This window comes from uncultured Chloroflexus sp., from assembly GCF_937951745.1.
Lineage (GTDB): Bacteria > Chloroflexota > Chloroflexia > Chloroflexales > Chloroflexaceae > Chloroflexus.
In genome coordinates this window covers 1-115,343 of sequence record NZ_CALFBQ010000004.1, presented here as the reverse complement: position 1 = coordinate 115,343, position 115,343 = coordinate 1, and the positions used below count along the sequence as shown (strand labels likewise).

Sequence of the window (115,343 nt, the reverse complement as noted above, 5' to 3'; positions counted from 1 at the left end):
TCACGTCGATCAATGGCTGGCCTTGACGAACTGGGCCGAGTAGGGGAGCAGACGTAACCGGCGGCGATGGCAGGCGCTGGTCATCAACCCGCGATAGCCGAACCACACCGGTCGCAAGCTGGCGATGGCTGCCAAGCAACGCCGTCAAGCGGCCAAAGGGGCTTGCCGGTGGTAATGGACGGTCGAGCGGCCAATCCGGCGCCGGCAGGCGACAAGCAATCACATCGAGCGCAAACGGCATCAACACCACCGGCACGCCATCGATCACCACGACTTCAGTTTGGCCCAGCGGCGCGCCGAGTTCTTCCCCTAACGCATACTGGATCAGGGCTGCATCAGGTTGGTAGCGGCGACCAGTGCGGAGGGCGAAGAGATCGTCAAGTAAGAGCCGGGCCAATTGGGTTGCGCGCTCGCGGCTGAGGCCGGACGGCGCCAACTGGTCAGCAGCGACGCGACGAAGCTCGCTAAGCCGGTAGATCACCTGCCACTGGCCCACCGGCGAGCATAGACTATCGAGGGCAAAGTGTTGGCACGCGAAATTCAATCCCGGTGCCAGCGCCAGCCGGTGATTATGGCTGATCGGCATCCCTAATTCATCAGGATGCTGGAGAAAATACTGGTGGAAGGCCCAACCGGGTTGAAAACCATTGACGGGATCGGCGGCGCGAAAGATTGCCTCCAGCAGGGCCATCCGTTGTGGGCTAGCGGGGACGGTATTGAGACGATTGACGCTCTCTCCGGGGCGGAGGGAGTCATCGGGCCCAACGGCAGCAAACAGCGCATCGCGCGCATAGACTTCAACCAGATAGCGCGTCCCGTCAGGCAATGACAACGCGCGTTCGCGATCGTTCGGTGCTGATGCCGGACGCGGAGCGAGAGGGCGGGCGACCAGCGAGGCGACCGGCATGCCGAGATTGGCGGCGCGGGCTTGGGCGAAAAAGGGCCACTCGGCGGGCAGGCCACTACCGGCGGCGCGATACGCGGCATCAAGCATGTATTGGCGCAACTGCTCGCCCGGCGGCAAGGTAGGAGCATCAGGCAAACCGGCGAACACCTCGGCCAGAAAGCGTTGCCACGGAAAACCGGCCGGATCGGTCTTCCGTCCGGGGGAAATATCGAGATGGCGCACCACTTGGGCAGGCGGAATCCGGTACTTCTGCACCAGCTCGCGAGTTAGCCAGAGCGCAGCGGCGTACTGTTCGGGCGGGTACGGATCACGGCCATCGTTGCGGTTCTCGAGTTCGATCCCCACCGATACATCGTTACAGCCATACACAGTGCGGCCATCTACCTCCCAGCGGCTCACGCCAGCATGCCACGCGATATCTTGATCCGCAACCAGTTGAAAAATCTGGCCACGCTTGCTGATGTAATAATGGACGGAAACCTCACGACCGGGAGTACCGCCCTGCCGGAGCCACTTAAAGTCGCCGGGGTACGAACCGGCAGTGGAATGGAGCACCACCATTCTAATCCGATCAGGAGTGCCCGGTTTGAAGTGATTGCGGGTCATACCAACCCATTCGATCTGATACATGAGACACCTATGCGATAGTTATCATGGGGACCGCATAGCCGCTGTACAGAGGATTGGCGAGTGGGTCGCACCGCCGCACGGCCAGAGCGCTACCCCCAATTACAGTGCTACACAGAATCGATGCCATATCGCCGGCGATACCATTCGTCTTGGATGCGCAACCGGCGAATAACCGGCGATGGATGGCGCGGCGGATACTGGTTGCCCAAGGTCAACGCCGATGGCTGGTCACTCGGCGGGCGCAAATAAATCGGCCCAAGGGTACGATTACGCACATACAGCGCCGGCACAAACCACGACACCTGATCGGTCTCGCCGACATACAGCGCGATTCGAGCAGCGACTAACGCCTCTTGCACACTCCGTCCCTGCGCCAGCCCGGCATAGACGATGCTGGCGATACGAGTTGCGGCATCGGCCCGGATCGTAAACTGCATCCCAATCACCACCGGCACCCCAGCGATGCTCAGGGCAGGGGCAACACTACTGAGCAAGGCCGAGCCGGGGGTAGCCATCGCCCCTTGGCAAGCATGTAACAAGACCATCCGCACCCCACCAGCAGCAGCGGCCAACGCCCCCGGCGGCGTCCATTCTTCACCGCCGCTCTCGCGGTCGAGCAAGAGCGCGCCGGTACCTTGCTCATAGCGCCCGTGGCCATAGTAGTGGAGCACATCAGGCGACCACTCACGCACCACTCGTTCGAGTTCACGGCGGGTCACCGGACTCAACTCGCGCACTTCAGCCAACTGTCGCTCGAGCAACGGTTGCAACGCGCTCGTGCGGGCGCTGCGTTCAAGCTGGCGCAATTCGGGCGGAATCCCGGCTTGCGGCGAGAGCGCGAGAATGCGCAGCGCACCGCTGCCCGGCACCGGTTGCGGCGGCGGGCCGGTATGCTTAAGACGGCGTTCGATTGTTGCCGACAAGCGGCGCTCGGCGAGGAGTGGCGTTGGCTCATCGGCCCATAGCAACTCCCACGGGAGCGCAGCGAGAGCAATATCAGCCGGCGCGTGGGCATTGAAATGGCAAGCCATAAGCAACGGACGATCGACCGCCAGCGCATAGTTACGCACAATCTTCAGCGCTTCAGCGCCGCGCTTATCGTGGGTGAGCGCACGAAAGAGGCGACGACCGACCCGGCGCGGCAAATCGGCCGGCACCCGATCACCGTCGCCCCAGAAATCGAGTTCGCGCAGCCGATCTTGTTCAGCGGAGGTAAAGGTAAAGGAAGCCTCTTGCGCCGCCGTCCACGGATGCGGGTAGGCCGGGTCTTGCAACACATCAAGAGCACGCAACACGAGCGGCACATCGTGGGCGGCGATCGGCATTGGCATCTGGCTCTGGGTGATATCGATCACCTCATTAGCTTCCCAGCGGACAAAAAAGCCGCGATGATACGAACTAAAATCGACCGAGAGCAGAACAGGCTGGTACGTTGGTCGCATAAAAATCAGATGGGTATGACTAACAGCGGGAAGACACCGTCTTATCCGGCAGCGAGCGGCTTATCCTTCACGAGAAGCAGCGGGCAGCTCCGTCATCAGCAAAGCGAACAGCAACGCCTGATCAGCGACCTGATCGCGCACGAGCAACCGCTCGCGCTGCAACGTTTGGCGCAGGCGCTGGCGAGCGATGAGAGCACTGCCGGAGGGACGATCGATCACGAGGCGCGATTGGAGCATCAGGGCGCTGTTCATGGCACAATCCTTTCGACAATTTACTACAAATTGTAGTAGACAAGATCACAAAGAAAACGCGTTGTTGCGCGCTACTGCGACATCCCAATCATGGCGAGACCAACGGCCGGCAGAAGCGGTAATGGTCGACTCGCATTCTTGCCAGCGTTCAGGCGTCCACACTTCCAGATACTGATCCATCCCAACCAGAACAGCCGTGCGATCAAGACCGGCATAAGCGCGGAGCGGTGCAGAGATAACGATCATTGCCTGTTCATTGAGTGACAAAGCGCTGGCATCGGCAAACAGCAGCCGGCGTAACCAGCGCTCATCAGCCCCGCTGAGGGTCAGATTGCTCACCCGCTGGACCAACCCACGCCAGAACGGTTCGGGGCACAGTTGGAGACAGCGTTCAAAGCCGCGCGTCACGACCACACCAGCGTTAAACACGGGGCGGATCGGGGCGGGAATGGTCAAGCGGCCTTGTTCATCGAGCGACACCGGCCAAGTACCGAGCAGCATTGCCTCCTCACAGGGTTAGAACGATAGGTTTGACGATCCTTTTCGGGTTCTTGTTGGGTTCTTAAATACACCTTTCTGAGTTACTATAGCATATAATATTCGAGCCGTCTAGAGTTTCTCGCGGGAATTTCTCGGCGGGGCCTTGACATTACTACAGTATGTAGTATTATAAAACTGAACCGCGTTTTGACGCCGTCTTGCCTATAATCGCCTGCTCGTTGTTACTGACGAAAATGACGAGACAAACTGCATAGGAGGGGCGACTATCACTCACCTACCAACACCAAAAAATACCCAACAAGCACCCGAAAGACTAGACAAAACGATTTATTAGTGGTATAGTAATTCCTGAAAGGAACCCGAAAGGAACCCCGCAATGCAAGCAGTGAATCACAACCCAACGCTCAACACAGTGACTGAAGCTGATCATCTGGCGGTGCAATTACCGCTTCAGGTAATGGGACTGTCCACTATCTATGCTGCTACGCTTGAATTCCTCCAGCGCCGTTACCCGACAGTCTTGCCTGATCATTTGTGGGCGGAAGTTGCGGGCGGGGTCGTTCTCTCGCTCGCGCCAGTTGCGTTGGCTGCTCGCCGTTTGAGCGGCCTCGATTGGCGCCGATATGAAGATCTGGTCTGGCGGAGCTTTGTGGCTGCGGGCATTCCCATCATTCTATGGCAACTCGGCGAAAATGTACTGCGCCGCCGCGCAGCCGAAGATTACCTGCGCCGATCACGAAGGAGCGCTGTTGATTATGCCGACGATACCACGCCGCTGGCCAACCGAATTAGAGACCGAGAGGGTGGAGCTGATCCGCATTGCGGACGAGGCGGTTCAGTACATCCAGCAGGCCCGGAGTACGCTTGAAGAGGTGCGCGCCGAATTAGGGCGCAATATTCATCTTGCGCGGGTATTAATCGTGACCGCCGAGCGCACCGTGTACGATGCCTTGACCTGCACTGAACGCATGCGGCGCTACTTGGCCGTCGTGCGCGGCGCTGAAATTCATGGACGCTGGCCGATGACAGCGGCTCGCCAACGCGACGATAGCGAGCAAGCGTTGGATCGAGCCGCCCAAAACCTCGAAGAAGCGCAAGACATGTTTGAGGCGTTACGCGAGAGTTATCATTCGAATTTCACGCTCGCCGAGGCGATTCTGGCCGATATGACGCTCGCCCTTGCCCGCGCTCGCCGTTCGATCGAACAGATGGTGCGCTTGCTTACTGAAGCGGCCATCGGACGTGATTAGGCCTTGCCTGCAATCACGCAGCGCAACCGATCAGCTATGACTCACAGCGCAACCGAAACCGTCTACTACGGCGTTGGCGTAACAGGAGGGACGGACGTCGCAGTTGGCGTTGCCGTCAACGGAGACGGCGTCGCAGGAGGTGTCGCGGTTGGTGTAGGCAAGCCAACATCATCCACGGTATCGGCAGCAATGTCGCTCAGCCGATCAAGAAAACGGGTTAACCGCTCGCTGCGCCGTTCAATCTCGCGTAGCCGCGCATTTTGCTCGGCTTGAACAGTTGCCACTACCGCCACCACAACTTGCCCCTCGCGCAACTGATCTTGCAACGCTGCCGCTTCAGCGACTGCGGTTTGCAGTGCCTGCCCCAAGGCTACTGCCGTCGCGGCTTGCCCGGCTTGGGCAGTCGCCGCCGCTACCAGTCGTCCCGCCTGCGCTTCGAGATCATCGATCCGCTCGCGCGCATTGCCCAGATCGATGCTGGCCTGCGCCTGCACGGTTTGCAGTTGGGCCACCGTATCGGCTTGAGCGGTGGACGCTGCTTGCAACCGCTGCACATCAACGCTCGCTTGCCTGATCTGCTGCGGCGTGGCGAGATCAACTCCCAACAGCACCAGTATGCCTCCGGCAACAGCTAGCGCCAACCCAGCCGCGATGATCACAGTCAAGAACCAGCCAATCACACCGATGATCCGGCTAACACAACTCCGCGGACGCGGTGCGGGCGGCGCCGGCGGCGGGGATACCGGCGCTTCATTCGAGTCAGATTGGGTCATTGTTATCCTACTGCATTAGCGCGAACACACTGCTACTGTAGCATGCCGGCTGGCAATCCACGATCGCACCGTTAGACGGCAAATGACGCCCGTAGTCAGCGTCATTTGACAGTCTGCAAGGCGCTAGCTACAATCGCACCAGCCAGATTGCTATGCCGAGGAGCCTATGAGAGTTCCGCTGTCATGGTTGCGTGAATTTGTTGCGGTCGATCTGCCGGTCGAAGAGTTGGCCCGGCGCTTGACCTTCGGCGGCATGGAGGTCGCCCAGATCCACCGGATCGGGGTTGAGGGCGCACCGCTGCCGTGGGATCCTGAATTGATTGTCGTTGCCAATGTGCTTGAGGTGCGGTCGCATCCGAATGCCGACCGGCTGGTGTTGGCCGAGGTTGATTATGGCGCGGCCCAGCCCCATACGGTTGTCACCGGCGCGCCTAATCTCTTTCCCTATCGCGATCAGGGCCGCTTGACCCATCCGCTGAAAGCGGTGTTTGCCCGCGAAGGGGCACAGTTGTACGATGGCCACGCCGAGGGCTGGGTGATTACGAAACTCAAGGGCCGGCCAGTGCGCGGTGTGATGAGTGATGCGATGCTCTGCTCGGAGAAAGAGCTGGGCCTGAGCGAGGATCACGAGGGGATTTTGATCTTGCCTGACGATGCGCCGGTAGGAATGCCGCTACGCGATTATTTGGGCGAGATTGTGCTGGAAATCGACCTGACCCCCAACTTCGCCCGTTGTCTCTCGATCGTTGGGGTGGCCCGCGAAGTCGCTGCACTGACCGGCGCGCCACTTACCTTGCCCGATCCGCAGGTCGTTGCCACCGGCCCGTCGATCATTGGGCGGGCCAACGTCACCGTCCGCGAACCCGATCTCTGTCCACGCTTTATGGTGGGATTGGCCGAGGGCGTCAGAATTGGGCCATCACCATTCTGGATGCAGCGCCGCTTGATCAATGCCGGCATGCGCCCGATCAACAATATTGTCGATATTTCTAACTACGTGATGCTTGAATGGGGCCAACCAACTCACGCCTTCGATGCTGATCGGGTAGCCGATCGCCACCTTATTGTACGCCTAGCCCAACCCGGCGAACGGTTGAAGACGCTCGATGATCGCGATCGCGATCTGACCCCCGGCCCGGAGAGCGGCTTGACCCACCCGCCGCTAATGGTGTGCGACGCCACCGGGCCGCTGGCGGTCGCCGGTGTGATGGGCGGCGCTAGCTCTGAGGTGAGCGAGACGACGACCAATGTGTTGCTCGAAGCAGCCATCTGGGAGCCGGTACAGATTCGCCGCACGGCGCGCGGCCTGAAGTTACCCAGTGAAGCATCGCGCCGTTTCGAGCGCGGGGTTGACTATGAGTTACCGCCGATCGCGCTGCACCGCTGTTTGGAACTGATGCGCTTATACGCAGGGGCAACGATTGCCGCCGATTTCATCGATGTCTATTCGCGCCCGTGGCAGCCGGTGACGATCGATCTGCCACCCTCGGAAGTGCGCCGCCTGCTCGGCATTCATCTCGACGCCCACGCCATCACCGAAATTTTAGGCCGGCTAGGATTTGAATGCTCGATCAGCGGCAGCGCACCAGTCGGCGATTTCGCAATGCTAGCCGCCGAGCCGGTGATTCACGTGCAGGTACCGTCGTTCCGCCAAGATGTGACGATGGCTGCCGATCTGTGCGAAGAGATTGCCCGCGTCTACGGCTACGATCAGATTCCGTCCACCCGACTGGCCGATGAATTGCCGCCGCCAGTGACGCTCAAGGCGATCGAACTCGAAGAGCAGGTGCGCGATCTGATGGTCGGCGCCGGCTTGACTGAACTGATCACCTATTCACTGATCGATATGGCGCTGGTTGCGCAGATCCAGCCCTCTGAGGCCGTCGCCGAGCGATACCTCAAGCTGAGCAATCCCAGTACGCCGGAACACGTCTATTTGCGCCGCTCGTTGCTGCCCTCGATCGCGGCGGCGCTGGCCATGAACCTGCGCGAGCGCGAGCGTTCGCTGGTATTCGAGATTGGGCGGGTCTACCTGCCCCCAGCCGAGCCGGGCAAAGATGATCGCTGGCTGCCCGACGAACCACGCCGGCTGGCGATTGCAATGGCCGGCCCGCGCCAGCCGGAAAGCTGGCTGAACACCGACCGCGAGTGGCTCGATTTCTACGATCTGAAGGGGATCGTCGAGCTGCTCGGCAAACGGTTAGGGTTGGCCGAGCAACTCAACTTTGTGCCGCTGACCGATGACGAGCGCTTCCACCCCGGACGCTCGGCGGCACTGATGTTGGTGCGCAGACGCGATAGCCGGGGGCAGCCAGTTGATCAGCAACCGGTTGGCGTGCTCGGCGAAGCCCATCCGCAGGTGCGCGCGCGGCTAGAGGTGTCAGCGCCGCGAGTGTTGCTGGCCGAGATCGATCTCGAGACGCTGTTTGCCCACGCTGGGCAAGCGGTGTACCGGCCCATCTCGCGTTTCCCGGCCAGTGTGCAAGATCTGTCGATTGTGGCTGATGAAACTGTCAGCGAGGCGCAGATTCGGGCCGTTATCCAGCGTAGCGCCGGCGAGTATCTAGAGAGCCTTACGCTGTTTGATCGCTACAGCGGGCCGCAAGTGGGGGCAGGCAAACGCAGCCTGACCTATCACCTCGTCTTCCGTGCGCCTGACCGCACCCTGCTCGACGAGACGTTAGCCAAGATTCGCAAGAAGATCGTCGGCAACCTCGAACGCGAGCTAGGGGCGACGATTCGCAGTTGAGCCATGGCAACCGCGCCGGCCAAACTCATTCTCTGCGGCGAACATGCCGTCGTCTACGGACGGCCAGCGATTGCGTTGCCGCTGGCCGACATTCGGGCGACGGCAACTGTCACGCCGATCCCGCCGGGGTGCGGCCCGCTGATCAGTGCGCCCGATCTCGGCGGGCAGTGGCGAGTAGTTGAGCGGCCCGATGAACCGCTCAGCGGGTTGGTGATGGCGGTCATCGAGCGGTTTGGCCTCCCGGCTGATGTTGAAATCACCATCCGCTCAGCGATCCCGATCGCTAGCGGCATGGGCAGCGGGGCAGCTATCGCCACGGCGATTGTGCGCGAGTTGCTGGCGCACAGCGGCCAAACCCTCCCGCCAACAGCCATTTCCGAACTCGTGTACGAGAGCGAACGCGGCTATCACGGCACCCCCAGCGGGATTGACAACACCGTGGTGGCGTTCGAGCAGCCGATCTGGTTTCAGCGCCGGCCATCGCTCCCGCCGTTGATCGAGCCATTACCCATCGGCGCGCCGCTGACGCTGGTCGTTGGTGACAGTGGCGTGCGCAGCCCGACCCGCTTACCGGTCGGTGCGGTGCGCGAGCGATGGCAGGCCGATCCGGTACGCTACGAAGCATTGTTCGATCAGGTGGGCGCGTTGGTAGAGCAAGCGCGCACGGCGCTGGCAACGGGTGATGCGGCACGGTTAGGGCCGCTCCTCAGCGCCAACCACGAGCTACTACGCGAGATCGGCGTCTCGTCGCCGGAACTTGACCGGCTGGTCGCGGCAGCGCATGCCGCCGGTGCATTGGGGGCAAAGCTGGCCGGTGCTGGCTGGGGTGGTGTGATGCTGGCGTTAACCACGCCAGAACAAGCGACAACGATCGCTGGCGCATTGCGCGCCGCCGGCGCAACCAACACACTCGTGACGACGATTGCCGCAACTGGATGATAGTGGAATGCGGCAGTAGAACTGCCGCACTCTAGATGTTCACCGACCCGCCGGCAACGGTGGTAGCGCATTGGATGCGGTAGGGAGACTGCTCAATGTTCGGCAAGCTTACCCAACCGGTAACTGCACAATGAACGTGCTGCCACAACCCACTTCACTCTCAAGCATAATGTTACCGCCGTGGGCTGCAACCGCCAACCGGCAGAAGTAGAGACCCAAGCCGGTCCCACGGCCCCGATCATTCTCACGTGCCTGATAGAAGCGATCGAAGATCCGCTCTTGCGCCTCGCGCGGAATACCCGGACCGGTATCGCTCACCCGCAGCTCTACGCTATGGCCATCGTTGGTCAGACGAGCGGACACCACCACTTCACCCCTTGACGGTGTAAACTTCACCGCATTCGAGACCAGATTCGCGATCACCCGTTCGATTAAGTGCGGATCCAACATCACTGCCGGCAGCTCAACCGGCAATTCCACCCGCACATACGGCTGATCGGGATGGGCCAAGTGACGAAACGGCTCACACACGGCCTTGATCAGCGCAACGAGGTTAGCCGGCTGCAACTGCAACGACCAACTGCTCGTCTCGAGCCGGGCCGAATCGAGCACCGTTTCGGTCAAGCTCAGCAGATAATTGGCGCTCTCCCGCGCTACTTCGAGCAATTCATCACGCGCGTTGGCATCAAACCCCTGTCGCTGTAAGGCTTTGAGACTGATCAGCAGCGTATGCAGCGGCGCGCGCATATCATGAACAACCATCTGGGTCTGATCTTCGTGATTGCGCAGCCGTTCGGTGAGCGCGCGATTGGCTAGCGCCAACGTCACGTGTTGGCGAGCGGCAAAATCGAGCGCCTGATGCGCGATCTGCAAGAGCAAATGGCTAGGCGGCGGCTGCAAACGCTGCAAAGCGGCGCGTTGCAGCATCGGGATAGAGTGTTCGAGCAGCTCGCTCAGGGCCAACAAATCGTCAGGCGCGCAGCTCCAATGGGCATCATGCAATTGCAGATCAGCTTCACGTTCCAACGACTCCATCGGAATAGCGACCAACGCATAGCCATAACGCAGCCCCACCCCAACCAGCGCCACTCCCGCACCTTGGAGCACGATATTACTACGCTGAATCGGCAACGCCACGTCCTGCAAGGCCAGATCGGCCCAATGACCACCAGCTGACCCAGCGACGAGTACCGATCCACCCTCAGCGAGCGTTGCATAACTCAACGTCTGGGCTAGTTGGATAAGCGCCGCTGGTGTATATCCGCCCGCTACTCCCATCCGCAGACACGATTTGAGCTGAACAATGTCTGGGATGAGCTGGGCTACTGCTCGCTCACCCACTTCACGTTGATTGCACCCTCCCACGGTTCGTTCCTTCCCCGCTGCGTAGCATTCGCTACCCGATCACGAGGCTGCTGAGCATGGCATTGAAGAGTTCAAGCTGGCTATCAAAGCCGCTTTCCGGCGCTTCAAACATGATCAGATAGGTCCACAACGTATTCGGACTCGTGACGATAACTGCGACGACATAACTGTTACCGCCTTGATCGAGAGGATAAGTATACTCAAGCTTCAAACCATTCAGGCCTGCTATCTGGAAATCGGTGACATCAACGCGCAGCTCGCCTTGCTGGTTCACGACAGTCTTTAGCTCTGCCATCAAGGTGCGGGTCGCAACGGTTGGATCGTCGTCAACAAACTTGTAGACGTCAACCACCACATACACACCATCATCAACCGCGCGATTCGAGAAGATGATCCGGTCGTTGCCAGTATCAAATGCGCGCCAATTTTGCGGATAATCAATAGCGAAACTAAGCGCGCCTTCGTAGCGTTGGTAACCGGTTTGGGCTGCACCGGCAGGCGGCGCCACACCACCACCCGGCGTGGTTGGCACATTGGTATTGTCTACCGCCACATCCACATAGCTGTAGTGATAATTGCCGGCAATATCGCGCACCAGAAAACCCATCACATAATCGCCGCTTAGAGTCGGGCCACGCACCGCCTTGAGCGGCGCATCACCAAATGTAATCGTTTGGCCCTCAAACCGATTAGCTTCCAGTCCACTCCCAGTATCAGTGTACGAGCGATAGTAAGCGGTAAAGGTATCACCAGCGCGGGGGAACAACTCAAACGGTTGCGGTTCTTGCTTGCCAGCGGTGCGGGGAAAACCCCAAACCCGGAGCAATTGCGCTTCATTGCCCTGTATTGCAAAGACGAGCCCAGCGTTGATTTGCTCACCGGTGGCGGTTGATGTATAGATGCCTTCAACGCCGTAAAACTCAAAGCCATATTTAATGGGTCCTAGTAAGACCTCAATCGAATCATTCCCGTTGCTTAAGTACCAATTGGTGGCGTCCCAATTCAGGCGCAAGCTAAATTCGCCATCGCTCCAATTGGGCACTTGGCTGCCCGGCGCAGCGCCCGGCGGGTAGATGAAATCAACCAAAATCAGATCGACCGTATCGCGCCGATCGTTGGGAATGCCGATAAATTGGAACACATAAGCAATATCACTGCCGGCCAAGGTGCCGGTGAGACTAGCGGGCGCATTGACACTCACCACATCGCGATTAATGGCTAAATCACGAATCGTTGGCCGTTGCACAACCGTACTGCTTGCCTGATAGTACGTGGTCAGAAACTCTTCCCACGCCGTGGCGCGCGGCGTCGGTGAAGCGCGTTCGTATGCCTCAGCATACAGATTAGCCAACTGTGGGAAGTAGATCGAGAGTCCGCCGCTCTCGCGGTGATACGACCCGACGCCATTAGCTAGCCGGGCCGATTCAATTGCGCGCAGCAGTTGCGCGGCCCGCTCACGTACAGCGCCAGTTGCACCTTGTTGGGGGAGCAAGTTCAGAAAGTGCGGCAGATCGATCGCATTAAACTCTTCGGCATACGATGGCGCATACACATTGGTAAATGAACGGGCTTGGCCGATAGCAGTATAGCTTTGTTGCACCCCCCGTTGCAATTCTTGCGCTAAAGCATCGAGCCCGCTCACCAGCTCATTCATGCGGGTGAGATCAAAGGCCGAGAGTGTCACTTCATCAGCGCTTTGGCCGCGAAACGAATCCATATAGGTTTGCACAATGACCGGCCCAATCGCGTAGCCATCTTGTTCGGGTTTAGCAACCACCTGCTCAAGCCACGCATCCCAAGCCCAACCGCTGTTAGGTTCGAGTTCGGCGGAAGCGACTGCCACCCGGCCATACGGAGCAACCGTGTGCAGCACGTCAAACTGGGCCATGAGGCAAGCATCAAAGCCGATCATCTCAAAGCCACCGATACGGGTGCGCGCGATTGCCGTCTCAAAGGCAGAGCTGATCTCGGGCAGATTCAACACATCCCCATCGGTATCATCGCTGGCGATGCCTAGCCACGACGCGCCATGATCCCAGAGAATGATGGCGTAACGTTTGGCTGGGTAGTTCTCAATTCCCCAGATCAAGAAGTCACTCAGGGTAGCCGGATCACCCATATTGCGCTCGCCGAGATCGGTCAGTGCATTCTCGCGGGTTGGTTCCATTCCGGCTTCGACCCGAAACCTCAGCGTGCTATCCCAGTTGCCGTAGCGACGGTCATCCCACACTTCTGGCGAACGAATCCGATCCATTTGCACCACAATATGCACCTGATCGGTTGAGCCAACCCGCGCCATTTCTTCAAAGTCATCAATCGCATCAGACTCAAGATTGTTATCGCCATCGAGATAGACCAGCACCGTCCACTCCGCCGCATTAGGCGGCGGCACACGGGTCGGCGTGGTTGGCTGCGCGATAGGAGATGTATTGAACCCGCCGCCGCTAGAGTTATTGTTGCCGCCACCATTACCGCCGCCGCGGTTAAAGAAGATCACACCGCCAGCAACGGCAACCGCGAGAACGATGCAGGTAAACACACCAACGAGTATAAGCCAGATTGGGAAGCGACGGGGTTGGGTTGCCGGCGGCAGCGCGGAAGAGGGGACAGGCGGCAATTGAAAACCGCCAGCGGCAGGCGGCGGCGGCTGGGGCTGCTCCGACCATCCGGGAGCGGCAGGCGGCGGCTGGGGCTGCCTCGACCATCCGGGAGCGGCGGGTGGCGGCTGGGGCTGCCTCGACCATCCGGGAGCGGCAGGCGGCGGCTGGGGCTGCCCCGACCATCCGGGAGCGGCGGGTGGCGGCTGGGGCTGCCCCGACCATCCGGGAGCGGCGGGTGGCGAAACGGACGGTGGTGATGAACCAACGGGCAAAGTCGGTTCGAGCACAGCTCCAGCTAGTTCTTCAAACCGAAATACCTCATCACCGATTGCAAACGTATCGCCGGTGCGCAAGAGTTGCCGCTGCACTAGCTGGCCGTTGAGCAACGTACCATTCGAGCTGCCCAGATCGACCAGCACATACGCCCCGCCTTCACGCCTAATCTCGGCATGCCGGCGAGAAGCGCGCTGGCTAGCGATCACAACCGCGTTATCAGGCGAACGTCCAAACGTGAGCGATGTTTCGCCCAATTGAAACATCCGACCGGCCAGCGGGCCACTCACCGCTACCACACGTGCAGACATAACAAGATTCCTCGTGATGACGCACAGCAGAACGCAAGCACAACCGCATTGTAGCACGCGATCTCTACGTTGAACATAGGCAAAAGGTTACACCTTACGGCTGATCTCGTAGGGTGGGAAAGTAGGATATACTCGCAATAATGTTCTATGTTCGCCACAATACGCACGGCGGCGCAGTGCCAATACGATTGCGACTGGCGGCCACGTTGCGATGACATGAGAGGAGCCACTAATCGTGCAGCGTAGTGAATTTACGGTTGCTTCGGCCTACGTTTACGACCGGCGCAGCGTAGCGCGTTGGCTGCTCTCGCACGTGGCGCGTTACTGGCCGTTTGTGTTGGGATTTTACCTCTGTTTCATCACCGCATGGGCGGCTTATTCAGGGGCGCAAGCGTTAATTGGGCGCGTTGCCGACGTGCTGAGCGGCCCGCCCGATTACGCCGCCTTGACCGGGTTGGCACTGGCGGTGCTGGCCGTAATGGTGACGGATAGCGTAACGGCGTTGATTGGCAGTTTGTCGGCTGAGAATGTCGCAGCGCGGGTCGAAGCTGATGTGCGGCAAGAGTTTTACGAGAGCTTGCTGGCCAAGAGCAAGGCGTTTCACGATCGCCAGCGCGCAGGCGACCTCATGGCGCGCGCCACCGATGATACCAATTTCGTAGCGAATATGATGGTGCCCGGCGCTACTTTGATCTCTGAAACGGTGTTGGGGATCGTGGTGCCGCTGACCTTCATCTTCTTCACCGAACCACGCCTGATCATCGTGCCATTGCTCTTCGTGGCGGGCTATATTATCACCGCGCGCTGGTATCTGCGCCGGTTGATGCCGGTGATCCAGCGCCAGCGCGAGCAGTATGGGGTAATGAATGCTGGGTTGGAAGAGACGATCAGCGGGATCGAGGTAGTGAAGGCCAGTGCTCGCGAGGCACTCGAGCGCTCGAAGTATCTGCGCAACGCCCAACGCTTCCGCGATCTGTTTGTGCAGCAAGGTGACATTGAGGCGCGCTATCTGCCGCTCTTGCTGTTTGGGATTGCGCTAGGCGCGGAGTTTTTCCATGCCCTGTGGCTCTACAGCGCTGGTGAAATCGGGTTGGGGCAAGTAGTGGCGGTGATCGGGCTGATGAATGTCTTGCGCTTCCCAACCTTCATCTCGCTCTTCGCCTTCTCGGTCTTTCAGGCCGGGTTGGCCGGCGCACGTCGCATTCTTTCGGTCATCAACGCCACCACTGATCTTGACGAGAATCCGAACGGCTATCGCGCGCCAATGCGCGGCGAGATCGAGTTCGAGAAGGTGAGCTTTAGCTTTGCCGCTCACCCCGGCGAAGAGCCGCATCAGGTGCTACGCGACATCTCGTTCCGTATTGCCGCCGGGCAGACGGTGGCGATTGTCGGGCAGACGGGCAGCGGCAAGAGCGCGCTGACCCAACTCGTCAACCGTACATACGACGCAACCAGCGGGCGGGTGTTGATTGATGGGGTAGATGTGCGGGAGTGGAATCTCGATGCCCTGCGCTCGCAGATCGGCAAGATTGAGCAAGATATCTTCCTCTTCTCACGCACGATCGGCGAAAATATCGCCTTTGGCGCGCCCGGCGCGACCCAAGAGCAGATCGAGGCAGCGGCGCGCGCCGCCCAAGCCCACGAGTTTATTAGCCGCATGCCCAATGGCTACCAGACGGTGATCGGCGAACGCGGCGTGACCCTGTCGGGCGGGCAACGGCAGCGGATCGCACTGGCCCGCGCGTTTCTCGCCAACCCGCGCATTCTTATTCTCGACGATAGCACCAGCGCGATCGATAGTGCGACCGAAGATGAGATTCAGCGTGCGATCCGGCATGCGCAGCAAGGGCGCACGGTGTTGTTGATCACCCACCGGCTGGCGCAGATCCGCTGGGCCGATCAGATACTGGTGCTCGATGGCGGCAGATTGGTCGCCGCCGGTACCCACGAGGAGCTGCTGCGCACCTCGCCGCACTACCGGCGGATCTTTGCTCGCTATGAGCATCCGGCGGCGCGCCCGGCGCCAGCGGCAAGTTGACGGCGTGATGATGGCGCTGATGAGTAGAAAGGACGGTCATGGGTTTTCTGTTTGATGGCCTCGATGCTGAAGGCTACGATCGCACATACAGCGATGGCGAACTCGTGCGGCGGATTCTGCGCTATTTTCGCCCGCAAGCCGCCAAGATCATCACCGCCGCGTTGATGATTAGCGCCACTGCGCTGATCGAGGCGCTCATCCCGATCTTTATCTCGTACAGCATTGACGAGATTCAGACCGCAACCTCGCTCAATCAGGCGGCAGTGCTGGCCGGTGCGCTGGCCCTGATCGCTTGTTTGTCGTGGGTGTTTAACCTGATCCGGCAAACAATGTCGGTGCGGGCCATCGGCGACGTGGTGCTGGCGCTGCGTCGCGATGCTGCCGATGCCGTGCTGGCCCGCGACCTCAGCTTCTACGACGAGTTTCCGTCGGGCAAAATCGTCAGTCGTGTGAATTCCGACACAGCAGCTTTTGCGCAGGTGATGACGCTGACCATGGATCTGCTCAGCCGGTTGCTGCTGGTGGTAGTGCTGGTCGGTTATCTGACAACCGTCAGTTGGTCGCTGACGCTGGTGCTGCTCGGGTTGGCGCCACTCATCATTGGTGCCGCATTAGCGTTTCGTACTATTGCGCGTAAGGTCATTACCGCCTCGCGGCGGGTGAATGCCGAAGTCAGTAATCACATTCAAGAAACGGTGAGCGGGATCGGGGTCGCCAAGACCTTCCGCCAAGAGCAGGCGGTGTACGCCGACTTTCTCGATGTCAACCAAAAGAGCCGGCGAGTCAACTTGTACACCCGTTATACCTTTAGCAGCATCTTTCCGCTGCTCAATCTGCTAGCTGCCGCCGGCACCGCGCTGCTCGTCTACCTCGGTGGGCAGAAGGTCTATGCCGGCGAACTCACCACCGGCACGTGGTTTCTCTTCATCCAAGGCCTGCAGAGCTTTTGGTTCCCGCTGACCAGCATCGCCTCATTCTGGAGCCAGTTCCAACTCGGGTTAGCCGCCGGCGAGCGGGTGTTCGCGCTGATCGACGCCGAACCGCGGGTGACGCAGAGCGACCGGCTCGATCCGGGCCGGTTGTGCGGCGAGATTATCTTCGATCGGGTTGATTTTGCGTACAAACCGGGCGAACCGGTCTTACGCCAGTTCAATCTGCATATTCAACCGGGAGAGCGAGTGGCGCTGGTTGGTCATACTGGTTCCGGCAAGAGCAGCATTGCCAAGCTAATCGCCCGCTTCTACGAGTTTCAAGGCGGGCAGATCAAGATCGACGGCTACGACATTCGCCGGCTTGATCTGGCCGCCTATCGCAGCCAATTGGGTATGGTGACGCAGACGCCATTTCTATTCGATGGCACAGTGCGCGAGAATATTCGCTACGGGAAACCAGACGCGAGCGACGATGAGGTGCTGGCGGCGGCGCAACGGGTGGGGCACGGCGATTGGCTAGCAACCCTGCCAGCGGGTCTCGATACGCCGGTCGGCGAGCGCGGCAGCAGCCTGAGCATGGGCCAGCGGCAACTGGTGGCATTGGCGCGAGTGTTATTGCAAGACCCGGCGATTCTCATTTTGGATGAAGCCACCGCTAGCATTGATCCGCTCACCGAAGCCTTGATTCAAGAGGGTTTGGATGAGGCGATGCGGGATCGAACCGCGATCATCATCGCCCACCGCTTGAGCACGGTGCGCGAAGTTGACCGGATCATCGTGCTACGCCGCGGCGAGATTCTCGAACAGGGAACGCACGACCAGTTGCTGGCTGCTGGCGGGCACTATGCTGAGCTGTATAACACCTACTTCCGCCACCAGAGCCTTGAATACATCGAGGCGGCGGGTCAGCGGTAAACGCAAAGGCGCGATGGAAGCAAAGGCGCAAAGGGGTTAACGCCCAGACGCAGAGAACGCAAAGATTGTAAACGCAAAGGCGCGTAGGACGCAGAGGACAGTTTATATCACCAAACCCCTCTGCGCCGCTTTGCAGTCTTGGGCGCCTTTGCGTAGAGCCGGACGCCGTCTAGCTCTACTGGGGACGTTACACCTTTTCCAACGCTGACCGTTCTTGCAGCGATAGCAACGTCCATTGGCCAGCGCGCATAGCTTGGATCGCTTGCACCGCCGCTGCTGCTCCCGACAGCGTGGTCAAGGTCGGCACACCATACACAATCGCGGCCCGGCGGATGGCCCCCTCGTCAAAGAAGCTGGCCTTGCCGAGCGGTGTGTTCACGATAAGGGCAATCTCACCATTCTTGATATAGTCAACCGCATTGGGTCGGCCCTCGTTCACCTTGTAGATTGGCTTCACCTCAAGACCGTGCTGTTGAAGAAAGGCAGCCGTGCCGCTGGTGGCCAGCAGTTTGAAGCCGAGGGCTGCTAAATCACGGGCAATTGGCAACAGATTGGCCTTGTCGCGGTCGTTGACGCTGAGGAAGGCATTGCCGCTGGTGGGTAGGTGACTATTGCACGCCATCTGCGCCTTGGCAAACGCCTCACCAAACGTCGCGCCGCTGCCCATCCCCTCGCCGGTGGACTTCATCTCTGGGCCGAGCAGCGTGTCAACGCCACTGAAGCGCGACCACGGCAGCACAACTTCTTTGACGTGGTAGCGCTGCTCGCTCGTCACATCCAACCGGTAGCGGGGCAGATTAACCATGGCCGGATGCATGATCTCAATGCGACCATGCTCGTGCCGCAGCCGCGCGCCGGCGGCGCATTGCACCGCCAATTGCGCCCACGGTACACCGGTCGCCTTGGCGACAAAGGGCACGGTACGCGAGGCGCGCGGGTTGACTTCGAGCACGTAGACAACACCGTCTTTCATCGCGTACTGGATATTCATCAGGCCGACCACCCCCAGCGCGCGGGCCAATTGCTCGGTATACCGGCGCATAGTTTCGACGTGCTCTTCGGCCACCATGTAAGTTGGGATCACGCAGGCGCTATCGCCGGAATGAACGCCGGCCAACTCAATTTGCTCCATAATCCCGGCAATCACAACCGTCTCGCCATCGCAGATCGCGTCGACATCCATCTCAAACGCATCTTCGAGGAAGCGGTCAATTAACACCGGATGCTCCGGCGAAGCGGCGACCGCCTCACGCATATAGCGTTCGAGGGCAGCGTCGTCGTAAACAATCGCCATCGCCCGCCCACCCAGCACGTAGCTGGGCCGAACTACAACTGGATAACCGATCCGGCGGGCTACGGCGAGCGCCTCTTCCCACGAGGTGGCGCTGCCATGTTCGGGGGCGGGAATATGCAACTCCTTCAACAACGCGCCAAACCGGTCACGATCCTCGGCCAGATCGATCGCTTCGGGGGCCGTGCCCCAGATTGGTACCCCGATTGCTTCGAGCGCCCGCGCCAATTTGAGTGGCGTCTGCCCGCCAAACTGAATGATCACGCCATCGGGCCGCTCTTCGTCAACCACGTTCAACACATCTTCGAGGGTCAGCGGCTCGAAATAGAGCCGGTCAGCGGTATCGTAGTCGGTCGAGACCGTCTCTGGGTTGCAGTTGACCATAATGGTCTCGTAACCAAGAGCACGCAGCCCAAAGACGGCGTGGCTACAGCAATAGTCAAACTCGATGCCCTGCCCGATCCGGTTGGGGCCAGAACCAAGGATCACCACCTTCTTGCGATCGGACGGCTCCGCCTCATCTTCGCTTTCGTATGACGAATAAAGATAAGGCGTGTAGGCGGGGAACTCGGCAGCACAGGTATCAACGCGGTGAAAGGTCGGGCGAATGCCGAGCGCCAGACGGCGCTGACGCACCGCCAATTCTGCCGACCAGCGCTGCGGGCCGGGAGGCACGCGCAGCAAGTGGGCAAGCTGCGCATCGCTGAACCCCATACGCTTGGCTTGGCGCAGCAGATCGGGCGGGATGGTGTTGAGATCAAAGGCGCGCAGGCGGCCTTCAAGATTGACGAGCTGCTCGAGCTGACGGATGAACCACGGATCGATCTTGGTCAGCGCACTAATCTGCTCGACCGACATCCCGCTTTGCAAAGCATAGCGAATGTAAAACATGCGATCAGGATGGGGCGTAATCAACCGCTCGCGCAACCGTTCCGGCTCAATCGCATCGCGGCCATCGGCACCCCACCCAGCTCGCCCCTGCTCGAGCGAGCGCCACGCCTTCTGAAAGGCTTCGGGGAAGGTACGCCCGATCGCCATCACCTCACCGACCGACTTCATCGACGTGGTGAGCGTCTGATCGGCTTGGGGAAACTTCTCGAAGGTGAAGCGCGGAATCTTCACCACCACATAGTCGAGGGTCGGCTCGAACGAGGCCGGCGTCTCGCGCGTGATGTCGTTCGGCAACTCATCGAGGGTATAGCCGACGGCCAACTTCGCTGCAATCTTGGCAATCGGAAAGCCAGTTGCTTTCGAGGCCAACGCTGACGAACGTGAGACACGGGGGTTCATCTCGATCACGTAGATGCGGCCATCGGTGGGCGAAACGGCAAACTGAACATTGGAACCACCGGTTTCAACACCGACGGCGCGCAACACTGCCAACCCCATATCGCGCATCCGCTCGTACTCGCGGTCGGTGAGGGTCATCGCCGGGGCAACCGTAATGCTATCGCCGGTATGCACGCCCATCGGGTCAATATTCTCGATCGAGCAGATGATAACGCCGTTATCGTTGCGGTCGCGCATCACCTCTAGCTCAAACTCCTTCCAGCCCAGCACACTCTCTTCGATCAACACTTGCGATACCGGTGAAGCATCGAGACCACGTTCAACAATGGCGCGGAACTCTTCCATGTTGTAGGCAATGCCGCCGCCTTCGCCGCCGAGAGTGAACGAAGGTCGAATAATGGCCGGGAAACCGGTCTGCGCCACCACTGCCAGCGCCTCATCGAGCGTGGTCGCGGTACCAGAACGTGGCACCTGCAAGCCAATTTCGATCATTTTATCCTTAAAGCGTTGGCGATCTTCGGCGATACGCACCGCTTCGACCGATGCGCCAATCAGCTCGACGCCATACGTAGCGAGGATACCGGCCTCGTGCAGGGCTACCGCCAAATTGAGCGCGGTTTGACCGCCGACGGTGGGCAAAATCGCGTCGGGCCGCTCACGGGCAATGATGCGTTCGAGACTAGGGACGGTCAACGGTTCGATGTAGGTAGCGTCGGCGAGGCTGGGATCGGTCATGATGGTGGCCGGGTTGGAATTGACGAGTACCACCCGGTAGCCCTCTTCGCGCAACGCCTTACACGCTTGAGTGCCGGAATAGTCGAATTCGCAGGCTTGGCCGATCACAATTGGGCCAGAGCCGATAATGAGAATAGTATGGAGATCGGTGCGCTTCGGCATCTTTGTCTCAGACTCCTTTGGCGCGGAGCAAACCAGCGCGCCCCGCACGGCGCTGCTTGATTATACAATACGATTGATGAAGGTTTCACGATGCCGGTCTGGTGGAGAAAGAACAAACTGCTGGGGAACAGGGCAACCCGGCCCAAAGGGCCGGGCTGTGGTTACGAAGCCCGCAGTGCGGGTTGGCTCTCACCCCGGCCCCCTGCTCCTACCTCACGGCGGGAGGGGGGAAGCGGCTGTGTTACCGGCACAGTCACGTGTTGAGGTGGAAGGAATGATCGCCCCACTCCCGCGCCAGTGGGAGCGAGGCTGGGGGTGAGGGTGAAACGGCGCATTCCAAGACTATCAACCGTATTTTTGCTCATGTATTCTGTTCGCCCCTAAACCCGCTGGACGAGGGGGGTTAACTCCCTCCCCCAGCGGGGGAGGGCTGGGGTGGGGGCTGTGCCACTGCTCTGCGGGGTTAACTCACCCCCTCGCCATAACAACCGCACACGCCCCCCATTCTCCGCTTGTCATTGCGAGCCGCCAGAGACGGCGAAGCGATGCCCGCCGAGCACGAGAGTTACCCGCTGCGGGGGCGTTTTCTGCTGAAGCGGGAGATGGCTGCAGGCGCGCGGGCAGCGCGACGCACTGCCCCCACGCGCCCTCGCAACAACAACTGTACACGCCCTATGCCATAACATCACTCCTATTTGACCGAAGATGTTTGGCGTGGTATTCTTTTTCGTAAAGGTTTCATCATTTCACTTATCATTATTACCATGAACAACCAACGCTATATTGGCCGTATTGTCACGTGGAAAGCGCAGGAAAAGTACGGCTTCATTCAAACGCCGAACCACCCCAATGACATCTTCTTTCACATCAACCAATGCTATCACCGCGATTGGCTGCCGCAGATTGGTGAACTGGTCAGATTCGAGGTTGGCCAAGATGCACAGGGGCGTCTGCAAGCGATCAACGTCGAGTCGCAGTCGCCGGCACCACGCATCGCGCCGCCGCGGGTCAATCCGGGCGATACCATACTGGCGCTGCTGGTATGTGCGGCGTTCATTGCCCTGCTCGGACTAGCAACGATCACGGTAGGGCTATCGGTATGGATTATCGGCTGGTATCTGGCGGCCAGTGTAGTGACACTGATGCTCTATATCGAAGACAAACAGCGTGCGCAGCACGGCGTGCGGCGGATCCGCGAAAAGACACTGCACTGGTGGGAGTTGCTCGGTGGGTGGCCGGGGGCGTTGATCGGGCAAGAGCTGGTGCGCCACAAAGTCAGCAAAGGATCGTATGCGAGCGTGTTCTGGTGGATTGTGTGGCTGCACCTACTGGGGTTGATCGGGTACATCGTGGTGCGCATCGGTCTGGCGACTTGGTAATAGCGGTGGCGGGCAGGGTGGGATTCGAACCCACGACAGCGTTGACGCTGTACGGCATTTCCAGTGCCGCGCACTAGACCAACTATGCGACCTGCCCGCACCGTTTGCGATATTACCATAAGGTGACGGGTGGTGCAAGAGTGTGTTCGCTACGGCATAGCAGGTGATAAACGACTATTTACCGACCAAAGCCGTCACAACCCTTTCCCACGTAATCGCGTCAACCAGCGGGCGGCCCGCGCACCCCAAGCGGGCCGCTTCAACCGGATCGGCAGTCAGCCGGTCGAGATGTACGGCAATCGCCGCCGGGTCGGGCGGCGAGACGAGGCCGTTCTCGCCGTGACGAACAAATTCGAGCACGCCGCCAGCGTCATCGGTCGTAATCACCGGCCGGCTAGCGCCGAACGCTTCCACCGTGGCAAAGCCGTAGTCTTCATCGATCGGTGCGTAGTAGACGGCGCGGGCATGGGCGTATAGGTCGATCAATTCGTTATCAGCTACAAACCCACGAAAACTGACTCGTTCACCGAGACCAAGGTCGGCAGCGAGACGTTGGAGGCGGTCGCGGTCGGGGCCGGTGCCGGCGATGATAACGCGCACCGGTGTGGTGGTACGGGCTAGCGCCGCCAGCAGCAAATCGATCCGCTTGGCGCGGTCGAGGCGGGCCGGCGAGAGGATGTAGTCGTGGTAAGGCCCGGCCCACAACTGCCCGGCGTAGCGGCTCGGCGGGTAGAGCGGCGTGCTGCTGAGGCCGTTGAAGCGTTCGAGCCGGCGACTGACGTTGCGCGAGATGGTATAGCGGGCTTGGCATTCGCTGAGCGCGCGCCCGTCGATGCGAAAGATCTGTTCGCGCACTGCACGATGGGCGGGTGAGCCGTCGAAATCACTGAGCGAGGTACCGTACCAGTCGTAGGCTTGCCGATGCTGATGCACCAACCAGAGCACCTTGCGCGGATGGCGAATAAGGTATGACGGGAATTTGGTTGCAATCACGAGGTCAACCGCTTCGCCGTTGACGTGGCTAATGTCAAGCAGCCGCCACGCCAGCGCGCTGTCGATAATCCGTTCCACTGGATGCCATTGAAAGGGCAACGCCACCACATCAACGGTGTGACCACGGCGCTGCAACTCGTCGCGCAGACTCTCGACCAGATACTCAGCGCCACCCCGCGTAAAGGGCACCTGCGTAGCACAGATCAAGATACGGCTCATGATGATGGTGAGGACTGTTGCAATTGAGCGCGCAACGCAGCCAATTCGGCGCGCAAAGCAGCATTCTCAGCGGCCAGTAGGCGAATAGCACGGGCGGCAGTGTCGTTGAAAGCGTTCTGCTGCTCAACGATCGGGTTAATGTACCAGCGCAAGTAGCGGCGCACCACCTTGTTGACAAAGGCCATCACTTGCTCAAGCGGATTACGCCCTTCAAGCGGCCAGTGCGCACTGACCACGCGAGTATATTCGAGTTCTTCCACCACCCGCTGCAACTCACGCTCGGCAGGGGTTGGCTCAGCCGCCGGCAATGCCGCTCGTTGAGCGCGCACCTCGGCTCGCAACGCCGCCAACGTCGCCGCAACATCAATCTCGCTGCTCATGACACACTCACACTTGCCCGTTTCAACAACTCGTTCAACCGCTGCCCGCGCACCTGCGCGATGTCGTCTTGATACTTCAAAATCGCGCCTAGTGTATCCTCGACTGCCTGCGGCGTCAACTCGGTTTGATCGAGCGCGACCAGCGCCGTCACCCAATCGAGCGTCTCAGCCACACCGGGCAGCTTATAGAGATCCATCCGGCGCAACTCTTGCACAACCAGCACCACTTGCCGGGCTAGCCGCTCGCTTGCGCCGGGCACGCGGGCCTTGACGATCTGTATCTCTTTATCAAGAGTCGGATAATCAACCCAGTAAAAGAGACAGCGTCGCTTAAGCGCATCATGCACTTCGCGGGTGCGGTTCGAGGTAATGATCACGGTTGGCGGCGTCTCGGCGCGGATAGTGCCGATCTCCGGGATCGAAATCTGCCAGTCCGAGAGCAGCTCAAGCAGGAAGGCTTCAAACTCCTCGTCAGCGCGGTCGAGTTCATCAATCAGCAAGATCGGTGGCCGGTCGCCACGAGCCTCGATCGCCTGTAGTAGCGGGCGCTTGATCAAAAACTCCGGGCCAAAGATGCTCTGCTGAGCGGCGGCATGCTGGGCGGTACCTTGGGCTTCGAGCAGGCGGATCTGCAACATTTGGCGGGCGTAGTTCCACTCGTAAATGGTGGTGTTCACATCAAGCCCTTCATAGCATTGCAGCCGAATCAACTCGCGGCCCTGCACGCGCGCGAGCGTCTTGGCGATTTCAGTCTTACCAACGCCGGCCTCACCCTCAAGCAACAGAGGCTTGTTGAGTTTGAGGGCCAAAAAGATAGCAGTGGTCAAGGCACGATCGGCAATGTATGCATGTTCGGCAAGGGCCGCTTGCAATTCGTCGATCGAGGCAAAAGAAGCATACGTCATAACAGCGCGCTCCGCAGGGTTAGATTTCTTTCTCAATTGTACACCGACTCGGGATACTGTGTATTTGCACAACGAGCGCAACTCTTTCGCCTCACCGATACTGGCGCGCAATCTCGTAGGGCGAAACGCCACTCAGGTATTGCAACCATAACCAAACATCGTGCAACAGTTGACGGAGAATACCGTTAGCGCGAAAGCGGCGGGCCGAGGTTACAACCTGTGCCGGCACAACATGGACGCGAGTACGAGCGCGGGCACGACGGAAGAGTTCAACGTCTTCGAAGAGCGGCCAATCAGGAAAGCCACCGAGTACACGAAAGAGATCGCGCCGCATCACCATACACTGATCGCCGTAGCTAGTGAGCAGCGAGTCGAACCACATCAAGCGGGCAGCCAACGCCAACAGCCAGTCGGGATCATCGAACGAGAGGCGAAATTTGGCGACTTGCACCTGCGGATCGGCGAACATGCCGCGCAGGAGCGGGAAGGCATTGACCGGTAAGCGCGTATCGGCGTGCAAAAAGACAAAGATGTCACCGCTGGCGATGGCCGCGCCAGCGTTGAGTTGGGGGCCGCGACCGCGCGGCGCCAGCACCAGCCGCGCACCGGCAGCACGGGCCAGTGCCGGCGTGTCATCGTGGCTACCGCCATCGGCCACAATTACCTCGATTGCGGGATCAAGTCGGCGCACAGCTTGCACGCACGCTGTGATGTGATCGGCTTCGTTGAGCGCAGGAATGATGACGCTGAAGGTTGGCATAGGGTCTTTCTCCTTGGATCGCTGTTAGCCCAATCTCAAGGGGCCTCGTCGTAATAGCTCCAAAGAAACACAAAAGGCACAAAACCATGTTGCGCCGGTTGTGTGTTGTCGTGGCTATGTTTCTCACCCCTAAAGGGTCAGCCTACTGGGATGAAGCCCGCTGCGCAGGCTGATAACCGCTCCAAGGTGCCGGGGATAATTCCCATCACCAACCCTTTGCGCACCTTTGCGTCCTCTACGCCTTTGCGTTTAGCCCCTCACCCCTTAAACCTCAAGGGGGAAGAGTGGCAAAACAACCTCTAACCTTGCCCCATTACCGCCGGCGCAACAAAAAGATATATTCGTGCTTGAAGACGTAAAAGCCGCCAGCCAAAGCCCGGTAGCGCCAAAGATCGGCGCTGCCGCGCTTACCGAGGGTGCCGGTAAAGTTTTTGACGATAATGCTCTTGAGGCTAAACCCACAGGCCCGGATCGCTTCCATCGCTTGAAAGCCGAGCGGACACCATTCACCGTGGCGGTAGGTGTCGCCAATCACCAACACCAAGTAGCGGCCCCGGTCGAGCACCGCCGCCACCCGTTCGGCAACTAGGGTAAGGCGGGTAAGAAATTCGTCAATACTCGGCGCATTTGACAGATCGCGTGGATCGTCGCTAAAGCGAATAATGTCGTGGTAAGGCGGATGGAGCAACACCAACTGCACGCTAGCTGCACCGTATCGGCCTAGCAACGCTGGAAAATCCATTAACAGACTGTCGCCCTGCTCGATAGCTGCAACCGTCGGGTGCGCCGGCGGTTCCGCAGCTAGTAGCTGTTGGACGCGCTCTACCATCGGCGCTTGCAGTTCAACACCGATTACGTGGCGACCGAGGCGGCGGGCCTCAATCAGCGTCGTACCCGAACCGGCAAATGGGTCAAGTACCCACTCGCCGGGGCGAGTATAGCGGCGGATGAACTGGCGGGGAATTTGGGGCACGAAATTGCCCCAGTAATCAGCCCGATGCACCCCCGAATTGTCGCGCCGCTCGATCAACCAGAGGCTATCGGTCAAGATGTCGTCATACTCTTTCCAGCGGTGCAGATCGATATCACTGGCTGGCGCAAACCGTTGCGCCTCGAGCGCGCGGCGCAAGCGGGCCACATAATAGCGGGCGCGTTCGAGCGTGCGGGCCGCAGCGATCTGATCGAGTTCGCTATGCAACACCGCTGGCGTGAAGCAAACCGCACACTCGCCAGCATGATGCAACGGATCACTGAGATCGGCCAAACGCCGGCGCAGTTCGGCAACTCCACCACGCAGCTCGGCAAGGGCCGGCGCTGCCAGCAGCACATCGAGCGCTACTGTCAGCAGCTCACGGTTGAGCTGCCACTGGGGCGACTCGGCATCTGGCGGCAACTGGGCCGAAGGTGAACGTCCGGTCATCGGAAGCATTCCTGCTGGAATCAGTCATTGTTATGGTTAGTGTAGCATAAGATAGAGCGAATGTCATTGCCATTGGTATGCTATAATAAAGAAGGTAAAGCTGAAACATGCAAGGATGGGCGTGTGACAGCCAGTGATATCTTGTTTACGATTGCCCAAGAGGTGCAACACTGCACTGCCTGTAACCTTCATCGCGGGCGCACCCGCGCCGTGCCCGGCGAGGGGCCGGCCAACGCGCGGGTGATGTTGATCGGCGAAGGCCCCGGTTACCACGAAGACCGGCAGGGCCGGCCCTTTGTCGGGCCGTCCGGCCAATTCTTGACTGACCTGCTCGCACTGGCCGGGTTGCGTCGCGATGAAGTCTATATCGCAAATGTCGTCAAGTGCCGGCCACCGCAAAACCGCGATCCTGAGCCGGACGAAATTGAGACTTGTACCAAACTCTTTTTGATGCGTCAGATTGCGGCCATTGATCCGGCAGTGATTGTGACGCTGGGTCGCTTTTCGATGGGCCTGTTTCTGCCCGGCGAGCGGATTTCGCGCATCCACGGCCAACCTCGTTATGTCAATGGACGATTAATTGTGCCGATGATCCATCCCGCCGCCGCTTTGCACCAGCCCCAAAACCGGCCATTGCTGGAAGAAGATTTTCGCCGCCTGCCCGTCATCTTGGCCGATGCCGAACGCCAACGGAGCGCGGCTGCCCCAGCAACGCCGCCAGCCGATGAGCCGCCCGAGCAGCTCCGTCTCTTCTGACCATTGGCCGCCCATTGCCGGTGGTGTGACCAAATCAATGTCACGATCCTATCGCCTCTCGCCGGCTGGCCGGCGCAACAATCTATTGATGATTACAGTTGCGATGCTCCTCTGGGTCTTCGCTCTGTGGAGTTTTGCCAGCACGCTGCGCCTCAGCCTTCATCCGGCAGCGTTCTGGGCCGATCTGCAACGAGTGTTCGCCCAACCGCCCGCGATCGAACAAGCGGCGCCGGCGCTGTTGTTGTTGGTGCTCATTGTCGCCACACCACTGCTGATCTGGAACCTGATTGCGGAATGGGACGCTGCGTTCACGCCCGCTGACGAAGGTCTAACCTACGAAGCTATGGGTGTACGGTTGTGGTGCCCGTGGAAAGAAATGCTTGCGTTACGACCCTCACCCGCGGTTACTGATGAAGCGGTTGTCGTCTATTGTCGGTGCGATCCGGCGGAAACGATTGCTAACCCGCTCTTGCGCTGGCTCCACCGGCAGGCCCATGGCCGGCAACAGTTGGTTATCGGCCCAGATATCGAGCACCGTGACGAATTGGTCGCGCAGATCGAACAAGGAATGGCCCGCACACAAACACGGGCCAAGGTGTTAGCAGTTGACCATGCGCCGACGGCATGATACGGCGCATGTGGGTGTGGTCTGAACAGGGTTGTGCCAAACCCTGTCATTATATCGTTCGTTTGGGCGCAACCGCAGATGCGCCCTTCAGCAAACGTTGAATATAGCGTATCAGAAAGGAGCAAGGGTCGCTGGTACACCGGCCCTAAAGAAACCTATGGCCAAACAACGTCTCCGTGTGATTCCACTCGGTGGCGCCGGGGAGGTCGGCCGGAACATGTGGGTGGTTGAGTATGGCGACGATATCGTCATCCTCGACTGCGGTGTCATGTTTCCCGATGCCGATATGCTCGGCGTTGATCTCGTCTTGCCTGACATTACCTATTTGCGCGAGAAGACGAATCATATTAGAGGGATTCTTATTACCCATGGTCACGAAGACCATATCGGCGCTGTGCCACATTTGATCGCCGAACTCGATTTCCCGCCAGTGTACGGCACGAAGCTCACGCTTGGCTTGCTCAGCAACCGGCTTAAAGAGCACCGGCTGCAAGATAAGGTAACGACCGTTCAAATTACCGAGCGCGAGCCGTTTCAAGTGGGCAGCTTCACGGTGGAAGCATTTCATATTGCCCACTCGATTCCTGATACCGTTGGCTTCGCGATTACGACTCCCGCCGGTCTGTTGATCTACCTGACCGACTGGAAGCTGGATCATACGCCGGTTGATGGCCGCCCGACCGATCTTGAGAAGATCGCTGAGCTAGGCAACCGCAAGCCGCTGGTGCTGGTGACCGATTGCGTGCGGGTTGAGTCAAAGGGCTATACCCCGAGCGAAGCCACAGTCGGCGAGGCGTTCGACAATATCTTTGCTACCGCTCCCGGACGGATCATCGTCGCCACGTTTGCCTCGAATATCAGTCGCGTGCAGCAGGTGATCGACTCGGCGGAAGCCTATGGGCGTAAGGTGATGCTGGCTGGACGCAGTATGGAGACCAATGCGCGGATTGCGTTCGAGCTGGGTTATTTGCGCGCCGATGAGGGCACCATCATCCGCCCGCACGAGATGTCGGCTTACCCCGATGACCAAATCGCCATCGTCTGCACCGGCAGCCAAGGCGAGCCAATGGCCGCGCTGAACCGGATGGCCAACCGCGACTATCCGCACGTCAAGATTAAACCCGGCGATACGGTTGTGTTCTCGGCTACCCCCATCCCCGGCAACGAGGTCAGCGTTAATAAGGTGATTAACAATCTGTTCAAGCTCGGGGCCGATGTGATCTACGGTCCCGAAGCCCGCGTCCATGTGTCGGGCCACGCTGCGCAAGAGGAGCTGAAGCTGGTGTTGGCCCTGCTGCGCCCCAGCTTTATTGTGCCGTTCCACGGCGACTACCGGCATCTGATGCTCTACCGCAAACTGGCGACCAATATTGGGATAGTCCCCGATGGCGAGCGGGTGCTGTTGGCCGAAGGCGGCTCGATTATGGAGTTCTCTCCCGGCTATGGCAAAATCACCGGCAAGGCGCCGGTCGGTTACATCTACGTTGATGGCACAACGGTCGGCGATGTCGGCAATGTGGTAGTGCGTGACCGCCAACTGCTGGCCAAAGACGGCATGCTGATCGTGGTGGTGAGCATTGACAGCGCCACCGGCGAATTGGTCGCCGGGCCAGATGTGGTCTCGCGCGGTTTTGTCTATATGCGCCAGAGCCAAGATTTGATCGAAGCGACGAAGGAGACGGTGCGCGCCGCGCTGGCGAACAAGAACGGTGCCGGTTCGGTTGATGCGGCGTATATCAACCGCAAGATCCGCGATGTGGTGAGCGAATTCCTCTACCGCGAGACGCGCCGGCGGCCGATGGTGTTGCCGATGGTGATGGAAGTGTAGGAGCACAGCGTAGGGGTACAGCGACGCTGTACCCCTACGCTGTGCCGCTTACGGATCGATCCGCGGCAAGACGATCCCGGTTTGGCCTTGATATTTCCCCTTTTTATCGGCATACGACACCTCGCACGGCTCGTCGCTCTCGAGAAACAAGACTTGCCCAATGCCCTCGTTGGCGTAGATGCGCGCCGGGAGCGGCGTGGTATTGCTGATTTCGATCGTCACATGCCCTTCCCACTCTGGTTCGAGCGGGGTGACGTTGATGATGATCCCGCAGCGGGCATAGGATGATTTACCGATCACGATGCAACTGACCGTGCGCGGGATGCGAAAATATTCCAACGATTGGGCTAACGCAAACGAGTTGGGTGGAATATCGACATACTCGGCGCGAATGTCAACAAACGAGCGCGGATCGAAGTTCTTTGGATCGACCAGCGCGTTGTAGACGTTGGTAAAGACCTTGAAGTGGTCAGTGACCCGCATGTCGTAGCCATACGAGGTCAAGCCATACGAGATGACGCCCTGCCGCACCTGATGATCGACGAATGGCTCGATCATGCCGTGTTCGAGCGCCATGCGCCGAATCCAGCGATCGGATTTGATCGGCATGGTGGTATTCCTCCTGTGGTTGGGTAGTGCGCCGTCGAGATGGACAACCGTTTGTCGCTTCGTTATGGTTGAACGCGCAAAGAGCCAACTTTTCACGAGGGGGGGATCGCTGCGCCTTCCCCTTTCACGTTTCCAGCATCGCCTGATACACCGCAACATAGCGGCGGGCAATCGCTGCCTGCGTAAACTCGGCCAGCACGCGCGCTCGGCCGCGCCGAGCAAGTTCGGCGCGCAGTTCAGGCTGGTCGATCAAGCGGCTGAGCGCCGCGCGCAACGCAGTCACATCGCCTTCCGGGAAGACGAGACCGGCTGCGCCGATCACCTGCGGGATTTCACCGCAAGTCGAGCCGATCACCGGCACGCCACAGCTCATCGCCTCGATCAGCACCCGCCCGAACTGCTCTTTCCAGTTGGGTTGGGTACGCGACGGCAAGACCAATACATCCAGCTCGCGCATCGCTGCCGGCACGGCCGTGCTGCTCACCGCCGGTAAGACCTCGACTTGCGCGCTGAGACCCAGTTCTGCCGCCAGTTGCAACAGCCGCGGACGCTCGATCCCGTCGCCGATCAGCCGTAACCGCGCATTGGCCGGCAAGCCGGCTAACGCCGCTACCAGATCGGTCACCCCCTTTTCCGGCACCAGCCGGCCTACATAGCCGATGATAAAGGCATCGTGCTGGCGTAGCCCATCCGCTGGCGCAAAGAGATCAGGATCAACGCCAAACTGGGGAATAACACTGATCGGGCCATCATAGCCATGCCGGCGGATAATCGCCGCCGCTTCTTGATTGCCGGCAATGGCATGCGCGGCATGGCGTAGGTTGTAACGCTCGAACCAACTGAACGGCGGTGGGTAGCGACGGTCAATATTGGCCCAGTTGTAGAAACAACAGCGCGCGCCTATTGCTACCCCTTCCCGCATAGCCAGAAAGGTGGCGAGATTGAAGCTCTCTTCATCGATATGGAACACCTGTGGGCGTAAGTGCCGGATGAGCGGGCGCAGGCCGCGGTAGAAGTGAATGTGATGATGGCCATTCAAAACCATCGGGAGGGTCAAGAGCGTATACCCAGCGGTGAAGCACCGTTCAAGCGGGATCATTCCCACCCGCGGCTCGCGCCATCCCGGCGGCGCGAGCACCGTCAATTCCACCCCCAACCGCGCGATCTCCTCCAGCTTGCGCTGGTAAGCACCGGCGACCACGGCCTTTGAAAGCATCACGACACGCATAGGCTAGCGGTTCTTGCCTCCATCGTCATCGAACGGATGCAGAAACCGCTGCACTTCCAGCCGGTAGCCATCCGGATCGCGGGCAAAGAAGTGGTAAATGCGGTAACGCGGATTCTCACGCGGCGGACCGTCGGTCGCAACGCCAGCAGCGACCAGCCGCCGGTAGACCGCATCAACATCGGCGGTCACGACGGTCAAAATTAGGCGATCGTCGGCGATGGGTGGCGCGGCTTGCTGGCACAGGCCAAGGTAGCCACTGCGCGCCACCCGATAGATATGAATGCCACCTTGATCAAGCACAAGCGGCAAGCCGAGCGCCGCGCCGTAACAGGCAGCGCTGGCTTGCAAATCGGCAACCGGAAAAAACGTGATCGCGGCGGCGTAAGGTTGCTCATCCATACCGCTCGGCAAACTCCCGCATAAAGCTCGCCAACGCCGCCGCCGACTCGGGCGAGACCGCGTTATAGAGCGAAGCGCGGATACCGCCGACCGAGCGGTGCCCGGCCAAGCCGACCATCCCGGCGGCCTGCGCGTCACTCAAGAATTGCTTTTCGAGTTCGGCAGAAGGCAAGCGGAAGGTGACATTCATCAGCGAGCGCGCCTCTGGCGCCGCGTGACCAACGTAGAAGCCATTGCTAGTGTCAATCGCCTCGTAGACCATTGCTGCCTTGCGCGCGTTACGCTCGGCCATTGCTGCCAACCCACCTTGCTCCTTGATCCATTCCAGCACCAGATTAACCATATACACCGCAAATACCGGCGGCGTGTTGTAGAGCGAGTTGTTCTTGGCAAAGGTGGCGTAGCGCATAATCACCGGCAGATCCTTGCGCCCGCGCTCGATCAGGTCTTGCCGGATCACCACGACCGTGACTCCGGCAGGGCCGAGATTCTTCTGTGCGCCGGCATAGATCAGGGCAAAGCGATGAGCAGGGAAGGGGCGCGAGAGGAAGTCGCTGCTCATATCGGCGACCAGTGGCGCCGGCGCGAAATCGGGCAGTTCAGCCGGCCACTGCACACCCTGAATTGTTTCGTTGGTGGTGATATGGAGATACGCCGCTTGCGGGTCGGACGTTAATGCCTCCGGCTCGGGCAAGCGACGATAACCTTCAGCCGCCGTGCTTGCCAGCAAGCGGGTATTGCCGATCCGTTGCGCCTCTTCATAAGCCTTCTCACCCCACGAACCGGTGATGATATACTCGGCCACACTGCCGGCGGGCAAAAAGTTAAGCGGGATCAGCGCAAACTGCATTGATGCACCGCCCTGCATGAAGAGGACGCGGTAATCATCGCTTAACCCTAACAGCGCCTTGAGATTGGCCTCAGCAGCGGCGTTGATCGCCTCGTACTCTTTACTACGATGGCTCATTTCCAGAATCGACATCCCTGTGCCGTGGTAATCGGCCAATTCCGCTTGCGCGCGCGCAATCACTTCGGGCGGCAACGCCGCCGGGCCGGGATTGAAGTTGTGGATCATCGGTCGCCCCCTTTACCCTTGCGAGCAGGCTTGTCGTAAGTCATAGTATACTCGAAAACAGGGAAGGCAACGGCGCAAAGGCATGGATTGGATGTAGGCACTTGAGCGCACTGAAAACATATCTTACGTATTCTCTGCGCCTTTGCGTGAACACATCTTCATACCTTTGCCCCTCTGCACCTTCGGTTTGCAAGCATAGCGTTCGCTCTAGCCTAGAAGGATTGTTGCATGCACATACTCATTATTGGCGGCGGGGTGGCCGGTTTGGTCTGCGCCCGCACACTGCACCGCGCCGGCTATCAAGTGACGTTGATCGAAGCAAGTGATGGGCTAGGGGGAAGAGTGCGTTCGGATCGGGTTGAAGGCTTCGTGCTTGATCGCGGGTTTCAGGTACTCTTCACCGCCTACCCAGCAGCGCAGCGTCAGCTCAACCTCACTGCACTCGATCTCCGGGCTTTCGATCCCGGCGCAATTGTGGCATGGGGTGGTCGGCGCGAGGTGTTGACCGACCCGCTGCGCGACCGTGATCCGTCCGCTCTCATCGGCGCGGCGCTGGCCAGCGTCGTATCGCCCGCCGACAAGCTGCGCACGCTGCGCCTCGCAATGCGACTACGCCAACAGATGATTGACAATCTTCTTGCCGGACCCGATCAAAGCACGCTGGCTGAACTCAAGGCGCTTGGCTTCAGTGACCACATGATTGACCGCTTCTTCCGCCCCTTCTTCGGCGGCATCTTTCTCGACCGCTCGTTGCAAACGAGTGCGAAATGCTTTCGCTTCAATTTCAAGATGATGAGCGAGGGACAGACGGTTGTCCCCAATCGCGGCATGGGAGCGATTGCCGAGCAGCTTGGGGCCGAATTAGTGGCCGCCGGTAGGGTACGGCTGAATACCCGTGCGACAGCGTTAATCACGCGTGATCAGCACGTGCGCGGTGTGCAGTTAGCTGATGGCAGTGAACTGTTCGCCGATGCAGTAGTATTAGCAACGCCGGCGCCTGAGACTGCTCGGCTAAGTGGGCTGCCGGTACCGGAAGGTAGCCTCGGTTCATCGTGCGTCTGGTTGGCTACCCGCCATCCGCTCTACCGCGGTAAAAAGTTGCTACTTAATGCCAATGATGATGCTTTTGTCAATACGCTAGCCCCTATGAGCGCAGTAGCACCGGGATATGCACCTGCCGGTTGGTATCTCTATGCCGCCGCCGTGATTGGCGTCTCTGATCGTGATGAAAGTACAATCGTGGCACGGGCCATAGTTGATCTGCACCGTATCTTCGCGAACGAAGCAGTGGCGACTACAGCATTAGCGAATGCCCGTATCTTACGGGTGGATCGCATCCCCTTCGCCCAATTTCCGCAGCCGCCCGGCATCCATCCCAACCTACCCGACAACCGCACTAGCCGGCCCGGATTATATCTGGCTGGCGAATTGACCGAAGCGAGCAGCATTAATGCAGCGATGTTAAGTGGCGAACGCTGCGCCGAAGCGATTCGGGCCGATCTTCCCCGGTGACGAATCGGCCTGAACCATCTATAATGCATCTAACCGTAGATACGGTTGGCAGGGTCGCTGGGAAGGAGCAAGGGAGATGATCAACTTCGGCGGTAAGAAAAACGAGGGGGATACGAATGAGGGCATCAGTCAAGCGATGCGCTCGATGAGTGATCAGATCGGGCGACAAGCGCAAGAGATTAAGCGGCTGCAAGAGGAACTCGAGTCGGCACAACAAGATGCCGCCGCCGCCGAAAAGGCACGCAAGGCATTGGCCGCCGCCGAGGCACGCATGGCGCAGATGGAGGCTGAGCTGAAACAATTGAAGGAACAACTAGCAGCGGCCACCACTGCCGGCGCCGCAGCGGCGACAGGCGGTAAAAGCGCGGGCGCTCCAGCAGAGAGTAGCAGTGTCGCTAGTGCCATTTCCAGCGCCCTCAGTAGTGGCGGCGCGGTCAAGATTGGCCCCAGTACGCCAGCTCCTGCCGCGGCTGCACCGGCTGCTGGCGGGTTGCAGATAGGTGGCGTGGCCTACGTGCAAAAGGCCGGCGGCAAAAACCTGCGCCTGCGCAACGCTCCCGGCCTTGACTCAACTGTGCTCGACGGGTTGCCCCCCGGTACGCAATTGACGCTGCTGGCCGGCCCGCAAGAGAAAGACGGCTATCCGTGGTGGCGCATCCGCACCGCCGATGGCCGTGAAGGGTGGGTAGCCGGCACCGAATTGGTGACCACGCCGGAACATTGATCGCAATTGCAGATCGGCGCAGAGCCGCACGGGCCGGATCGGGAGCCGTGCGGCTCTACGTATGGTTACGGTTATTCGTACCGTAAAGCCTCAATCGGCGGCAACAACGCCGCCCGCCGGGCCGGGTAATATCCGAACCCAATCCCGATTGCTGACGCAAACCCTAACGCCAGTACAATCCCGATCCACGAAATGCCGGTGTTGATCCCGCTGGCAGTGCTGATCAACCACACGATACCGATCGCGCCGATCACGCCGATCAGGCTGCCGACCAGACTGAGTGCCACCGCCTCCATCACAAACTGGCCGAGCACATCGCCATCGCTAGCTCCCAGCGCCTTGCGCACGCCAATCTCGCGGGTGCGTTCAGTCACCGCCACCAGCATAATGTTCATAATCCCAATCCCACCGACAACCAAACTAATACCGGCGACCACCGCAATAAACCCGGTGATGGCGGTACTAATCCCGGCCAGTACATTCAGCGCCTGCGTCGGCGTTTGCAGGTTGAAGTCATTGATCACACCCTCCGGCACATTGCGCGCCGTGCGCAGCGTGTTCTCGATCAAGGCCACCGCCTCGGTGACTTGCTGCTCACTTTGCAAGCCGAGCAAAATACTGCTCATGCGCAGTCCCCGGCCCGGCAGATCGAGATCACCGATCAAGCGCAAGCGCATGGTGCTGACCGGGGTAAAGATGCGGCCATCGGTCGAGAAGGGGCCGCCGTTTTCGTTAATGATGCCGACAATCTCAATCGGCTGGCCATTGACCTCAATCGTTTGGCCGATCACATTGCGCAGTGCCGCTTTGTCAGCGCCAAACAGATCGCGCGCCACCAGCCAGCCTAACACACCAACCCGCGCACCTTCCGCTTCATCTTCCGGGGTGAGGAAGCGGCCATACAACATTGGTGTGCGCTGCACTTGCGGGTAATCTGCACTCGTGCCGACTAGCAGCGTCTGCAAGGCGACCGCGCCGGCACGGGCCTGCGTGCTAATCGTGATCTCCGGTGCGATAGCGCGGAACAGATCGGGCCGGTTGGCAACCATCGTTTCGAGTACGTGATAATCTTGCACCGAGAGCAAGCCGTAGCCGGGCACGTCACGCGCACCCTTTGCTCGCGGATCACCCGGCGTAACCGCAATCCGGCGGGTGCCAAGATCAACAAACTGCTCGAAGACTTGGCCTTGCAGCGCATTGCCGAGCGAGAGCACCGCGACCAGTGTGCCGGCGCCAATAATCACGCCAAGCATCGTGAGAAGTGAGCGAAATTTATTGGCGCGTAGGCTATCAAAGGCCATGGCGATCAGTTCAGTGAACATGCCTCTTCCTCTTCCCGGTTATCTACTGCTATGACGCCGACTCATCGGCTGGCCGACGCACCACCGGCACTGGCACCGGCTCAAGACCACGAGTGCGCTCGACCTCTTCCAATACTTCGACGCCGTAGTACTCGCTGAGAATGTTGTCAACCAGCCGCCCATCACGCAACCCGATCACTCGATCCATGTGGCGGCCAATTTCGGGATCGTGGGTAACGATGATGATCGTGCGCCCCTGATCGCGGTTCAGTTCGCGGAACAGGGCCAAAATCTCGGCCCCGGTGCGCGTATCGAGCGCGCCGGTCGGTTCGTCAGCCAGAATGATGGCCGGGTCATGCACCAGTGCACGGGCAATTGCTACCCGCTGCTTCTGGCCACCCGACAGCGTGTTGGGCAGGCTGTCGAGCTTATGGCCCAAGCCAACCGCTTCGAGCGCCGCGCGGGCGCGGGCGGCCCGCTCGCGGGCGCCGACCCGCCCATACACGAGCGGCAATTCGACATTCTGCTGCGCGGTGAGGCGTGGCAACAGATTAAAGTTCTGGAACACGAACCCTAACTTGCGATTACGGATGCGCGCTTGCTCGTGCCGGGTTAGGCTTGAGGCATCGATCCCGTCGAGGATGTATTGGCCAGAGGTCGGGCTGTCGAGCAACCCGATCAACGTCATCAGCGTGCTCTTGCCACTGCCCGATGGTCCCATGATGGCAACCATCTCGCCTTCGGCAATCGTCAAGCTAATGTCGTCGAGCGCGACAAATTCGCCATCACCGGTCGGGAAGGTCTTGCGAATGTTCCGTAATTCAACGATCGGGCGGCTTACATATTCAGTCGTCACAGAAGTCTCCCTTCTGGTAATGTTATGTTTACTATATGCCGGAGTTGTGACGAAGTTTGGTGCTCGCGTCACAACCCAGCCGGTTTCCTGCTAGTCAACTGCGCGGCCATGTCACTACCGCACGACGACCTGCTCGCCGTCAGTCAAACCGCTCTTGATCTCGACCACGCCATTGGCACGCAAGCCTACTAGCACCGAACGTTCCACGAGTTTGCGCTGGCCGTTCTCATCCGTCGTCACTACCTCAACTAGCGTTTTCGCGCCAACGTTACGCACCGCCGTAGCCGGGATCTGCAACACATTGCTGCGGGTAGCAGCGACAATTGCGGCGCTGATGGTCATACCGGGGCGCACCGGCTGGCCAGCGGGGTCGAAGGCAACCGTGACCCGGTAGGCGGTGACGGCGCTAGTACCGGCGGGCAGCGGTTCAATATTGACCACCTGCCCGCTAAAGGGCGGCGCATTGAGGGCCTCAACGTTTACCTCGACCGGCTGGCCAATTGCAACGCGGGCAATATCCACTTCATCAACCGTCACCTTAACGAGGTAGCGGCTCACATCAATCAACACAATCGGTGCTTGGCCGCTGACCGCTTCGCCGGGGGTAACATTGATGGCGGCAACCATGCCGGCGAATGGCGCGCGCAGGGTGGCTTCGTCGAGCCGAATGCGGGCAGCTTCGAGCTGGGCCTGCGCTTGGGCTAGCCGAGCTTCGGCACGGGCAATATCGCTGGCACGCGGATCGGCGGTGAGTTGGGCCAAGCGCGCTTGGGCCGCTTCAAACTGGGCCTGCTGGGCCGCGATAGCATTCTGGCGAGATGCGCCGGTCAGGCGAGCTAATTCGGCTTCAGCGCGGGCCAATTGGGCGCGAGCAGCGGCCACTGCATCGGCGCTTGGCCCGGCCAGCAGCGCGTCGAGATCGGCTTGCGCGCTGGCGACCCGCGCCTCGGCGGCGGCCAAGCCGCTGATCTCGTTCTGCACAGCAGTTTGGTAGGCGATCTGCGCCTGCGCCAGCGCCGCTTCAGCGTCGGATAGGGCTAGCTTCGCCCGCTCGAAGGCACGCTCGAAATCGCGCTGCTCGGTCTCGTTGAGCGAACGGCCAGTGCGCGGATCGGTGCCGTTCGCTTTGACGTGCTCCCAATTCCAGTAGGCATCGCTATAGGCGCTCTGAGCGTTGCGCACCACATTCGCCTGCGCTTCAACCCGGGCCAGCGCATCCGACTTCGCCGCCGACAACAGCTCGCGCTGGCGATCAAGCTCGGCTTTAGCCTGCGTGAGCGCCGTCTCAGCCCGCACCCGCTGCTCGCTTGGCGGGCCTTCCAATAGCTTCTGCAACCGCGCGCGCGCCTCCTCAACCGCAGCCTGTGCCGCCGCTATATCAGCCGGGGTCACACTCGTTTGAGTCTGGGCCAACCCAGCCTGCGCCGCCGCTACCAACGCAGCGGCCTCGGCCCGCTGTTCAGGAGTAGCCCGCTCACGCAGGGCTTGCACATCAGCTTGGGCCAGCGCCACCGCCGCCTCGGCAGCCGCTACATCAGCGCGCAACTGGCGATCGTCGAGCCGGAGCAACGGATCACCGGCGGCCACCGTCTGACCAACCGTTACTAACACCTCTTGCACCCGGCCGGGCAGGGTCAAACTCAGCTCAGCTGTCTGATTCGGCTCAACTGAACCGGTTGCATTGACGGTCAAGCGCAAATCGCCGCGAGTGACGGGGACAACCGTCACTCCGGCCAGCGGATCAACGGTAGAGGTCGAAACAAAACGAATGACGACGGTTGCGATCACAGCGATCAATAAACCGGCAGCGATCAACACCGGCAACGAAAGGCGGGGAAATCCGATCCGAGGGCGTGACTGCGGTAAGGTACTCATAGATTATGACATCCCTGTTGAAGACTTGGGCGCGGCCTGCGTGCCGGCGCCGCGCAGAAACAGATCAACCAAAAGGGCCGGTGAAACGGCGCCGGTCCAACGCAGCATCGGATGGGCCGGCGTCAATTCATGAAAGGTCTCGCACAGACTGAGAAAGAGCATGGCTAACATCGCCGGGGCTATATCGGCACGCACCATCCCGGCGGCGCTGGCCTCGTGCATGACCGTTGTCAATGGTGCAAACAAGTGCTGGTAGAACGCGGCGCTGAGGCGCGTGCGAGCCGTCTCGCCGAGATGCTCCATCATCTCGTGGCGCATCGTGCGCATGTCGCCCTCGTAGCCGGTAATCAACAGCGTTGCCATTGCCTGCAACCGCTCAACGAAGGGCCGGTCAGAAGCAGCGATCTCGGCTAATGGCTGATGCATTGTTGCGAGCACTCGTAGCCCCATCTGCACAAAGAGATCTTCTTTGTCGCCGAAGTAGTAATAGAGAGTCGGTTTCGTTACGCCGGCGGCGTGAATAATGTCGTTAATCGAAACGGCCCGGTAGCCGCGCTGCATAAAGAGTTGGGCTGCCACATCAAGGATGCGCAGCGCCGTCGGACTGTCACTGATGCGCGGATCGGGCGTAAGGTTGAGTTCTGCCATTTCACAGGATCAATCTGATTAATTATTACCGACCGGTAAGTAATATAGCAGAATGCAAAGCAATTGTCAATATTTTGAACATATTTTGCCAAACAGAGGAAGAACGTTGCGCTGGAAGGCCGCTCGATTAACGCCGTCCATCCCAGATCAGACAATAGGCGGGGGAACTCTGAACCCCGCTCGTTTATACAGAGAGCGGGGTCGGTGAAGCGAACAACACGCTCGGCTGACGACCACGGCGTTAGGAAGCGTGCAACAACCAAGCTGCTGCGGTCGCCACCGCTATATGAAGCAGCAACACAAACCCCGCTCCCGGCATTGGGGAGCGGGGCAAGGGGTGAAGTGACTATCGTTTAATACATCGCGCGCGAATCGCCACGCATTCGGTTAAAGCACGAGCTGCAGTAGACCGGCTTAGTACCGCGGGGTACGAATGGAACCGTGGTCTCTTGGCCGCAACTAGCGCACGTTACCCGATAATTGACTCGCTCGCGGGCAACTGGCGCAGCATGGCTGGCCCGACCCCGTTCGGGGACCGCGCTCATCTGCGATTTGCGCGCTTTGCGACACGACGGGCAACGCACCGGCTCGTTCGTGAAGCCTTTGGCAGCGTAAAACTGCTGTTCTCCCGCTGTAAACACGAAATCCATCCCGCAATCCCGACAGGTTAGGGTCTTGTCTGCGAAGCTCATGGCTCGCTACTCCTCTAGCAGAACAACGAAGGGTTTAGGTGGCCGGTGCGTGGGCTGCGTTGCGTCCGAACTCGACCGAGGGGGAGGCTCAGCAGGGGATCGCTCGCGCGTACCAGATCCGTACCATCTTTGAATATTGATTATACCAAATTTTTACTAGTGTGCAAAACGGCGCATAGGACGAACGGCGGAAAGGCCAATGCGGTGCGGAAGGGGCGGGTTTGAAACTCGCATTAAGCACCTGCTCGACGCAGTGGAAAGGCCCTGCACTCCAGCCCGCCCCCCGTTGAAGAGAGAGGGCGTGCTCCGGTCTCACGGGTGCGTCTGTAGGACGGAATTCATTCTGTCGTTCGCAAACGGCTGGGCGCGGGAGATATCCCCCCCACCCCTTGCCCCTCCCCCACAAGGGGGGAGGGGGATGGTGATGTTACGCTTTGGATGAAATTGATAACCTCCCACCCTCACAAGGGGGGATGGTGCCCCCACCCCTTGCCCCTCCCCCACAAGGGGGGAGGGGGAGGGTGCCCCCACCCCTTGCCCCTCCCCCACAAGGGGGGAGGGGGATGGTGTACTACCATTCGTTACCCCATTCGTTCCGCTATTCGGTTATTCGTTGTCCCCCTTCTCTCTCTAAAGAGGAGTTGTACAAAAAATCTAAACTACCACACACATTGATTGTCAATCCTATCTATTGGCAGGCCTATATGGGCCTGTTATCATAATTGCATCAATGATTGCACAAGTTGGCAATCGCCACGATGCACATAAGGTAAGGGGGTGAAGCGCAATGCGCGGCCATCATCTGCGGTGTTGCAGCATGAACCGCGAGCGCACGAGTGAGGAATCTGAAGGTTGTTGTCTGGATACGCCGTGATTATGCTCTATTCACAAATTCATAGCAACGGCATATAACCGTTTGCACTCGCGATGATGCTTGTTTGGCCTGCGACGAGGCAGAGGCAGATGGTTTGTGCATTTTATCTAAACGCATGGAGCACATGCATTCCATGCGTTACATGCAATCGCTAAATAGTTCATGGTTAAGGAGCTGCTCTCATGAAGCTTGCATGGCGCACAAAGATCGGTCTCGGTCTGGGTCTTGGCCTTGGTCTCTGGTTGGTCGGTAGCGGGCGCGCCTTCGCCCAAGAAGGCCCTACCACTGCGGAGCTAGCCGTCGCAATGAATACCTTCTTCCTGATCGTTGCCGCGGCGCTAGTCTTCTTTATGCAGGCCGGATTTGCGATGTTGACCGCCGGTCTGACCCGTTCAAAGAACACGACGAACATTTTGTTCAAAAACCTGATGGACTTCGTGATGTGCTCGATCGCCTTCTGGGCGGTGGGTTGGGGAATCGCCTATGGCACCTCGGCGGGCGGATTCATCGGCACCGACCAATTTTTCCTCTCGGCAGTAACTGCCGAGGGTGAGGTACCAGTGCTGGCGAGCTGGTTCTTCCAAGTAGTCTTCGCCGGCACAGCGGCCACGATTGTCGCTGGCGCAATGGCTGAGCGCACGAGGTTCACGGCTTATTTGATCTATAGCTTCATTATCTCGCTCTTCATTTACCCGGTTGTTGTGCATTGGGTTTGGAGCGGATCGGGCTGGCTGAACACCTACAGCGGCAGCACCGAAGGCAACTGGGGCTTCACCGACTTTGCCGGCAGCACAGTGGTGCATAGCGTTGGCGGCTGGGCCTCGTTGGTGGGCGCGATGATCCTTGGTCCCCGCCTTGGCCGCTTCGACCCCAATGGTAAGCCGCGTGTGATCCCCGGCCACAATATGTCGCTGGCCGTGCTAGGCACCTTCATTCTCTGGCTGGGTTGGTTTGGGTTCAACCCCGGCTCGCAATTGGCGATTGCTTCGCAGGGTGATGCTGATGCGGTGGCGATGGTGGCGGTGACGACCAATCTGGCGGCGGCGGCTGGTGCATTAGGCGCGCTCTTCACCGCGTGGTTGCGTTATGGCAAGCCTGATCTGGGCCAGACCCTTAACGGCGTGTTGGGTGGCTTGGTGGCAATTACTGCTGGTTGCGCCTACGTCGATCCGCTCTCGTCAATTATCATCGGTTTCATCGCTGGTCCGATCGTAGTCTTCTCAGCGGAATTGCTTGAGAAACTGAAGATCGATGATCCGGTCGGTGCAGTGCCGGTTCACTTGATCAGCGGTATCTGGGGGACGCTAGCGGTCGGTCTCTTCGCCTCGATCCCCGGCAATACCGGCACCACCGGTCTGTTCTACGGCGGCGGCTTGACCCTGCTCATCTCGCAGTTGGTCGGCGTGGTAGCAGTTGGGTTCTGGACGGTGGCGACGGCGGCGTTGATGTTCTTCGCTATCAAGGCGACGATCGGTCTGCGCGTGAGAAAAGAAGAGGAAGAGGCCGGTCTCGATATCGGCGAGCACGGGATGGTGGCATACCCCGATCTGGCTGTGACACCGGCGGGCAGCAGTGTGAGCGGCGCGCTAGCCAAGTAACGCGAAATGTACCCTCCTCCTTGCGCCCCCACCACTGCGTGACGCAGTGGTGGGGTTGTTTTTGGCGCGAAAAGGCGAAAGCCCGACGACTTGCCGTAGAGAACGCAGCGGTTTTTGACCGCAGAAGACGCAGAGGCTTTGGCAAGGGATCATCCGCAGCACGCTCGGAGTAAACACGGGTGAGGACCAACGCAACGGCGCAAAGAGCGTGAAGGTTTGCAAACATCGTTAGGATAGGTCGCCCCTCACGCGCTCTCGACGGTGAGAGACCTCAACTTTAGCCCCGCCTCCGGCGACGCGCACTGACACAAGGAGCAGCGCACAAACAACCCAGACTGGCTATACCTCCATGCCTTCCACAACCGTAAACCAGAAGCGGTTACGAAACCGGCGCAATTCTTTGAGGACGAGCCGCCCCAGCAGCGCGATCAAGACGGCGTTGCCAAAAGCGCGCACAGCATCCCACGCCAACGAGGTCACGGCGTAAAAAATGGCATACTGGCGGAGCGTCGCCACCACGCCGCTGCCCGGCGTCCAGCCGAGTTCGCCGGGAGGCGCAAACGGCCAGAACCAGAGGTTCATGAGTGCGCCAAACAGAAACCCCCACAGGTAGCCGAAGCCGGCCAGTAGTCCGATCTCGGCCCACCCACCCGGTCGCAAGCGCCGGCCCAGCGGCACGAGCAGACCGGCGCTCATCCCCATCCAACCGCTGACAAACATCTGAAACGGCAACCACGGCCCGACCCCGCCAGTGAGCAGGGCTGAGACCAGCAGCGCCAGCGCACCGAGCAGAAAGCCGAAGCGTGCACCGTACACATAGCCGGCGAGGATGATGAGGAAGAAGAAGGTGGGCGAATCTCCCGGCCCAGCCGGCAACCGCAGCACCGCTACCACGCCGGTCAGCACCCCCAATACGGCAAGGATACGAGTATTAAGCCGTCCGGCACTTAGCTCGGCAATCAGCAGCGCCAATAATGCCGGCCCGAGCAGGGCGAAGAAGATCGGCGCAGTAGCGGCATGTGCTTGGTCAAACCCGGTTTCGGCCCGTCCCATCGCAAAGGGATAGAGAAACGCGATTGCACCGAGCAAACAGATCAGGGCCAGCGCCAGATCGCCAGCGCGCGCTGACCATCGGTTGTGATGAGCAGATTGTGCGGTCATAGCTGTTATCATACCACAAGCCTTTTCCATCAAGAAATACCGATCGAATACCAAAATTAATCAGAGAGCTATTGACAATCACCATTCTAGATGGTAATATTTCATCCAGATTGGCAATTATTACCAAACAAATGAAAAATTTCTGAGGTGTGACAATGATGCGCGATCTCTACCATCACGAGAAGCTATGGCCGCACACAAGCAACGAACGGATCGCCGAGGCCGCCCAAGCCCGGTTATGCCCGCGCGCGCGCTTCGCGCACCGCCCAGCGCGTTGGCTCGGCTGGCTCTTGATCCGGCTTGGTCAGCGCCTGTTGCGCTACGCGGTTGATCGCCGCACCAGTCACCTCACCTATGCGGATAAAGCGTTTGAGTGATGGAGACAACTTGTGATCACCGTCCAAAACGTCTCGCTACTCACCTGCCCACGCTGAAACGTTCGACTTCTCGCCCAATGAACTCCAAGGACAGACAGCACGTATGCACGTAGATACGGTTGATAGGATGCTGGTGAGCCGGTTTACCCTCCACCCCCAGCCCCGCCCCATAGCGCGGGAGAGGGGAGCGCGGAGCCGAGCGTTGAGCCATCGCATAGCAATCAACGGTTGTGTGCGATCACGTGTTCTGTTCGCCCTTCAATCCAAAGCGGTGAGGCAGCAATCTAGTAACATTCGCACAACAGCAAGGAGACCCCTATGCACCCGCTTCTTACCCGTGATCCCATTACTGGCGGTGAGTTGATCGTGACCCGGCTCGAGTCGCCGAGCAGCGGGATCGTGATAGAAGGCCGTTTTAGCCTCGGCTGGATTGGCCGGCTCTCGCCCGAACAGTTGGCGTTTGTAGAGTTGCTAGTCAAGAATCGTGGCAATATCCAGCGCCTCGCAGCCGAGCTCGATATTGCTTACAACACCGCCCGCGCTCGCCTCGATGAGATTGTTGCTCTGCTCGGCGGCCCGCCCGAACACGAACCGCGCGTCGATCGCCGCCAGATTCTCGACCGCCTCGCCGCACGCGAGATTTCGGTTGAAGAGGCACTCCGCTTGCTGAAGGGAGTCGGCGATGAACAGCGCAAATGAAGAACGTCACCGGATTTTGCAGATGATCGAACAGGGCCAGCTTTCGGCTGCTGAAGCCGCCCGCCTGCTCGATGCCCTCAGCGCCGACCCGCGCCCGCTCGAACGCAGCCACGCCCGCTTGGTGCGGGTGCGCGTGACCGATCTGGCGTCGCAACGCCTCAAAGCCTCGGTGGCCATTCCGGTCAGCTTGATCAACGTCGGTCTGCGGCTTGGCGCGCGGCTGGCGCCCCAACTGAGCGGCAGCGCCCTCGAAGAGCTGATCCGCAGCGTTGAGCGGGGCACGACCGGATTGCTGCTCGAATGGCAGGATTTGGAAGAGGGTGAACGAATCGAGATAGTGGTCGAATAGCGAGCTAGTGAGTAGCTCAGGAGCACGACGATGAAAGAACGAATTCCGGTTGAGGAGCCAATCACGATCACGATCCAACCGGTCGAGGGTGATCTCACAATTCGCGGCTGGGACGAGCCGGCGATCGAGTGGCAAGCTGATGAGCCGGTGGCGGTGCAGATCGGCGAAGCGGGGGTGGTCATCGGCCCGTGCGATGGCGATGTGCAGTTGGCCGTGCCTGCCACCGCTGAAGTGCGGATTTCGGTTTGCGATGGCGACGCGCGGGTGATGAACCTGCGCCGGGTAAAGGTAGATCGGCTCAGCGGTGATCTGGCATTGCGCCAGATTACCGAGCACGTCGCAATTGGCTATCTAGCCGGCGATGTCACTGCGACCGCAGTTGCTGAGTTAGCGGCGACGGCTGACATTCATGGCGATGTCACGTTGATTGATGTACCGGTGGCCCAGTTTAGCAGCGTAGCTGGTGATGTCACGGCGCGCACTGTGCTAAGCATGGCAGTGCAGCGCCTCGATGGCGATTTAACTGCTAACGGCCTCAGTGAGCAGTTGGTGGTCAGCGTGATCAATGGTGATGTTGAGATTGCCGCCACCGGCGTCGCCCATCTCCGGCTCGATCGGGTGAACGGCGATCTGACGGTAAGCGGGCAGGCGCGGGCGTTGCAGTGCCTGTCGGTAAGCGGTGATGTTGATACCGAGGATGCGCAGATCGATCAATTGAGCGTTGAGACGGTCGCCGGCGACATAGAGATCGGCAAGCTGGTCGGCGGTCAGATCGGCATCATCGGCGGCGACTGCAAGCTGGCCAGCGTGACAGGTGATCTGGCGATTGGCAATGTCGGCGGTGACTGCACAATTAAGCAGGCCAGCGGCAACCTAAGCATCAACGCAGTGGGAGGCGATTTGTCGTTACGCGCCAATTGTAGCACCGGCAGCGTTATCCGGGCACAAGTGGGTGGTGATGCAACGATCCATCTTCCCGAAACACCCGATCTGGCGCTGACAGCAGTGGTAGGCGGCGAGATTAGCGGGGCCGGCGCGCAGCCGTCGTTCCCCGGCCAAGAGGTCGAGCTGCGTTACGGCAACGGAGCGGCCAGTCTACGCCTCATCGTGGGCGGCGATTTGGTCGTCAAAGGCCCCGCCCAACCGGGGTCGTTCAGCAGTATCGGCGCACAACTGGGGCAAGAGTTAGGTGAACTGGGCCGCGAGCTGGGCCGTGAGTTGAGCGAACTAGGCCGCGAGCTAGCCGCCGAGCTGCGCAGCGCGCTATCGGGCCGCGATCCGGATGCGGCTGAGCGGGCGCGCGCTGCTGCCGACCGTTTCGCCAAGCGCGCGCGCCAATTGAAAGAGGAAGCCGGCCCCGAACGGGTGCGGGTGCGGATCAATCAGCGCGAATGGCGGCTCGATCCCGACCGGATCGAGCGGATCAAAGAGCAGGCCCGGCAGGCGGCAGCGGCTGGCCTGAGTGGCGCCCTTGAGGCGGTGGAACGCGCACTCAGTCGCATCCAACCACCCCCGCCTGTGCCACCTGTGCCACCCGTACCGCCCGTACCACCCGTGCCGCCCGTGCCGCCGGCCCCGCCACACCATGCACCGCCGTCGCCACCGCCGGCAACCGGCCAAACCATTCAACTGCGCTCGGCACCACTTAGCGAGGCGGAGCGCGAACAACAACGGGCCTCGATCTTGCAGATGGTCGCCGAAGGGCGCATCACCGCCGCCGAGGGCGATCTGCTGCTGGCCGGATTGGATGAGTAGGGGATGGCGGGTGATTTACCGCAGAGGGCGCCAAGAACGCAGCGGATGATCACCTTCCCTCATACCTTTGCGCTCTCTGCGTTCCTTGGCATCTTTGCGTTAAAGAACTTTACGTCTCTGCGGTGCCGGCCAGCCGTCCGGCGCCGCGGCGCTCTTGGCGTTGGCCCTCACACCCCCGGCCCTCGTTCCCGCCTGACGGCAGGAGCGAGAACGCTGCCTGATCGGCGGGACAGGCACCGTGGAGCGGAACACCGCAGCGCCCCTTGCCCGCTGGCGTGGGCAAGGAGTTGGAGATGAGGACAGTCGCCACAACCAGACGCCAAAACATCACAAGCGAATAGTGGGTTACACTATGGGGAGGAATGGAAACTGTGAACAACCAGACGAGATAGCTTATGATCCTGCGCTACCTGCTGCGCCGCATTCTCTTACTGGGGGTAACGGTCCTCATCAGCTCACTGATCATCTTTTTAATCTGCCGGCTATTACCCGGCGATGTCGCCCGCGTACTGTTGGGCCGCGAAGCTGGCGAAGCGGCGTTGGCCGCACTACGCGCCGAACTCGGCCTCGATCGCCCGTTGCCCGTCCAATACCTCGACTGGCTGCGCGGCTTTATCACCGGTGATTGGGGCATCTCGTACAGCACACGTCAACCCATTCGCCCGCTCGTGTTCGAGCGGCTCGGCAATTCACTATTACTGGCCAGCGCTACTCTTCTGCTTGCATTGCCGCTCGGCATCGGCCTTGGCGTGTGGGCAGGCTGGCGGGCCGGCAAACCCGACGACACCGTCATTAATGTGAGCCTCCTCTCAGTCACCGGCTTGCCCGAATTCGTCACCGGCTTACTACTGATCGACCTCTTCGCCTTTCGGTTGCGCTGGCTGCCGGCCAACTCATCAATCCGGCCCGACGCCACCTTGATCGAGATCGCGCCCCAATTAGCCTTGCCGGCCATCACCGCTACGCTCGTATTGCTCGCTTACATCGCCCGCCTTACCCGCACCGGCGTGATCACCGAACTGCGCCAAGAGTATGTTCGTACCGCAACCCTCAAGGGATTGTCACCGCTCGCCATTCTGCGCCGGCACGTCTTGCGCAACGCACTCTTGCCCACGATTACGGTGATCGCGATCAGTCTGGGATGGTTAATCAGCGGGTTGATTGTGGTAGAGAACGTCTACAACTACCCGGGGATTGGCCGGCTGCTAACCTTCGCCATTGATCGGCGCGATCTGCTTTTGCTGCAAGCCGTCGCTATGATCACGGTTGTCATCTTCGCAGTTGCCAACTTGTTAGCGGATCTACTGTACGCGCTGCTCGATCCCCGCATCCGGCTCGGTGACGAACGCGAACCGGCCTGAAACAGACCTTAACATCCAGTACGCCCGAAACAGCAACGACAGCCCGTTGGGCTGTCGTTCAGGCAACATCGTCTCATCGTGAACCGTTGTCACACGCTTCAGGCTTGAAACTGGTCAAGCAACGCTAGCACTTGCTGGCGATACTGCGGCCAAACCCGCCGTCCGATCAAGCCCTCGATGACATACTCTAGGCAGCTACGACTGCTAAACGAGGCTTCGATGCCATCGGAAGGGCGTATGACATAGCCACTCCAACGCTTGCCACCATCAAAGATAATATAGAGAAGTTGATTTGCCACCACCAAACGATACTCTACGGGATGTTCGCTTTCCCGTTGAGATGTGATCGCCATATTGCCGGCTGGCGAGCAATAGATATGATCAAAACAGAAGAACATCGTCATTTCTCCTCGCTTAGCAGACGCCAAAAGCACCTGAACTACCGCTAGCGCTGATATGATTTAGGCATTGAGCGTGGCGCCGGAGTTCAGCTCGACGCCTCTCTACTGTACCATCGTTCATTGTACAAGCCTACCATCTCTGGGTGGATCGGCGGGTGGATCGACGGTGGATGGCCGCCGCTGCACTGGTTGAAGGGAGCGTGGTATAATGCGCCGCGACAGAGAGGAGAGGCGGATTGAAGTACCAACTGGCGCTCCAACCGGTTGCAGGCGCGTGGCATGGCGAGCACGTCACGCTGACGATACAGGGTGAATACATTATTGATGTCGAATACCGGCCAACGATCGGCGACGGCGCGTACGCTCGCCGGCTCACGCAGGGCGGCATTGAGAGCGCGATGCGCGCGTCTGCGCAGATCTGCCCCTATTGCAGCGTTGCGCATACCTTAGCACTAAGCTTGGCCATTGAGGCGCTTACCGAAGTGACTCCACCGCTACGGGCGCAAGCCATCCGCGCTATTTTGGCGGAACTGGAACGCGCGGCATCGCATACCAATACACTGGCCGCGCTAGCCACCGCCTTGGGCTTACGTGATGCTGCGCGGCTAAGCCGGCTTGAAACCCGGATCCGCTCGATCTTACTCAACCTATGCGGTCGCTACGAAGCGGCGGTGATTCGGCCGGGCGGATTAGCGGAAGAGCCGGATGAGAGCGCCTTAGCCAGCGCCGAACAAGCGATCAACGATTTGTTACCGGCGATGATCGCAGTGGCCGAGCAAACGATCCCACGCCGAACGCTCTTGGCGCGCATGGTTGATATCGGCGTTTTGAACACTGGCGCCGCCAAAGAGTTTGGGCTGGCTGGCCCCTTGGCGCGCGCTAGCGGCGTACCCACCGATGTGCGCACCGATGCGCCATACGCCGGGTATACCGTCCTTGCCCCAGCGCTCGTGGTGGAAGAGGGCGGCGATGTGTATGCGCGGGCGGTCGTCTTGTTGTTGGAAGCGATTGAAGCGTTGCGCGTGGCGGCGCGTTGGTTGCATAATCTCCCGATTGGCGTCATGCAGGAGCCGATCCAGTTGCGGGCAGGTGAAACAACCGCAACCGTCGAAGCACCGCGCGGCCCCCTGCGGTATACTGTGCGCAGCGACGGCCAGCGTCTCACCGAGGTGCAGATCGGGATTGCGCCGCAACTTGACCGCTTACTAGCGCGTTCACTCCTGCAAAAAGCTGCGGTTGACGATGCGCTCCTGATCGCCATCTCAACCGACCCATGCACGGCATGCTGGCAAGCAGCGACCTATATCATTGGTCGCGAATAACGCTTCTGCAATCAGGGGGAGGATAGCGACGCTTCATGGGTGTTACTGCCGGACTGATAAGCTTACTGGCGGTTGCTACCGCTTGCTTTCTGCTCAGCCGCGCTGGCATTACCCGGCGCTTAGCGTTACTCGCTACGCTAGCCAGCGGGATCGCCATGGTTGGGGTCATCATTGACCCGCTTGAACCGGCGGAGGCGACGCCGTTGTACAGCATTGGCGCGATCGCAGTGGTCTTGCCAGCGCCAGTTGCTCTGAGCGAACGAGCGCTGGCAGGAGGGCTATTATTTGGCGGAACCATTGGTCTGCTCGCGTTAGCACTCGCCGTTCCCCCCGCTACTAAAAGCTTTGGTACACTGTTTGGCTGGCTCACATTGGCGCTTGCCGCTGCGCTACTCAGCTTAACGATCCCCCCATTCAGCGTGTTGACCCCGCTCAGTTGGGCGCTGGCTGTGCTGGCCGCCCACGGCGCGTTACTCGCTAGCGGTGTGATGCCGGCACCGGGGCGACTTCCCCCGCACCTGATTGCCGGAGCAGTCGCCGTCGTGGCCGTGAGCGGTCTCATTGCGCTTATGGCGCTGCTGACCCCTGATACAACGCCTGCAACAGCGCCGGTACTCTTCGCGGTGATCGGCGCACTGGCCTTAGCCGGAGCGCCGCCGTTCGCCGGAACACGCTTGAGCTTTGCCCATGCGCCAGCGCCGGTTGGTGCGCTAATCGCTGGGCTGGTATTGCCAACGATTGGGTTGGGGTTCGTGGTGCGGGTCATACCGCAATTACCGCCATTGCCGGCGCTCGCCGGCCAGTTGTTGGCTGCTGCTGGCGCCATCGGCGCGCTCGGAGCCGCAGTCGGTGCGCTCTGCGCGGCGAATGGGCGCGAGTTGGGGTTGTGGCAGGGCGCACTACAAGCCGGGGTGATCGTGTGCGCCGCAGTCATCAACGATCCTCTGGCCGGCTTAGCCGCACCGGCACTCTTACTGGCCTTGCAGCTCCATGCCATTGCTGGCGGGATCGTGGTCGCAGCGATCATCCAACGTCAGAGTAGCGATGCGCTTGACGGATCAGCAGCGCAGGTGGCGCTACCCTTGAGCGGCGTACTTTGGCTGCTCACCACCGCCATTGCCACCGGTCTTCCGCTTGGGTGGAGCTTTTGGGGATGGCGCTGGCTGATCGAAGCACTCGCCACCCGGTTGGTTTGGGCTATTGCGCCACTCATCGCCGCTGCCCTGATCGGTCTAGCAGCCGGGTTGCCGCTCGTAATCCGGTGCTGGCATGGTCAGACGACGACGCGCGAACATTGGCCAGAAGGCATGCTTGGAGGCTTGGCACTCGCGCCACTGGTATTGGCCGGCCTGATCCCGTGGTTGGCATGGCCGCTGTGGTTGAGCTGGTCGCCCTTTGCCCCGCCAGTGCTCCCCGCCGATCCGGTTGCTTGGCCGTTGATTAGCTTTGCCTTGGCCAGCGGCCTTGGCGGATGGCTATTAGCGCGGCGAGCTAAGCGGCTCGACCCGCCACCCAATATCGGCAACCCCGTTATCCCCACTTGGCAGGGAATGGGTGATAGGTTGCGCGGGCTGGCGGAAGCCGCCGATGCGCACACAGCGCTGATTTGGCTGGGGCGCGCGATCGATCGGGTAGCGAGCATGTTGCATACCGGCATGATCATCTTCGAGCAACGCTACTACCTCTTTGGCGTAATCGTCGCGCTGTTGGCCATCCTCATCTTGATGGCGCAATGAACGTCGCCTTGACAAGGAATGACGGACTATGACGTTTGATATCTGGATCATACTGCTCGGCATCTCGGCAGGCGGCATCTTACTGTTGCGCGATTGGCGGCTGACAGTCATCTTGTTGCTGTTGAACTATGGGGCGCTGGCCGGCTTACTGAACGAACAACCCTTCGTGCGACCCGATCTCGGCCAAGCAGGGCTAAGTTCGCTAGCCTTGATCAAACTCATTACTGGCGTCTGCACCACGCTCATTCTCGCGGTCACGGCACTCACTTTTTCGCGCGATTATGGTCTCGAAGACCTCGATGAGTTCGGGCAAGCCGAGCTACGCCGAGCCTTGCGCGCCGCTGCTCGCCAACGCTCCACCGAAACGCTGCGGTTGATTGATTATGTCTTTCCATTTTGGTCAGGAGTTGCCGCCTTGATCGCCAGCATCGTTCTGCCGATCATCTACCCGATTGCGCCCAGTCCCGGTCTCGATTTCGCATGGTACTGGCTTGCGCTTAGCGGTATGCTCACGATGGCCACGGCTAGCGACGTATTGAAAATCGGCTTGGGCTTGCTCCTCTGCACCAGCGGGATTGACTTATTGTACAGTGCGGTCATGAGCGCGCCGGCGGCAAGCGGCTTAAAGATTATGGCGCTACTGTTGCTCAGCGTTGTCCAAATCTTGCTGGCCTTGGCTATCGCCTACCTCGCTGGGATCGTCTATGGGCGATTGAAGACGCTCGCGATCAGCGAACTCTACCGCGGATAACCATGCTGTACCTGTTACTCATCTTTTTCCCGCTCAGTATGGCCTTCAGCACCTTTCTCTTGCGCCGGTTGCCCCGCATTGCCATTGCGCTGAGCATCGGGACGCTAGTCGTTGAATTGTTGCTCGCCGTACAAGTACGGGTTGACGATCCGGTGCGCGTCTTAGGAGTGACATTATTGCTCAGCCCGCTCAACCAAATCTTTCTCTTTCTATTTTTAGGGGTGGGCATTGCAACACTGACCGCGGCGCTCATCGTGCCGCACGGCGAAAACTTCAGCGCCATCGGCCTGCTCACCGTTGGTCAAACGATCGCAATTCTGGTGATGCAAGACTCGTTCGTGACCGCCTTGGTGTTGGTGGCCATCGGTCTGACAACGGTGCTAGCCATTGTTGATCTACCAACCGGAGCCGGGGTCTTGGTCAACCGGCAGACGCTGGCAACTGCATTGAAGTATCTGGTCTTAATGGTCGTTGCCGGTATCTTGCTCTACATCGCCTACGTCCTCACCGATATCTTTCGTCCGGGTGAACTGCCGGGGCGCATTTCGCCAGCTCGGTTTATCTTAGCCTTGCTGGCCGCCGGATTTGCGTTGCGTATGGCGCTGACGCCGTTCCATTCGTGGCTGGTCGATCTGATATCATACGCCGGATCGCTGGCGGCCATCCTTATTATCGCCCTACCAGCGCCGGCGAGCTTGCTCGTTTTGTTGCTGACGATGCAAAGTTTTCCGACGCTGCTCTTCGAGGGAGGGCAAGCGCTTCATGTGCTGCGCATCGGGGCGGCGATCAGCGCCGTGTTAGCCAGCGCGCTAGCATTGACCGCAAGTACGTTGCGCCAGCGCATTGCCTATCTGATCGCAAGCAATTGCGGTATCATATTCTATGGATTCGCCTCACTGTCATTATCCGGCCTGAGTGGCGCGCTGGTTGGTGTGATCAATCTAGCGTTAGCCGTGACAACCATTCTGATCAGTCTGGCCCTGCTCGAACATCCGCACGAGCGCCTGACCGCAGAATCTCGGAACGACCTCTTCTGGCGCCAGCCAGTGGCAGGCGCCGGCGTGTTAGGTGGCGGGTTAGCGTTAATCGGTTGGTTGCCGTTTCCGGGTGGAACCAGCTCGCTCTTAGTATTACAAGCAGCCGCAGCGATCCATTGGGGCGAATTGTTGATCGTGCTGGCGGCAATGGGCTTAGCGGCGCTGACACTGGTGCAATTGGCCGTGCAGTATCTGATTGGTTCGCGCGACATTCCCTCAGATGAGGAACCGCCGCTGCTTGGCGAAACCGAACTGGATCGCCTGCCGCTGCCCCAACCAGCTAGCGAACCATTGAGCAGCGTTGCCCTCATCAGCATCTTGCTGGCTGTGATGTTGGCAATCGGCCTCTGCCCGAATGTGCTGTTGCCAACGATCGAAGCGGCGGTGCGCAGTCTGGCTGCGCTGCACGCTGTATAGCAAAGCAGAGAAAGGAAGCGACAACCTTCATGTTGATAGCCGGATTGATAGCACTGATCATCTATCCGGGCGGCGCACTGGCTATCGGGCTAGGCATTGGCTACCGTTTGCTCACCACCCGCCAACTGCCGGCCAATGGCAGCTTGCTCCTGACCACGGACTGGATTGGCTGGCTGGCGCTGGCCACGCTGGGATTAGTTGCCGGCGGTCTGGCCAGTTTGCCGTGGCCATGGCATCCGGCGCCACTGCCATTTGGTTGGTTAGGGGCTTGGGTATGTTTGGAAGCGGCGGCGTGGCTCCCCTTCTGGCCGGCGTTGTCGTCCGGGGCGCCTCACCTCGTGCGCGCCGCTGTGCGCGAAGCTCAAATCGGCGTATTGGGACGAGCCATCGTATGGAGTGTCGCTGTCATCAGCCTGAGCAGCTCAGGCGGTTTGAGCGGCTGGACGCTCAGCGGCCACCTGCTCATCTGGCTGGCCGGTCTGTTCAGCCTGCCGGCGGCGATCAACTGGGGTCCATTCGGGCCAGAACCATCGTTAGGGCCGCAGGGGATCACCGAAGGGTTGCCAGCGCGTCCGGCGGCAACCTTAACGTTTGCTCGCGATACAGTTGCGGCAGCCCTGCTGACCGTCGTCTGGATGGCAGGCTTACCGCGCGAACTGCTGCCGCCATGGGCTGAGCTGTTGATCATCATTGGCGGCAGCGCCATCACAGCCCTTGCTCTCCAATGGTTGCAAGGCCGGCTGCCACGCTTAAGCGTGCCGGCGGCGCTTCGCACTACGCTCATCTGGGCGGGGAGTCTGGCGGTATTGGCTGTGGCAATGCTGGGATTAGGACAAAGCGCCTGAATGCCTTCCGCTATCTGCGGCGTGATCCCATCCTAGCGCGCTTACTATGCGTTCCTAAGAGAGGTAGCGCGGTGAAATCGATGCCCTTCCCAACAAACCGACCATCCTCGTAGTCAGATGAGCGAGCGCGGATGAACCGATGATGCCGCCTTTCGCAACATTGCATACGTTGACACATAATGTAGCATACATCGCTCATTGCAGCCATCATCACCGGAGTTCGGCATCATGACCGATGTCATTGTCGTTGAAGGTCTTACGAAACGTTACGGTCACGTCTCGGTATTACGCGGCGTCAATCTGCGTGTCGTCGCCGGTGAAGTGTATGGTTTGTTAGGGCCAAACGGGGCTGGCAAATCCACGCTCATCCATCTGCTGCTCGGCTTCTTGCACCCCGATAGCGGGCGCATCCGCGTGCTCGGCAGCGCCAATTTGGAAGCGCAACGCCGCCTGATCGGCTATATGCCCGAACGACAGCGCTATCACAGCTACTACACTCCTCGCGAATATCTCACCTTCCTCGGTCGCTTCGATGAGATGCCGGCCAGCCAGTTGCGCCAACGGATTGACGAACTTCTTGAACTGACCGGACTCGCCACGGTGGCCAATCGCCACCTGCGCACCTTTTCCAAGGGCATGCTCCAGCGTTTCGGCATTGCCCAAGCGCTTTTGACCGATCCCGATCTGTTGCTGATCGATGAACCAACCAGTGGCCTTGACCTCGACGGTCAGCAAGAGTTGCTAACCCTACTCAACGGTGTACGTCAGCGTGGTCATACTGTCTTGCTCTGCACTCATCGACTAGCCGAAGTCGAATATCTCTGCGACCGCGCCGGCATTCTGACCAATGGCAACATTGCGCTCGAACTCAACGTCGCCGAGGTACGGCAATCCGCTGGCAGCATCATCGTGCAAACTGGGCCACTCGATCTACCGTTGCGCCAGCGATTGGAAATGATCGGGCGCGAAGTGCAATGCACCGAGCAGGCGGTGTTAATCAGTCCACATACGCCTGAGTTGCAGGCCAAAGTATTGCAGACCTTGATCGAAGCCAATGTGTCAATCCACGCCCTTGAACCACAAATGAGCCGGTTAGCGCAGATTTATCTGCGCACCGTGCGCGGCGAGCCGGTCGACAATTTACTGGTTGGCAACGTGACATCCCTCCGCCCAGTGTTGCGCGAAACGTTGCTCAAACCGCCAACTGACGATATTGACCCGATGTTGAAGCGACTGTTACAGCGCAGCAGTACCAATCCGCCTAGCCAGAGGGAGGGCAAACAATGATGCGATCGATCGCGCAAGCTGTCCGGCTCGCCGGATTTACATTGCTAGAATATCTGCGATCGGGGCGAGTTTTGCTAGAGGTGGTAGCCGCTGTCGCCTGCTATGTCGTCTTGTTGCGCCCGACCGGAGCCCCGATGAGCGCCGGTTATCTGTTTACGGTGTTGGGTCTTTTTAGCCCGGCTATGGCGATTGTCACCACCAGCTATATGATCAGTCTTGGCGATCGGCCACAGGGGTACATCGTCTTGGCGCACAACGTTAGCCGGGGGGCGTATCTGATCGGGTTATTCTTGGCCGCCGTCACCGTCGCATTGGCGATGTATGGGACTCTCTGCCTCTTGGCGGCCCTGATCAATCGCGCAACCGATCTCGATGTGACCGGATGGTTCCTAGCGACCTTGCCACTCATCCTGAACGTCGGGCTGGTTGCGGCGCTCACGCTCTTGCTCTCGCCGCTCGTGCTTGGAACCGGCTGGCGGCTCTTCGTGCTCGCCTTGGTTGCCATCGCCCTATCAAGCAACGTGATCGGCGGGCCGGTCATCAACCAACTCACCGAGATCAACCCCCTCCTAGTTAATGTGCTGCGCGCCTTTCAGACAATCCTGAGCGGGCCATTAGTACCGGTCTTTTACGGGTATCAGTTGAGCATCAGCCGGGCTTTCGCACAGATAGCGGCGTGGTCAAACCTGTTGGCCCAATGCTCATTGCTGCTGGCGTTTCTTGGCTTAGCCCGCTACGCTTTCAATCAACGCGATCTCCTCTTTAGCGCGTCGTAGGCTCAGCTACCGGTATGAAGGCGATCGCGTCGGCCCAGATGCCTCGCTGCCGATCGCCGGCCAAGGTGCCGGTAGCCACGAACGGCGTGGCTGCCGGATCGAATACATACACCCCCAGATCGGCCCACCAGTTGCGCTCAGCTTCGAGATCAACCGTCACGATCGTTTCGCCATCGCGGTGGCGGATCAAGAAGCGGGCCTCGCGTGAATCATCGTAGCCATTAAGCGCAAACGGAACATACGCCAGCACCCGGTAGCTACCGGCAGCCGGCAATGCTGGCTGCCAAATTGCAACCCGGGGTGCAGCAAAATCGCTAAAGCGCCACGGCCTCGCTGTGCTGGCGGCAAGTTGCGACGGGGCAAAGCGGGAGCCGCCACTGTATCCGATCGCAAGCGATTGCCAATCGCCACTTACGCGAAAACCCGGATCGGCATCGTCAACTACAATCACGCCGGGAGGCGGCGGCGCGCACGGCGAGGGCATATCGGCCCACAACCACACGCTGATCTGCCCCACCGGATTCACTGCCCATGGATCGGGATCAGTGCCGCACCAGCCATACGGATCGACATCGCGCCCAAGATATTGCACCTGCAAATGGAGATGCGCGCCACGCGCGCAACCGGTATCGCCAGCGATCCCGATCACCGCGCCGCGGTCAACCGTTTCACCCGCAGTCACGCTGACGCGGGCCAAATGCCAATAGAGCGTGCGATAGCCGTTGCCGTGGTCAATAATCACCCCACCCGCCGGCGTGGGGCAGCCATCATCAGAAAAACCGGCAAAGACCACCCGGCCCGGAGCGGCGGCCAGCACCCGGTCGGGCGGCCCCAGCGCGTAATCCCAACCAGTATGGCCATCGTAAGCGAACGAACGATCGGTTTCGGCCCGCCCCCAGAAGGTATGCACTGAACCGTTCTCACGCAGAAACGGCGCGTCGTGATCGAAAAACGATGTGACCGGGAAGTTGCGCTCGGTGGGTCGGGTAAGGAACGGTTCGGACGGCGCCGGCCAATCAATTGGTTCAAGGCGCGGATCGAGGTCGAATAGGCGCTGATAGGTAGGGGCAACGGCCCAGAGCAGCGGATCGAGCTGGCCCGGCGTCGTCGTTGGGGCAAGAGCGCGGCTCAGCACGTAGCGGCTAAGGTCAGGCGAGGCGGCAACCTGCGATCCATCGGCAAATGTCAGCGGCGGCAGCGCCTCAGGCCCCAGCAAAGCGTAATCACGCATCGCCGCGCGCAACTCGCGGGTCAGCCAGCGCAATTGGTTAAACACGCCGCGCCGGTTGCCATTCTCACCCCGAAACCCAGCCGCCCATGCCAATTGCTCGCTGCTCGGCGTGGACGTGCTCAACACCCCGCTTTGCAATTCCATCAAGCTAAGCAATAAGCGCGGGCTGACACTATAGAGATGGCTAAGCGAGACCAGCACATCGGTAAAGGATTGGCTCCGCCCGCCAATGACTATCCGCATCGTTGCGAGCGGACTATTGCGCACCTCGAGAAAAGCTTGGATTTCGGGAGCGCTGAAGTGATGGTCGTAACTGAGCCGCTGTGGGTCGAAGAGGGGATGGACGGCAGGCACTGGGGTTGCGGTAATGACTGCGGGCGGCGTAACAACCGGTGTTGCAATTGGCGCCGACGTCGCCGTCACAGTGGCAGTAGCGGTGGTCTGACCGCTCACCGCCGGCGACGCCGGCGGCGGGGTAGGGGTGACCGGCGGCGGAGGCGGGGGCGGAGCCACGCATGCGCTGAGGATAATAATGACCAATAGTAACAAACGACGCATAGCATGCGCAGAATAGCCGAAGGCGGCCAGATGGTCAAGTGAGGTCAGCGCGAGGGGATGTGCCCCAGCCCTAACCCCTCCCCCGCTAGGAGAGGGGAGGCCCTTACCCCTTCCCGTTGCGTCCTCAGTGCCCTTCGCGGTAACAAACGTCTCCTCTCCCGCCGTCAGGTGGGAACGGGGGCCGGGGGAGGTGAGGGCCAGCAGCCCGCACCGCAGGCTTCGTAACCCTAGCCCGGCCCTGAAGGGCCGGGTTCCCTGCTGTCCGTTCCTTCATGTCATTGCAAGGGTGTGCCGGTACCTGTAGGGAGCCGGTCTCCCGAAGCAATCCTCCGCAAGCACGGAAGCGCTCGCTGCCCGAACACGACCATTGCCGCTGGTCGTTTCCGCAGAGGCATTGTTCCCACTCGCGCAGGAGATTGCTTCGCCGCCTCTGGCGGTGCGCAATGACATCGGGCACGCCCCTCGCACGCTCACGCCGGGGGGTTGCTGCACCATCTGTAGCGACGCGCAATGACATGAAATTCCGTGCCCAACTTCCCCGATCACTTATTGACTCCTACTCCTATCGGTTGTATAATTCACGTTCGGTCGAGCCAATCGGCCATGTCATTCGCGCCCCCCGTTACGTTCGGGTTACGGGTTTCGCGTTCTGGGAAGGCACCCGGCACACGTAACACGCAACACCGAACGCCGAGCGGAAATCGTCGTCACGGCGACTAACGTCGCCTCGGGTGGAAGACGGCGTCGGGTGGGCTAGTGTGAGGCAGTATGGACGGCGCATACAACATACGCGCGATTCAGCGCTTCCCAAACTGCACACCTGCAAGCCGTGCGCCAGTAGGCCTTGCCTGCTCGCCGCGCGAGTGACGCTGCGCGTTCTCGCTTCCCCGGCCACTGCATCAGGTGCAGGGCCTTTTTTCTTTCCCTGACGCTGAATCGCTGAAACTCATGGCTGCGCCAGCGCCGATCGTGCTCGGTTGGCGCTAGCCATTGCACGCCTGTGATCTTGCCCGTTGCATGCGGGGTAGATCTCGTCTTGCCTTGTTTTCGCTCTGCGGGTAATACCCGCCTCGTATTGCGGAGGAATGTGGTAAGTTGAAGACGCTAACCTTTGCTGACCTGATTGCACAGCAGACCGGCTTTGCCGGTGAGGGCCGCCTGACCGATTTCGTGAGCCGCTACGACGGTGAGCTCTACTTCGGCGATCGTCTCAACTTAAACCGGCTGGCGCGCCAACATGGCGCACCGCTTGAAGTGGTTTATACGCCCCAAATTACCGCCCAAGTGCAACGCATGATCGGCTGGGCAGAGCAAGCACGCGCCGCGACCGAATACCCAGCCGCGTTCCACTACGCCTACGCCACCAAAGCCAATTTCGCCGCCGAAGCGGTGCAGACGGCGCTGGCCGCCGGTGCGCACTACGAAACCTCGGCGACGGCTGACCTGATTATCGCCCATGGTCTCTGGCGGCAAGGGATTTTGCCGGCAGACCGGCTGATCTGCTGTAATGGCTCGAAAGAGCCGGCCTACCGCGATGCGATCCGCAACTTTCGCCTTGACGGGTGCGAGACGGTGATCCCGGTGCTCGATGATCTTGACGAGCTGCGCGATTTGCTCGCCACACCCGTGCCGCTTCAATTCGGTGTGCGCGAGCGCGCCGCCGGCAACCGCGATGGCCGCCATCCCGGCAACGACCGCTTTGGCTTGACCACCACCGAGATCGAGCGGGCGGCGGAATTGATTGCTGATAGCCACCACGTGCTGGTGCTGTACCACGCGATGATCGGCAGCCAGATCGAAGACGAAGCCCACTTCCTCACAACCCTACGCGCTTCAATCGAGAACTACTGCCGGCTGCGCCAGCGGGTGCCGACCCTGCGGTATTTCAACTTCGGCGGCGGGATGCCCACCTCTGGATACCAGTTGACTTTCACGTTTGATTATCAGCGTTTCCTGAGCCGGCTAATGGCGACCATCCGCGACCTTTGCGCTGAGTATGGCGTACCGGCGCCGGAATTAATCGGCGAGTTTGGCCGCTACACCGTCGCTACCCACAGCGCCTATCTGGTCGAGGTTGGCGCGGTCAAGGCAGGTCACGCCGGCCAACCCGATTGGTATCTGGTCAATGGCTCAATGATGGTCATGTTGCCTGACACCCTGTTTGTGAGCGGGCAGGAGTTTGTGATCTTGCCGCTGACCGATTGGGACCAGCCGGTGCGTCCGGTGCGGCTGGCGGGCCGGCGCACCTGCGACAGCGACGACATCTATCCGCGACCCGCACAGGCACCGTTGTGGCTGCCGGCTACCGAAGGTGGCCTTGTGCTAGCCATCTTCGGCATTGGCGCGTACCAGCAGATGATTTCAGGGCGCGGCGGCGCGCACCACTGCCTCACTCCCGAAGCGGCCCGGTTTATCGTCGAAGAGCGCGACGGGCGGCTCAGCTCACGGATCACACCTCAGCAAGATCAGGCCGCCATTATGCGCCTGCTCGGCTACCGACCCCAACCGACTGCCCTACCTCAGCCACTGCCATTCCGGCAACCGGCCCGGCCTGCCATCTTGCCGGCCCGGCGCCGGATACGCGAGCGAGCGCTGTCGGTGTAAGGCATCAGCGTGGGGCGACGCTCTGCGTCGCCCCCCATCCGCGACTGATCAGCCGGATGCACCATCGCCGTGTTGGCGGGGTCATGATCGTTACGCTCATTACTTTCAACGATAGCCTCATTCGCATCAACCCGGCAAACACCGCCAGCAGCAAGGGTCGCCGGTGCGCTGGCAGTAATTGGCACCACCCCGATGCTTATCGCGAACTGATTTCAGACCTGCCCCTCCGTTGTGGGGGTTGAGGGGCGAACAAAAATTTGGTCGAGTACAACGGTTGATCGCTGTGCAATGCCTCAAAGCTTAACTCTGCTCCATTCTCTCGCGCCGGTGGAAGAGAGTACACCGTAGCGAGCAGCAACCTCTTGCCGCACCCATTCTCTCGCGCCAGTGGAAGAGAGACTAGGGGTGAGGGTGAAACGGCTCATTGCAAAGCTATCAACCGTATCTACACCCTAGGTTCTGTCTGCCCCTGAAGTTGTGAGGCCAGTCCGAGACCGTCCCTGCCGCCGCCGTTTGTGGCGCTGCCAGCAGATAAGGTACTGTTATTCACTATTAGCGTGCTGCCGGAGTTGTTGTAGATTCCACCACCGCTGTTGGCGGCGCTATTGCCAGAAAAGGTGATGTTTACCACTGTCAATACATCACCGGCGTTGTCAATACCGCCGCCAAAGGTTGCCCTATTGCCAGAAAAGGTACTATTAGCGACCATCAGCGTGCCGCTGTTGAAGTTGATAATGCCACCGCCGCTACCAGCATTATTGCCTGAGAGGGTGCGGTTGCTGACCGTCAATGTGCCATTATTGACCACACCTCCGCTGCTCAATGGAGTACTCGCATTAGCGATGGTCAGGTTGCGCAGGGTAAGATTGGCGCCCTATCACCCATCAGCACCCGCACCGCATTATTGCCGCTGATAGTGCTGTTCCCGCCGCCATCAATCGTCAGTAATCCCGCGCCGCTCACAATATTCGGCAGAAACGAGATCAGCGTGAGCGGGACGAACACGCCGAAGGTGATGGTATCGTTGCCGGCGCTCCCTGCGCCGCAGTTGGCGTTGGCCGGAGTATTGTTCGCCGCTAGAATCGCTTCGCGCAGAGTGCGTGACGTGTCGTTCGTCGTGTTATTCGCCAGCGAATTGACAACAGAGCCGGCTGCGTACACGGGCTGCGTATGCTGCTGCGCGAACAGCACCACCGCACAATAGGAGGGCAACGAGCAGACAGAATCTTTATCATGATGACCTCCACGTACATTGAACAGAATACCAGAGAGGAAATGCGCCAACAAAACGATGCAAAGAGAACTATGTCGCTCGACTTCGATGTTGGCGGCATACTCGTACCCAGCACGAGCGGTTTCGTTCCGGCGGCAAAGCCGGGATAGGGCTAGTTGGCGCAAACGATCTGCTCGCTGGGCAGTTCAGTCTTAATGGCGCCGACGAATGTCTGCTGGAGGTTACCATTGCAAACGCAGGCCAGCCTGTTCCCGCGACGACGGGAAGTTGGCCGGAAGAAGTCTGGCCGAATAGGAACGAGCGCGCGGATCGGTCATCCCGAACGCAGACAGGCACCAAGCTGCTGGTGGTGTTGCCCAATGCATCGGCAAACCGAATGAATGGAATGGCTAGCAACACCCGGCGATCAGTAGTTCGTAGTATGAGATCACCTCTGAGCTTGGTACACGAGAGCGCACCAACGGCTCTGCACCGATCAGAACGAGACGTTCCGCGACAATCTGCATGGTAACGCTCAAGCGTCCTCAAAACGTCTTCGCTACGGCGAGCGCATAGGATCAGCAGACAACGCTCCCCCAGAGCTACGGAGCGAGCGGAGAGAGCGGAACCCTATGCCTTAGGATTCCGCCGCATGATTGCTCAGTTAGCACGACGATACCAAGCTACAACGACATGCTTAGCAATGGCCGGTGTGCTCCCGAAGGCAGCATGAGAGCAGGCACAAGTTTTTAATGTTACCACTCTACCCAAAGCGATCGGCAAGTGGTACAATGAATAAGCTGTCATATGCAGGCGCTATTGGTGTGCGCATTAAAATCAAACGGGGAGCGTTCCATGAATATTTTGGTGGTTGATGATGACATTCCCAGCGCTAAATTAACCTCGTATCTGCTTGAGGAAGCTGGCTACCGGGTTCTCCGTGCACACGACGCCACCAGTATTATGCAAGTCATCGAGCAGCACAATCCCGATCTGATCCTGCTCGACATCATGATGCCCAAGATCGATGGCTTTGAAGTCTGCCGGCAGATTAGGCGCAATTCTGATGTACCCATTATCTTTCTATCGGCACGATCGCAACTACAAGATCGGGTGACGGGTCTGCAAATCGGCGGCGATGACTACTTGGTCAAACCGTATGAGCCATCGGAGTTATTAGCCCGCGTTGAGGCCGTCTTGCGGCGGCGCAACGCCGATATGCTGAATACGTCAACCCGCCTCAGCCAAGGCAATATTACGCTCGATCCGGTCGAGCACAAAGTCATCTTTACCGATGGTCGCGTCGTTGAATTGACCCCCCTTGAATTTCGCCTGCTGTATTATTTGATGAAAAATGCTGGCCGCATTTTGAACGTGACCCAAATTTTGAGTAAAGTCTGGGGCTACGACTACGAAGGCGAGAGCAACCTTGTCGCCGTGTACATTCGGCGCTTACGCACGAAAGTAGAAGAAGATCCGGATCATCCCCGCCACGTGATTACGGTACGCAACCTTGGCTACAAGTTTGAACCGTGAACTATGGCATCTCACCGGCCATTATGCGGTCTAATACCGAGCAACTTCAAACTATCACTCGTCGCCTATTGCCGTTGCCGGCACTAGGATTGAGTTGGGCGCTGACACAATTCGACCTATCGCCACCGATTCTCTGGGTTCTGATCGGCTACGCAGTCGTGAATATCGGGTTCCTGTTCTGGATCCGTCGCATGGCTCCGTTAACAGGGCGGCTGTTGCTGTTCGCCGGGATCGGTGATGTCATTGCGCTCGGCTGGTGTATCGCCACCGCCGGCTTAACTCCCGCCATAGTCGTCATTCAGGGCATCAGCGCGCTACGCGCATGGCGCTATCGCTTCTATTCATTGTGGTTAGCGCTAGTACCGGGACTCGTTGGGCTGTTGTTCGCCCTTGATCTCCCAATGCTGGCCCTGCCCGGTTCTGGAATGTTCAGCAATCTCGCTTCATTCGGCAGTTTTCTCATCAGTGCCGCGACCATCGCGGCATTGATTTTGTTTGGCAACCAGCGCAACCTAGCTGCACGCGAATGGCGCGCGCGTTACGAACACCTGCGCCGCGAGCAGAAGCAACAGGTCGCCAGCCTTGAGGCGTCTAACAATGATTTGCGCGATCGGTTGCGCCGGATGGAAGCGCTTGGCGAAAGTTTGCGCGCGATCAGCAGCTCACTGAGCCTCGATGATGTTTTGCGTCAAATTCTCGACTCGCTGGCTTATATGCTAGGAGTGCAACGGATCGATGACGCGGCCCTGAGCCTGATACGGCGCACCGATCTCGAACACCGGATCCTGCATGCCAATCGCCATGCCGCCGATTGGGCGAACACGCTCGCGCAGGCTGTTATTGCCAGCCAGCGCACCATCTTGCTCGATCAACACGAGATCGAGCAGCGGCCAGAATGGGCCGTGCTTGCTCACTATGGGTTTCGCGCTGCGCTCAGCGTTCCCCTGTTCGATCCTGAACAACCTAACTATGTGCATGGCGCGTTAAGCGTGGTCAGTCACCAAGAAGAGGCGTTTTCGCTGGCCGAAGAACGCCATCTGACATCGTTCAGCATTCAAGCCATGATCGCTATCCGCAACGCCGAACTGCACGTCGAGTTGAGCCGGCAGCAGGCGATGCTCAGCACCGTGTTGCACGACATGGCCGATGGCCTGATTGTCTACGACGATCAAGGGGCTGTCTATCTCGACAATGCCATCGCGCGCCGGGCCTTGGCGCAAAGCGCGGCCCACAATGGCAGGTTGGCCACCCAATTGGCCGACTTCGCCACCTACCTTCATCAGGCAGGCGACTCGCGCATCTGGGAGGTGCATGATGGCAATGATGATGACAAACGGTACTATCGGATTCATGGCACCCTCGTCAGCACCTCGCCGGATAAGCGCCTTGCCGTGCTGGTATTACATGACATAACCAGCCAAAAGATGCAGGAACAGCAGCGCCGTGAGTTTATCGCTAAAGTATCTCACGAATTGCGCAACCCGCTCAACACGTTGCAAGGCTACCTCAAAATCGTGTTGAAAGAGAGCGACAGTATCGGGAAACTCAATGAACGCCAGCGTGAATTTCTGCAAGAAGTAGATAGCAGCGCCCGCCGGCTAGCTAAACGGATCGCCGAATTGATTGACCTGAACCGATCGGAAACCGGCCAGCTCAAGCTGAATCTAGTGCGCACCAATGTGATTGACCTAATTATTGCCCCCTGTATGCAGCAGCAACAACAGGTCAAAGAGCGTGATATCGAATTGGTGTGGGAAGTTCCCGATCAGTTGCCTGATATCGTGGCTGATGAAGAACGGATTAGCCAAGTCTTAGTGAATCTGATCGAAAACGCCGCCAAAGCGACCGCTGCCGGCGGGAAGATTACCGTCAGCGCCGAATTGCAACACCCATACATCCATATTCACGTCACTGACACCGGCAATGGCATTCCGCCCGAACAATTTGACAAGGTTTTCCGATCGTTCTACAGCGGCGGCAACGGCATTTCAAAAGGGCTGCATTTAGGACTAGGATTGGCAATCTGTAAGCAGTTTGTCGAAGCGCACAACGGTAACATTTGGATCGCATACAGTGAAGTAGGCAAAGGAACCCGCTTTTCATTCTCATTGCCGTTACAGCGCGAACGCGCGTTGAGCGCCAATACTGATGATGGCGCCATTGCGCAGTGAAGACGCTTTCTGACAAAGTCGTCACATTGATCTGACCACAAATATGCTACACTTCGCAATAAGGAGATCACCAGCAAAAACGAGAGAAACGTTACGATGGCTCGCTGCACCATTAAGGAGTTGCGACGTGTGCTAGCGACCCATCCCTTCGCCTATCGTTATGTCAGAGTTTGCTACCCGACACAACACTGGCCGGAGTCACTGTGAAGATCGCGATTATTGCACTCCCAAGCAAAGATGATAATCATCTTCCGCCGCTCACGGTGGCATATATAGCAGCGGCGCTCGAACAGCGGCGCGCGATTGTGCGTATCTACGATCGCGCGCTCGATCCGTTGGGCAGTTGGGAAGAAATTCAGCGCCGGTTGGAAACCTTTCAACCACAGTGTGTCATTATCGCCGGTGAAGATAGCCACGCTCTTGAGCAAGCCGTTTCCCATATTCACCAAACCTATCCCGACATCTTGCCGCTCTTCGTGCATCGCAGCGGCAGTGAAGCATTAGCAGCCACCGCCAGTGTATTAGCTTGGCTTGACGGCGCCAACACGCTGGCCGTACAGAGTGGCGAAGAACTGCCATATCCAGCCCGCCACTTGCTCTCGCTCGAACATTACGAATTGCGCGCACCGGGTGGTGAGGTGCAGACGCCGGTGGTGATCGGTTGGCGGATGCATAACCAATGGCAGATGCGCTCAACCCGCCAGATCTGCCAAGAGATTCGCGCTCTGGTCGAAGAAGTTGGCATTCGCCATCTTTTGTTTTGTGAACCAGAGATCACCATCAATGAACAGTGGCTTGATGAGTTCCTCGATCAGTTGATTGGCGCGCACTTCAACATTAAATGGCAAGCTGCCGTCGCCCTTGACCGCCTACACGAAGAGCGGATCCGGCGGTTGGCGCAAGCCGGCTGCGAAGCGATCACGTTTGCGCTGGCCGCGACAAGTGTGTTCGACTCAGCCAGCAGCCGTGAACAGGCCCGCAAGTTGATCGCGTATGCCCGTGAGCAAGGCATCTACACGCACGCTACCATCTTGCTCGAACCACCCTATGAGTCGATTGCCCGCTTGGTGGATGTGGCAGCCACCTTTGGCCTCAACGATGTCTCCTTCAAACTGATGCAAACGTTGCGCGTCGGCGATGAAGAGCAGCAAATTCAGCGCTTTGCCCATCAGCGCTACCAAGAGGGTCGGACGCGCCAGCGTCTAATTGACCGGTTCGGCCCAGCGTTAGGCGGGTTGCTCTGGCAATTACGGGTTGAGAGTCTAGCTGATGACGAGTAAACTGCGATTACGCCGCGTAATCGAGCCCAATATCGAGCGCGCGCACCGAATGGGTCAGCGCCCCGACTGAAATGTAATCAACCCCAGTCTCAGCAATCGCCCGCACCGTTTGCAGATTGACGCCGCCGCTGGCTTCGGTCTGCGCACGACCGGCTACCGCCTGCACCGCTGCGCGGAGCTGGTCGAGCGGCATGTTATCAAGCAAGATCAGATCGGCTCCGGCTTCAGCGGCAGTGATCGCATCAGCGACGCTCTCAACTTCAACCTCGAGCCGCACCATCGGCCCAAGCTGCGCGCGCACGCGGGCAATAGCAGTTGCCAGATCGATCCCTTGTGCGGCAAGGATGGCCAGATGGTTGTCTTTGAGCATCACGCCGTCATACAGGCCAAACCGGTGATTGCGCCCGCCGCCCATCCGGACAGCATATTTCTCAAGCGCTCGCAAACCCGGCGTTGTCTTGCGCGTATCGAGAATCTGGGCCCGCGTGCCGGCCACTGCCACCACATACTGGGCCGTCACGGTGGCAATCCCGCTGAGGCGTTGCAACAGATTGAGCGCCACCCGTTCGCCACTGAGGATGCTGCGGGCCGGGCCGGTCACGGTGGCAAGCGTAGCACCAGCAACAACTGCGACGCCATCGGCGGTGTGCAGCAGCACCTTGACACTGGGATCAAGCTGGCGAAAGACAGCGACCACCACCGGCAAGCCGGCAATTACTCCAGCTTCACGGGTGACAAGATGAGCGGTCATGTGCGCAGTCGCCGGAATTGCAGCCAGCGTGGTCAGATCGCCGCTGCCGATGTCTTCGGCGAGCGCATGAGCGACAACAGTATCAATAACCTGTAGGGGAAGTTCCATACGAGTTCCGTTTCGTATCATAAACGACGATGTATAGGGTAGAAGGGTGTAAAGGGGTATGAAGGGGCGCAGCGCCGCTGCGCCTCCGCGCCCCTCTTAATCGGCGGCCAACGCTGGCGCCGGCGCAATGGCAGGCACAAACACCGGTGATGTACCGCGGCACAAGATGGTATGCTTGCGCCACGCCTCATCACTCTGCGGGTAATCGAGGCGGAAATGGCCGCCACGGCTCTCGGTGCGAAGCAAGGCAGAAGCGACGATGAGCCGCGCCGTCAGGGCGGCATTAACCGCCGTGAGCGCATCAGCATCAGTCAGATCGGCGCTGGCCGGCCATGCCTCCAACGCAGCTAAGGCGGCGCGCAGGCCATCACCGTGGCGCAATGGCCCCGCCGCGCGCATGATCGTCGCTAGCGCGTTGCGCCAATCAGCCGGTGGCGACACAGCCACGGGCGCCACCGGCAAGGGGTCAGGCGGCGGCACAGCGCGGCCACGATACGATGCTGCCGCTTCGCCGGCCCGGCGGCCAAAGACGAGACACTCGAGCAGCGAATTGCTCGCCAGCCGGTTCGCGCCATGCACGCCGGTGCATGCCACCTCGCCGGCAGCAAACAGGCCGGGCAGAGTAGTCGCACCGCTGAGATCGGTGCGCACACCTCCCATCAGATAGTGCGCCGCCGGTGCAACCGGGATCGGATCGCGCACCGGATCGATCCCATCGGCCCGCAAGCGGGCACAGATGGTCGGGAAGTGGTGTTCGATCAGATCGGCGGGGAGATGGGTCAGATCGAGCAAGACGTGATCGCACCCCTCGGCCTGCATCGCCGCGACAATACCGCGCGTCACTACATCACGCGGGGCTAATTCGGCGCGCGGATCGTAGGCCGGCATAAAGCGACGGCCCGCTGGCGTATAGAGCAAGCCACCCTCGCCCCGCGCCGCTTCGGTGATCAAGAAGCCCTGCCCATCGCGAGTACGGTAAACCGTAGGATGAAACTGGACGAATTCCATATCGGCCACTTCCGCGCCGGCCCGATACGCCATCGCGATCCCTTCACCCAGCGCCGTAGGCTGATTGCTGGTGAGGCCATACAACGCGCCAGCCCCACCACTGGCCAACACCGTCGCCGTAGCGAGCACCCGCAACCACGTGCCGCCGACCAACCGCACCAACGCCCCCACCACCCGCTCACCGGCGGTGAGCAACTCAACCGCTTGCGCTTGCTCGCACACGGTAATCAGCGGCATCGCTCGCACACGCTCGATCAGCATCTGCGTCACCGCCCAGCCGGTAGCATCACCGACGTGAACGATGCGTCGGCGCGAATGGCCGCCTTCCAAACCCAATGCAAACCGATCGGCATCACGCTCAAAGGGGACGCCAAGCTCGGCTAATTCCCGCATCAACGCCGGCGCTTCGTGAGCCAACACCGACACCGCCGCCACGTCACACAAACCGGCGCCGGCAGTCAGCGTATCGGCAACGTGAATCCCCGGCGAGTCAGCCGGATCGAGCGCAGCGGCGATGCCGCCCTGCGCCCACGCCGAATTGCTTTCCGGCAACGAACCACGGGCCAACACCAAAACCTGTGCGCCGCGCGCTGCGGCTGCTAATGCGGCGGTCAGGCCAGCCGCGCCGGCGCCAATGACCAAGACATCAACGCGCCGTTCGCGAGCTGGGGGTAGCGATGGTAACGCACTCCGCGGGGCAGAGATAGATTGCATTGTGAGTCCTCCGGCGACAATGCGGTGCATTGCCACGACTACAACGCCAACATCCGGTCAATCGCGACTCGCGCGCGCGCGGCAATGTCCGGCGGCACGGTGACGGGTTCGCGCAAATCGCGCAAACTATCGCGCACCTTTTCGAGCGTGATCATCTTCATGTAGCGACAACTGATCGACTCATCAATCGGTACAAACTGTTTGTCAGGATTAGCCTTGCGCATCCGATGGAGCACACCGATCTCGGTAGCAACCACGAAGCGGCTGGCCGGCGAGCGACTGGCATGCGCGATCATACCCTCGGTTGAGAGAATATGGGTACCGCGACTATCTATCGCACCACGGGCCAGATAGTCCATCGCGCTGCTCACACACCCACATTCCGGGTGAATCAGAAACTCGGCATCAGGCATCGCCGCCCGCTTCTGCTCGATCATTGTAGGGCGGATAGCAGCGTGAACGTGACACTCGCCGGCCCAAATCTTGAGCGGACGGCCCGTCTTTTGGCGCAAGTAGCTGCCAAGGAACATATCCGGCAAGAAGAGGATGGTCTTATCAGCCGGGATCGCATTGATCACCCGCTCGGCATTGCCCGACGTGCAGCAATAATCACTCTCGGCCTTAACGGCGGCGCTAGTGTTGACATAGCTCACCACCACCGCGCCGGGATTGGCCGCCTTCCACGCGCGCAACTGCTCGACGGTTATCGAATCGGCCAATGAACAGCCGGCATTAGCATCGGGGATCAGAACCGTGCGCTGCGGGTTGAGAATGGCTGCCGTTTCAGCCATAAAGTAGACGCCGCAGACCACAATCACATCGGCGTTGGTGCGGGCGGCAGCCTGCGCCATGCCAAGCGAGTCGCCAACGTAATCGGCGATCTCCTGAATCTCGCCGTATTCGTAATTGTGAGCCAAAATGATGGCATTGCGCCGGCGGCGCAAGTCGTTAATCTCGGCTATTAATTCGGCAGCGGTGACGCCGGTCGTTTCGTAGAGCTGGGCGACCATGGGACGTTCTCCAATTAGTGTTATTATTACACTTTTAATAATTGCGATGAGTATACACCCCTAGCGAGATATTGTCAAGAGGTCACTAAAAATTTTTTATCCAACTTAGGCTATCTAGCCTCTTCTCTTTTTCCTACTTTGGTTGCACAATGAGAGCACAACCATAAACCATCTAACCGCTGAGCACACTTATTCCGAACATGATGAATACATTACCGCGAAACAATCTTCGGCGACGATTCGTTTACAGATATAGATACAAACGGCTCTCACGTCGCCGAGGTCGAATATGGAAGCCGTCATGACGGGTTCGCTGACGCAATGGCACGATCTCATCATTCACCTTGATGACCAGCAGATTGCTGAGCTTACTGCGGTCAACGATCTGCCCCTACCGATGCGCGCACGCCTTGGGCGCGATCTACGCGCACGCTTGGCCGCCCACGCTGCCTACATTCCGGCCCGCATTGTGCAGAGCCAACTCGCCGATCCGCAACCCGGACGCACCACCGGTGCGTTCTGGGAAGGATCGCTCCTCTTTGCCGATCTATCCGGCTTCACTGCTCTCTCCGAACGGTTATCGGTGCTTGGCCGGCAAGGAGCCGAAGAAGTTTCAGCAGTTGTCAACCGACTATTTGCCGCGCTGCTGCATGAAGTGCAAGCACGGAGCGGGGCGCTGCTCAAGTTTGGCGGCGATGCCCTGACTGTCTTTTTCGATGCTGCTACACTCGGCGATCAGCATGCGACCGCGGCTTGTACGGCGGCCTTGGCGATGCAAACGCGCATGGCTGAATTCGCCAATCTTGAAACCCGGACCGGAACCTTTACACTGCGGCTGCGGGTTGGCGTGCATGTCGGACGTGTCTTTGCCGCCGAAGTCGGTGATCAGAGCCATATCGAACTGGTGGTGACCGGGCCGGAAGTGAACCGGGTGGCCCTCGCGCAAGAGATTGCTGCGCCCGGTGAAGTGGTGATTACGGAACAAACGGCCCGATTGCTTGCTCAGCCGCATATTGAGGCGCGGCGCGATGGATTTTATCGGCTCCATGAGCTAGCCTTTACCCAAGCTATGATTGCGCCGCCACTGCCATTACCGCTCGACGGCCCCAACGATCTGGCCACCCTCAATCGCTTGGCCCACCAATTAGCGGCATTGCAACCCTACCTCGTGTATCGCCTGCCCCGGCGCTTTCTCGACCCTGCTGCCGGCGAGTTAGGTGAGTTTCGCCCGGTTACCGTACTCTTTGCCAATGTCCACGATTTTTCCCACTACCTTGCGGTGCTCGATTCTGATCCTAACCTAGCCGCTACCGTTTTCAACGCCTACTACCGGCGCATGCAGGCAGTTGTGCATCGCTACGATGGCATCATCAACAAAGTCGATATGTACACCCATGGCGACAAGTTGATGGCGTTGTTCGGAGCACCGACTGCTCACGAAGACGACCCGACGCGGGCCGTGCGTTGTGCAATCGAGTTGCGCGAGACACTCTCTGAAGTCAACGCCGAGATTGCCACCTTACTCGGCCCGACTACGCCACCGCTGGCCCAGAAGATCGGTATCAATACCGGTACCGTCTTTGCCGGACGGGTCGGCGGAGCAACGCGGTATGAATACACCGTTATGGGGCCGGCGGTCAATCTCGCGGCTCGTCTGATGGCCGCTGCGCCTGACGGCGCGATCTACCTTTCACCAAGCACGCAGACAGCCATCGAAGGTCAATTTGTGCTTGAGGCAGGAACACCGCTGCACCTCAAGGGGTTTCGTGAAGCGGTCACACCGGCCAAGGTAGTACAGATTGCCACAGTTACCACGCGCCATCACCTCGAACAGTTGACGGTTGCGCCACTGATCGGGCGAGATGCCGAATTGGCACGTGTGTTAACGGCAGCCCGAGCAGCGTTGAACGGGCAAGGCGCGACGATTGCCATTGTCGGCGAAGCTGGCGCCGGTAAATCTCGCCTAGCCGAGGAGGTGATCCAGCGCTTAGTCATCGCTTCTACCGAACACGATCATGCGACCGAAGATGTACCATCGTTTACGATCCTGTTTGGCGATTGCCAGAGTTACGAACAGCGCACCGCCTACGCCACGATTCGCGCGCCGCTGACGAATGCGCTAGGACTTGACCTGCGCGCCGCACCAGCCCAATTAGCTGCTGACACGGTTGCCCGCGTCGAACGGCTCGTGCCGGATTCCAGCCGGTTTACACCGTTGCTGTCTGATACGCTCGGCCTGCCACTGGCTGATACGCCGCTCACCGCCGGCTTATCGCCTCAACAACGGCACGACCGGCTGCAAGAGCTAATCGTTGATATTTTTCTCGCTACAACTAAGCGTGAGCCAGTTTTGTTGGTGCTCGAAGATTGCCATTGGGCCGACTCACCCTCGCTCGAAGTGCTCGAACGCCTCAGCAAAGCCGCTCAGGGCAGAGCACTCGCTTTAACCCTCACCTACCGTCCCGAAATGGCATCGCCTACACCTTGGGAAACGCTCCCCAACACCATCCGAATCGAGTTAGGCGAATTGCCGCTAAGCGATAGCCAAGCCTTGCTCGCAGCGCTCCTTGGCGGGCCGCCGCCCAACGATATCTTGCCGCTACTCGAGCGCACCCAAGGCAATCCCTTCTTTATCGAAGAGTTGGTACGCGCGTTAGTGCGTGACCGCTTACTGGTGCGCAACGCAGAAAGCGGCGTATGGCAACTAACGCAACCAATCGAGAAAATCGAGCTGCCGCGCAGCATCGAAGGTCTACTGATCGCCCGACTTGACCGACTCGACGAACCGCGCCAAGAGCTGGTGCAGGTTGCTTCAGTGATTGGGCGTCGCTTTCCGCGCCCGGTGGTGGAAGGAGTGTATTCAAACCCACCTGCGCTGGACGAGAGCATCCAACGCCTGATTGAAGGCGAATTGATCCAAGCCGACCAGCAAGAGCGGATTTTAGCCTACATCTTCCGCCATGCGCTGCTGCGCGATGTCGCCTACGAAGGGATTCTCTACGCCCGCCGCCGCACTCTGCACGCCCGTGTTGCCCGTCGGATCGAAACCATCGCAGCCCAGCAGCTCGAAGAACAGTACGCCGTGCTGGCATGGCACTTTCTGCAAGCCGAAGAGTGGCAACCTGCCTTGCGCTATCACGTGCAAGCTGCCGAGCAAGCCCGCCGGCGCTTCGCCAACCGCGACGCGCTCGCCCTGTATACCACCGCGCTCAACATCGCGCCACGGCTAACGACGGTCTTACCGCCTGCGCAACTGATCGATCACGTGGCCGCGATCCATGAAGCGATCGGCGAACTACATCTGGTATTGGGTGAATACGATCAAGCGGAACATCACTTCCACGAGGCGCTGCAGCTCAGTCTACCGGTAGGAGACGAACCGGTCAGCGAACGCTGGTTGCGTATGCACCGCATGCTGGCCACAGTGGAAGAGCGGCGCTCACGCTATCAAGCCGCGTTCGATCGGTTGACCGAAGGCATGGCCCGCGCCCATCGCGGCTTGCAAGCAGAGACGGCGCGCTGCTACATTCTCGGCACCGGCATCGCGTACCGCACCGGTGATTACACCCATGCCATGGAATGGGCGCGGATCGGCTACGAATTGGCGGCGCAAAACGGCAGCGCCACCGATCAGGCGCGCGCGCTCAAGATTATCGGTAATATTGCCAATGATCAAGGAGACCGCGCCCAAGCGATCGAAACGCTCAACCAAGCGCGCACCCTCTACGAACAGGCAAATATGCCAGCCGGCTTGTGTGATGTGCTCAACGACCTTGGCCGCGTCTACACCCAAGCCGGACGATGGGCCGAGACTATTGCCGTGTTCGAGCAATCGATGGCGATCTCAGAAAACATTGGCGATGTGTTAGCCACGGCTCGCACGGCCAACAATCTGGCGGTAGTATTAGTAGGACGTAACCAACTCGACCGGGCCGGCGCATTGTACCAGCGAGCCAGTGAACTCTTTGCCCACCTCGGTTCACGCCTCGGGGTTGCAGTAACAAAGTATAACCGCGGCGAAGTGCTACTCTATCAAGACCGCGCTGCCGAGGCGCTCAAACTGTTTCAGGCGGCAATTGCCGATCTCGAAGCGATCAATGCCCGCAGTTTCTTACCCGAAGTCTTGCGCTTAGCCGCTTTAGCGGCGTTGGTCTTGGGTGATCTTACTCAAGCCCGCGCTAACGCTCATCGTTCATTGGCTATTGCAGAAGAACTCGGCCAAGCCGACGACTCGGCAATTGCTGATCGTGTGCTTGGCGAGATAGCTTTAGCATGCGGCGATCTTGATGTTGCAGAAGATCTCTTTGCCCGCAGCAGCTCCACCTTGGCCCAACTAGATAATCGCTATGAGTTAGGCAAAGTTCGATATCAGCAAGCACGGCTGGCACTCGCCCGTCACGACGATGCTACTGCGGCCATCGCTCGCGCCGAAGCAATCGCCATCTTTACCGAACTTGATGCTCAGCGCGATCTCACCTTCGCCGTGGCGTTACCTGCATAACTTGGAAGGAGCATTCTTATGTCACGCCTCCTGATCGTGCTGACAGTTATGGTGATGTTGCTCACGCCGTTCGCGCTGACGCCACAACCCACCCCGGCTACTGCCGCCGAATCCGAACCGATCCATCTCACTAGCATCTCCGAATTGCCGCTGCTTAATGAGATCGAGCCAAATAATCGCATCCTCCAACCCGGCGCAAACGCTCAGCGCATCGCGGTTGATCGCACCGATAGCTGGCGGCAGTCGATCAATGGCATTATTGCCTCGTCAAGTGATATTGACTACTTCGCCTTTGTGGTTGACGCGCCCGGTTCGTTGGTGACTATTGATCTAACTAACTTAGACGCCGATTACGATCTGGTCTTCGGTGGCGGCATTGATCCGGCAACTGGCGAGGGTGGTGCGACCGACAGCTTTGAGTTCGATACCGGCGAACGCGGTTTGGAGGGTGTAACACAGGTTGGCGGCCAGATTGCCTCGATTGGCGGCCAGATTGCTTCGATTGGCGGCCAGATTGCTTCGATTGGCGGCCAGATTGCTTCGATTGGCGGCCAGATTGCCTCGATTGGTGGCCAGATTGCTTCAATCAGTGCCAACCTTGCCAACCGCGATGAACGGATCGAGACGATCGTCTGGCAACCGGGGCTATACTTCGCAGCGGTTGCGCCGGCCAATGCCGGTCAAATCAGTTCCCGACCGTACCGGCTGACCATTACGCTCCAGCGCAGTACGCTCCAATCACTTGGCCCGGCCCCGCACGTACAGTTTCTGACTGACACACCCGACGACAATGTCACTACTCTCTACATCATCAATTCCGCCCGCATGCAAGAGGTGTATACCAACGATCTGACGAGTATCACTACAATTACGTCAACCTTGCAACAATCGTACTCATATACGCAGACCCTCATTTGGGGCGCATCAGAACATCCACTGATCAGAGAAAAAGGTGCGGTTATCGATCTCGCCAATCTTGAGGTCATCACCAGCAGCGGCGCAACGCCATTTAACCAATTGCTGAGCGACTGGTCGCAACCGGCCAATCAGCGCAACCCGCTCTACGCCAATTACCTTGCCAGTATCATTGACCACGTGATCGAAGCGGCGATTGCCCCCGCCGGCAATGGTCGTTCGGGTGAAGTGCGCATCCGGTACCAGATGATAGCTAACAACGATAATACACGCAACAATGAGACGAATCAAAGGACGCCTTACCCCAACGTGCGGCATATTGTCTTGATCGGGAGCGACGAGATCATCCCCTTCTTCCGTCTGCCCGATCTAACCACCATTGCCAACGAGGCCGATTATTTAGAATATCTAAAGAGCATCGACACGCGGAGCAACGGCAATAGCCTGATCGCAGCCGACAACCCGCTTGGTGCAGCGCTACGCAACCGGATGTTGCTGAGCGATAACCCGTATGGCACTGACCGACCATACCGCTTCTATGGGTTCCCATTATTCGTGCCCCAACTAGCCATTGGCCGGATCGTCGAGCAACCGAGTGAAATCGCCGATTTTCTGCGCCGCAATGTGCCGGGATCCTACAGTGAGACGAATATCGATCTTCGGGTAGACCCAGAAATCTCTTCATACAGCATCTCACTTACCGGCTATGACTTTCTGATCGACGGTGCGGAAGCAATTTCACGCACCCTCAACCAAGCCACGGCTAACTCACTTGCCAAACGGCCACTCATTAGCAACTTATGGGATCGCACCGCCTTCGAGAACACATGGCTTGAGCAACCACTCAGGACTACCGGCTTCTTCAGCGCGCCATTAAGTATCTTTTCGCGCACGAACACGCTACTCAGCTCGCTCAATGCCCACTTTGATCACTGGCAACTTATCCCAGCAGTCGAGAGTAGCAGGTCTCCTAACTTCCCGGCTGATCGCGTGTTAATAACGGGATACGAGGGTGTATCGTCGATATGCGACTACTACCCAGTGGAATGCCCCGGCTTCTTCTACAACACTATCTACTACTCGGTGGGCTGTCACAGCGGCTACAATGTGCCGGCAAGAGCGATAGATCAGACACTTGACATCCCGCTCGACTATTACGCTGCCGACTTTGCCCAAGCCTTCAACCGTCATGCCGGCAACTGGATCGGTAACACCGGCTATGGTTACGGTACGCTCGACGGCGTTGATTACAGTGAACGACTGGCAGCGCTGCTGACTCAAGAACTGATGCGGAATGAAACCCGTCCCGATCCATCTGCCACCAACGGCATCACCTACGTAGGACGCAACATCGGCGACGCACTGGTGCAGGCCAAGCTGCGCTATTTGCGCACTTCAACCGGATTAAACGCTTACGACTACAAAATCCTCTTGATCACCACGCTGTACGGGCTGCCGTGGAAGCGAATCTTGGTAGATAATCCGCTCACGGCACCAGTTGAAGATCTCAATGCCGAACTACCCATCAATGATCGCACTGCACCCATCCCAACATCCGGCAGTCAATTGACACGCACGATCACGTTTACGATCAGTTACGATGCCAACTACCTTCGCCCAACCCGCACCGGTCAAGCGGTACAGCTCACTGCCGGCAACTTCACCATCACCGACACCTTCTTGCTCGCCAGCACCTTTAACGTCACGCCAACGGTAACCGTCTTTGACAACAATCTGATCGGGATGCCGAGTTTGCCTGCCTTTACCTACGATATTACGGCGCTATCGGGTAGTGATGATGACGATCACCAGCCATTAGTGGTGCGCGATATCATCTTCCTTGGTGGCCAGTACAACACTGTCGAGAACTTCAACCCAACCGTTACCCAAATTGTGACCGAGACCTCCACCCCGTTGATTACAACGACTATCGAACCCGACTTCAGCGCAGGGATCGGGGTGTGGGTGCCCGATCGCTTCTTCGGCTATAGCAGCACCGGCAGCGGCGACTCACAGCGTGATACCCTGATTAGCACAGCAGCCCAATTCCGCGCCACCAACGGCGTGACCGGCACGTTGCGCCCTTACACGCAACTGGTCTATCAGGTGATTTACACCGATCCAGAGGCGGACGGAGCGAGTACAGCCTTGGCCGATCAAAATCCACCGGTGATCGAACGAGTACGTATCGCTGGGCAAGATGCCGGGTTGCAGAGTATTTCCACCCCAATTGAGGTTATCGTCAGCGATCCTGACAATCCGAGCAATCCTGAGGTTGCAGTTACCGGTGTTTATCTTGCCGCCGACAACGCGACGTGGATGCCGCTGACCTTTACGCAAGATCCGCTCAACCGGCAACGTTGGCTAGCGAGCGTCCCGCGCAATTGGCCTGATGTGAGGTTAATCATCACCGCGACCGATAGCGCCGGCAACTCGGTGATGTATACTGCCAAAGGTGCGTTTGCACCGCCGACGTATCGTGTGCTGATGGCGGTGATCATGAAGTGATGCGGATCATACTGGACGAACATCACTGTCTACAGCGCGTGGCAAGTACCTTGCCGCGCGCTGTCAGCAATCGAGTGCGCTCGTGGTACTTCCGCTCTCACCATTTTTACCAGCAATGCTACCGCAAGTGCTCGCGTGCCCACAACGCAGCTTGGGTACGGTCACGCACGTTCAACTTCGCAAAAATGACACTGAGGTGGTTTTTGACCGTGCCGATACTAAGCGCAAGCCTTTCGCCAATCTCTTGATTCGTATAGCCCTGCGCCAACAGCAGCAGAATCTCGCGCTCGCGGGGAGTCAGCGCAATCGCCGGTTCAGCAACAGGCGGTTCAGCCGGCGGCGACGCAGCGGTAGCCAACTGGCTCAGACGCGGCAAGAGTTGGGCAGTAATCTGGGGGTGGATCAGTGCGCCACCGGCAGCAACCGTGCGAATACTCTCGGCCAGTGTGCGATGATCAACATCTTTGAGCAGATAGCCGCGCGCGCCAGCGGCAATCGATTGCAACACGCGCTCATCATCGTGGAAGGTAGTGAGCATAATCACCAGCGGTCGCGGGCCACGGGCAGCAAGCTGTCGCGTCGCTTCAACGCCGTCCATCACTGGCATCATCACATCCATCAGCACAACATCAGGATCAAGCTCTGCCACCAGCGCTAGTGCCTCACGACCGTTGCCAGCTTGCCCAACCACTTCAATATCCGCTTTCCGAGCCAGCAACGTTGCGATACCGGTGCGAATCAGCGGCTGGTCATCAACAATGAGGACACGTATCGTCATAGTGAAGCCTCATCTTCAGCCGGCAACACCAAGCGCAGCCGCCAGCCGCCTGCGGGCAACGGCCCGGCCTCAAGACCACCACCGAGCGCCTCGGCCCGTTCCCGCAACCCGATCAGACCAAAGCTGCCACTGCCCAGATCAACCGGCAGCAGCACGCGATCAGGACAATCGTTATTTGTGATCGTTACCACCACACAGCCGCCTTCAACCTTTACTTGCACGGTAATCGTGTCAGCGCGCGCATGTTTGCAGGCGTTCGTTAAACCTTCTTGGACAGTACGATAGAGACAATGAATAACCGGGGCTGCCAGATGATCAACCTCACCCTGTATGTCCAATTCCACCCGTGCGCGTGTACTTTGGGCACATTGCCTTGCCAACTGGCGCAAGGTTTCGGTCAGGGTTGCACCTACCGGAAGTTCAGCATCCACGACGGCCAACAAGCTTTGCCACGCGCTCCCCAATAATTCACGGCTATTCGCCAAATGATCGCAGGCCGCAGCCGGATCTTCGGCAGCTAATTCGGCAGCAACTTGCAACGTCAAGTTGATCAACACCAGTTTCGAGCCAAGATCATCGTGCATCTCACGCGCCAGCCGCGCCCGCTCCGCTGCCACAGCAATCTTATGCACCTCGTTAGCTTGTTGCTGCATCTCCGCTTCTAGGAACTTAACCTGTTGCTCGACCTGCTGACGACGGCGCAACTGATAGCGAGCCAACAACAACGGCGCACTCACCAGCACCATTGCCACCAGCAAGCTTACTGTTGTCGTTACGTCAAGTGCGAATGGCTGCCAAAAACTTACCACTATGAGGAGGAGTGGCAACACTGCTACGAACCTGAGCCATTGCAAGAGCGACAGCCGGCTCGCCATTTGCCATGCCACCAGCAACAACCCCCAGAGTAGCGGCAACAGATTGGTCATAGCCGCCATCAGCCCAATTGTCAGGGTTTGTGCCGCTAATCCCAGTTGGACAAAAACGGCATGCCGCACCTGTTGGGTGCATGCGCTGGTCACAATCAACAAGCCGCCGAGTGCCACCAACCAGAGCAATACCCCCAGCGACAGAGGGTGCGGTTGCAGCAACGCCAACCCCAACGACAACGAGACAAAGAGCGACGGTAACAGCCATGCCAGTATGTGATTCGGGCGCGGCGCGATCAAGGTCTCATCAATGGCGCCAGTCAGCGCCAGACGCGGCGGCGACTCGTCACTCCCCGACTGATAGCGTAAGGCCATCACCGTGGCCCGCAAACGCTCGATCGCGTTCGCCGCCGCCGCTCGTGGGACATCAATCACGGCCTGCACCCGGCCAAGGTTCGTCTGCGCCATCGCCAAAGCGGCGGTGACACTCTGCTCGGCATTCACCAACGCCTGCTGCACTTCACTCGCGAGTAGATGTAACAGGCGCTGCCGTTCTTCGCGTGCTGCACGCTGTTGCACATCGCGCAGAAAGGCAGATAAAGCGGCATAGCGTTGCTGCATCTGCTGCAACATTGCCTGCATCTGTTCGCTGCGATGCACGTGACGAGCGTAAATGAAGGCGGCAATAATCGCATACGTGGCCGGAAACGCAATCACAAGGTTGCTCTGCAACCAGCCAAGCAGGTCTTTTGAGAGCTGATAGCGTACAACGGCCCAAATGGCCCAGACCCCAACTGCCATGATCGCCCACACCCATGGCCGAAAGAGCATAATGCCCTGTAACACGAGCACAAGATAGATGTAGTCGATCAACGGCGCCGCCGTGAGCAGTTGCGCACCGGCTGCCGCCGCTAGTTCAAGACCAATCAACGCGAGTTGCCCCCACGTAGTCAAGACGCGCAGCGGGGTCAGCCATGCCAATCCCAGCATTACACCAAGACACGCCAGCATCCCGGCCAAACGCGGCCACTCGGCGCGCAACGTTGCATCACCCAGCGCGCTCAGCGCAACAACTAGCGTCACCAGCGAGAGCAAGATCAGAAATGCCAATGCAGTGCGCTGGTAACGCGATGTAACTGTTCGGATGAGTGACGGCATGCGATGGTTCATACTATGAGTGTATCACATCAGGCGAACAATCCGATCATCGCCCAATTGCCCGCCGTACCGCCGCTGCCACATCGAGAATGCCCGCGCCGGCGCCATTGCCAGCCCCGCACCGCTCGCTATCTGCGGCAGTGTAGGGCCGGGCGGTTTCGCGCAAGATGCGTTCGGTTGTCTCAATATCGCCAATTAGCGCCGGATTCGCCGACCAGAGCAGGGCTACTGCGCCAGCGACGTGCGGCCCGGCCATCGAGGTACCACTTGCTCGCGTATAACTTTGGTTGGGAAAGGCCGAGAGAATGTCTACCCCCGGTGCAACGAGATCGGGTTTGACACGCGCGCTGCCATCGCTCAGCACCGGGCCAACACTGCTGAACGGCGCGAGCCGACCATCAGCATCCACCGCCCCAACCGTGAGCACATCGTCGTAAATGGCCAATGGCGCGTTGAGCGAACTACACGCCGGGCCGTCATTGCCGGCGCTAGCGACAACAAATACTCCAGCCGCTCGCAGTGCACGTACTGCCGGTTGTAACGAATTAGGAGTGCAACCTTCAAGGTCTTGCGGGCACCCCCACGAGTTGTTCAACACGTGCGCCCCCCGGATGGGATCGCCGTCACGCATCGGATCGCCACTGGGTGGATAAGGTGCAAACAGAAATTGCATACAATCGAGGTAGCGCGGCGCATTACCAAGATTGCGTGCTAAATTGACACAAGCAATCCATTGGGCGTCCGGGGCAACGCCAACACTGTTTCCCAGCACAGTAGCTAGGGTGTGGGTGCCATGACCGCCCAGATCATACGGCGCGGTCGCTCCTGTCCATGGATCAAGCCAGTGGTACGTATGGTCAACACCATTGCCTAAACGACCAGCGTAGGCATCGCTCAATTCAGGATGGTCGACCTCGACGCCCGAATCGGCTTGACCAACGATAATCCCTGCACCACGCACACCCAGCGCCCATGCCTCTGGCGCACCTATCATCGTTAAATTCCACGGCGGCGAGTCCGGCGGCGGCTGATCACCCGTTGCCGGCGACGGCGCAACCGGCAATGGCCGCAGGTGCGGCGCCGGCATCACTGCTGCCACCTCTGGCCGGCTCTGCAACCAGAGGCGCAGCGGCAGATCAGCTTCAATTTCTAACGCATTGACAAGGTAATACGGCGTGTAGCGCACCCCAAGCCAATCGAGTGTTGCCCGTAGATCAGCCTGTGTCAGCTCGGCGTGGGCCGTGAGCCGCTGATACACGGCTATGCGTCGCTGATCGTAATCGGCAATTGTCGCCAACGTGCTCACATCAGTCTGATCGCGCAAGACCACGAACAGGCGGTCGCCCGTTGGTGCTGCCCGACCACCGCCGATGAGCAGCGCCAATCCGCCTATTGCGACGAAGCCGGCACCCACAGTATGAACTCGCTGATTCGCCACGAACAGTGCCACCGGCGTAGCCAGTAATGCTAACAAGGCTTGCCCGATAGCAGCTACGATCGCCAAATGAAACCCTTCGGGAAAACTGCTAGCAAGCAGGAGCGCCACCATGACATCAGGATCAGTGAAAGCTAACGGTACGCCAAAGAAGAATGTACCAAATAGTGCCGAGATCGGAGTCACAGCGGCCAGACCTGCCTGCCGACCGAGTGCCAGCCAGAGCCAGCCACCAGCCGGGGCGCAAAAGAGAAACATGGCTGCGGTATAATTCGGCCCTAATGTCCGACTAAGCAGCAACAACAAGAGGCTGAGCGCCGCGCCTTCGAGCAGCCATACCCTGAAGGAAACCTCAGCGCGCTGCCAACTGATGGGCGGTTGCCACGCCAGCACCTGCCCGCCAGCCCAACCCACAACCGCACCCAGCAATAACGCCAGTCCTACATCCAGCCACGAACCGGGTGCGCCAATCGCCAGCCATGGCAACGTCACCAGCAACCCTGTACTCACGGCAACCGGCGTCCACCTCCATTGCACTGGCTGGCGAATAAGCAGCATCAGAGCGAGTGCATAAAGCAAGCTGAGACCAAGCTGAGCTAACGCAATCAGTTGGCTTTCCGCCGAAGGTATCAAGGTCGTGAACGCGAGCATGGCCGGTAATGGCAGCGCCGCCAGCCAGCGCAGTGCCGCAGCGCGCACTACGCCGCGCGTCAGGCTGGCCCATAGCCCAAAAGCAATCAAGCCCACGATTAGGCTGATCCAGATCACAACTGCGCGGCCAATCCCCCCCGAATCGAACAGACCTACACCAATTTCTACCAGCCGCAAAACCCCGCCAATCCCTAACGCAATCACCATGATGACCGTTAGGAGGCAACCCTTTCCCCATGATATGCCGGTCTGCGGCGGCGTCCTGTCGAATGATGCCATAGCGATCCGTGTTATACTTTCCATAGATAGCAACGTTGCAACGTGTCCCCAACCCTGCGCGCAGGAGGATGATGTTCCATGGACGATCAATCGCTATCGGGCGTAGCTGATCGTAATCATACCATTGCCGGCAAAACAGACGATCCCGCCACCCCTGATGACAAACCGGGTCACGAATGCGGCGTGTTCGGCATCGTCGCCGCCGACGCTGATGTCGCCCGCCTAACCTTCTTCGGCCTCTATGCTCTCCAGCATCGCGGCCAAGAGAGTGCCGGCATTGCGGTGAGCAATGGTCGCAGCATTCGATACTACAAAAATATGGGGCTAGTGGCGCAAGTGTTTGATGAGGAGAAGTTGCGCCCGCTCAGTGGGTATATGGCGATTGGTCATACCCGTTATTCGACCACCGGTTCCTCGAAGCTCGAGAATGCCCAACCCTTCGTCGTCGAAAGCGCACTAGGGCCGCTGGCCGTCGGCCATAACGGCAACCTCACTAACGCCGCTTCGTTACGCCGTGAACTGTTGCAGCGCGGTGTCGGGTTGACCAGCAGCAGCGACAGTGAAGTCATCACCCAAATGTTGGCCGGTGGCGAGGGGCGAACGTGGGAAGAGAAGCTGAAGGTCTTTATGGTGCGTGCCCAAGGTGCGTACTGTTTGACCGTGCTCACCCGCGATGCGCTCTACGCGGTGCGTGATCCGTGGGGCCTGCACCCGCTCTGTCTCGGCCAGCTCGGCGAACAGGGCTGGGTGGTCGCTTCCGAGAGTTGCGCACTTGGCACGATTGGCGCCGACTTTGTGCGCGAGATCGAGCCGGGTGAGATTCTGAAGATTACCCTCGATGGGCCGCAAGTCATTGCCCGCCAACCCTCGCTGCACACCGCCGCCTGCCTGTTTGAATACATCTACTTCGCCCGCCCCGACAGTATGCTGCACGGCAAGGTGCTGCACGCCATGCGGGTGGCGCAAGGCCGTGAATTGGCCCGTGAAGCGCCGTGCGACGCCGATGTGGTGATCGCCGTCCCTGACAGCGCGACGCCGGCAGCGATCGGGTATGCGCAAGAATCAGGTATTCCGTATTCGGAAGGCTTGATTAAGAACCGTTACATCGGCCGCACCTTTATTCAACCCGATGACCGGCTACGCAAGTTGGGCATTGCACTCAAGTTCAATGCGCTAACCGATAATCTGAACGGTAAGCGAGTTGTGTTGGTCGATGATAGTATTGTGCGCGGCAATACTAGCGGCCCGATTGTGCGTATGCTGCGCGAGGCCGGTGCGCGCGAGGTGCATGTGCGCGTCTCATCGCCACCTATCCGCCATCCCTGCTTCCTCGGCGTTGATATGGCGACCTACCCCGAATTGATCGCCCATCGGATGACGATCGAGGGCATTCGCCAACATCTCGGCGCTGATAGCTTGGCGTACCTGAGCTTGGAAGGTCTGATCCGCTCAACCGGACGCGACCCTGACACCTTCTGTACCGGCTGTTTTACCGGCAACTATCCGGTTGAGATTGAGGTGGTCGATAAAGAGGTATTCGAGGTACGGTAGTGGCATAGCATCGCTATACCACTACTCGTCCCCTTCAATCCGCTCACGGTAAGCGGGTGGCTGGCGAAAGCGAGTCGCTTGCTCGAAGGAATACGCTAACCGGATCAGCATCGGTTCCGACCACGCCCCACCGATGAAGTTGATGCTCACCGGCAATCCAAACGCCCTCCCAGCCGGCATCGTCACCATTGGGTAGCCGGCCCGCGCTGGTAATGAGCTACTACCGCCAAGGTAGCGGTCGCCGCCAATCAGATCGATCGGCCATGCTAACCCGGTCGCCGGCGCTACGAGAGCATCGAGCTGCTGTTCATAGAGCACCGTATCCAGCGCCTTCCGCGCCTCATCGCGGCTAGCCACCAGCGCCTGTTGGTAAGCCGGATCGCCGAGATCACCCACTGCCATCGCTTGCAACAACAGCTCTTGGCCGAAGAAGCGCAATTCGCGCTCAGCATGCTGTTCGTTAAAGGCAATCAATTCAGCCAACGAACGCGGCGCCAGTGTGGTTGCTTGCGGATCAGGGATGCGCTCGGCGAGATACCGGTTCAACGTCGCCTTGAACTCGTAGAGCAGCACCGTTAGCTCAGCTTCACTGAACGCCAGTACCTCTTCCGATAGCTTCACCGGGTCAACGATATGCGCCCCAGCATCGCGCATTGCTGCCAACGCATAGTCAAAGGCCCGTTCGACATGGCGACCAAAGCAGGCAAAGCGATCGCTGCGCACCACCCCAATCCGCGCCCCGCGTAATGCATCGGCTTGCAAGCAGGTGCGGTAATCAGGGCGAACATGACCGGCTGCGGCTGCCGTTGCCGGATCACGCGGATCAGGCCCGGCGATGATGCCGAGTACGGTGGCAGCATCGGCGACGCAGCGGGCATGCGGGCCAACCGTATCCTGCGTAAAGCTGATCGGGATCACGCCGGCTCGGCTGGTTAGGCCGACAGTTGGCTTGATCCCTACCACACTACATAGCGCTGACGGACACGAGATCGAGCCGTCGGTTTCGGTACCGAGCGCGGCGACGCACATACTGGCCGCAACCGCAATTGCCGACCCCGAACTCGACCCACAAGGGCTGCGCGTGAGCACATACGGATTACGCGCCTGCCCACCGCGCGCACTCCATCCGCTCGACGACGCGGTGCTGCGGAAGTTGGCCCATTCGCTCATATTCGCTTTGCCCAAGATCACTGCTCCAGCCGCACGTAAGCGGGCCGCAACCGTCGCTTCCGCCGCCGGACGCGAGCCGAGCAGAGCAAGCGATCCAGCCGTCGTAGCCGTATCGTCAAGCGTGTCGATGTTGTCTTTGAGCAGAATTGGAATGCCGTGTAATGGGCCGCGCGGCCCACGTGTATCACGTTCAGTATCAAGCGCGATCGCCGTTTCGAGTGCCGACGGGCTGACCTCAATGACGGCATTGAGGCAAGGTCCTGACCGATTGAGGGCTTCGATCCGCTCGAGACAGGCCATCGTCAGCGCTTCAGCGCTGAGCGCACCACGCTCCATCGCTGTCTGGAGATCGGCAATCGTGGCCTCGTAAGCAATAGATCCGATCGAGCTGGTTGGATCGCTAGTCGGCATAGGTTCCTCCGTATGAGGGCAACAACCCTGTTGCTCCTTACCGCTCTGCTCGTTCCCACTAACGCAACATCTCTCAAGTAGAGACGTTGCAATGCAACGTCTCTACAATGCAACGTCTCTACACAGTCACAGGCATATCGCCAATCTACCTACAAGATTTTGATCGGAGTTAACAAACCGGGCCGTTCACGATTGGCCGCTTCGATTGCCTCGGCGGAACCTAAGACTGCCACCTGTCCGTGATCACGCAATGCCGCCGCTGCTTCGGCAAAAGCCACGAAATCAGCCGGCGTGGTTGCCAACACCTCATCGCGGATCTGCTGGCGATACTCATCGCTCACGCCCGTCAAGTAGCGCACCAGCGCCGTGTAGCCCTTGGCATCCGGCAACTGGTAGGCATCCATATCGCCGATCGTGCCGATAATCGCCCGTTCAACCGTCACCGGATCGAGCGCCGTCTCTTGCAGGAAGGCCGCCATCTCGTCATACACATCGAGCGTGCGCAAGAGGTTGGGATCACGGTACGAGGTTGTGATGAACAAGCCGGTGCTGCGGTCGTAGTTGCCGCCGGCGCCATACGCCCCTCCCTGAATGCGGATGCGGTCGAGCAGGTAGTCAATGCGCAGATGGCGCAGCACGACCATTGCTGCACCGCTTGGCCGAATACCTAGCGCGTGGAGATTAACCCCTTTTGCGACGTAGTTCACCTGTGCTGGGATGATCAATCCCTCGCCACCATCAACGCTCCGCACCGGCCAATGTACCGACGTGTAAGCGGCGTCTGGCAGCTCAGAGAGGAAGGCGGTCAGCATAGGCAACACAGCCTGCTGGTTATCGGCATCAAGGGTGAGATTCGCCACCAAGCCGCGTCGGTTGATCAGCGCTGCCCGCACCGCCTCGAGATCGGCCAGCACGCTCGGCCAGTCATGCTGCACCCGCTGCTCAAGTTCGCGCAGGAAGAAGATCGCAGAGACGCCACCCATCTGTTCGTCGGCCCACTCAGCCGGGGCAAAGCGGGCGGCGAGGCGCTGACGCGCATACGCATTTCCCGCCGGCACCAGTGATGATTCCTTGTTGGCGCGTGCGCGCAGCACGATCTGGCGGAAGCGTTCGCGGTTGTCGAGATTCACCGTCAGCAGAATCTCGCGCAACAGCCGCAACAGCTCGATCGTTTGGGCGACAGTGCTCTTGCCGCGCACGATCAGGCGCCCTACTGGTGCTGCGGTCACAATGTCGGTGGCCGTCATCGTGGCTGCATAAATACCACCGGTTTCCCGCCCGATCCGCTGCAATAAGCGTACAAAATCGGATGTCGCCGTACCCATCTCGGTCAAGGCGCGGGCAAAGAGCGGCACGTAGGGCAAGAGGTGTGACGGCAAGGCCCGCAGATCAAACGCGAGATCGAGGTAAACAATTCCGTTGGTAAACAAATTGTGGCGCAACAGACGCACCCCGCCCCGCTCGTCAATCTCGGTCGGGATGTGCTTGACAGCGCGGTCAAGATCGGCGAGGCGCAAGGTGGGGATGGCGGCAATTGCTTCCGGCGGATCAGGCATCTGCTGCCACTCGGCCAGCGCCTGCGTCTCGGCGATCAGCGCCGCACGCTTGGCGTCGTCGAGGGTCGCGGCGAAGGCGTCGATCCGAGCCTGCTCGGCTGCGGCCAAGCGCGCTGCGTGTTCAGGGTCGGGCCGCAGGGTCACGCGGGTGCGGTGTGGATTGTCGAGCAGCAGCTCGCGGATGAGGCGCTCGAAGAGGCGTTCGCCACTTGCCACCATCGTGCGCACTGCCGCCAACGGCGCCTCGAACCGTAACGGCGCAATCGGATCATCGTCGTAGAGCCACGTGCCCAGCGCGCGCAGCATCAGCACCAAGCCACGTGGGAAGCTGCCGGTGTTATTCTCGCGCAGACTGAACTCAAAGGTGTTGAATGCCGCCGCAATCGTCTCGGAATCGATCCCTTGCTCGGCGAGATCGGTCAGTGTGCGCAGGATGACCTCTTCAACCTGTGCGGCATTGGCCGGATCAATTCCCTTCATTCCTACCGAGAAGGTTTGCTGAAGCAAATCGCTCTCGTACCCGCCGACCACCTCTTCGCCCAACCCCGAGTCGATCAGCGCCTTACGCAACGGAGCCGCCGCGTTCCCCAACAGAATATAGCTCAGCAACTCGCGCGCCATCAACACTGTCGGGTCACGATTATCGTCAATCAACCAGTTGAGCATTACCATGCCCTTCTGGTTGTCGCCATCGGCGCTAAAGGTGTACTCAAACTCGCGCGGCGCGCTAAAACGGGTCTGTGGCTCGATGTGCGAAGGTGGATCGATCCGCTCAAACTGGCTAAGATACTCGTCGAGCTTGCGCAGCCGCTCTTCCGGCGGGTCGTCGCCGTAGAAGAAGATACGCGCGTTCGAGGGGTGGTAGAGCGTCTCGTGGAATCGCTTGAACGCCTCGTAGGTCAAATCGGGGATCACCTGCGGATCGCCACCCGACGAGTAGCCGTAGGTGGTGTCGGGGAAGAGCGACTGCTGAGAATAGCGGTAGAGCAGGCTATCAGGCGATGAATAGGCCCCCTTCATCTCGTTGTACACCACACCCTTGATGGTGAGCGGCGCATCAGGCGCCGGCAGCTCGAAGTGCCACCCCTCTTGCTTGAGCACTTCGGGCGTGATGCGCGGGAAGAAGACCGCGTCGAGATAGACATCAACCAGATTGTAGAAGTCTTTCAGGTTGGTGCTGGCTACCGGATAGGTCGTTTTATCCGGGTAGGTCATCGCGTTGAGGAAGGTATGCACCGATCCCTTCACCAAGGTGAAGAAGGGGTCTTTAACCGGATATTTGCGCGATCCGCAGAGCACTGAGTGTTCGAGAATGTGGGCAATGCCGGTTGAGTCGCGGGGCGGCGTGCGGAAGGTAATGCCAAAACATTTATTTTCGTCGTCGTTTTCTAACGAGAGGAGTTCAGCGCCAGTCTTTAGATGGCGATACAGGCGAGCGCGCGTATTAAGTTCGGGGATGAACTCATCACGCAGCAGCTCAAATCCGTGCAAGTTCGTCATGACAACCTCGTCTGGTACAATAGGTACGGAGAGACTTATTGAATATTGTACCAGAAGCCTTTGCGCAATGACGAGCGAACATCAATCGGTTTCGATCATCTGCACAGTGCGCGATGAAGCTGATAATATCGCCGCGCTGATTGATTCAATGCTGGCCCAAACCCGCGCCGCCGACGAGATTGTGATCAATGATTGCCAGAGCGTTGATGAAACGCCGGCCATCGTCGCCGCTTACGCTGCACGCTACCCGCAGATTAAATTGGTGCGCGGTGGGCACAACATCTCGTCGGGCCGCAACAACGCCATTCGTCATGCCCGTGGCCCGATTATCGCGAGTACTGACGCCGGGCTAACCCTCGATCCGCATTGGCTAGCGCGCATCGTAGCCCCCATCGAGGCAGGAGAAGCCGATCTGGTTGGCGGCTTTTTCCACCCCACTCCCCGCTCACTCTTTGCATTGGCGCTCGGTGAAACCAATTATCGCCGCAGCAGTGAGATCGATCCGGCAACCTTCCTCCCTTTCGGCAAATCAATGGCTTTTCGGAAAGAGGTTTGGGAAGCTGTTGGCGGGTTCCCCGAATGGGCCAGCCACTGCGAAGACCTGCTGTTTGATCTAGCGGTTGAGCGCGCTGGCTTTCGCCGCGTCTTCACCCCAGAAGCGGTGGTCCATTTCGCGCCGCGATCCACGTTACGTGCCTTCATTCGCCAGTACTATTTCTATGCCCGCGGCGACGGGCGGGCCGGGTTGTGGCCCAAACGCCATGCTTTGCGCTATGCGGTGTATCTTGCGCTCAGCGGTCTGTTGGGAATCGCGATCAGCCAGCCGCACCTGCGTGCGCTGGTGGGGGCGCTGGTTGGGTTGGGGGTGGCCGCCTACACCCACGCCCCCTATCGCCGGCTCTGGCCCAAGTTGCGCGGGAGACCGTTCGGCGAACGGCTAGCCGCGCTGGTGTTGGTACTGCTGATCAGGCTGGCAGGTGATACAGCCAAAATGATTGGCTATCCAGTTGGGGTCTGCGAGCGCCGCAAACGTCATGCCTCTGCGAAATGATAACGGGGCGATGCCTTGCATCGCCCCGCGCCGTTTATGAAGTGACTGCGGCTTGGCGTTGGCGATGTTTGAACAGCCTGATGAGCCGGTCAATGATCACGACAACGATCGTGATAAGACCGATCTTGATCAACGCCTCGCCCAACTCACCGGCGTTCGCCAATGACGGCGCTTCGTTGATACGATGCTCGCCGCGACCGGCCAATGCGCCGTTTTCCCGCTCGCCGCTAAAGATGACCGCACTGCGCTCGCGCCCGCGACCCCCCTCTTCACGCGCCGCCACCTGCGTCACCGGTAGCAGATGGTTCACTCGCAGCCAGTTGAACCCCATCGCCACCAATACTGCCACACCAACAATGATCAAGATGCGTCCGAGTGTTTTCATTGCCGCACCTCCTCTAGCTGCGCCACCGCCGGTTGGCGAGTCGGTTTGCGCAACGGCCAGATCCGGCGGAACATACCTACAATCCAACTCCGGTGAATCGCGACGTGCAAACCGAGAATGATCACCGTCAGATCCGACGCCTGCCGGTGAAGGATTTCGAGCGTGCGATCGCGCGGCAGCGTGATCCCGAACAATGGCAACGCTTCACGCGACATCAGCACGCCGGTAGCAACCGTGATGGTAAAGGCGAGGAACAGCAGCGCATTGAGTAGATAGTTCAAACGCGACCGCCATATTGTCTTGGCAAACAGCCGCTTGCCGATGGTAACGATCCATTGCCAGTGCAGCAGCAAATGGGTGATGATCATCCCAGCCAACGCCAAACTCAACCACTCGTGGATAGCTAGCCCGCTGAAGCTGGGGGCAGTAGTGATGAGAAAGGCGATGAACATAACACTGTCAATCAGCAAATGGTTCCAGTTTTGGGGTCGTTGTTTCATAGGATCCTCCTGCCAAACTCGCTCTTCCTACACTCAGTGTAAGAAGCAGATATGAAGAAGTTGTGGAGGGGCCTTGGTGAAGATGATGAATATCTTGCCTATGAACAAGTATCATGGGCGAGTGGTTCTTTCGCGCCAATCTGTGTACGCAGACCTTCTGCGCTGAACGCATGCAACGCTCCATGGCCGGCTAATATAGGCTTGGAGCGGTCTATGTGCGCTCAGCAGCGGCTTGAGTTCGCTTTGGTACGTTCATACGCTCACCGGTTATCCACATCGCACAAAAAAGAGCGCTCCCCAAAAGCCTGCGAGCAGCCTCTTATGTACTGGGGCAAAAAACCGGAGCGAGACCAAAGGTGTCTCGCTCCGGTTTACGATAATTTTCCTAATCGGCGATGAGCGTTGGATCTATGCCAGCCATCTAATCTCTGCGCATCGGTAGCATGCAGTGTACGCCGCAGCGCGTTGTGCTGCTCCCCTCCGTACCCCGCTGCTTCCGTGGGAAGATTGTTTTAGCGCGTCTTAATCCCAAAGGGCAGATACAGCGGGCAGAAACCGATCGCGCTAGTGGCCAGAAACACCACCGCCAGAATGCCACCAATCCATGCCAACGCCCCGCTTAGCACACCGGTGACAATCATCAATCCGAGCAAGAGCGCAATCACCACCCGCGCAATCCGATCAACGTTTCCCATATTCGGAGTCATTATCCCACCTCCTCGTACCGTTGTTCTTATTATGCCTACTTCTCTGTTATAGCAGATTCATCCGCTTTGATCAGTGACAAAGTCACATTGCTGAGCATGGGTGCGACCATCTCATCGAGACTATTGCTTCAAGCCAACGCTGCGGTCTAGTCAACCCCTTACAAGGCTGGGGCCAGTCGAGCAGCACACTATCCATTGCCCAGAATCTGTCTAATCGTCTCTTGTTTGTGGTATTGTATGCCAGTACGTGCAGCTATGGAGAGCATCAGATGCGGATTTTGTTCATCACTGGCGAATATCCACCACAACCGGGAGGTGTCGGTGACTACACCCAACGATTGGCCCAGACGCTTGCGTCCACTGGGTATGAGGTTATGACGCTGACTGCAGCGCAGGGCCGTTGGCGACTATGGCAGGCTACGAGCAGCGGCGACAAAGCACTGCCAACACCACGGAACGGGGCAAGTTGGCGGCTACTTGCCGCCGTTCGACTGGTCAAGATCGTGCGCCGATTACGACCTACGTGGTGCCATATCCAGTACCAGACTGGTGCCTACAACCTACAGATCGGCGTGAATATGCTGCCGCTATTGCTACGTCGGACAGGCATTACAACCGCTATCACGTATCACGACTTGCTGCCACCGTACCTCTTCCCCAAAGCTGGGCCAGTGCGCAATTGGGTAACATTGCTACCGGCACGCTCGGCCACGGCAGTTGTAGTCACCAACCCTGAAGACGAAGCCACCCTGCGCGCTGCCGGTATTCAACCTCGTCTCATCCCGATTGGCGCCAATATTGAACCATCGCTCCCACCGGATTACGATCGCGATGCGTGGCGCACATGCCTCGGTGTGACTGCCAACGAAGCGCTCATTGGCTATTTTGGCCTGTTGTCACCGGGCAAGGGGATCGATCTGCTCATCGACGTGGTCGCCAGTCAACCAGATTGGCACCTGCTGATTATCGGTGGCGGCGCTACCTCGCCGACCGATCGCACTTACGCCGATTCGGTGCAGCAACGCCTTACAATGACCGGTCTGCGCCATCGGGTGATCGTCACCGGTCACGTCACCGCGACGCAGGTCTCGGCCTACCTGAGCGCCTGCGATGTGATCGCGCTACCGTTCCGCGACGGTGCATCGTTGCGGCGCGGCAGCCTCTTGGCGGCGCTTGCGCATGGCTGCGTCATCGTTACCACACCGCCTGCTTCGGCAGCTACCGCCGCCGCTCTGACCGGGGCAGTGCAATTTGCTGCCGCCCAACCTGATGCCTTTACTGCTGCGATCAGCGCTTTGCTGGATAACCCGGCCGCGCGCACTCGCCTCGGTGAAGCGGCTCGTGCCGTCGCCCGTCGGTTTGATTGGCAACTGATTGCAGCAGCCCATAGCGAGATGTATCAGGCGTTGAGATAGCAGGCGACTTCGTCTACATCGAAGAAGGTGTACTCCCACGCATCACTGCATCACGTAAATCGCGCGCAACACTCATGTCATGCAATTCGATGCCCAGCCCGATAATGGTCTGTGCCACCTCAGGACTAACCCCGATCAATGTCAGCCGCGCCCCTAACAACCGCACACTACGCGCTAGCGCAACGAGGCTGTGAGCCGCCGCTTGATCAACGAAGGGCACCCCGGTGATATCAACCAACAACGATCGCGCCCGCTGTTGTTCGATCGCGTGCAGAGCGCGCTGCTGAGCCAATGCCAGCCGTTCGCCATCGAGCATACCGATCAGCGGCATGACTAGCGTATCATCACGAACTGCTAAAATCGGCACGCTCAAGTCACGAATTTCACGCCGTTGTCGCTCATTTTCGGCCAACGCCGCAGCTAACGCTGCCTGTCGTTGCTCACTCTCTGCTAACGCTGCTTGCAAAGCCGCAGTGCGCTCGGCGACGCGTATTTCAAGCGCCTGATTCGCTTCAACCAACTGTTGCGCTAAACCCTCAGCCTTCATTTGCGCTGTCGCAGCAACCTCGATCGCCCGCTGCACGCTGCGCGTCCCTATGCTAGCAATCAAGCCGCAAACCACCGTTAGCAAGATGCCGACAACAACGATCTCACCAGCCGAAGGCGCTACTTGCGGCCGCATCGAGACCCCGAACCATTGGCTGACCATCCCGACAATGCCAGCCCCAGCCGCAAACACAACGTGGCTCTCGCGGCCAATGACCGCAGCCGTTACCACAGCAACGACCGCAAAGATCGGTACAAGCCCTATCTGACCGGTACCAAAGGGAATCACCGCAAAACTGACCACAAGGATAATGATCAAGCCTATAGTGGCCTGATCTACCCATCCGAGTCGAGCAACTACGATGATAGCTACAACAAGAGCAAGACCGAATAGGTTAGCGATTAATTGCGGTAAGGGATCAGGCTGAATGAGGACTAAGGGGATCGACAGTACCGACATCACAACTAACACCACCCCAATGATCAGCAGATTTCTGCCTCGCCGTTGCAGTTCGGCGTCAGAGGTGGGTACGGCGAGAAACCAGTTCCATAGTGATGAGAGCATATACTGCCATATCGGGTACGGAAGTCTATGTTTCTGCCGGTATTGTAGCACATTGAATCAACGTATCAAATGTACAGGCTGCTCGCTTCATCGGCGAGAAAAGATCGTACCAATCTCAGGACCTCTGCCGGCCTTTGTTCAGGAAACCAATGCGGATTATCGGTCAGATGCACAACGCAGTCAGGACGCTGCCGCAACGCTTGTTCAAACCCAGCGGTAGCGGCAATCCGGTCAAGTGGGCTACGGATGAAGAGCACTGGGAAGCGAATATCGGTGAATGGTGGTTGTTGTCCATAACCGGCCAGTCGCCACGGCAACCGAGCCAACGTCAACGGCCAGTCCCAGTAATGAAAGCTGTCATAGGCAGCCTTATCTGCATCTGGGGCGCGATAGCCGCCGGCTATCAGTGCCGCTGCGGTAAGGAATCGCGCTGGCGGCAGATAATACGGCAAGCCAAACAACACCCCATACAACCACCACAATGCCCCTACCCCGTGTTCGCCAACATCGTAGCGGAATGACGATCCAACTGACAACGCGACCATCCGCTCGATAGGGAGATCGGGCCGTTGCCGTACCCGCATCCACGTAAAGGTCGCCCCCCAATTATGGGCAATAATCGTCACTTTGTCGGTTGGGCTAGCCGCAATTACCACATCGATGAGCGCCGCTACTTCACGCGCCAATCGCCCGTGCCACAGATCGTGCAATGACGGCCAATTTGGATTGGTGCGCCGGTTCGGTAACACGATGGCATAGATACTCCGTCCACGCAACCAATCCTGCTCACGTTCGGCTGGTGTGATGTAAGCGTCGTACATCTGCTCGGAGTCGGGAAATCCGTGCAGCAAGAGCAACGGACTACGCCGACTGGCCGGTTCGTGATGAATACGTCTCAGCCGGCAGCGTAGTTGCCGCGCCGGTGGCCGGTGGAGCGCATCCCAAAAAGTTGGAAACGGTGATGGTGGCATAAAGCGCAGCTAACTCCTTTCCTAACTGAATGATATTCATCATTCCGAGCCAAGAGCGCAACCCGGGTCGCCTACTCCTCAACCCTCAATCAGTTCCCGCCGCCAATTGGCGGGTCTGCTGTCCCCACCACATAGCCGCGCTTAGCGGCGCTAAACTGAGCGTAGCGCCAATCAGACAGAGGATCAGATAGCCAAATCCGGCCAAAATAAACCCGCTACTCAGACTACCAAACGCCGATCCTAGATTGACCAGCAGATCACTCGCCCCCTGCACCGCACCGCGTTCGGCAGGGGTAATAGCGTCGGCCAACAATGACGATCCGGCGATGTAGCAAAAGTTCCATCCCAATCCCACCAAAAACAACCCCAAGGCCAGCCACGGCGTCAGCAGCGACGCCGGCGCAATCAGCGCCCCTGCAATCAACATCAGCGCGCCGAGAACGATGGTCAATGAACGGCCAAGCCGATCAGCGATCCGGCCGGTGAACATTGACAGCCCAAACATGCCAAAGGTGTGAGCGCCGATCACCAGCGAAATACTGTCAAGGCCATGGGCATGGTGGCTCATGTGGAGTGAGGTGACACTCATCACTAACACCATGACAACCTGACCAAGCACCATGCTCACCAACCCCGCCCGCACTAGCGGCAGGCGCAAGATGGCGCGCAGCGAGCGCGCCGGCACGGCTAGGGTGGGCGAGGATGTGGTCGCCTGTGCCGCCACCCGCAACGCTAGCACGCGCGGATCGGGACGTAAACCGAGAAACATGATCAGCGCCGCTAGTGCGAACAATAGTGCGCCGCCAAACATTGGCCCGGTGAGTTCGGGCAATCCGCTCGCCGCCGCGAACTGGCCCAACGGCCCTACTAACAACGGCCCCCCCACCGCACCAATCGTCCCCGCAAAGACGATCGTGCTGATCGCACCCGCCCGTCGATCGGGCAGCACCGCATCAGCCGCCGCGTAACGGCTCTGGTCAATAATCCCGCGCGCCATCCCAACCAGAAATAGCCCGCCTAAGAAGAGCAAAAATGAGTGGCTGAGCACGGCGATCCCATCGACCAGCATCCCTGCCAAACCCAACAACATACCGGTGATAAGGCCGGGCCGGCGGCCAAACCGCTGCATCGCCCTGCCAGCAGGATAGGCCGACAGCGCCGCGCCGGCGAGCATCAGCGTTGCCGGTAAGCCAGCCAGCGCGTCATTCCCGCTCAGTCGAGCGCCGGCAATTGCATTCACCGCAATGTTCGCGATAACCGCAGCCGATGCTAAACTCTGCGTCACAAATAAAGCGCCGATAATCCGGCGCATGGCAGCGGCGTGGTCGAAAGCGATCTCAGACATGAACGGATCTCCGTGCGTGGGTTGCAGCGAGAATCGGTACTGCTCTGTATCATAACAGATTTTTGTCTTATCAAGTAATCACAGCACTCAAACGGTAGCCGCCAAAAACAGGTTGGCATAGCGGTTGTTGTGTCTATGCACAGTCCGCTCGGCCATATCAGCAAATTATAGCGGTCAAAAGCCCCAAAAAGCTCAACTCATGGCATCATTGCATATTGTAGGGGCGCGGCACGCCGCCCCCTTCCGGGGGCAAAAGCTCCAAAAAGCTCAACCTCATGGCATCATGGTGTGGCATACGTATCTGCCAACTCATAGCCCATACAAGAGACAGATCGATCGTTCGTCTCTCCTAACATTCGCCATCTCTGTATTTTCTCAGCGAGTCACTATGCGTCTCTTTCGCCGTTTCCAACTGATCATCGCCCATCTTTCGGCCACTCGTCCCGGCGCATGGTTTGTGCGCACCTGTGTCCAGCCCCTCGACCGCCTCGTGCTCCAACTGACCGGTGGGCGGATGGGGATTGTTTCGTTCGTCTACCCAACACTTACTCTGATCACCACCGGCGCACGCAGCGGCGCGCAACGGCGCACACCGTTGCTCTTCTTGCCTGACGGCAATCGGATTGTGCTGGTGGCATCGAACTTTGGCCGTAATCGCCATCCCGACTGGTATTACAACATGCGTGCTAATCCGCAGGTACAGGTGAACATCTACGGTCACACCTTTACCTGTTGGGCGCGCGAAGCCACCGGCATCGAATATCTCGAACTGTGGGAACGGGCTGTGCGCTACTATCCCGGCTTTGTCGCCTATGCCCGCCGGGCCGGGCGGACAATACCGATCATGGTGCTCGATATTAATACGCCCACATAATGACGAGCGGCGTAAGCAATCCTTCGATGAGCGCCGCCACCAACACCAACGGCACAATCAGCAGTAGCCAGACCTTCGTCGCTTGGGCGATTGCCCAAAGTAGGTTCTCGCCCACGGTAAACTCTCCCGGCGCGGTGAGCAATGCGGCACCCATGCGCAAGCCTAACGCGGCGCTGAGCAAAAACGTGGGCAGCTCGATGATGCCGTGCGGCAACAGATACGCAACAAGGAAGGTCAACGGACTATCAAGCCCGACCCCGCCGCGTTCGATCAGCCGCCCACAGACATAGCCAATCTGAGCAAAGACCGTCGCCGGCACGAGGAAGGGAAATACGCCTAGACTGAACGGCGCGAGTAGATTAGAGAGGACTGATACCCGTATGTTGTTGAGAAACACAAACAGTGCCAACCACAGCGATGGCGCTGGGCCGGTCGCAATCTGATCAAGCATCCGCTCGACTGGCGGCAACACCCACGTTGCTGCCTTCCCAAAACCAAAAACACTTCCCCCCACTGCGGCCAACCCACTGACCGCCAATGGTAAACGTAATTCGCGCAGCAACGCTGGTAGCTCGTAACGATAGAAGCGTTTCGGCGAAAACGGCAACCCAGCGTAGGCATAAAGCGGCGTCCCCGCCGGGTGGTACTCGTTGAAGAAGCAGCGAAAGACCGACCAGAGCCGGCGTAAGCCCATCTCTTCACGGCTGCGCGAAAAGATCGCAGCGCGCTGAAAGGTTTGCAACCCGCTCCGTAAAAAGGCCATCGCCACGACCACTAACGCGAGCATCGCCAGCCAGATGACATCAAACCGGCGGGCAATGAAGTAAGGCGCTTGAATTTGCAACAGCACCGTCGTCGGCAACAAAATCCCCGACGCAAGCAGCGACGCCTCGCGTATACTGCCGGCGTGGATCGAGAGACTCACTGCGCCGGTTACCAGCACGACCGCTACAGTAATGGTGAGCAATCCCATTTGTCCCAGCAAAGCTAGTGACATTCCATCGGCATACATGGCGGGAAAATTTACCGCCACCAGCCCGTAGAAGAGGTACTGGGTGATGAGAGCAGTGACCAGCGGAATCAGCAACGTACCGACCAACTTGCCAAGAAAAAGTTGGCGATCTGAAATGGGCGCTGCACAGAGCGCTTCAAGCGTATTGCGTTCACGCTCCCCTACAAACGACTCAAGCGCCGCCACCAGCGCAAAGCTAATCGGCACAAAGCCGGCCAGCACGCCGCCAAACGGAATCAGCGGCGCAAGCGTCAACGGGTCGTCGAGCTGAGGAGAGATCGCGTAAATCGCTGCGGTCAAGCCGGTAGGCATCAAAACGGCTAGAAAACTCAGCAACCCTACCGAACGCCAGTCACGGGTAATCTCTATCAACTCACGTCGGGCAACGATCCAGATCGATCCACCACCAAACCACTCGATCTGACGGCGCGTTCGTGCACGTTGCCCAAACCAAGGTCGTCGAATCTGCTCGCGGGCCAGCAACTCTTCGCGACTAAACGAGCGCATCCCGATTTGCACCAATAGCAACACGAGCACGCTTAGACCCAACCAGATTGCCAGTACCACCTCCCACCGATCGCTGACAATGAAAAATGCAATGAGTTGCACGACCAGCGCCATCGGCACCAAAATCAGGCTCGACAGCAGACTTGCCGCGCGAACAGTTATGACATGTGACGAGATGATCACTGCGCCACTCACCATTACTAGCGCCATCGTAACGACCAATGCCAGCAACAGCAACAGCCGCAGCGGTTGAAGCGCGACAGCGGCCACATCTGAGGCAAACAGTTGCAAGAGCATGCCAAACACCAACTGGCTGAGTAAGGCACCGAGCAGTGGCAGCGCCAGCGCCGCCGTCAGTTTGGCGAGGTACAGTTGGCGATCGCCAAGCGGCATCGCCAGCAACGTTTCGAGCGTATTGCGCTCGCGTTCGCCAGCAAATGACTCGAGCGCAAGAATCAGCGAGAAGCCGGCTGGCAAAAATCCCACCAACAGAATGGCAAACGGAATAATCTGAATTGCCAGATCAACTTGGCCGACAAAACGAATGAGCACCAATGCCGCTGCTGCCACCAGCGCCGGCAGCGCGAGGGAAAGCAGAGCAATTGGCGTCAGTAAGCGCCAATCGGTCAACGTATCACGCAACTCGCGCCGGGTAATGATCCACCACGCCGGCAACGCGCGCGAGGGAGAGCTGATGGTAGTAGGCTGGGAGAGTGAGAATCGTTTCATGACTATCACCTGCTCTTTCCCGTCGGTGCTGCTTCATCCTCGGCCACAATCCGCAGGTAGAGGTCTTCCAACCGGCGTGGTTGTTCAGAAAGGCTATACACCTCAATCCCCGCCTCAATGAGCCGGTTCAAGATCACCGGATTCAGCAACTGCGGCTCGGCGGTCTGCCACACTAACCGGTTATTGCCCACCGCCTCTGCCGCCACCAGATGACGCGCGATTGCCAATGCTCGGTCTTGATCGACTGGCCGGGCCAAGGTCAGTTCAAAAGCCGGATCGCCGAGCAATTGACGGCTCAGTTCGGCGAAGGGGCCAGCAGCGATAATCTGGCCACCGCGAATAATCGCGATTCGGTCTGCCAACTCTTCCGCTTCACTGAGATTGTGGGTGGTGAGCAGAATACTACGCTTCGCACCGCGTAACTCGCCGATCGCATCGCGCACCGTGCGTGCGCTCTGCGGATCCATGGCGGTCGTTGGTTCATCGAGGAACAGCACCGGCGGATCGTGGATCATCGCGCGGATGAGCGCCATCTTTTGCCGCATGCCCTTGGAAAAACTCTCTAAGTTGCGGTCACGCACTTCCCACAGGCCAAATTGGCGCAAGAGCGCTTCACTGCGCTGGCGACACTGAGTGGGGTCAAGGCCAAGCAGCGCGCCAAAAAAGGCCAAATACTCAAGCGCCGCCATGCGTCCGTACAAACCGGGATACTCGGTTAACAACCCAACCATCCCGCGCACCCGTTGCGCCTCGCGCACCACATCATAGCCGCAGATCCGCGCTTGCCCGCTGCTCGGCGGCAAAATCGCCGCCAGCATCCGCACCGTGGTCGTCTTGCCAGCGCCATTTGGCCCTAAGAGGGCAACCAGTTCACCCGGTTCGACGACTAGATTGAGGTCGCGCACGGCGACAAAATCACCGAATTGCTTGCTCAAATGGATGGCTTCGATCATATTGGGCCTAGTGTCGATACAAAATAAATAGCGTGCGTTGCGCACGTAGGTATTGTATACCGGTTTCATTACCAACCGGTAGGCGCATACCGATGTTCGCCCCTACCGTGGATGGTGTAACTTAGGTATACTTCATAGAGACCCTATCACTTCATTAGGAGCATCACATGGACGAACCGCAGCGCAGCAATGACTCAGATATGGGCAACCAACTGACCTATTGGAGCATTGCCGGTATTACGGCACTCCTTTGCTTTGCGTGGCTGCTCACTGGCAGTTTGGTGCTGACGCTGATCATCATTGTGCTTGGGTTGCTCCACCTAGCGCAGTTCTTCCCCGACGCCGAAGCCATTGTGCGCGCCGATCCGATCCTGCTCGCGCTGCGCCGGTTCTCGCTCCTAATCGTGCTGTTTATTACCGTGATCGCGATTGCTATCCGTTACATTCGGTTGTGAAATTTAGACGTTTTGCACAAATCATGCAGCGTTTCAGTTGTTGAAACCATCCAATTCCTCTGCTATGATGCGAACAGAAAGCCATCGCATGTGATGGTTGCCGCTAGTTTCAGCGGAGAGCTAGCCGGTGGTTGCAATGCAGCAGCACGGAGGAAGCGATGGAAGTGCAAGGTGTCTTAATTAGCTTGATTGGGTGGGCAGCGACGGCAGTGCTGGCGCTGGGAACGCCGCGGCTGTCGGTCATCGAACAGCGGGCCGTCATCGTCTGTAGCTGGCTAGTGTGGATGATACCCGGTTTTGGGTCGTTTGTGCGCAGTGGCGCTATCACAATTGATGCTGCCGCACTCTATATTGGGGTCTCGACAGTGCTGTTGGGCGCATTGCTGCTCATCGGCATGCGCGGACGCAAGCGCGCGCGGTAGGGTAGTAGTGGCACAGCGCCGCCGTGCCCGCAGGCACAGCGGCGTTACCGAATCAATTATGCATCGTAGTACATCATGAACTCATACGGGTGCGGGCGCAACGCCAACCCAACTGCCTCTTTGCGCTTGGTCTCGATGTAGGCTTCGAGCAGGTCGGTGGTAAACACGCCGCCCTTAAGCAGGAATTCGTGATCCTGCTCGAGCGCATCGAGCGCCTCGTTGAGCGAGCTGGGGGTACCGCGAATATCGGCCTTCTCTTCCGGCGACAGCTCGTAGATGTCCACATCAAGCGGCGGCGGTGGCTCGATCTTGTTCTGGATGCCGTCGAGGCCGGCCATCATCATTGCCGCAAAGGCCAGATAGGGGTTGCACATGGCATCCGGCGCGCGGAATTCGATCCGGCGGGCCTTCGGCGATGAGCTGTAGGTCGGGATGCGGATGGCCGCCGAGCGGTTGCGCATCGAGTAGACGAGGTTGATCGGGGCCTCGAAGCCGGGCACTAGCCGCCGGTAGCTGTTGGTGGTCGGCGCACAGATCGCCAGCAAGGCCGGCGCATGCTTCAGAATACCGCCAATGTAGTATTGCGCCGTCTTCGACAGCAGCGCGTACTGCGTCTCGTCAAAGAAGAGCGGCTCGCCATCCTTCCACAAGCTCTGGTGGGTGTGCATACCCGACCCGTTGTCGCCGAAGATCGGCTTGGGCATAAACGTTGCGCTGTAGCCGTGGGCGCGGGCCACGTTGCGCACAATGTACTTGTACTTCTGCACCTTGTCGGCCATGTTGACCAGCGAGTCAAACCGCATATCGATCTCGCACTGGCCGGCAGTCGCAACCTCGTGGTGGTGCAGCTCAATCTCGATCCCGATTTCCATCATCTTCAGGATCATCTCCGAGCGGATGTCCTGCAAGGTGTCGGTCGGCGGCACCGGGAAGTAGCCCTCTTTGTGGCGGATGCGGTAGCCCTTGTTGCCCCCCGGCACTTCCGCCCCCGTGTTCCACACCGCTTCGGGGCTGTCAATGTAGTAGAACCCCTGATTGGCGCTCTGGCCAAACCGCACGTCGCTAAAGAGGAAGAATTCCGCTTCCGGCCCAAAGTAAGCGGTGTCAGCAATGCCGGTTGACTTCAGATACGCCTCAGCCTTCTTCGCCACTGTGCGCGGGTCACGGCTGTAGGACTGGCGCGTGATCGGGTCAATGATGTCACAGATCAGCACCAGCGTCGGTACACTGAGGGTCGGATCGATGAAGGCAGTCGAAGGATCCGGCACCATCAACATATCGCTCTCGTTGATTGCCTGAAAGCCCTTGATCGATGAGCCATCGAAGCCTAACCCCTCACGGATCATATCTTCGGTCAACCGCGAGGCCGGCAGTGAATAGTGCTGCCACCCGCCGAAGAGATCGGTAAAGCGCGTGTCAACAATTTGAATTCCTTTGGCTTTGATCAGCTCAATAACGCCCTTCGCATCCATTGCCATGAGAACCTACTCCTTACAGTACAAGCACGAACGCGGTCCGCCAGAACGAACATGGTCCTGAAACAGGCAACGACGCCGCGGCACATTGGCGACCGGCGGCGTCGTATGCTCCCTCTCGGCTTCTATCACATGGGGGGGCAGACAGAGCGCAACGCGTGAGGCAGGCAGCAAACCCGGTGAGGCTTTTTCTTCAATGCAACGCGACATCGCAGCATCGAAACGATCATAGTCAAACCGGGCCACGTCGGTGTTGGCCATTGCGCCTACACAGGCAGCGTGCAACATCTGCACCTATCAGTAGTCTAACCAGTTGCCATCTCTCGCGCTACGGTGAGAGGGTACAATCCTTTCGGCAATCGGATTGGACAGTTTGTCTAATGGTTAGATCTTATACATTAACAACATCCTCACAAGCCAAGGAAATCGCTTTGGACGGCAGACCTACGACATCGCCGCGGCTCCGCACTCACACAATGAACCTATGACCTACCCATTTTACAAAGCGGCGCGACAGGGGTACAATGGCAAGCCGATCCACGCCGCCACGCTGCGGCTGTTGCCTCAAGATACAGTGGTGAAAGGATAGAAGCGCTGTGAGTAAGAAGATTCGGGTTGCGATTATTGGCGTTGGCAATTGCGCCTCTTCATTAGTACAAGGAGTGCATTACTACCGCAATGCCCGCGATGGCGATGACATCCCCGGCTTGATGCACGTCAATCTCGGCGGCTACCACATCGGCGACATTGAGTTTTCGGCGGCGTTCGACATTGCCGATACTAAGGTCGATCGCGATCTGGCCGAGGCGATCTTCGCCGAGCCGAACAATACCTATCGCTTTGCCGACGTGCCCAAGCTGGGGGTGCCCGTCTCGCGTGGCATGACCCACGACGGCATCGGTAAGTATCTCAGCACGGTCATCCGTAAATCCAAGCGCGATACTGACGATATTGTGCGGATTCTGCGCGAGACTGGCACCGATGTAGTAGTCAATTTTCTCCCGGTCGGCAGCGAGATGGCAACGAAATGGTACGTCGAGCAGGTACTTGATGCCGGCTGTGCCTTTATTAACTGCATTCCAGTGTTTATCGCCAGCCAAGAGTATTGGCGGCGGCGGTTTGAAGAGAAGGGGTTGCCAATCATCGGCGACGATATCAAGAGCCAAGTCGGCGCGACCATTACCCATCGCGTGCTGACTACCCTCTTCAAAGAGCGCGGCGTGCGCCTTGACCGCACCTATCAGTTGAATTTTGGCGGCAACACCGACTTTCTCAATATGCTCGAACGCGAGCGGCTCGAGAGCAAGAAGATTAGCAAGACCAACGCGGTTACGTCACAGTTGGGTTACGAGCTGCCGGCAGAGAATGTTCACGTTGGGCCGAGCGACTACGTGCCGTGGCTAGGTGATCGCAAGTGGTGCTATATTCGCATGGAAGGCACCACCTTTGGCGATGTGCCGCTCAATCTCGAACTGAAGCTGGAAGTGTGGGATTCGCCCAATTCGGCGGGCGTGGTGATCGACGCGATCCGCTGTGCTAAGCTGGCACTTGATCGCGGGATCGGCGGCGCGCTGTACGGGCCAAGCAGCTACTTTATGAAGACGCCGCCGCGCCAGTTTACCGACTATGAGGCGCGCAATCTCACCGAGCGCTTCATCCGCGGCGAGGCCGGCGCGAAGTAAGGAACGCAAAGGCGCGAAGTTTGGTACAACGCAAAGACAAAAAGAGTTTCGGATATGAGCCAAGCGCTGGTACAGCGGTTGATGACATCCTTCGCACCTTGGCGTCTTTGCGTTGAACACTTTTCGCGCCTTGGCGTAAGCGTGTGATCGACACACCACAGGACGGGCATGAAACTGATTGTACAGATTCCAGCCCTCAACGAACGTGATACCATTGCCGACGTCATTCGCGCCATCCCCCGCCACATCCCCGGCGTGGATCAGGTTGAGGTATTGATCATCGACGATGGCTGCACCGATGACACGGTCGCAGTTGCCCTCGCTACCGGCGCCGATCATGTCGTGCGCCATACTGCCAATAAGGGGTTGGCAACCGCCTACCAAACCGGCATCGACACTGCGCTGCGCCTCGGCGCTGACATTATTGTCAATACTGACGCTGACAACCAATACCCCGGCAGTGAGATTCCGCGTTTGATTGCCCCAATCCTCGCCGGTAAGGCCGATATTGTGATCGGCGACCGGCAGGTACATCAGATCGAGCACTTTTCGCCGCTGAAAAAGGCGCTGCAACACGTCGGCAGCGCGGTGGTGCGTTGGGCCTCAGAAACCAACGTCCCCGATACTGTCTCTGGTTTCCGCGCTCTCTCACGCGAAGCCGCCCTCCGTACCTTTGTCACCTCAGATTTCTCGTACACGGTCGAAAACCTGATCCAAGCCGGCAAGCGTCGGCTGACCATCGCTACCGTGCCGATTACTACCAATCCGGTTAAGCGGCCATCGCGCTTGCACCGTGGCAACTGGAACTTTATTAAGCGACAGGCAGCGATCATTGCCCGTACCTACACCACCTACGAACCGCTCAAGGTCTTTAGCTACATCGCGATGTTCTTTGCGGTTCCCGGTATTCTTTTGCTCGGTCGGGCAGCGTTTATCTTTATCGGACGCCGATTGAACATTTTGTCGGCGACCAATGATCAATCGCTGCTGGTGGGGAGCGTACTGGTCCTCATGGCGTTGATCATCTTCCTAATCGGGTTGCTCGCCGACCGCGTCGGCGGCTTGCGTCGGCTGCAAGAAGAGATTCTGTACCGCACGCGCGTCAATCTCGTCGAGCAAGAAGAGTGGCGGCGCACGATCAGCGTCCGCCTCAACCGGATCGAGCGGGCTTTGGGGATAGATGAAGAGCACACCGAGTCAGTAGCCAACGACACATCACGTACAAGCGGCTAGCAATGCCTTTCCGCGATCACACGGAGCAAGCTATGATTGACAGCATTCGTCAGCAATGGGCCGCCGGCGCCGTCGTGTACAATGCGTGGCTGACCATCCCGAGTCCGTGGAGCGCCGAACTCCTCGCCGCTGCCGGCTTTCCATCGCTGACCATTGATTTGCAACACGGCCTGATCGACGATCCAACCGCATTGCAAATCCTGCACACGATCGATCAGCGCCGCTGCCCGGTCTTCGTGCGGTTGGCGTGGAACGAACCGGCTGCAATTATGCGCGCGCTCGACCGCGGCGCATCTGGGATTATTGCGCCGCTCATAAACGGCCCCGACGATGTGCGCGCCTTAGTAGCCGCCTGCCGTTTCCCACCGGAAGGCATGCGCAGCTATGGCCCGGTGCGGGTAGGGGTAGCGCACGGTGTGGCCGAACCGGCTGCAGTGGCACGACTGCCGGTGATTATGCCGATGATCGAGACGGCAACAGCACTGGAACAGCTTGAGGCGATTGCTGACGTACCCGGCATCGATGGCCTCTATGTTGGGCCGGCTGATCTGAGCCTGAGCCTTGGTTTGCCGATACCGGTTGATTTTGGCGCACCATCTTTCCGCGAAGCATTGCAGCGTATTACCGCCGTCTGCCAACAGCACGGGCTGGCTGCGGGCATCTACGCCACCCCCGAAATCGCTGCCGATCTAGCTACACTCGGCTTCAACTTTATGACCATTGTCAACGACGGGGATTTGATAATGAAAGGAGCCATCGCCGCGTTACGGGCAGTGGCGCCGTAAGCAGGCTGCCGGGCATTGTTTATGAGGAGGAGGGGGTAGGCAAGCAGCAGGGACGCGCATCGAGGAACGTGCGCTATGTGCCACTACAGGGAAACAACATCTTTTTCCATGACGAGACTGGGCCAACCCAACCGGGCGCGCCATCCTTCTAACCGCCACACTTCGCGATAGCCTAACCGGTGATAAAAGCGCTGCGCGCCGGTATTGCTCGCCAGCACCTGCAACCGGGCGCGGGCCAAGCCGCGAGCGCGGATGCGATCTTCCAGCGCGGCGATCAATACCTGACCCGCGCCACGACCGCGCGCCGCCGCCGCCACTACCACACTGTGGATCAAAGCGCTCTGCGGATCGTCGTGTCGGTAAACGCCGAACAGGGTGCGAGAGACGGTAGCCGCTAATTGCAGCGTCGGCAACAGGCCAATCTCGCGCAGCGCCACTGCGATCGTGCCGCGCGGCGCGCGCTCAAACACCGGCGCGCCGGGGAATTGCACCATGCCAGTGCCAATCATCTGTTGCTGTTCATCACAAACCACATACCGATGAGCTAGAGCCGCCTCACCGTTGGCGCGCAGCGTATACGCTACCAACCGCTCTTGCCCTGACCGCGTACCACGCAGCGCACTAGGCAATTCGGCATGGTACAACTCCACAATCAGACGGGCTATATCCGGCACATCATTTATTGTAGCGGGACGAATCGTGAATGTTGGCATACGATGAACCTCTAAGCTTAGGCAAAGGTCGCAAAGGGGTTAACGTAAAGACGCCAAGAGCGCAAAGGTCGCAAAGATCATTGGAAGGATGGGCCGTAAGTATGGTTAGGGGTAAACACCCAAAAAACCTTAGCGTTCTCTGCGCACTTCGCACCTTTGTGTTATCAATTCTTCGCACCTTCGCCTCCTTTGCGTCTTGACTACCCCAGCGCCCACGGCGGTGACTGCCGTTCAAGGAAGGCTCGCAATCCGGCCTGCCCTTCCGGGCCGGTACGCGCCGCCGCGATCGCCTCAATCGCCAACCGACGCACCTCGGCGAGCGGCTCGCTACGCACGGCGCGCAGCAACTCCTTGCTGGCCGCAATTGCCTGCGGGCCGCCGCGCAGCAGATCGGCCACAACTCCATCAACCGCTACATCAAGCTGGTCTGCCGAAACCACTTCATGCACCAACCCAATCGCCAGCGCCCGCGCCGCCTTGATCCGCCTCCCGGTCACGAAAAGCGCACGGGCATGGCCGAAGCCGATCCGCCCCACTACAAAACGGGCAATCACCGCCGGCAACAACCCCAAACGCACTTCGGTCAAGCCAAACACTGCCTCCTCAGCAGCTACGACATAATCGGCGCAGCAGACTAATCCGACTCCGCCACCGAGCGCTGCACCGTGTACCCGTGCTACCACTGCCTGTGGTAAAGTATCGAGGGCCGTAAACATCGCATCGAGCCGGGTGGCATCAACAAGATTCTCCTCATGCGAATACGCAAGGCTACTTTGCATCCAGTTCAAATCGGCACCTGCGCAGAACGAAGGCCCCTCTCCTTGCACCACCAGCACCCGCACCACCGGATCATGCCGCACCTCGTGGCAAACCTCGGTGATGCCGGCGATCACGTCCGGGTTAAAGGCATTGTGAACCGCCGGACGCTGCAGAGTCAGCGTAGCCACCGGCCCATCGCGGGTCAAGGTCAGCACTGCCATAGTGATACTCCTGTGTGCATGCAAATAAGGTTGGCTCAACGTGAAGAACTCAAAGAGTTTAACGCAAAGACACGAAGAACACCGAGAGAATTTAGGTATAGAGCACAAGGACGGTTGGGGATAGACGCCCAAAAACCGTTGCGATCGTTGCGCCCTTTGCGCCTCACTCAAGCGGCAATTCGACACTCGCTAGCACCTCAGCCAGAATATCCACTGCTGTGCGCCCGCGCAACGCCGCCGCCGGACGCACTAGCAAGCGATGACTCAGCACCGGCACAGCTAATGCTTTATAATCGTCAGGCAACACATAATCGCGCCCATCGAGCACGGCTCGCGCCTGACCCGCCCGAAACAGGGCCAAGGTCGCACGTGGACTCATCGCCAGCGCTAAATCAGGATGCGCGCGCAGCGCCTGCGCCACTTTCACCACATATTCGCGCAACGATGGCGCCACGCGCACCCCATACAATGACCGTTGCAACACCGGTACCTGTGCACCATCCACCACTGCCTCAATCCGGGTAATCGGATGCTCACCGGTCAGCATTGCCAACATTTGCACCTCTTCGTCCGGTGATGGATAGCCCAGCCGCACCTGCACCAAAAACCGGTCAAGCTGCGCCTCTGGTAACGGGAAGGTGCCCTCAAACTCGATTGGATTCTGCGTCGCCAAAACCAAAAACGGCTGCGGCAACTGGTGCGTCTCGCCATCAACACTCACCTGCCCCTCACCCATCGCCTCGAGCAAAGCGCTTTGCGTGCGCGGCGTCGCCCGATTAATCTCATCAACCAGCAACACATGGCTAAAGAGCGGGCCGGGTTGAAAGACAAACTGACCGGTCTGGGGACGGTACACACTCACCCCGGTCAAATCGTTCGGCAACAGATCGGGCGTACACTGCACCCGCCGGAAACTCAACCCCAACGACAACGCCAAGGCACGGGCCAGCATCGTCTTCCCTACGCCGGGCACATCCTCGATCAACACATGCCCGCCGCACAGCAGCGCAATCAGGAGCAGGTCAATCGCCTCGGTCTTGCCAACGATCACCCGCGCCACATTCGCGCGCACCCGTTCGGCAAACTCGGCCAGCACGCGCAGATCGATTGAGGTTGGTGGTGTGGTCACGTGGGTACGGTACTGTTCGTCATCCGAAACAATGCGCGCAGATGACTTCTCTGCATCCTTGCTGTCATTATAGCCGAGATTGGCTCCAGCGCACCGGGCAAACAAAATTCTTTGACACTCGGTATCCCGCATTATCCCACACTATCCCACATTATCCCACATGGAACCCACATAGGTGTTAGGAGTTTTTGAAACATGTGTTCTTGTTTGACATGATATTGATGGGGATAGAACCTAACTCTCAACAGATATTGCGCATTATATGAGAAAATGCTATTATGTGCACGACTATCTATGCTAGTCAACCAAAATAGTATGATGTTACGCTTGCCAAGCCAGTCTTGCCTACCGGTCTTCCAGTTTCGCTAAGCTGTTGGTCGTGCTGTAGTAATCATCGCCGGAGAACGGCAGAGAATTCATGTTCGTTCCTACTCACCATTGGCCCGGTGCAATCGTTCATCGCCGCAACACGTAAACCGCGTGACTTATAGGTTGGTTCGCACCTGCTCAGTGAACGCCCATGCTACGCAGCGCAAGAATTTACAGCATTGAAAGCAACTCTTATGTTCCCTGCCTAAGAAACAAACATGAAGTGGTTAACCGCATCTTAGCGTGCATCGAAACTTATGATCCCGCAGGGATTAGCATCCAGCTTGAGCAACGCATTCGCAAGTGTCTCCAAAACCAAGCAGAGCAATGGGTCCAACGAATAGACGGTTTGAAAAAGAGGAAGACGCACGGAAACATGCACGAGATCAAACTGACGAGCGGCTAGAAGATGCTGGAGGCGAGTTCGAGATTGCTGTCGCAAAAGTTCTGCAGCAGCATATAGACCTATATCCAATTTGGAAGTAAAACAAGTGAGATTCCTTGGCAGTCACCATCCGCAAGTGGATCTAGATATTGTTGTACGTTATCGTAATTAATTTGCGCGCGTTGAATGTAAGTAACATTGATGGTTGACAAGCAAAAAGCGTGAGTGTAAAATCACTAAACGTGGATAATAGATGTGAGGTTTTACGATGCATCAGTTCGATATCTTTGAAAAAAACACTATACATAATTTACCAACAGATCAGATCATTCAGGGTAACTGCATAGAAGTTCTTAAGACTCTCCCAGCCAAATCGATCGATCTCATCTTCGCTGATCCACCATATAACCTCCAACTGCGCAATGAACTCCGCCGTCCTAATCAGACAGTAGTAGATGGAGTAGATGACGAATGGGATCAATTTGCGAATTTCGCCGAATATGACTCGTTTACTGAGGCTTGGTTACGCGAATGCCGGCGCGTTCTGAAAGATGAAGGTACCATTTGGGTGATTGGTTCTTACCATAACATTTTTCGAGTGGGTAAAATAATGATGGATTTAGGCTTTTGGATTTTGAATGATATAATATGGTACAAGACTAATCCGATGCCAAATTTCCGGGGAACACGTTTTCAGAATGCAACGGAAACCTTGATTTGGGCTAAAAAGTCATCGGAACAAAGAACATACACATTCAATTATCATGCAATGAAACATCTCAATGATGATAAACAGATGTCGAATGTTTGGTACATTCCGTTATGCACTGGATCGGAGCGTTTACGGATGAACGGTAGAAAGGTTCATTCGACTCAAAAACCAGAATCCCTCCTCTACCGGGTTATCCTCTCCTCAAGCAACCCGGGCGATATCGTGCTCGACCCATTTTTTGGCACAGGGACAACCGGTGCCGTAGCCAAGAAATTGAAGCGCTACTATATCGGGATTGAGCTTGATCCTACATACATTCAAGCGGCTCGTGAGCGAATCGAACAAATACCAGTACCGCTCCTTGATGATTCAGAGCTCGTTACAAAATCAAAACGCATTGAACCACGAGTGAGCTTTGGTCAGTTAGTAGAAGCACAGTATATCAAAGTTGGTCAAAAACTATACTCTAAAGACCGACGTATAAGCGCAATTGTTAAAGCTGATTCAGAATTGTTGTGGGGGGATACAAGTGGATCGATACACAAGATTGCTGCATTAGCCCAAAATAAGCCAGCCTTTAACGGTTGGGAATATTGGTATTACGAAGATCGTGATGGAAATCTCATCAGTATCGATGATCTTCGCGAGCAATATCGTCGCGAAACTAACATGAGATAGTGATATGAACAACATCAAAGATAGTGTAAAAGATGCCATTACCGAAATAATTAACTATACCTTTTCTGAAGAAACTGTTAATCGAGTTCGCCAAGTACACGAAGCTAAAATCCACTTCGTACCAACAAGATACCGGATTCTTGGTGGACTGTTACAATCGCTTAATATCAAGTTTGGCAATTTTATCGAGAGGCTAATAGCATTAGTAATAAAGCGCGACCCTAAAGTGGAGTTTTTGCCTCTCTCTGGCAAGAGAGCGAAGCTTTCCATGTCAGCAGAAACCGATGCGCTTATTGATCGTTACATCACGAGTAGACAATTGCCAGAAAGTCCCAATCAATGTGACAAACTCTTCGAAGATCTTTTGCGAAACATTATTCATCTTGAAAGAAACACCAAAGGTAATAAACAAGCTATTACCAAAGACATAGATGCTCTCTTCAAATTAGCATCTGGTCAAGTAGTATATTTGGAGATCAAGTATAATGACGATCATGATACAGGAAAATTTGTAGACATTAATCGAAAGTTAATCAAAACTTACGCAGGTCTTGTAAATGCTCTGGAAATAAAAGATGTTGAGAGTTTGAAACCAATATTGTACTACTTTAATCCGGTAAAACGATGGGAGCCAATATATATTCCATCCTCAAACATATATCGAGGTTCTGAACTATTTGATGCTTTTTTCGAGACACGATTTCAAGATATAGAAAATTATTTAAGACAACTTGAAGATGAAGAGGAAGTGATTAGTATATTTGATGATCTGTATTGCCGTATTAGATATAGAACATAAAGTACCAAAACAATAAAATACAACTTTTCCAGCCATCCAACCCAACGCGGCTGGCCAACCACGTATGAATCTGCACCCACCAACCGCCCTGCTCATCCTAATCGGTGGCCGGCAAACGCCGAATATTCTGAGCGCACAGCACCTGCGTCCACAGATCATTGCACCGGTTGCGTCCCACGAGGCGCTCGAATCCGGCCAAGCGTGGGATAAGGTGT

At 58.7% G+C, this 115,343-nt stretch carries 90 protein-coding genes and 1 tRNA gene (1 of these 91 running past the window's edge); 42 read left to right on the top strand and 49 right to left on the bottom strand.

All coding sequences use genetic code 11. The annotated features are described in order from the left end of the window. The 4 genes from Q1A59_RS01730 to Q1A59_RS01715 form a co-directional block, all read right to left on the bottom strand. A protein-coding gene (locus tag Q1A59_RS01730) for an N-acetylmuramoyl-L-alanine amidase (protein WP_298400742.1) crosses the window boundary here: on the bottom strand, positions 1-1,537 show its 5' portion. Its footprint begins 389 nt before the window's first position; 1,537 of the gene's 1,926 nt are visible here — the first part of the coding sequence; its start codon is at positions 1,535-1,537; its stop codon lies beyond the left edge, outside the window. A 107-nt stretch (positions 1,538-1,644) separates the two neighbouring features. After that, positions 1,645-2,979 (bottom strand): CHAT domain-containing protein, encoded by a 1,335-nt coding sequence (locus Q1A59_RS01725; protein WP_299643568.1) that lies wholly within the window; start codon positions 2,977-2,979, stop codon positions 1,645-1,647. A 60-nt stretch (positions 2,980-3,039) separates the two neighbouring features. After that, a complete protein-coding gene (locus tag Q1A59_RS01720; RefSeq protein ID WP_298400748.1) occupies positions 3,040-3,231 on the bottom strand; it encodes a hypothetical protein in 192 nt (63 codons plus the stop codon). 45 nt (positions 3,232-3,276) lie between these two features. Beyond that, the gene (locus Q1A59_RS01715) at positions 3,277-3,732 is read right to left on the bottom strand and encodes a division/cell wall cluster transcriptional repressor MraZ (protein WP_298400752.1); all 456 of its coding nucleotides are present in this window, start codon (positions 3,730-3,732) and stop codon (positions 3,277-3,279) included. Between the two features lie 376 nt (positions 3,733-4,108). Here Q1A59_RS01715 and Q1A59_RS01710 point away from each other — a divergent pair, with 376 nt between their 5' ends. Together Q1A59_RS01710 and Q1A59_RS01705 are read left to right on the top strand one after the other, a co-directional pair. Beyond that, positions 4,109-4,600: a hypothetical protein gene (locus tag Q1A59_RS01710; protein ID WP_298400755.1), complete on the top strand. Its 492-nt coding sequence runs from the start codon at positions 4,109-4,111 to the stop codon at positions 4,598-4,600. Then, the gene (locus Q1A59_RS01705; RefSeq protein ID WP_298400758.1) at positions 4,488-4,982 is read left to right on the top strand and encodes a hypothetical protein; all 495 of its coding nucleotides are present in this window, start codon (positions 4,488-4,490) and stop codon (positions 4,980-4,982) included. The genes Q1A59_RS01710 and Q1A59_RS01705 overlap by 113 nt, the downstream gene beginning before the upstream one ends. A 65-nt stretch (positions 4,983-5,047) precedes the next feature. On the opposite strand, the gene Q1A59_RS01700 is transcribed toward Q1A59_RS01705, so the two are convergent. Beyond that, positions 5,048-5,755 (bottom strand): hypothetical protein, encoded by a 708-nt coding sequence (locus tag Q1A59_RS01700; protein WP_298400761.1) that lies wholly within the window; start codon positions 5,753-5,755, stop codon positions 5,048-5,050. A gap of 166 nt (positions 5,756-5,921) precedes the next feature. On the opposite strand from Q1A59_RS01700, the gene pheT reads away from it, so the two are divergent. Together pheT and mvk are read left to right on the top strand one after the other, a co-directional pair. Continuing rightward, positions 5,922-8,504, top strand: a complete 2,583-nt coding sequence (pheT, locus tag Q1A59_RS01695; RefSeq protein ID WP_299643563.1) for a phenylalanine--tRNA ligase subunit beta — start codon at positions 5,922-5,924, stop codon at positions 8,502-8,504. A gap of 3 nt (positions 8,505-8,507) precedes the next feature. After that, positions 8,508-9,443, top strand: coding sequence for a mevalonate kinase (gene mvk / locus Q1A59_RS01690; RefSeq protein ID WP_298400767.1), 936 nt, complete (start codon positions 8,508-8,510; stop codon positions 9,441-9,443). Positions 9,444-9,551: 108 nt separating this feature from the next. Here the strand turns inward: mvk and Q1A59_RS01685 are convergent, their stop codons facing one another. Together Q1A59_RS01685 and Q1A59_RS01680 are read right to left on the bottom strand one after the other, a co-directional pair. Next, complete coding sequence (locus Q1A59_RS01685; protein ID WP_298400770.1) at positions 9,552-10,808, bottom strand: sensor histidine kinase KdpD; 1,257 nt, start codon at positions 10,806-10,808, stop codon at positions 9,552-9,554. A 31-nt stretch (positions 10,809-10,839) separates the two neighbouring features. Further along, positions 10,840-13,992, bottom strand: coding sequence for a clostripain-related cysteine peptidase (locus Q1A59_RS01680; RefSeq protein WP_299643558.1), 3,153 nt, complete (start codon positions 13,990-13,992; stop codon positions 10,840-10,842). Positions 13,993-14,227: 235 nt separating this feature from the next. Here Q1A59_RS01680 and Q1A59_RS01675 point away from each other — a divergent pair, with 235 nt between their 5' ends. Beyond that, positions 14,228-16,030, top strand: coding sequence for an ABC transporter ATP-binding protein (locus tag Q1A59_RS01675; RefSeq protein ID WP_298400774.1), 1,803 nt, complete (start codon positions 14,228-14,230; stop codon positions 16,028-16,030). Between the two features lie 38 nt (positions 16,031-16,068). Then, positions 16,069-17,877 (top strand): ABC transporter ATP-binding protein, encoded by a 1,809-nt coding sequence (locus Q1A59_RS01670; RefSeq protein WP_298482678.1) that lies wholly within the window; start codon positions 16,069-16,071, stop codon positions 17,875-17,877. A 187-nt stretch (positions 17,878-18,064) separates the two neighbouring features. Here the strand turns inward: Q1A59_RS01670 and carB are convergent, their stop codons facing one another. Further along, complete coding sequence (gene carB, locus Q1A59_RS01665; protein WP_298400776.1) at positions 18,065-21,355, bottom strand: carbamoyl-phosphate synthase large subunit; 3,291 nt, start codon at positions 21,353-21,355, stop codon at positions 18,065-18,067. A gap of 764 nt (positions 21,356-22,119) precedes the next feature. Between carB and Q1A59_RS01660 the strand changes: the two genes are divergently transcribed. Beyond that, a complete protein-coding gene (locus Q1A59_RS01660; RefSeq protein ID WP_298400779.1) occupies positions 22,120-22,734 on the top strand; it encodes a cold shock and DUF1294 domain-containing protein in 615 nt (204 codons plus the stop codon). A 6-nt stretch (positions 22,735-22,740) separates the two neighbouring features. Here the strand turns inward: Q1A59_RS01660 and Q1A59_RS01655 are convergent. The 6 genes from Q1A59_RS01655 to Q1A59_RS01630 form a co-directional block, all read right to left on the bottom strand. After that, a tRNA-Ser gene (locus Q1A59_RS01655) sits at positions 22,741-22,831 on the bottom strand. Between the two features lie 77 nt (positions 22,832-22,908). After that, complete coding sequence (locus tag Q1A59_RS01650; protein WP_298400783.1) at positions 22,909-23,946, bottom strand: glycosyltransferase family 4 protein; 1,038 nt, start codon at positions 23,944-23,946, stop codon at positions 22,909-22,911. After that, on the bottom strand, positions 23,943-24,326 hold the full coding sequence (locus tag Q1A59_RS01645; RefSeq protein ID WP_298400785.1) for a hypothetical protein: 384 nt from the start codon (positions 24,324-24,326) through the stop codon (positions 23,943-23,945). Before Q1A59_RS01645 ends, Q1A59_RS01650 begins: the two co-directional genes overlap by 4 nt. Then, positions 24,323-25,231, bottom strand: a complete 909-nt coding sequence (locus Q1A59_RS01640; protein ID WP_298400788.1) for a MoxR family ATPase — start codon at positions 25,229-25,231, stop codon at positions 24,323-24,325. Before Q1A59_RS01640 ends, Q1A59_RS01645 begins: the two co-directional genes overlap by 4 nt. Before the next feature lie 91 nt (positions 25,232-25,322). Then, positions 25,323-25,991: a TIGR04283 family arsenosugar biosynthesis glycosyltransferase gene (locus Q1A59_RS01635; protein ID WP_299643551.1), complete on the bottom strand. Its 669-nt coding sequence runs from the start codon at positions 25,989-25,991 to the stop codon at positions 25,323-25,325. 313 nt (positions 25,992-26,304) lie between these two features. Next, a complete protein-coding gene (locus Q1A59_RS01630) occupies positions 26,305-27,411 on the bottom strand; it encodes a TRM11 family methyltransferase (RefSeq protein WP_298400795.1) in 1,107 nt (368 codons plus the stop codon). A gap of 123 nt (positions 27,412-27,534) precedes the next feature. Here Q1A59_RS01630 and Q1A59_RS01625 point away from each other — a divergent pair, with 123 nt between their 5' ends. The 3 genes from Q1A59_RS01625 (at position 27,535) to Q1A59_RS01615 (ending at position 30,623) form a co-directional block, all read left to right on the top strand. Then, positions 27,535-28,167, top strand: coding sequence for a uracil-DNA glycosylase (locus tag Q1A59_RS01625; RefSeq protein WP_298400799.1), 633 nt, complete (start codon positions 27,535-27,537; stop codon positions 28,165-28,167). A gap of 37 nt (positions 28,168-28,204) precedes the next feature. Next, entirely contained in the window at positions 28,205-28,795 is a 591-nt protein-coding gene (locus Q1A59_RS01620) for a hypothetical protein (RefSeq protein WP_299643548.1), read from the top strand. A gap of 157 nt (positions 28,796-28,952) precedes the next feature. Further along, positions 28,953-30,623 carry a ribonuclease J gene (locus Q1A59_RS01615; RefSeq protein ID WP_298490615.1) on the top strand — a complete coding sequence of 557 codons (1,671 nt, stop codon included), beginning with the start codon at positions 28,953-28,955 and terminating at the stop codon, positions 30,621-30,623. Positions 30,624-30,671: 48 nt separating this feature from the next. On the opposite strand, the gene dcd is transcribed toward Q1A59_RS01615, so the two are convergent. From dcd to serC, 4 genes are all read right to left on the bottom strand, one after another. Beyond that, entirely contained in the window at positions 30,672-31,232 is a 561-nt protein-coding gene (gene dcd / locus Q1A59_RS01610) for a dCTP deaminase (protein WP_298400807.1), read from the bottom strand. A gap of 124 nt (positions 31,233-31,356) precedes the next feature. After that, complete coding sequence (locus tag Q1A59_RS01605) at positions 31,357-32,460, bottom strand: glycosyltransferase family 4 protein (protein ID WP_298400810.1); 1,104 nt, start codon at positions 32,458-32,460, stop codon at positions 31,357-31,359. A 3-nt stretch (positions 32,461-32,463) separates the two neighbouring features. Continuing rightward, the gene (locus tag Q1A59_RS01600; protein WP_298400812.1) at positions 32,464-32,859 is read right to left on the bottom strand and encodes a VOC family protein; all 396 of its coding nucleotides are present in this window, start codon (positions 32,857-32,859) and stop codon (positions 32,464-32,466) included. Then, positions 32,852-33,934: a 3-phosphoserine/phosphohydroxythreonine transaminase gene (gene serC / locus Q1A59_RS01595; protein ID WP_298400815.1), complete on the bottom strand. Its 1,083-nt coding sequence runs from the start codon at positions 33,932-33,934 to the stop codon at positions 32,852-32,854. Before serC ends, Q1A59_RS01600 begins: the two co-directional genes overlap by 8 nt. A gap of 228 nt (positions 33,935-34,162) precedes the next feature. Here serC and Q1A59_RS01590 point away from each other — a divergent pair, with 228 nt between their 5' ends. Together Q1A59_RS01590 and Q1A59_RS01585 are read left to right on the top strand one after the other, a co-directional pair. Further along, the gene (locus tag Q1A59_RS01590) at positions 34,163-35,446 is read left to right on the top strand and encodes an NAD(P)/FAD-dependent oxidoreductase (protein WP_298400817.1); all 1,284 of its coding nucleotides are present in this window, start codon (positions 34,163-34,165) and stop codon (positions 35,444-35,446) included. 76 nt (positions 35,447-35,522) lie between these two features. Next, a complete protein-coding gene (locus tag Q1A59_RS01585; RefSeq protein ID WP_298400820.1) occupies positions 35,523-36,170 on the top strand; it encodes an SH3 domain-containing protein in 648 nt (215 codons plus the stop codon). A gap of 71 nt (positions 36,171-36,241) precedes the next feature. Here the strand turns inward: Q1A59_RS01585 and Q1A59_RS01580 are convergent, their stop codons facing one another. From Q1A59_RS01580 to Q1A59_RS01560, 5 genes are all read right to left on the bottom strand, one after another. After that, the gene (locus Q1A59_RS01580) at positions 36,242-37,492 is read right to left on the bottom strand and encodes an ABC transporter permease (RefSeq protein WP_298400823.1); all 1,251 of its coding nucleotides are present in this window, start codon (positions 37,490-37,492) and stop codon (positions 36,242-36,244) included. 28 nt (positions 37,493-37,520) lie between these two features. Next, complete coding sequence (locus Q1A59_RS01575; RefSeq protein WP_298400826.1) at positions 37,521-38,327, bottom strand: ABC transporter ATP-binding protein; 807 nt, start codon at positions 38,325-38,327, stop codon at positions 37,521-37,523. 114 nt (positions 38,328-38,441) lie between these two features. Then, complete coding sequence (locus Q1A59_RS01570) at positions 38,442-40,202, bottom strand: efflux RND transporter periplasmic adaptor subunit (RefSeq protein ID WP_298400831.1); 1,761 nt, start codon at positions 40,200-40,202, stop codon at positions 38,442-38,444. Positions 40,203-40,205: 3 nt separating this feature from the next. Next, positions 40,206-40,850: a TetR/AcrR family transcriptional regulator gene (locus tag Q1A59_RS01565; RefSeq protein ID WP_298400834.1), complete on the bottom strand. Its 645-nt coding sequence runs from the start codon at positions 40,848-40,850 to the stop codon at positions 40,206-40,208. A 353-nt stretch (positions 40,851-41,203) separates the two neighbouring features. Then, positions 41,204-41,542 (bottom strand): zinc-ribbon domain containing protein, encoded by a 339-nt coding sequence (locus tag Q1A59_RS01560; RefSeq protein ID WP_298482670.1) that lies wholly within the window; start codon positions 41,540-41,542, stop codon positions 41,204-41,206. Between the two features lie 1,056 nt (positions 41,543-42,598). Between Q1A59_RS01560 and Q1A59_RS01555 the strand changes: the two genes are divergently transcribed. Next, entirely contained in the window at positions 42,599-44,014 is a 1,416-nt protein-coding gene (locus Q1A59_RS01555) for an ammonium transporter (RefSeq protein WP_298482158.1), read from the top strand. Between the two features lie 339 nt (positions 44,015-44,353). Here the strand turns inward: Q1A59_RS01555 and Q1A59_RS01550 are convergent, their stop codons facing one another. After that, a complete protein-coding gene (locus tag Q1A59_RS01550; RefSeq protein WP_298400841.1) occupies positions 44,354-45,175 on the bottom strand; it encodes an ECF transporter S component in 822 nt (273 codons plus the stop codon). Positions 45,176-45,330: 155 nt separating this feature from the next. Between Q1A59_RS01550 and Q1A59_RS01545 the strand changes: the two genes are divergently transcribed. The 4 genes from Q1A59_RS01545 (at position 45,331) to Q1A59_RS01530 (ending at position 48,355) form a co-directional block, all read left to right on the top strand. Then, positions 45,331-45,552, top strand: coding sequence for a hypothetical protein (locus Q1A59_RS01545; protein WP_298400844.1), 222 nt, complete (start codon positions 45,331-45,333; stop codon positions 45,550-45,552). Between the two features lie 318 nt (positions 45,553-45,870). Continuing rightward, entirely contained in the window at positions 45,871-46,251 is a 381-nt protein-coding gene (locus Q1A59_RS01540) for a DUF2089 domain-containing protein (RefSeq protein WP_066784031.1), read from the top strand. Next, complete coding sequence (locus tag Q1A59_RS01535; protein WP_298400851.1) at positions 46,235-46,600, top strand: SHOCT-like domain-containing protein; 366 nt, start codon at positions 46,235-46,237, stop codon at positions 46,598-46,600. The genes Q1A59_RS01540 and Q1A59_RS01535 overlap by 17 nt, the downstream gene beginning before the upstream one ends. Before the next feature lie 30 nt (positions 46,601-46,630). Next, positions 46,631-48,355: a DUF4097 family beta strand repeat-containing protein gene (locus tag Q1A59_RS01530; RefSeq protein ID WP_299643539.1), complete on the top strand. Its 1,725-nt coding sequence runs from the start codon at positions 46,631-46,633 to the stop codon at positions 48,353-48,355. A gap of 109 nt (positions 48,356-48,464) precedes the next feature. Here Q1A59_RS01530 and Q1A59_RS01525 read toward each other — a convergent pair whose 3' ends face one another. After that, a complete protein-coding gene (locus tag Q1A59_RS01525; RefSeq protein WP_298400857.1) occupies positions 48,465-48,665 on the bottom strand; it encodes a hypothetical protein in 201 nt (66 codons plus the stop codon). Between the two features lie 85 nt (positions 48,666-48,750). Between Q1A59_RS01525 and Q1A59_RS01520 the strand changes: the two genes are divergently transcribed. Continuing rightward, on the top strand, positions 48,751-49,716 hold the full coding sequence (locus Q1A59_RS01520; protein ID WP_298400859.1) for an ABC transporter permease: 966 nt from the start codon (positions 48,751-48,753) through the stop codon (positions 49,714-49,716). Positions 49,717-49,814: 98 nt separating this feature from the next. On the opposite strand, the gene Q1A59_RS01515 is transcribed toward Q1A59_RS01520, so the two are convergent. Next, positions 49,815-50,114, bottom strand: coding sequence for a hypothetical protein (locus Q1A59_RS01515; protein WP_298400862.1), 300 nt, complete (start codon positions 50,112-50,114; stop codon positions 49,815-49,817). 239 nt (positions 50,115-50,353) lie between these two features. On the opposite strand from Q1A59_RS01515, the gene Q1A59_RS01510 reads away from it, so the two are divergent. The 7 genes from Q1A59_RS01510 to Q1A59_RS01480 all read left to right on the top strand — a co-directional run bounded on the left by Q1A59_RS01510 (position 50,354) and on the right by Q1A59_RS01480 (position 58,288). Beyond that, entirely contained in the window at positions 50,354-51,439 is a 1,086-nt protein-coding gene (locus Q1A59_RS01510; protein WP_298400864.1) for a hypothetical protein, read from the top strand. 35 nt (positions 51,440-51,474) lie between these two features. Continuing rightward, the gene (locus tag Q1A59_RS01505) at positions 51,475-53,175 is read left to right on the top strand and encodes a hypothetical protein (RefSeq protein WP_298400866.1); all 1,701 of its coding nucleotides are present in this window, start codon (positions 51,475-51,477) and stop codon (positions 53,173-53,175) included. 28 nt (positions 53,176-53,203) lie between these two features. Beyond that, the gene (locus Q1A59_RS01500) at positions 53,204-53,926 is read left to right on the top strand and encodes a hypothetical protein (protein ID WP_298400868.1); all 723 of its coding nucleotides are present in this window, start codon (positions 53,204-53,206) and stop codon (positions 53,924-53,926) included. 2 nt (positions 53,927-53,928) lie between these two features. Then, positions 53,929-55,380: a proton-conducting transporter membrane subunit gene (locus tag Q1A59_RS01495; RefSeq protein WP_298400870.1), complete on the top strand. Its 1,452-nt coding sequence runs from the start codon at positions 53,929-53,931 to the stop codon at positions 55,378-55,380. Positions 55,381-55,409: 29 nt separating this feature from the next. Then, positions 55,410-56,225, top strand: a complete 816-nt coding sequence (locus tag Q1A59_RS01490; RefSeq protein ID WP_298400872.1) for a hypothetical protein — start codon at positions 55,410-55,412, stop codon at positions 56,223-56,225. A 228-nt stretch (positions 56,226-56,453) separates the two neighbouring features. Continuing rightward, positions 56,454-57,512: an ABC transporter ATP-binding protein gene (locus Q1A59_RS01485; protein WP_298400874.1), complete on the top strand. Its 1,059-nt coding sequence runs from the start codon at positions 56,454-56,456 to the stop codon at positions 57,510-57,512. After that, positions 57,509-58,288 (top strand): hypothetical protein, encoded by a 780-nt coding sequence (locus Q1A59_RS01480; protein ID WP_299643531.1) that lies wholly within the window; start codon positions 57,509-57,511, stop codon positions 58,286-58,288. The genes Q1A59_RS01485 and Q1A59_RS01480 overlap by 4 nt, the downstream gene beginning before the upstream one ends. On the opposite strand, the gene Q1A59_RS01475 is transcribed toward Q1A59_RS01480, so the two are convergent. Further along, the gene (locus tag Q1A59_RS01475; RefSeq protein WP_298482164.1) at positions 58,275-60,077 is read right to left on the bottom strand and encodes a peptidoglycan DD-metalloendopeptidase family protein; all 1,803 of its coding nucleotides are present in this window, start codon (positions 60,075-60,077) and stop codon (positions 58,275-58,277) included. The genes Q1A59_RS01480 and Q1A59_RS01475 overlap by 14 nt on opposite strands. Before the next feature lie 1,095 nt (positions 60,078-61,172). On the opposite strand from Q1A59_RS01475, the gene Q1A59_RS01470 reads away from it, so the two are divergent. Further along, the gene (locus tag Q1A59_RS01470; protein WP_298400880.1) at positions 61,173-62,681 is read left to right on the top strand and encodes an arginine decarboxylase; all 1,509 of its coding nucleotides are present in this window, start codon (positions 61,173-61,175) and stop codon (positions 62,679-62,681) included. Positions 62,682-63,126: 445 nt separating this feature from the next. On the opposite strand, the gene Q1A59_RS01465 is transcribed toward Q1A59_RS01470, so the two are convergent. Both Q1A59_RS01465 and Q1A59_RS01460 read right to left on the bottom strand, forming a co-directional pair. Beyond that, a complete protein-coding gene (locus Q1A59_RS01465; RefSeq protein ID WP_298400883.1) occupies positions 63,127-63,489 on the bottom strand; it encodes a hypothetical protein in 363 nt (120 codons plus the stop codon). 38 nt (positions 63,490-63,527) lie between these two features. After that, the gene (locus Q1A59_RS01460; RefSeq protein ID WP_298400886.1) at positions 63,528-63,842 is read right to left on the bottom strand and encodes a hypothetical protein; all 315 of its coding nucleotides are present in this window, start codon (positions 63,840-63,842) and stop codon (positions 63,528-63,530) included. Between the two features lie 907 nt (positions 63,843-64,749). Between Q1A59_RS01460 and Q1A59_RS01455 the strand changes: the two genes are divergently transcribed. From Q1A59_RS01455 to Q1A59_RS01445, 3 genes are all read left to right on the top strand, one after another. Next, positions 64,750-65,430 carry a response regulator transcription factor gene (locus Q1A59_RS01455; RefSeq protein WP_298400889.1) on the top strand — a complete coding sequence of 227 codons (681 nt, stop codon included), beginning with the start codon at positions 64,750-64,752 and terminating at the stop codon, positions 65,428-65,430. Positions 65,431-65,621: 191 nt separating this feature from the next. Continuing rightward, the gene (locus Q1A59_RS01450) at positions 65,622-67,601 is read left to right on the top strand and encodes an ATP-binding protein (RefSeq protein WP_299643525.1); all 1,980 of its coding nucleotides are present in this window, start codon (positions 65,622-65,624) and stop codon (positions 67,599-67,601) included. Positions 67,602-67,804: 203 nt separating this feature from the next. Beyond that, positions 67,805-68,881, top strand: coding sequence for a radical SAM protein (locus tag Q1A59_RS01445; RefSeq protein ID WP_298400894.1), 1,077 nt, complete (start codon positions 67,805-67,807; stop codon positions 68,879-68,881). A 7-nt stretch (positions 68,882-68,888) separates the two neighbouring features. Here the strand turns inward: Q1A59_RS01445 and nadC are convergent, their stop codons facing one another. The 3 genes from nadC to nadA form a co-directional block, all read right to left on the bottom strand. After that, the gene (nadC, locus tag Q1A59_RS01440) at positions 68,889-69,740 is read right to left on the bottom strand and encodes a carboxylating nicotinate-nucleotide diphosphorylase (RefSeq protein ID WP_298400897.1); all 852 of its coding nucleotides are present in this window, start codon (positions 69,738-69,740) and stop codon (positions 68,889-68,891) included. Between the two features lie 96 nt (positions 69,741-69,836). Beyond that, complete coding sequence (nadB, locus tag Q1A59_RS01435; protein WP_298400900.1) at positions 69,837-71,462, bottom strand: L-aspartate oxidase; 1,626 nt, start codon at positions 71,460-71,462, stop codon at positions 69,837-69,839. Positions 71,463-71,500: 38 nt separating this feature from the next. Then, on the bottom strand, positions 71,501-72,472 hold the full coding sequence (gene nadA, locus Q1A59_RS01430) for a quinolinate synthase NadA (RefSeq protein ID WP_298400903.1): 972 nt from the start codon (positions 72,470-72,472) through the stop codon (positions 71,501-71,503). A 301-nt stretch (positions 72,473-72,773) separates the two neighbouring features. Between nadA and Q1A59_RS01425 the strand changes: the two genes are divergently transcribed. Both Q1A59_RS01425 and Q1A59_RS01420 read left to right on the top strand, forming a co-directional pair. Further along, positions 72,774-76,973 carry an adenylate/guanylate cyclase domain-containing protein gene (locus Q1A59_RS01425; protein WP_299643520.1) on the top strand — a complete coding sequence of 1,400 codons (4,200 nt, stop codon included), beginning with the start codon at positions 72,774-72,776 and terminating at the stop codon, positions 76,971-76,973. An 18-nt stretch (positions 76,974-76,991) separates the two neighbouring features. Beyond that, complete coding sequence (locus Q1A59_RS01420; RefSeq protein WP_298490613.1) at positions 76,992-80,396, top strand: peptidase; 3,405 nt, start codon at positions 76,992-76,994, stop codon at positions 80,394-80,396. Positions 80,397-80,514: 118 nt separating this feature from the next. Here the strand turns inward: Q1A59_RS01420 and Q1A59_RS01415 are convergent, their stop codons facing one another. Genes Q1A59_RS01415 through Q1A59_RS01405 form a run of 3 tightly spaced genes read right to left on the bottom strand, consistent with a single transcriptional unit; the run spans position 80,515 to position 85,563 of the window. Continuing rightward, positions 80,515-81,174 (bottom strand): response regulator transcription factor, encoded by a 660-nt coding sequence (locus tag Q1A59_RS01415; protein ID WP_298408702.1) that lies wholly within the window; start codon positions 81,172-81,174, stop codon positions 80,515-80,517. Next, complete coding sequence (locus Q1A59_RS01410; protein ID WP_299643516.1) at positions 81,171-83,198, bottom strand: sensor histidine kinase; 2,028 nt, start codon at positions 83,196-83,198, stop codon at positions 81,171-81,173. Before Q1A59_RS01410 ends, Q1A59_RS01415 begins: the two co-directional genes overlap by 4 nt. A gap of 46 nt (positions 83,199-83,244) precedes the next feature. Beyond that, positions 83,245-85,563 carry a S8 family serine peptidase gene (locus Q1A59_RS01405; protein ID WP_299643513.1) on the bottom strand — a complete coding sequence of 773 codons (2,319 nt, stop codon included), beginning with the start codon at positions 85,561-85,563 and terminating at the stop codon, positions 83,245-83,247. 78 nt (positions 85,564-85,641) lie between these two features. On the opposite strand from Q1A59_RS01405, the gene purF reads away from it, so the two are divergent. After that, complete coding sequence (gene purF / locus Q1A59_RS01400; protein ID WP_298408722.1) at positions 85,642-87,114, top strand: amidophosphoribosyltransferase; 1,473 nt, start codon at positions 85,642-85,644, stop codon at positions 87,112-87,114. Positions 87,115-87,135: 21 nt separating this feature from the next. On the opposite strand, the gene Q1A59_RS01395 is transcribed toward purF, so the two are convergent. Together Q1A59_RS01395 and Q1A59_RS01390 are read right to left on the bottom strand one after the other, a co-directional pair. After that, the gene (locus Q1A59_RS01395; protein WP_298490611.1) at positions 87,136-88,695 is read right to left on the bottom strand and encodes an amidase; all 1,560 of its coding nucleotides are present in this window, start codon (positions 88,693-88,695) and stop codon (positions 87,136-87,138) included. Between the two features lie 149 nt (positions 88,696-88,844). Continuing rightward, positions 88,845-91,751, bottom strand: a complete 2,907-nt coding sequence (locus Q1A59_RS01390) for an insulinase family protein (RefSeq protein ID WP_298408743.1) — start codon at positions 91,749-91,751, stop codon at positions 88,845-88,847. A gap of 67 nt (positions 91,752-91,818) precedes the next feature. Between Q1A59_RS01390 and Q1A59_RS01385 the strand changes: the two genes are divergently transcribed. Then, positions 91,819-92,802: a glycosyltransferase gene (locus Q1A59_RS01385; RefSeq protein ID WP_299643509.1), complete on the top strand. Its 984-nt coding sequence runs from the start codon at positions 91,819-91,821 to the stop codon at positions 92,800-92,802. A 34-nt stretch (positions 92,803-92,836) separates the two neighbouring features. Here Q1A59_RS01385 and Q1A59_RS01380 read toward each other — a convergent pair whose 3' ends face one another. The 3 genes from Q1A59_RS01380 to Q1A59_RS01370 form a co-directional block, all read right to left on the bottom strand. Further along, positions 92,837-93,187 carry a hypothetical protein gene (locus tag Q1A59_RS01380; protein WP_298408759.1) on the bottom strand — a complete coding sequence of 117 codons (351 nt, stop codon included), beginning with the start codon at positions 93,185-93,187 and terminating at the stop codon, positions 92,837-92,839. Further along, on the bottom strand, positions 93,184-93,687 hold the full coding sequence (locus Q1A59_RS01375; protein ID WP_298408762.1) for a DUF4405 domain-containing protein: 504 nt from the start codon (positions 93,685-93,687) through the stop codon (positions 93,184-93,186). The genes Q1A59_RS01380 and Q1A59_RS01375 overlap by 4 nt, the downstream gene beginning before the upstream one ends. Before the next feature lie 512 nt (positions 93,688-94,199). Next, positions 94,200-94,394 carry a DUF2892 domain-containing protein gene (locus Q1A59_RS01370; protein ID WP_298408764.1) on the bottom strand — a complete coding sequence of 65 codons (195 nt, stop codon included), beginning with the start codon at positions 94,392-94,394 and terminating at the stop codon, positions 94,200-94,202. A gap of 269 nt (positions 94,395-94,663) precedes the next feature. On the opposite strand from Q1A59_RS01370, the gene Q1A59_RS01365 reads away from it, so the two are divergent. Further along, the gene (locus tag Q1A59_RS01365; RefSeq protein ID WP_298490610.1) at positions 94,664-95,809 is read left to right on the top strand and encodes a glycosyltransferase; all 1,146 of its coding nucleotides are present in this window, start codon (positions 94,664-94,666) and stop codon (positions 95,807-95,809) included. A gap of 13 nt (positions 95,810-95,822) precedes the next feature. Here the strand turns inward: Q1A59_RS01365 and Q1A59_RS01360 are convergent, their stop codons facing one another. The 3 genes from Q1A59_RS01360 to Q1A59_RS01350 form a co-directional block, all read right to left on the bottom strand. Then, entirely contained in the window at positions 95,823-96,920 is a 1,098-nt protein-coding gene (locus Q1A59_RS01360) for an STAS domain-containing protein (protein WP_298408771.1), read from the bottom strand. A 65-nt stretch (positions 96,921-96,985) separates the two neighbouring features. After that, the gene (locus Q1A59_RS01355) at positions 96,986-97,891 is read right to left on the bottom strand and encodes an alpha/beta fold hydrolase (RefSeq protein ID WP_298408773.1); all 906 of its coding nucleotides are present in this window, start codon (positions 97,889-97,891) and stop codon (positions 96,986-96,988) included. Between the two features lie 85 nt (positions 97,892-97,976). After that, a complete protein-coding gene (locus tag Q1A59_RS01350) occupies positions 97,977-99,236 on the bottom strand; it encodes an MFS transporter (protein WP_298408774.1) in 1,260 nt (419 codons plus the stop codon). A gap of 388 nt (positions 99,237-99,624) precedes the next feature. Between Q1A59_RS01350 and Q1A59_RS01345 the strand changes: the two genes are divergently transcribed. After that, positions 99,625-100,110, top strand: a complete 486-nt coding sequence (locus tag Q1A59_RS01345) for a nitroreductase/quinone reductase family protein (protein ID WP_298408783.1) — start codon at positions 99,625-99,627, stop codon at positions 100,108-100,110. Here Q1A59_RS01345 and Q1A59_RS01340 read toward each other — a convergent pair. Beyond that, positions 100,094-102,358 carry an ABC transporter permease subunit gene (locus Q1A59_RS01340; protein WP_298408786.1) on the bottom strand — a complete coding sequence of 755 codons (2,265 nt, stop codon included), beginning with the start codon at positions 102,356-102,358 and terminating at the stop codon, positions 100,094-100,096. The two genes, Q1A59_RS01345 and Q1A59_RS01340, sit on opposite strands and share 17 nt — an antisense overlap. Positions 102,359-102,363: 5 nt before the next feature. Continuing rightward, positions 102,364-103,311, bottom strand: a complete 948-nt coding sequence (locus Q1A59_RS01335; protein WP_298408788.1) for an ABC transporter ATP-binding protein — start codon at positions 103,309-103,311, stop codon at positions 102,364-102,366. Positions 103,312-103,478: 167 nt separating this feature from the next. Here Q1A59_RS01335 and Q1A59_RS01330 point away from each other — a divergent pair, with 167 nt between their 5' ends. Continuing rightward, the gene (locus tag Q1A59_RS01330; protein WP_298408789.1) at positions 103,479-103,766 is read left to right on the top strand and encodes a hypothetical protein; all 288 of its coding nucleotides are present in this window, start codon (positions 103,479-103,481) and stop codon (positions 103,764-103,766) included. Positions 103,767-103,924: 158 nt separating this feature from the next. Next, a complete protein-coding gene (locus tag Q1A59_RS01325) occupies positions 103,925-104,188 on the top strand; it encodes a hypothetical protein (RefSeq protein ID WP_299643501.1) in 264 nt (87 codons plus the stop codon). Positions 104,189-104,244: 56 nt separating this feature from the next. Here the strand turns inward: Q1A59_RS01325 and glnA are convergent, their stop codons facing one another. After that, positions 104,245-105,666, bottom strand: a complete 1,422-nt coding sequence (gene glnA / locus Q1A59_RS01320; RefSeq protein ID WP_298408796.1) for a type I glutamate--ammonia ligase — start codon at positions 105,664-105,666, stop codon at positions 104,245-104,247. Positions 105,667-106,259: 593 nt separating this feature from the next. On the opposite strand from glnA, the gene Q1A59_RS01315 reads away from it, so the two are divergent. From Q1A59_RS01315 to Q1A59_RS01305, 3 genes are all read left to right on the top strand, one after another. Then, complete coding sequence (locus tag Q1A59_RS01315; RefSeq protein WP_298408800.1) at positions 106,260-107,345, top strand: inositol-3-phosphate synthase; 1,086 nt, start codon at positions 106,260-106,262, stop codon at positions 107,343-107,345. A 168-nt stretch (positions 107,346-107,513) separates the two neighbouring features. After that, positions 107,514-108,578, top strand: a complete 1,065-nt coding sequence (locus tag Q1A59_RS01310; protein WP_298408803.1) for a glycosyltransferase family 2 protein — start codon at positions 107,514-107,516, stop codon at positions 108,576-108,578. A 32-nt stretch (positions 108,579-108,610) separates the two neighbouring features. Next, a complete protein-coding gene (locus tag Q1A59_RS01305; RefSeq protein ID WP_298408805.1) occupies positions 108,611-109,363 on the top strand; it encodes an HpcH/HpaI aldolase/citrate lyase family protein in 753 nt (250 codons plus the stop codon). An 83-nt stretch (positions 109,364-109,446) separates the two neighbouring features. On the opposite strand, the gene Q1A59_RS01300 is transcribed toward Q1A59_RS01305, so the two are convergent. The 3 genes from Q1A59_RS01300 to Q1A59_RS01290 all read right to left on the bottom strand — a co-directional run bounded on the left by Q1A59_RS01300 (position 109,447) and on the right by Q1A59_RS01290 (position 112,185). Beyond that, a complete protein-coding gene (locus tag Q1A59_RS01300) occupies positions 109,447-110,076 on the bottom strand; it encodes a GNAT family N-acetyltransferase (protein WP_298408812.1) in 630 nt (209 codons plus the stop codon). Positions 110,077-110,276: 200 nt separating this feature from the next. After that, a complete protein-coding gene (locus tag Q1A59_RS01295; protein ID WP_299643496.1) occupies positions 110,277-111,056 on the bottom strand; it encodes an enoyl-CoA hydratase-related protein in 780 nt (259 codons plus the stop codon). A gap of 163 nt (positions 111,057-111,219) precedes the next feature. After that, complete coding sequence (locus Q1A59_RS01290; protein WP_298408830.1) at positions 111,220-112,185, bottom strand: MoxR family ATPase; 966 nt, start codon at positions 112,183-112,185, stop codon at positions 111,220-111,222. A gap of 1,022 nt (positions 112,186-113,207) precedes the next feature. Here Q1A59_RS01290 and Q1A59_RS01285 point away from each other — a divergent pair. Beyond that, on the top strand, positions 113,208-114,329 hold the full coding sequence (locus tag Q1A59_RS01285; RefSeq protein ID WP_298482596.1) for a site-specific DNA-methyltransferase: 1,122 nt from the start codon (positions 113,208-113,210) through the stop codon (positions 114,327-114,329). A gap of 4 nt (positions 114,330-114,333) precedes the next feature. Then, complete coding sequence (locus tag Q1A59_RS01280; RefSeq protein ID WP_298482598.1) at positions 114,334-115,128, top strand: HinfI family type II restriction enzyme; 795 nt, start codon at positions 114,334-114,336, stop codon at positions 115,126-115,128. Positions 115,129-115,343: the final 215 nt, after the last annotated feature.

Coding starts and splice junctions, on each gene's coding strand:
- Q1A59_RS01725 (WP_299643568.1), bottom strand. CDS start 2,979: ATGCGACCAACGTACCAGCCTGTTCTGCTCTCGGTCGATTTTAGTTCG.
- Q1A59_RS01720 (WP_298400748.1), bottom strand. CDS start 3,231: ATGAACAGCGCCCTGATGCTCCAATCGCGCCTCGTGATCGATCGTCCC.
- Q1A59_RS01715 (WP_298400752.1), bottom strand. CDS start 3,732: ATGCTGCTCGGTACTTGGCCGGTGTCGCTCGATGAACAAGGCCGCTTG.
- Q1A59_RS01710 (WP_298400755.1), top strand. CDS start 4,109: ATGCAAGCAGTGAATCACAACCCAACGCTCAACACAGTGACTGAAGCT.
- Q1A59_RS01705 (WP_298400758.1), top strand. CDS start 4,488: ATGCCGACGATACCACGCCGCTGGCCAACCGAATTAGAGACCGAGAGG.
- Q1A59_RS01700 (WP_298400761.1), bottom strand. CDS start 5,755: ATGACCCAATCTGACTCGAATGAAGCGCCGGTATCCCCGCCGCCGGCG.
- pheT (WP_299643563.1), top strand. CDS start 5,922: ATGAGAGTTCCGCTGTCATGGTTGCGTGAATTTGTTGCGGTCGATCTG.
- mvk (WP_298400767.1), top strand. CDS start 8,508: ATGGCAACCGCGCCGGCCAAACTCATTCTCTGCGGCGAACATGCCGTC.
- Q1A59_RS01680 (WP_299643558.1), bottom strand. CDS start 13,992: ATGTCTGCACGTGTGGTAGCGGTGAGTGGCCCGCTGGCCGGTCGGATG.
- Q1A59_RS01670 (WP_298482678.1), top strand. CDS start 16,069: ATGGGTTTTCTGTTTGATGGCCTCGATGCTGAAGGCTACGATCGCACA.
- carB (WP_298400776.1), bottom strand. CDS start 21,355: ATGCCGAAGCGCACCGATCTCCATACTATTCTCATTATCGGCTCTGGC.
- Q1A59_RS01660 (WP_298400779.1), top strand. CDS start 22,120: ATGAACAACCAACGCTATATTGGCCGTATTGTCACGTGGAAAGCGCAG.
- Q1A59_RS01650 (WP_298400783.1), bottom strand. CDS start 23,946: ATGAGCCGTATCTTGATCTGTGCTACGCAGGTGCCCTTTACGCGGGGT.
- Q1A59_RS01645 (WP_298400785.1), bottom strand. CDS start 24,326: ATGAGCAGCGAGATTGATGTTGCGGCGACGTTGGCGGCGTTGCGAGCC.
- Q1A59_RS01640 (WP_298400788.1), bottom strand. CDS start 25,231: ATGACGTATGCTTCTTTTGCCTCGATCGACGAATTGCAAGCGGCCCTT.
- Q1A59_RS01635 (WP_299643551.1), bottom strand. CDS start 25,991: ATGCCAACCTTCAGCGTCATCATTCCTGCGCTCAACGAAGCCGATCAC.
- Q1A59_RS01630 (WP_298400795.1), bottom strand. CDS start 27,411: ATGACCGGACGTTCACCTTCGGCCCAGTTGCCGCCAGATGCCGAGTCG.
- Q1A59_RS01620 (WP_299643548.1), top strand. CDS start 28,205: ATGTCACGATCCTATCGCCTCTCGCCGGCTGGCCGGCGCAACAATCTA.
- Q1A59_RS01615 (WP_298490615.1), top strand. CDS start 28,953: ATGGCCAAACAACGTCTCCGTGTGATTCCACTCGGTGGCGCCGGGGAG.
- dcd (WP_298400807.1), bottom strand. CDS start 31,232: ATGCCGATCAAATCCGATCGCTGGATTCGGCGCATGGCGCTCGAACAC.
- Q1A59_RS01605 (WP_298400810.1), bottom strand. CDS start 32,460: ATGCGTGTCGTGATGCTTTCAAAGGCCGTGGTCGCCGGTGCTTACCAG.
- Q1A59_RS01600 (WP_298400812.1), bottom strand. CDS start 32,859: ATGGATGAGCAACCTTACGCCGCCGCGATCACGTTTTTTCCGGTTGCC.
- serC (WP_298400815.1), bottom strand. CDS start 33,934: ATGATCCACAACTTCAATCCCGGCCCGGCGGCGTTGCCGCCCGAAGTG.
- Q1A59_RS01590 (WP_298400817.1), top strand. CDS start 34,163: ATGCACATACTCATTATTGGCGGCGGGGTGGCCGGTTTGGTCTGCGCC.
- Q1A59_RS01585 (WP_298400820.1), top strand. CDS start 35,523: ATGATCAACTTCGGCGGTAAGAAAAACGAGGGGGATACGAATGAGGGC.
- Q1A59_RS01580 (WP_298400823.1), bottom strand. CDS start 37,492: ATGTTCACTGAACTGATCGCCATGGCCTTTGATAGCCTACGCGCCAAT.
- Q1A59_RS01570 (WP_298400831.1), bottom strand. CDS start 40,202: ATGAGTACCTTACCGCAGTCACGCCCTCGGATCGGATTTCCCCGCCTT.
- Q1A59_RS01565 (WP_298400834.1), bottom strand. CDS start 40,850: ATGGCAGAACTCAACCTTACGCCCGATCCGCGCATCAGTGACAGTCCG.
- Q1A59_RS01560 (WP_298482670.1), bottom strand. CDS start 41,542: ATGAGCTTCGCAGACAAGACCCTAACCTGTCGGGATTGCGGGATGGAT.
- Q1A59_RS01555 (WP_298482158.1), top strand. CDS start 42,599: ATGAAGCTTGCATGGCGCACAAAGATCGGTCTCGGTCTGGGTCTTGGC.
- Q1A59_RS01550 (WP_298400841.1), bottom strand. CDS start 45,175: ATGACCGCACAATCTGCTCATCACAACCGATGGTCAGCGCGCGCTGGC.
- Q1A59_RS01545 (WP_298400844.1), top strand. CDS start 45,331: ATGATGCGCGATCTCTACCATCACGAGAAGCTATGGCCGCACACAAGC.
- Q1A59_RS01540 (WP_066784031.1), top strand. CDS start 45,871: ATGCACCCGCTTCTTACCCGTGATCCCATTACTGGCGGTGAGTTGATC.
- Q1A59_RS01535 (WP_298400851.1), top strand. CDS start 46,235: ATGAACAGCGCAAATGAAGAACGTCACCGGATTTTGCAGATGATCGAA.
- Q1A59_RS01530 (WP_299643539.1), top strand. CDS start 46,631: ATGAAAGAACGAATTCCGGTTGAGGAGCCAATCACGATCACGATCCAA.
- Q1A59_RS01520 (WP_298400859.1), top strand. CDS start 48,751: ATGATCCTGCGCTACCTGCTGCGCCGCATTCTCTTACTGGGGGTAACG.
- Q1A59_RS01515 (WP_298400862.1), bottom strand. CDS start 50,114: ATGTTCTTCTGTTTTGATCATATCTATTGCTCGCCAGCCGGCAATATG.
- Q1A59_RS01505 (WP_298400866.1), top strand. CDS start 51,475: ATGGGTGTTACTGCCGGACTGATAAGCTTACTGGCGGTTGCTACCGCT.
- Q1A59_RS01500 (WP_298400868.1), top strand. CDS start 53,204: ATGACGTTTGATATCTGGATCATACTGCTCGGCATCTCGGCAGGCGGC.
- Q1A59_RS01495 (WP_298400870.1), top strand. CDS start 53,929: ATGCTGTACCTGTTACTCATCTTTTTCCCGCTCAGTATGGCCTTCAGC.
- Q1A59_RS01490 (WP_298400872.1), top strand. CDS start 55,410: ATGTTGATAGCCGGATTGATAGCACTGATCATCTATCCGGGCGGCGCA.
- Q1A59_RS01485 (WP_298400874.1), top strand. CDS start 56,454: ATGACCGATGTCATTGTCGTTGAAGGTCTTACGAAACGTTACGGTCAC.
- Q1A59_RS01480 (WP_299643531.1), top strand. CDS start 57,509: ATGATGCGATCGATCGCGCAAGCTGTCCGGCTCGCCGGATTTACATTG.
- Q1A59_RS01475 (WP_298482164.1), bottom strand. CDS start 60,077: ATGCGTCGTTTGTTACTATTGGTCATTATTATCCTCAGCGCATGCGTG.
- Q1A59_RS01455 (WP_298400889.1), top strand. CDS start 64,750: ATGAATATTTTGGTGGTTGATGATGACATTCCCAGCGCTAAATTAACC.
- Q1A59_RS01450 (WP_299643525.1), top strand. CDS start 65,622: ATGGCTCCGTTAACAGGGCGGCTGTTGCTGTTCGCCGGGATCGGTGAT.
- nadC (WP_298400897.1), bottom strand. CDS start 69,740: ATGGAACTTCCCCTACAGGTTATTGATACTGTTGTCGCTCATGCGCTC.
- nadB (WP_298400900.1), bottom strand. CDS start 71,462: ATGCAATCTATCTCTGCCCCGCGGAGTGCGTTACCATCGCTACCCCCA.
- nadA (WP_298400903.1), bottom strand. CDS start 72,472: ATGGTCGCCCAGCTCTACGAAACGACCGGCGTCACCGCTGCCGAATTA.
- Q1A59_RS01425 (WP_299643520.1), top strand. CDS start 72,774: ATGACGGGTTCGCTGACGCAATGGCACGATCTCATCATTCACCTTGAT.
- Q1A59_RS01420 (WP_298490613.1), top strand. CDS start 76,992: ATGTCACGCCTCCTGATCGTGCTGACAGTTATGGTGATGTTGCTCACG.
- Q1A59_RS01415 (WP_298408702.1), bottom strand. CDS start 81,174: ATGACGATACGTGTCCTCATTGTTGATGACCAGCCGCTGATTCGCACC.
- Q1A59_RS01410 (WP_299643516.1), bottom strand. CDS start 83,198: ATGCCGTCACTCATCCGAACAGTTACATCGCGTTACCAGCGCACTGCA.
- Q1A59_RS01405 (WP_299643513.1), bottom strand. CDS start 85,563: ATGGCATCATTCGACAGGACGCCGCCGCAGACCGGCATATCATGGGGA.
- purF (WP_298408722.1), top strand. CDS start 85,642: ATGGACGATCAATCGCTATCGGGCGTAGCTGATCGTAATCATACCATT.
- Q1A59_RS01395 (WP_298490611.1), bottom strand. CDS start 88,695: ATGCCGACTAGCGATCCAACCAGCTCGATCGGATCTATTGCTTACGAG.
- Q1A59_RS01390 (WP_298408743.1), bottom strand. CDS start 91,751: ATGACGAACTTGCACGGATTTGAGCTGCTGCGTGATGAGTTCATCCCC.
- Q1A59_RS01385 (WP_299643509.1), top strand. CDS start 91,819: ATGACGAGCGAACATCAATCGGTTTCGATCATCTGCACAGTGCGCGAT.
- Q1A59_RS01380 (WP_298408759.1), bottom strand. CDS start 93,187: ATGAAAACACTCGGACGCATCTTGATCATTGTTGGTGTGGCAGTATTG.
- Q1A59_RS01375 (WP_298408762.1), bottom strand. CDS start 93,687: ATGAAACAACGACCCCAAAACTGGAACCATTTGCTGATTGACAGTGTT.
- Q1A59_RS01370 (WP_298408764.1), bottom strand. CDS start 94,394: ATGACTCCGAATATGGGAAACGTTGATCGGATTGCGCGGGTGGTGATT.
- Q1A59_RS01365 (WP_298490610.1), top strand. CDS start 94,664: ATGCGGATTTTGTTCATCACTGGCGAATATCCACCACAACCGGGAGGT.
- Q1A59_RS01360 (WP_298408771.1), bottom strand. CDS start 96,920: ATGCTCTCATCACTATGGAACTGGTTTCTCGCCGTACCCACCTCTGAC.
- Q1A59_RS01355 (WP_298408773.1), bottom strand. CDS start 97,891: ATGCCACCATCACCGTTTCCAACTTTTTGGGATGCGCTCCACCGGCCA.
- Q1A59_RS01350 (WP_298408774.1), bottom strand. CDS start 99,236: ATGTCTGAGATCGCTTTCGACCACGCCGCTGCCATGCGCCGGATTATC.
- Q1A59_RS01345 (WP_298408783.1), top strand. CDS start 99,625: ATGCGTCTCTTTCGCCGTTTCCAACTGATCATCGCCCATCTTTCGGCC.
- Q1A59_RS01340 (WP_298408786.1), bottom strand. CDS start 102,358: ATGAAACGATTCTCACTCTCCCAGCCTACTACCATCAGCTCTCCCTCG.
- Q1A59_RS01335 (WP_298408788.1), bottom strand. CDS start 103,311: ATGATCGAAGCCATCCATTTGAGCAAGCAATTCGGTGATTTTGTCGCC.
- Q1A59_RS01330 (WP_298408789.1), top strand. CDS start 103,479: ATGGACGAACCGCAGCGCAGCAATGACTCAGATATGGGCAACCAACTG.
- Q1A59_RS01325 (WP_299643501.1), top strand. CDS start 103,925: ATGGAAGTGCAAGGTGTCTTAATTAGCTTGATTGGGTGGGCAGCGACG.
- glnA (WP_298408796.1), bottom strand. CDS start 105,666: ATGGCAATGGATGCGAAGGGCGTTATTGAGCTGATCAAAGCCAAAGGA.
- Q1A59_RS01310 (WP_298408803.1), top strand. CDS start 107,514: ATGAAACTGATTGTACAGATTCCAGCCCTCAACGAACGTGATACCATT.
- Q1A59_RS01305 (WP_298408805.1), top strand. CDS start 108,611: ATGATTGACAGCATTCGTCAGCAATGGGCCGCCGGCGCCGTCGTGTAC.
- Q1A59_RS01300 (WP_298408812.1), bottom strand. CDS start 110,076: ATGCCAACATTCACGATTCGTCCCGCTACAATAAATGATGTGCCGGAT.
- Q1A59_RS01295 (WP_299643496.1), bottom strand. CDS start 111,056: ATGGCAGTGCTGACCTTGACCCGCGATGGGCCGGTGGCTACGCTGACT.
- Q1A59_RS01285 (WP_298482596.1), top strand. CDS start 113,208: ATGCATCAGTTCGATATCTTTGAAAAAAACACTATACATAATTTACCA.
- Q1A59_RS01280 (WP_298482598.1), top strand. CDS start 114,334: ATGAACAACATCAAAGATAGTGTAAAAGATGCCATTACCGAAATAATT.